Origin of the sequence: Allonocardiopsis opalescens (assembly GCF_003002095.1) — a bacterium.
Classification (GTDB): Bacteria; Actinomycetota; Actinomycetes; order Streptosporangiales; family Streptosporangiaceae; genus Allonocardiopsis; species Allonocardiopsis opalescens.
In genome coordinates this window covers 619,749-719,050 of the sequence record NZ_PVZC01000002.1, presented here as the reverse complement: position 1 = coordinate 719,050, position 99,302 = coordinate 619,749, and the positions used below count along the sequence as shown (strand labels likewise).

General features: G+C 73.4%; 86 protein-coding genes, 4 tRNA genes and 1 pseudogene. 48 read left to right on the top strand and 43 right to left on the bottom strand.

The window, feature by feature from the left end; translation table 11 throughout:
- A partial coding sequence (locus tag CLV72_RS10075) for a ClpX C4-type zinc finger protein (protein WP_281262403.1) occupies positions 1-305 on the bottom strand: 305 nt, incomplete at its 3' end.
- Between the two features lie 239 nt (positions 306-544).
- Here CLV72_RS10075 and CLV72_RS10070 point away from each other — a divergent pair.
- The 4 genes from CLV72_RS10070 (at position 545) to CLV72_RS10055 (ending at position 3,303) form a co-directional block, all read left to right on the top strand.
- Positions 545-904, top strand: a complete 360-nt coding sequence (locus CLV72_RS10070) for a hypothetical protein (protein WP_106243458.1) — start codon at positions 545-547, stop codon at positions 902-904.
- Positions 905-1,121: 217 nt separating this feature from the next.
- Positions 1,122-1,799, top strand: a complete 678-nt coding sequence (locus tag CLV72_RS10065; protein ID WP_170140934.1) for a class I SAM-dependent methyltransferase — start codon at positions 1,122-1,124, stop codon at positions 1,797-1,799.
- Between the two features lie 522 nt (positions 1,800-2,321).
- Positions 2,322-2,696 (top strand): ANTAR domain-containing protein, encoded by a 375-nt coding sequence (locus CLV72_RS10060; protein ID WP_170140933.1) that lies wholly within the window; start codon positions 2,322-2,324, stop codon positions 2,694-2,696.
- Positions 2,697-2,874: 178 nt separating this feature from the next.
- The gene (locus CLV72_RS10055) at positions 2,875-3,303 is read left to right on the top strand and encodes a hypothetical protein (protein WP_245930050.1); all 429 of its coding nucleotides are present in this window, start codon (positions 2,875-2,877) and stop codon (positions 3,301-3,303) included.
- 75 nt (positions 3,304-3,378) lie between these two features.
- Here CLV72_RS10055 and CLV72_RS10050 read toward each other — a convergent pair whose 3' ends face one another.
- From CLV72_RS10050 to CLV72_RS10015, 8 genes are all read right to left on the bottom strand, one after another.
- Positions 3,379-5,511, bottom strand: coding sequence for a catalase (locus tag CLV72_RS10050; protein WP_106243446.1), 2,133 nt, complete (start codon positions 5,509-5,511; stop codon positions 3,379-3,381).
- A gap of 166 nt (positions 5,512-5,677) precedes the next feature.
- Positions 5,678-6,838, bottom strand: coding sequence for an RtcB family protein (locus tag CLV72_RS10045; protein ID WP_106243442.1), 1,161 nt, complete (start codon positions 6,836-6,838; stop codon positions 5,678-5,680).
- A gap of 100 nt (positions 6,839-6,938) precedes the next feature.
- The gene (locus CLV72_RS32770; RefSeq protein ID WP_211302791.1) at positions 6,939-7,622 is read right to left on the bottom strand and encodes a helix-turn-helix transcriptional regulator; all 684 of its coding nucleotides are present in this window, start codon (positions 7,620-7,622) and stop codon (positions 6,939-6,941) included.
- Between the two features lie 430 nt (positions 7,623-8,052).
- The gene (locus CLV72_RS10035) at positions 8,053-9,054 is read right to left on the bottom strand and encodes an SMP-30/gluconolactonase/LRE family protein (RefSeq protein ID WP_106243439.1); all 1,002 of its coding nucleotides are present in this window, start codon (positions 9,052-9,054) and stop codon (positions 8,053-8,055) included.
- Positions 9,055-9,176: 122 nt separating this feature from the next.
- The gene (locus tag CLV72_RS10030) at positions 9,177-9,935 is read right to left on the bottom strand and encodes an AfsA-related hotdog domain-containing protein (protein ID WP_106243437.1); all 759 of its coding nucleotides are present in this window, start codon (positions 9,933-9,935) and stop codon (positions 9,177-9,179) included.
- 87 nt (positions 9,936-10,022) lie between these two features.
- Entirely contained in the window at positions 10,023-10,310 is a 288-nt protein-coding gene (locus tag CLV72_RS10025) for a phosphopantetheine-binding protein (RefSeq protein ID WP_106243434.1), read from the bottom strand.
- On the bottom strand, positions 10,304-11,086 hold the full coding sequence (locus tag CLV72_RS10020; RefSeq protein WP_106243432.1) for an SDR family NAD(P)-dependent oxidoreductase: 783 nt from the start codon (positions 11,084-11,086) through the stop codon (positions 10,304-10,306). Before CLV72_RS10020 ends, CLV72_RS10025 begins: the two co-directional genes overlap by 7 nt.
- Positions 11,083-12,426 (bottom strand): class I adenylate-forming enzyme family protein, encoded by a 1,344-nt coding sequence (locus CLV72_RS10015; protein WP_211302790.1) that lies wholly within the window; start codon positions 12,424-12,426, stop codon positions 11,083-11,085. Before CLV72_RS10015 ends, CLV72_RS10020 begins: the two co-directional genes overlap by 4 nt.
- A 287-nt stretch (positions 12,427-12,713) precedes the next feature.
- Here CLV72_RS10015 and CLV72_RS10010 point away from each other — a divergent pair, with 287 nt between their 5' ends.
- From CLV72_RS10010 to CLV72_RS10000, 3 genes are read left to right on the top strand one after another with little or no spacing between them, the layout of a single operon-like run.
- The gene (locus CLV72_RS10010; protein ID WP_106243426.1) at positions 12,714-13,403 is read left to right on the top strand and encodes an HAD family hydrolase; all 690 of its coding nucleotides are present in this window, start codon (positions 12,714-12,716) and stop codon (positions 13,401-13,403) included.
- A complete protein-coding gene (locus CLV72_RS10005; protein ID WP_106243424.1) occupies positions 13,400-13,996 on the top strand; it encodes a hypothetical protein in 597 nt (198 codons plus the stop codon). Before CLV72_RS10010 ends, CLV72_RS10005 begins: the two co-directional genes overlap by 4 nt.
- Positions 13,997-14,049: 53 nt before the next feature.
- On the top strand, positions 14,050-15,273 hold the full coding sequence (locus CLV72_RS10000) for an MFS transporter (protein WP_211302789.1): 1,224 nt from the start codon (positions 14,050-14,052) through the stop codon (positions 15,271-15,273).
- 64 nt (positions 15,274-15,337) lie between these two features.
- Here CLV72_RS10000 and CLV72_RS09995 read toward each other — a convergent pair whose 3' ends face one another.
- Complete coding sequence (locus CLV72_RS09995; RefSeq protein WP_106243421.1) at positions 15,338-15,655, bottom strand: YciI family protein; 318 nt, start codon at positions 15,653-15,655, stop codon at positions 15,338-15,340.
- A 378-nt stretch (positions 15,656-16,033) separates the two neighbouring features.
- Here CLV72_RS09995 and CLV72_RS09990 point away from each other — a divergent pair, with 378 nt between their 5' ends.
- The 7 genes from CLV72_RS09990 (at position 16,034) to CLV72_RS09960 (ending at position 25,693) form a co-directional block, all read left to right on the top strand.
- Complete coding sequence (locus CLV72_RS09990; RefSeq protein ID WP_106243419.1) at positions 16,034-17,599, top strand: FAD-binding oxidoreductase; 1,566 nt, start codon at positions 16,034-16,036, stop codon at positions 17,597-17,599.
- 306 nt (positions 17,600-17,905) lie between these two features.
- Positions 17,906-19,582, top strand: coding sequence for a vanadium-dependent haloperoxidase (locus CLV72_RS09985; protein WP_211302788.1), 1,677 nt, complete (start codon positions 17,906-17,908; stop codon positions 19,580-19,582).
- Positions 19,583-19,713: 131 nt separating this feature from the next.
- Positions 19,714-21,438 (top strand): acetyl-CoA carboxylase carboxyltransferase subunit alpha, encoded by a 1,725-nt coding sequence (locus CLV72_RS09980; protein ID WP_106243417.1) that lies wholly within the window; start codon positions 19,714-19,716, stop codon positions 21,436-21,438.
- A 47-nt stretch (positions 21,439-21,485) separates the two neighbouring features.
- Complete coding sequence (gene accC / locus CLV72_RS09975) at positions 21,486-22,841, top strand: acetyl-CoA carboxylase biotin carboxylase subunit (RefSeq protein ID WP_106243414.1); 1,356 nt, start codon at positions 21,486-21,488, stop codon at positions 22,839-22,841.
- Between the two features lie 14 nt (positions 22,842-22,855).
- The gene (locus tag CLV72_RS09970) at positions 22,856-23,437 is read left to right on the top strand and encodes an acetyl-CoA carboxylase biotin carboxyl carrier protein (protein WP_106243410.1); all 582 of its coding nucleotides are present in this window, start codon (positions 22,856-22,858) and stop codon (positions 23,435-23,437) included.
- A gap of 821 nt (positions 23,438-24,258) precedes the next feature.
- Positions 24,259-25,035 (top strand): AfsR/SARP family transcriptional regulator, encoded by a 777-nt coding sequence (locus tag CLV72_RS09965; RefSeq protein WP_106243407.1) that lies wholly within the window; start codon positions 24,259-24,261, stop codon positions 25,033-25,035.
- A 418-nt stretch (positions 25,036-25,453) separates the two neighbouring features.
- Entirely contained in the window at positions 25,454-25,693 is a 240-nt protein-coding gene (locus tag CLV72_RS09960; protein ID WP_106243404.1) for a PspC domain-containing protein, read from the top strand.
- Between the two features lie 51 nt (positions 25,694-25,744).
- Here CLV72_RS09960 and CLV72_RS09955 read toward each other — a convergent pair whose 3' ends face one another.
- Both CLV72_RS09955 and CLV72_RS09950 read right to left on the bottom strand, forming a co-directional pair.
- Entirely contained in the window at positions 25,745-26,980 is a 1,236-nt protein-coding gene (locus tag CLV72_RS09955) for an MFS transporter (RefSeq protein ID WP_170140932.1), read from the bottom strand.
- 326 nt (positions 26,981-27,306) lie between these two features.
- Positions 27,307-27,651, bottom strand: coding sequence for a metallopeptidase family protein (locus CLV72_RS09950; RefSeq protein WP_106243723.1), 345 nt, complete (start codon positions 27,649-27,651; stop codon positions 27,307-27,309).
- A 45-nt stretch (positions 27,652-27,696) separates the two neighbouring features.
- On the opposite strand from CLV72_RS09950, the gene CLV72_RS09945 reads away from it, so the two are divergent.
- Positions 27,697-29,319 (top strand): metallophosphoesterase family protein, encoded by a 1,623-nt coding sequence (locus CLV72_RS09945; RefSeq protein WP_245930048.1) that lies wholly within the window; start codon positions 27,697-27,699, stop codon positions 29,317-29,319.
- A 112-nt stretch (positions 29,320-29,431) separates the two neighbouring features.
- Positions 29,432-29,504 (top strand) — tRNA-Glu (locus CLV72_RS09940).
- A 744-nt stretch (positions 29,505-30,248) separates the two neighbouring features.
- Here the strand turns inward: CLV72_RS09940 and CLV72_RS09935 are convergent.
- On the bottom strand, positions 30,249-31,031 hold the full coding sequence (locus tag CLV72_RS09935; protein WP_106243394.1) for an SDR family NAD(P)-dependent oxidoreductase: 783 nt from the start codon (positions 31,029-31,031) through the stop codon (positions 30,249-30,251).
- A 205-nt stretch (positions 31,032-31,236) separates the two neighbouring features.
- On the opposite strand from CLV72_RS09935, the gene CLV72_RS09930 reads away from it, so the two are divergent.
- Positions 31,237-31,311, top strand: a tRNA-Asp gene (locus CLV72_RS09930).
- Positions 31,312-31,339: 28 nt separating this feature from the next.
- A tRNA-Phe gene (locus tag CLV72_RS09925) sits at positions 31,340-31,413 on the top strand.
- A gap of 184 nt (positions 31,414-31,597) precedes the next feature.
- On the opposite strand, the gene CLV72_RS09920 is transcribed toward CLV72_RS09925, so the two are convergent.
- The gene (locus tag CLV72_RS09920) at positions 31,598-34,579 is read right to left on the bottom strand and encodes a tetratricopeptide repeat protein (protein WP_106243392.1); all 2,982 of its coding nucleotides are present in this window, start codon (positions 34,577-34,579) and stop codon (positions 31,598-31,600) included.
- Positions 34,580-35,131: 552 nt separating this feature from the next.
- Here CLV72_RS09920 and CLV72_RS09915 point away from each other — a divergent pair.
- The 3 genes from CLV72_RS09915 (at position 35,132) to CLV72_RS09910 (ending at position 38,074) form a co-directional block, all read left to right on the top strand.
- Positions 35,132-37,219 (top strand): tetratricopeptide repeat protein, encoded by a 2,088-nt coding sequence (locus tag CLV72_RS09915; RefSeq protein WP_106243720.1) that lies wholly within the window; start codon positions 35,132-35,134, stop codon positions 37,217-37,219.
- A 167-nt stretch (positions 37,220-37,386) separates the two neighbouring features.
- Positions 37,387-37,480 (top strand) — tRNA-OTHER (locus CLV72_RS32120).
- A gap of 219 nt (positions 37,481-37,699) precedes the next feature.
- Complete coding sequence (locus CLV72_RS09910) at positions 37,700-38,074, top strand: hypothetical protein (protein ID WP_106243389.1); 375 nt, start codon at positions 37,700-37,702, stop codon at positions 38,072-38,074.
- Positions 38,075-38,432: 358 nt separating this feature from the next.
- Here the strand turns inward: CLV72_RS09910 and CLV72_RS09905 are convergent, their stop codons facing one another.
- Complete coding sequence (locus tag CLV72_RS09905; protein WP_106243386.1) at positions 38,433-38,705, bottom strand: hypothetical protein; 273 nt, start codon at positions 38,703-38,705, stop codon at positions 38,433-38,435.
- A 724-nt stretch (positions 38,706-39,429) separates the two neighbouring features.
- Here CLV72_RS09905 and CLV72_RS09900 point away from each other — a divergent pair.
- The 3 genes from CLV72_RS09900 to CLV72_RS09890 all read left to right on the top strand — a co-directional run bounded on the left by CLV72_RS09900 (position 39,430) and on the right by CLV72_RS09890 (position 44,679).
- On the top strand, positions 39,430-40,827 hold the full coding sequence (locus CLV72_RS09900; protein WP_106243383.1) for a UDP-N-acetylmuramoyl-tripeptide--D-alanyl-D-alanine ligase: 1,398 nt from the start codon (positions 39,430-39,432) through the stop codon (positions 40,825-40,827).
- A gap of 999 nt (positions 40,828-41,826) precedes the next feature.
- On the top strand, positions 41,827-42,984 hold the full coding sequence (locus CLV72_RS09895; RefSeq protein ID WP_106243379.1) for a carboxylate-amine ligase: 1,158 nt from the start codon (positions 41,827-41,829) through the stop codon (positions 42,982-42,984).
- A 408-nt stretch (positions 42,985-43,392) separates the two neighbouring features.
- A complete protein-coding gene (locus CLV72_RS09890) occupies positions 43,393-44,679 on the top strand; it encodes an APC family permease (RefSeq protein WP_106243376.1) in 1,287 nt (428 codons plus the stop codon).
- 388 nt (positions 44,680-45,067) lie between these two features.
- Here the strand turns inward: CLV72_RS09890 and CLV72_RS09885 are convergent, their stop codons facing one another.
- On the bottom strand, positions 45,068-46,333 hold the full coding sequence (locus CLV72_RS09885; protein WP_245930047.1) for an acyltransferase family protein: 1,266 nt from the start codon (positions 46,331-46,333) through the stop codon (positions 45,068-45,070).
- Between the two features lie 247 nt (positions 46,334-46,580).
- Between CLV72_RS09885 and CLV72_RS09880 the strand changes: the two genes are divergently transcribed.
- Positions 46,581-47,291, top strand: coding sequence for a hypothetical protein (locus tag CLV72_RS09880; protein ID WP_106243373.1), 711 nt, complete (start codon positions 46,581-46,583; stop codon positions 47,289-47,291).
- Positions 47,292-47,452: 161 nt separating this feature from the next.
- Here CLV72_RS09880 and CLV72_RS09875 read toward each other — a convergent pair whose 3' ends face one another.
- Positions 47,453-48,757, bottom strand: a complete 1,305-nt coding sequence (locus tag CLV72_RS09875) for an MFS transporter (RefSeq protein ID WP_106243370.1) — start codon at positions 48,755-48,757, stop codon at positions 47,453-47,455.
- A gap of 86 nt (positions 48,758-48,843) precedes the next feature.
- Complete coding sequence (locus tag CLV72_RS09870) at positions 48,844-49,800, bottom strand: asparaginase (protein WP_106243366.1); 957 nt, start codon at positions 49,798-49,800, stop codon at positions 48,844-48,846.
- A gap of 101 nt (positions 49,801-49,901) precedes the next feature.
- Here CLV72_RS09870 and CLV72_RS09865 point away from each other — a divergent pair, with 101 nt between their 5' ends.
- Positions 49,902-50,243: an MmcQ/YjbR family DNA-binding protein gene (locus CLV72_RS09865; RefSeq protein WP_106243364.1), complete on the top strand. Its 342-nt coding sequence runs from the start codon at positions 49,902-49,904 to the stop codon at positions 50,241-50,243.
- Between the two features lie 231 nt (positions 50,244-50,474).
- Here the strand turns inward: CLV72_RS09865 and CLV72_RS09860 are convergent, their stop codons facing one another.
- Positions 50,475-50,858 carry a helix-turn-helix transcriptional regulator gene (locus tag CLV72_RS09860; RefSeq protein ID WP_245930045.1) on the bottom strand — a complete coding sequence of 128 codons (384 nt, stop codon included), beginning with the start codon at positions 50,856-50,858 and terminating at the stop codon, positions 50,475-50,477.
- A gap of 281 nt (positions 50,859-51,139) precedes the next feature.
- On the opposite strand from CLV72_RS09860, the gene CLV72_RS09855 reads away from it, so the two are divergent.
- The 4 genes from CLV72_RS09855 to CLV72_RS09840 all read left to right on the top strand — a co-directional run bounded on the left by CLV72_RS09855 (position 51,140) and on the right by CLV72_RS09840 (position 54,290).
- Entirely contained in the window at positions 51,140-51,832 is a 693-nt protein-coding gene (locus CLV72_RS09855; RefSeq protein ID WP_106243359.1) for a GAP family protein, read from the top strand.
- 78 nt (positions 51,833-51,910) lie between these two features.
- Positions 51,911-52,390 carry a peptide deformylase gene (gene def, locus CLV72_RS09850; protein ID WP_106243355.1) on the top strand — a complete coding sequence of 160 codons (480 nt, stop codon included), beginning with the start codon at positions 51,911-51,913 and terminating at the stop codon, positions 52,388-52,390.
- A 118-nt stretch (positions 52,391-52,508) separates the two neighbouring features.
- Complete coding sequence (locus CLV72_RS09845; protein ID WP_106243352.1) at positions 52,509-52,709, top strand: hypothetical protein; 201 nt, start codon at positions 52,509-52,511, stop codon at positions 52,707-52,709.
- Positions 52,710-52,793: 84 nt separating this feature from the next.
- Positions 52,794-54,290, top strand: coding sequence for a flotillin family protein (locus tag CLV72_RS09840; RefSeq protein ID WP_106243349.1), 1,497 nt, complete (start codon positions 52,794-52,796; stop codon positions 54,288-54,290).
- 206 nt (positions 54,291-54,496) lie between these two features.
- Here the strand turns inward: CLV72_RS09840 and CLV72_RS09835 are convergent, their stop codons facing one another.
- Positions 54,497-55,180 (bottom strand): hypothetical protein, encoded by a 684-nt coding sequence (locus CLV72_RS09835; protein ID WP_146159399.1) that lies wholly within the window; start codon positions 55,178-55,180, stop codon positions 54,497-54,499.
- Between the two features lie 192 nt (positions 55,181-55,372).
- Here CLV72_RS09835 and hisC point away from each other — a divergent pair, with 192 nt between their 5' ends.
- The gene (gene hisC, locus CLV72_RS09830; RefSeq protein WP_106243343.1) at positions 55,373-56,473 is read left to right on the top strand and encodes a histidinol-phosphate transaminase; all 1,101 of its coding nucleotides are present in this window, start codon (positions 55,373-55,375) and stop codon (positions 56,471-56,473) included.
- Between the two features lie 16 nt (positions 56,474-56,489).
- On the opposite strand, the gene CLV72_RS09825 is transcribed toward hisC, so the two are convergent.
- From CLV72_RS09825 to purD, 5 genes are all read right to left on the bottom strand, one after another.
- On the bottom strand, positions 56,490-57,746 hold the full coding sequence (locus CLV72_RS09825) for a transcriptional regulator (RefSeq protein WP_245930082.1): 1,257 nt from the start codon (positions 57,744-57,746) through the stop codon (positions 56,490-56,492).
- Between the two features lie 276 nt (positions 57,747-58,022).
- Positions 58,023-59,306, bottom strand: a complete 1,284-nt coding sequence (gene murA / locus CLV72_RS09820; RefSeq protein WP_245930044.1) for a UDP-N-acetylglucosamine 1-carboxyvinyltransferase — start codon at positions 59,304-59,306, stop codon at positions 58,023-58,025.
- A 425-nt stretch (positions 59,307-59,731) separates the two neighbouring features.
- Positions 59,732-60,637 carry a phosphoribosylaminoimidazolesuccinocarboxamide synthase gene (locus CLV72_RS09815; RefSeq protein ID WP_106243710.1) on the bottom strand — a complete coding sequence of 302 codons (906 nt, stop codon included), beginning with the start codon at positions 60,635-60,637 and terminating at the stop codon, positions 59,732-59,734.
- Positions 60,638-60,715: 78 nt separating this feature from the next.
- The gene (locus CLV72_RS09810) at positions 60,716-61,414 is read right to left on the bottom strand and encodes a hypothetical protein (protein WP_106243337.1); all 699 of its coding nucleotides are present in this window, start codon (positions 61,412-61,414) and stop codon (positions 60,716-60,718) included.
- Between the two features lie 226 nt (positions 61,415-61,640).
- A complete protein-coding gene (gene purD / locus CLV72_RS09805; protein WP_106243333.1) occupies positions 61,641-62,900 on the bottom strand; it encodes a phosphoribosylamine--glycine ligase in 1,260 nt (419 codons plus the stop codon).
- A gap of 760 nt (positions 62,901-63,660) precedes the next feature.
- Between purD and CLV72_RS09800 the strand changes: the two genes are divergently transcribed.
- Both CLV72_RS09800 and CLV72_RS09795 read left to right on the top strand, forming a co-directional pair.
- Positions 63,661-64,788, top strand: coding sequence for a magnesium and cobalt transport protein CorA (locus CLV72_RS09800; RefSeq protein ID WP_245930043.1), 1,128 nt, complete (start codon positions 63,661-63,663; stop codon positions 64,786-64,788).
- A 75-nt stretch (positions 64,789-64,863) separates the two neighbouring features.
- Positions 64,864-65,184, top strand: a complete 321-nt coding sequence (locus CLV72_RS09795) for a hypothetical protein (protein WP_106243329.1) — start codon at positions 64,864-64,866, stop codon at positions 65,182-65,184.
- 28 nt (positions 65,185-65,212) lie between these two features.
- Here CLV72_RS09795 and CLV72_RS09790 read toward each other — a convergent pair whose 3' ends face one another.
- The 4 genes from CLV72_RS09790 to fbaA all read right to left on the bottom strand — a co-directional run bounded on the left by CLV72_RS09790 (position 65,213) and on the right by fbaA (position 68,724).
- Entirely contained in the window at positions 65,213-66,496 is a 1,284-nt protein-coding gene (locus CLV72_RS09790) for an adenylosuccinate synthase (RefSeq protein WP_106243325.1), read from the bottom strand.
- 167 nt (positions 66,497-66,663) lie between these two features.
- The gene (locus CLV72_RS09785) at positions 66,664-67,092 is read right to left on the bottom strand and encodes a DUF3151 domain-containing protein (protein ID WP_106243322.1); all 429 of its coding nucleotides are present in this window, start codon (positions 67,090-67,092) and stop codon (positions 66,664-66,666) included.
- A 239-nt stretch (positions 67,093-67,331) separates the two neighbouring features.
- Positions 67,332-67,586: a hypothetical protein gene (locus tag CLV72_RS09780; RefSeq protein WP_106243318.1), complete on the bottom strand. Its 255-nt coding sequence runs from the start codon at positions 67,584-67,586 to the stop codon at positions 67,332-67,334.
- A gap of 115 nt (positions 67,587-67,701) precedes the next feature.
- On the bottom strand, positions 67,702-68,724 hold the full coding sequence (gene fbaA, locus CLV72_RS09775) for a class II fructose-bisphosphate aldolase (protein WP_106243315.1): 1,023 nt from the start codon (positions 68,722-68,724) through the stop codon (positions 67,702-67,704).
- 357 nt (positions 68,725-69,081) lie between these two features.
- On the opposite strand from fbaA, the gene CLV72_RS09770 reads away from it, so the two are divergent.
- Positions 69,082-69,516, top strand: a complete 435-nt coding sequence (locus CLV72_RS09770) for a RodZ domain-containing protein (protein WP_245930042.1) — start codon at positions 69,082-69,084, stop codon at positions 69,514-69,516.
- Positions 69,517-69,535: 19 nt separating this feature from the next.
- Here the strand turns inward: CLV72_RS09770 and pyrE are convergent, their stop codons facing one another.
- Positions 69,536-70,078 carry an orotate phosphoribosyltransferase gene (pyrE, locus tag CLV72_RS09765; RefSeq protein ID WP_106243307.1) on the bottom strand — a complete coding sequence of 181 codons (543 nt, stop codon included), beginning with the start codon at positions 70,076-70,078 and terminating at the stop codon, positions 69,536-69,538.
- A gap of 55 nt (positions 70,079-70,133) precedes the next feature.
- Here pyrE and CLV72_RS32115 point away from each other — a divergent pair, with 55 nt between their 5' ends.
- Positions 70,134-70,868: a hypothetical protein gene (locus CLV72_RS32115; protein WP_170140931.1), complete on the top strand. Its 735-nt coding sequence runs from the start codon at positions 70,134-70,136 to the stop codon at positions 70,866-70,868.
- Between the two features lie 21 nt (positions 70,869-70,889).
- Here CLV72_RS32115 and CLV72_RS09755 read toward each other — a convergent pair whose 3' ends face one another.
- The 3 genes from CLV72_RS09755 to CLV72_RS09745 form a co-directional block, all read right to left on the bottom strand.
- On the bottom strand, positions 70,890-71,630 hold the full coding sequence (locus CLV72_RS09755) for a DUF6882 domain-containing protein (protein ID WP_106243303.1): 741 nt from the start codon (positions 71,628-71,630) through the stop codon (positions 70,890-70,892).
- 101 nt (positions 71,631-71,731) lie between these two features.
- Positions 71,732-73,099, bottom strand: a complete 1,368-nt coding sequence (locus tag CLV72_RS09750) for a nucleobase:cation symporter-2 family protein (RefSeq protein ID WP_106243299.1) — start codon at positions 73,097-73,099, stop codon at positions 71,732-71,734.
- Positions 73,100-73,518: 419 nt separating this feature from the next.
- A complete protein-coding gene (locus CLV72_RS09745) occupies positions 73,519-74,085 on the bottom strand; it encodes a TIGR03086 family metal-binding protein (RefSeq protein ID WP_106243703.1) in 567 nt (188 codons plus the stop codon).
- A gap of 281 nt (positions 74,086-74,366) precedes the next feature.
- Between CLV72_RS09745 and CLV72_RS09740 the strand changes: the two genes are divergently transcribed.
- Positions 74,367-75,788, top strand: a complete 1,422-nt coding sequence (locus tag CLV72_RS09740) for an MFS transporter (protein ID WP_245930040.1) — start codon at positions 74,367-74,369, stop codon at positions 75,786-75,788.
- On the opposite strand, the pseudogene CLV72_RS33165 reads toward CLV72_RS09740, so the two are convergent.
- Positions 75,744-76,217 (bottom strand): annotated as a pseudogene (locus CLV72_RS33165) (RDD family protein); the annotation flags it as partial. The gene CLV72_RS09740 and the pseudogene CLV72_RS33165 overlap by 45 nt on opposite strands.
- Positions 76,218-76,592: 375 nt before the next feature.
- Here CLV72_RS33165 and CLV72_RS09730 point away from each other — a divergent pair.
- The 7 genes from CLV72_RS09730 (at position 76,593) to CLV72_RS09700 (ending at position 83,495) form a co-directional block, all read left to right on the top strand.
- Positions 76,593-78,434, top strand: a complete 1,842-nt coding sequence (locus CLV72_RS09730; protein WP_106243292.1) for an acyl-CoA dehydrogenase — start codon at positions 76,593-76,595, stop codon at positions 78,432-78,434.
- Between the two features lie 151 nt (positions 78,435-78,585).
- The gene (locus CLV72_RS09725; RefSeq protein WP_106243288.1) at positions 78,586-78,789 is read left to right on the top strand and encodes an antitoxin; all 204 of its coding nucleotides are present in this window, start codon (positions 78,586-78,588) and stop codon (positions 78,787-78,789) included.
- A gap of 180 nt (positions 78,790-78,969) precedes the next feature.
- Complete coding sequence (locus CLV72_RS09720) at positions 78,970-79,362, top strand: DUF4440 domain-containing protein (protein WP_170140930.1); 393 nt, start codon at positions 78,970-78,972, stop codon at positions 79,360-79,362.
- A gap of 130 nt (positions 79,363-79,492) precedes the next feature.
- Positions 79,493-80,773: a sensor histidine kinase gene (locus tag CLV72_RS09715; RefSeq protein WP_245930039.1), complete on the top strand. Its 1,281-nt coding sequence runs from the start codon at positions 79,493-79,495 to the stop codon at positions 80,771-80,773.
- A 5-nt stretch (positions 80,774-80,778) separates the two neighbouring features.
- Positions 80,779-81,429, top strand: coding sequence for a response regulator transcription factor (locus CLV72_RS09710; protein WP_106243691.1), 651 nt, complete (start codon positions 80,779-80,781; stop codon positions 81,427-81,429).
- Positions 81,430-81,494: 65 nt separating this feature from the next.
- On the top strand, positions 81,495-82,490 hold the full coding sequence (locus CLV72_RS09705; RefSeq protein WP_106243283.1) for a DUF4097 family beta strand repeat-containing protein: 996 nt from the start codon (positions 81,495-81,497) through the stop codon (positions 82,488-82,490).
- Positions 82,491-82,517: 27 nt separating this feature from the next.
- Positions 82,518-83,495 (top strand): DUF4097 family beta strand repeat-containing protein, encoded by a 978-nt coding sequence (locus tag CLV72_RS09700; RefSeq protein WP_106243280.1) that lies wholly within the window; start codon positions 82,518-82,520, stop codon positions 83,493-83,495.
- On the opposite strand, the gene dnaN is transcribed toward CLV72_RS09700, so the two are convergent.
- Complete coding sequence (dnaN, locus tag CLV72_RS09695) at positions 83,468-84,586, bottom strand: DNA polymerase III subunit beta (RefSeq protein ID WP_106243277.1); 1,119 nt, start codon at positions 84,584-84,586, stop codon at positions 83,468-83,470. The genes CLV72_RS09700 and dnaN overlap by 28 nt on opposite strands.
- A 266-nt stretch (positions 84,587-84,852) precedes the next feature.
- On the opposite strand from dnaN, the gene CLV72_RS09690 reads away from it, so the two are divergent.
- Positions 84,853-86,124, top strand: a complete 1,272-nt coding sequence (locus CLV72_RS09690; protein ID WP_106243274.1) for a GAF domain-containing protein — start codon at positions 84,853-84,855, stop codon at positions 86,122-86,124.
- A gap of 235 nt (positions 86,125-86,359) precedes the next feature.
- Here the strand turns inward: CLV72_RS09690 and CLV72_RS09685 are convergent, their stop codons facing one another.
- From CLV72_RS09685 to CLV72_RS09655, 7 genes are all read right to left on the bottom strand, one after another.
- Positions 86,360-86,992 (bottom strand): TetR family transcriptional regulator, encoded by a 633-nt coding sequence (locus CLV72_RS09685; protein ID WP_211302786.1) that lies wholly within the window; start codon positions 86,990-86,992, stop codon positions 86,360-86,362.
- A gap of 87 nt (positions 86,993-87,079) precedes the next feature.
- Positions 87,080-88,435: a Gfo/Idh/MocA family protein gene (locus tag CLV72_RS09680; protein WP_106243267.1), complete on the bottom strand. Its 1,356-nt coding sequence runs from the start codon at positions 88,433-88,435 to the stop codon at positions 87,080-87,082.
- A 13-nt stretch (positions 88,436-88,448) separates the two neighbouring features.
- Positions 88,449-89,369, bottom strand: coding sequence for a carbohydrate ABC transporter permease (locus tag CLV72_RS09675; protein WP_245930037.1), 921 nt, complete (start codon positions 89,367-89,369; stop codon positions 88,449-88,451).
- Entirely contained in the window at positions 89,366-90,340 is a 975-nt protein-coding gene (locus CLV72_RS09670) for a carbohydrate ABC transporter permease (RefSeq protein ID WP_106243264.1), read from the bottom strand. The genes CLV72_RS09675 and CLV72_RS09670 overlap by 4 nt, the downstream gene beginning before the upstream one ends.
- Positions 90,337-91,776: an ABC transporter substrate-binding protein gene (locus CLV72_RS09665; protein ID WP_106243260.1), complete on the bottom strand. Its 1,440-nt coding sequence runs from the start codon at positions 91,774-91,776 to the stop codon at positions 90,337-90,339. The genes CLV72_RS09670 and CLV72_RS09665 overlap by 4 nt, the downstream gene beginning before the upstream one ends.
- 67 nt (positions 91,777-91,843) lie before the next feature.
- Entirely contained in the window at positions 91,844-93,136 is a 1,293-nt protein-coding gene (locus CLV72_RS09660; protein WP_106243257.1) for a hypothetical protein, read from the bottom strand.
- Positions 93,133-93,906, bottom strand: coding sequence for a GntR family transcriptional regulator (locus CLV72_RS09655; RefSeq protein WP_170140929.1), 774 nt, complete (start codon positions 93,904-93,906; stop codon positions 93,133-93,135). Before CLV72_RS09655 ends, CLV72_RS09660 begins: the two co-directional genes overlap by 4 nt.
- Positions 93,907-94,145: 239 nt before the next feature.
- Here CLV72_RS09655 and CLV72_RS09650 point away from each other — a divergent pair, with 239 nt between their 5' ends.
- The gene (locus CLV72_RS09650) at positions 94,146-95,216 is read left to right on the top strand and encodes an N-acetylglucosamine kinase (RefSeq protein WP_170140928.1); all 1,071 of its coding nucleotides are present in this window, start codon (positions 94,146-94,148) and stop codon (positions 95,214-95,216) included.
- Positions 95,216-96,004: a sugar isomerase domain-containing protein gene (locus CLV72_RS09645; RefSeq protein ID WP_106243246.1), complete on the top strand. Its 789-nt coding sequence runs from the start codon at positions 95,216-95,218 to the stop codon at positions 96,002-96,004. Before CLV72_RS09650 ends, CLV72_RS09645 begins: the two co-directional genes overlap by 1 nt.
- A gap of 54 nt (positions 96,005-96,058) precedes the next feature.
- Here the strand turns inward: CLV72_RS09645 and CLV72_RS09640 are convergent, their stop codons facing one another.
- Entirely contained in the window at positions 96,059-97,222 is a 1,164-nt protein-coding gene (locus tag CLV72_RS09640; protein WP_245930036.1) for a hypothetical protein, read from the bottom strand.
- 164 nt (positions 97,223-97,386) lie between these two features.
- Here CLV72_RS09640 and CLV72_RS09635 point away from each other — a divergent pair, with 164 nt between their 5' ends.
- Complete coding sequence (locus CLV72_RS09635; protein WP_106243242.1) at positions 97,387-98,649, top strand: sensor histidine kinase; 1,263 nt, start codon at positions 97,387-97,389, stop codon at positions 98,647-98,649.
- Positions 98,646-99,296, top strand: coding sequence for a response regulator (locus CLV72_RS09630; protein WP_106243239.1), 651 nt, complete (start codon positions 98,646-98,648; stop codon positions 99,294-99,296). The genes CLV72_RS09635 and CLV72_RS09630 overlap by 4 nt, the downstream gene beginning before the upstream one ends.
- Positions 99,297-99,302 lie beyond the last annotated feature (6 nt).

Here is a 99,302-nt window from a genome sequence, read left to right as displayed (position 1 = left end):
TCACCATCCGAACGCACCCGCTTGTAATGGTTGTACACCGCAACCGACAAAGCCTTCTTCGCCTGCTCCTGCCCGATCACATACGAATCCAGGAAATCGTAGATCTCGCGCGGTTTCGGCAGTTCCGAGAGCGGTTCCGCGGCGGGTTCGCCGAACTCCTCGTCGATGAGCTCGTTGCAGAGTTCGACGCACTCGTCGCAGATGCAGATGCGGCCCGGGCCCGCGACGAGCTTTCTGACCTGCTTCTGGCTCTTGCCGCAGAAGGTGCACTTCAGCAGGTCGCCGCTGTCACCGATGCGTGCCACTCGGCAACGCCTCCTCATCGGTCGCGCGGGCCGGGGCCCGGCGGGCCCGCCGGGGGTCGGGCGGGTCGTGCCGGGCCGGCCGGACCCACAGGGGTGAGCGCCGGTCTGGGACCGTATGGCCTCGACGCTACCTGCTCGCGCCGACTTGCTCATCCCGGTATGGGCGCCCGCCGGGCGGTGTCGGAGCCGCCGCCTAGAGTCGTCGGCGTCCGGGGGCGCTGACCGGGGAGGTGGGGGCGATGGATCCGGGCGCTTCGCGCCGCAGCGGCGCGCAGGACACGGAGCGGGCGGCCGCCGACGACCTGCTGATCGCCGAGGCCGACCAGATCGCGGGCGGCTGGCGCTTCGTCACGGTCGAGGGGATCATCGTCGACACCGCACGCGAGCTGGAGCTGTACGAGCAGGTGCTGGAGATCTTCGACCAGGTCGCCGGGAGCCGGCCGGCCCGCCACTCCGCCACCCCGACCCGGCTCACCCTGGCGGTCTGGGGGCCCGACGCCCAGGAGCGCGCCGACGAGCTGATCCGCCGGGTGCGTGCGCTGAACCCGCAGCGGCTGTGGGGCGGCTTCCAGTGGGAGATCCGCGACAGCGCCCGCTGAGCCGCCGGAGCCGTCCTTCCTGGTGGGCGACATGGCGGGCGCGGGTCCTGGAGCGGTGGGCGGCGAGCCGCCATCATGGGCCCGGCGGTGGCGGTCCGGCGCGTCCCAGGACGGAGCGGATCGGGCATCCGGGACGCAAGTGATGATCGGTGGTGAACCGGGTACGTCACTCGTGCGCCCCCGCGCCATCGCGCCACACGTACCCCTGGGAGCCGTCATGTCCTCGCCCGCCCCTCCCGCCGAACGCCCCGGGAGCCGCATCTACCGGCCCTGGCTGCTGCGGCTGGTGTACGACCTCGTCGTGCTGCGGCTGTCGTGCCGCATGGTCTGGGGCTGCCCGGAGAAGCGGCTGGTGCGCGAGTACCGCGAGCACATCGGCGACGTGCACCTCGACATCGGCCCCGGGCCCGGCACCCTGCTGGTGAAGGCGCGGCCCCGGCCGGGCGCCGTGCTGCACCTGCTCGACCTCAACCCCGAGCCGCTGCGGATGTCCGAGCAGCGGCTGGCCGCCTTCACCGTGCACACCTACCATGCCGACGCGCTGGCGCCGTGGCCGCTGGAGGACGCCTCGGTCGGCTCCGTCGGCCTGTCGCTGGTCGTGCACACCCTGCCGGGCAAGGACATCGCCGCCAAGGCGCACGTGCTGGACGAGGCCGCCCGGGTGGCGGTCCCCGGCGGCCGGGTCTTCGGCTCGACGGTCGTCTCCAGCGGCGAGGGGCTGCGGATGGCATGGCCGGCCCGGCGGCTGTCCGACGCCTACAACCGCGCCGGGATCTTCGACAACCGGGGCGATGACGCCGACGACCTCCGCCGCGAACTGGAGGTCCGCTTCACCGACGTCCGCTTCCGCGTGCACGGCACCGTCGCGGTCTGGTCGGCCCGCACCCCCGCCTGAGGGCCCGGAACCGGGCGCTCGGACGGCGGTCCGCGCCCTCGTGCGGGACGCCGTCTGATTTCACGGTAGATTTGTCCTGCCTCCGTGGGGTGGTCCCGGCGTTCCCGCCGATGAACCCGCCCGTAAGGCTTTCTCGTCAAGCAGCCGGCGATCAAACCGTTGGTTTTGTGATGCGAGGAAACCGTGATCACTGGAGCCGGTGCTGACGCGTCCCGTCCGAAAGCGCGTCCCAGGTTCGTGCGGGTGAGATTCCGGTCGTCCGGAGACGACCGGGCGGCGGCCGTGCCCGGCCGTGCCCGTCACGCGCTCCGGGCGACGCCTCTCCGCTCGAACCTGCGTGAACGCGATGCGCGCCCGTTCCGTGCCGGACAGGCCCTTTCCGTGCCGGACGGGGACGAACGCCCCCTTACCGCCGCCCGGACCCATACTGGCGGCCGCGCAAGGTGCTGAGCCCGCTCCCGCCGGGGAGACTCGGCGGGCGCTACGACCCCGGCCCGATCCCACCTTCGTGTGAGCGTGCGCGTGTCCCCAACTGACCCTGACCCGTCCCCGGGTGCGGAGCCCGGCCCCGGAGAGACCGGGAGCCCTGCCCCGCAGCCGGCCGGCCGGCCGGCGGCCGGCCAGGTCGACGACCTGATCGAAGACGCGGACCTGGTGGAGCTGGTCCGCGACCAGGAGAAGCTCATCACCGACCTGCGGGCCAAACTGGCCAGCTCCGGTGTCATCAACAAGGCGATCGGCATCATCATGGCGCAGTCCAACTGCGGCGAGGATCAGGCCTTCGCGCTGCTCGCCCAGGTCTCCCAACGCAGCAACCGCAAGGTCAGAGACGTGGCGAGCGAGATCCTCTCCCGCTACGACTCCCGGGGGCGGCGCCCGTCGGACACCGACGACTGACGGCGCCGCCCGGTGGCGGCCGGGCGTCCGCGCCGATCGGCCGGCCGGGGGCGGCTCCGGCCGGCGCGGCGCCCGGCCGCCCGATGTCACAGGACGGGCCCGCCGCCCGTCAAGGCTGCGGCGGCGGCACTCGCCGCCGTCCCGGCCGCGCCGGCCCGACGACCGACAGGAGTCGCCCATGTCAGCCGACACCACCCTCCACGCCCGATCCACCGGCGCGGCCGGCGGGCCCCGTCCCGCCCTGCTGCTGGTCCTGCGTGTGTCCACTCTGCTCACCACGCTGGCACTGCTGGCGCAGGCCGTCACCGCCGGGCTGCTGCTCTCCTCGCCCGACGGCCGGGTCCTGCACAGCGCCATCGCCTACGCGGTGGTGCTCGCCGCGGTGGTCCAGCTGGCCGCCGCCGTGCTGTTCTGGCGCCCCGGCGGCGGTCCGGCGGGCTTCATCGCCAACGCCGCCGGGCTCGCCGCCTTCACCGCCGTGCAGATCGCGCTCGGGGTGGCTGGCCTGTCGCAGCTGCACGTGCCGGTAGGGGTGCTGATGTTCGCGGCGAGCACCCTGCTGCTCGTCCGGACCTGGTCCCGCCCGGCCGGCGCGGCCCGGAGCTGAACCCCGCCCGGCCGCCGCGCACACGGCACGGCGCACCCGTCCCTACGGACGGGTGCGCCGCTTGCGCGCGGCGGCTCAGGCCGGCACCGACGCCGTCGGGCGGTCCCACACCCGGTGGCCGGCCAGCAGCGGTACGAACGCCTCCGCCAGCCGGCGCACCGCGCCGCCGCGTGCGGTGAGCACGCCCTGGTCCGCCAGCACGCCGTCGGACTCGCGCTCGGCCGTGCGCAGCGCGCCGAGGGGCAGCCGCCGGAGCAGGTCGACGCCCTCGTCCAGGGCGACCACCGGCTTGGCGTGCTTGAAGGCCTCGGTCACGAAGTGGGTCGCGTAGCCGTCGGCGGCCAGCGCGGCGGCGCTGTCGGCGCCGCCCGCGACCACCACCGCGTCGTAGAGCACCGACGCCATCGTGGTCATCGCCCGGTCCACGGCCAGAGCGGGCCCGTCGGCGGCGGCGAGCCGGCCGTCGTGCGGGGCCAGCACCTCCACCACGGCGCCGCGCTCGGTCAGCTCGTCGCGCAGCACGCTCACCCCGGTGGCCGCGACGCCGTCGGCGGCCAGCACCGCGATCCGGCGGCTGCGCGCCCCGTCCTCGACGGTGCCCAGCAGCGCGGTCTGGCTCAGCGCGGGCGAGCTGCGGCCGTGGTTGCGCACGGCCGCCTCCGCCGGCGGGGCCACCCCGATGCCCCGGGCCACCTCGACGGCGAGGCCGTGGTCGACGTGGTTCAGCCGCTCGACCACCCGCTCCCGCACGGCCATCACCTCGCACTTGCCCAGCTCGAAGCGGAAGGCGGCCACCAGGTGCTCGCGCTCCCAGCCGGCCAGGCTGTTGTAGAAGAGCGTCGCCTGCGAGAAGTGGTCCTGGAAGCTGGGGCTGCGGCGGCGGATCTTGGCGCCGTCCACCCGCTCCTGGTAGTGCGTGTAGGCGCCCGCGTCGGCCAGGGCCGGGCAGCCGCCGCCCAGCGAGTTCGGGAAGTAGCTGGTGCGGCCGCGGTGCACCCGCTGCTGGCCGTAGCCGTCGCGCTGGTTGTTGCTCACCTCGGCCACCGGCCGGTTGACCGGGATCTGCTGGAAGTTGGGGCCGCCCAGCCGGATCAGCTGGGTGTCGAGATAGGAGAAGTTGCGCGCCTGGAGCAGCGGGTCGTTGGTGAAGTCGATCCCGGGCACCACGTTGGCGGTGTGGAAGGCGATCTGCTCGGTCTCGGCGAAGAAGTTGTCCGGATTGCGGTCGAGCACCATCCGGCCCACCGGGACGACCGGCACCTCCTCCTCTGGAATGATCTTGGTGGCGTCCAGCAGGTCGAAGTCGAAGCGGTGCTCCTCGCTCTCCGGCACCAGCTGGCAGCCCAGCTCGTACTCGGGGTACTGGCCCGCCTCGATCGCGTCCCACAGGTCGCGCCGGTTGTAGTCGGGGTCCTTGCCGGCGATCTTCTGGCACTCGTCCCAGACCAGCGAGTGCACGCCGAGCACCGGCTTCCAGTGGAACTTCACGAAGGTGCCCTCGCCGCGCTCGTTGACCAGCCGGAAGGTGTGCACCCCGAAGCCCTGCATCATCCGGTAGCTGCGCGGGATGGCCCGGTCAGACATCAGCCACATCATCATGTGCATGGTCTCGGGCTGCAGCCCGACGAAGTCCCAGAGCGTGTCGTGCGCGGACTGCGCCTGCGGGATCTCGTTGTGCGGCTCGGGCTTGACCGCGTGCACGAAGTCGGGGAACTTGATGCCGTCCTGGATGAAGAAGACCGGCATGTTGTTGCCGACCAGGTCGTAGTTGCCCTCCCGGGTGTAGAACTTCGTCGCGAAGCCGCGCACGTCGCGCACGGTGTCGGCCGAGCCGCGCGAGCCGGCCACGGTGGAGAAGCGGACGAAGACCGGGGTGCGCACCGACGGATCGCTCAGGAAGTGCGCCCGGGTGTAGCGGCTGAAGGACTCGTAGGGCTGGAAGTGGCCGTAGGCGCCGGCGCCCCGCGCGTGCACGACCCGCTCGGGGATCCGCTCGTGGTCGAAGTGGGTGATCTTCTCGCGGAAGTGGAAGTCCTCCAGCAGCGTGGGGCCGCGCTCGCCGGCGCTCAGTGAGTTGTCGGTGTCGTCGACCCTCACCCCGGTCTCGGTGGTGAGTTCGCCGCGGGAGTCCGCGCGTACGGACTCCAGCTGCCGGTCCTTGTCGTCCGCGCCGTCCGTTCCGTCTGCCTGGGGCCGCGTCGGGGCCATGCCGACGTCTCCTCTCGACGTGTGCCGTAGGGCGGTGCCGGCCAGTGATCGCCCGGATTACGCACCGCGTCCAGATGTCTCCGGTCCGCTTGCCTGCGCCTGGAACGCCGAAACGCCCGGCCGCGCGCTGCGGCCGGGCGTTTCGGTCCGCCCCGGGCGGGGGCGGCTAGTCGCCCTTGACGTTGACGATCTGGCGCAGGGTGTGCCGGATCTCCACCAGCTCGGCGGCGTCGGCCATGACCTGGTCGACGTCCTTGTACGCCTGCGGGATCTCGTCGATGAAGGCGTCGGTGTCGCGGTACTCGATGCCCGCCATCGCCGCGCGCAGCTGCTCCTGGGTGAAGGTCTTGCGCGCGGACGAGCGCGAGTACGCGCGGCCCGCGCCGTGCGGCGAGGAGTTCAGCGAGACCGGGTGGCCCTTGCCGGTGACCACGTAGCTCGCGGTGCCCATCGAGCCGGGGATCAGCCCGGGCAGCCCTTCGGTCGCCTCGATCGCGCCCTTGCGGCTCAGCCAGACGTCCTTGCCGAAGTGCCGCTCGCGCTGGGTGAAGTTGTGGTGGCAGTTGATCCGCTCCGCCTCGCGCACCTCGGTGCCGCACCACTCGGAGAAGGCGCCGACGACCCGGTCCATCATCTCCTCGCGGTTCAGCAGCGCGAACTCCTGCGCCCAGTTCAGGTCGCGGATGTAGGCCCAGAACTCGTCGGTGCCCTCGGCCAGGTAGGCGAGGTCGGGGTCGGGCAGGCTGATCCAGTACTTCTCCATCATCCGCTGGGCCACCTTGATGTGCCGGGTGGCCAGCTTGTTGCCGATGCCGCGCGAACCGGAGTGCAGGAAGAGCCAGACCCGGCCGAGTTCGTCGACGGTGACCTCGATGAAGTGGTTGCCCGAGCCGAGCGTGCCCAGCTGGAGCCGCCAGTTCGCCGCGACCTGGTCGTAGTCGGTGCGGGCCCGCTCCTCCAGCCGCTGCGCGCGCTCGCGTGCGGTGGGGGTCAGCTCGGTGTTGTACACCCCCGCCGAGAGCGGCACGGCGCGCTCGATCGCCAGCCGCAGCGCGCGGCGGTCGAGCCCGTCGAGCGCGCCGACCTCGAACTGGGTGCGCACCGCGATCATCCCGCAGCCGATGTCGACGCCGACGGCGGCGGGGATGATCGCGCCCAGGGTCGGGATCACGGAGCCGACCGTGGCGCCCTTGCCGAGGTGCGCGTCGGGCATCAGGGCGATGTGCGGGTGGATGAACGGCAGCCGCGAGGCGGTCTCCGCCTGGGCGCGGGTCTTGGGGTCGAGGATGGACGCCCAGTTCACCAGGCGCTTGCTGATCCACTCCATCGGGGCGATTCCTCCTTCGTCGCCCCGACGGTATCCGGATCGCGGCCGCCGGCCCATCGAATAACGCGCCCCCGGCGCGGCCCCGGCGGGCCGCCGCCGGTCACATCTCGCGGACGTACTGCTCGTAGATGCCCTCGCGCAGCGCCTTGGCCACCGCGAAGGTGCGGGTGGGGCAGTCCAGCTTGGCGAGGATGTTGGCGACCAGCCGCTTGGCGCCGTGCACCGAGATGCCCAGGCGGCGGGCGATCTGCTTGTTGCTGAGCCCGTCGACCAGCAGCACGAGCACCTGCTGCTCGCGCGGGGTCAGCCGCACGGCCGGGCGGGCCACGGCGGTGCGGCCGCCGGACTGGCTCGCCTTGGCCATCAGGTCGCGCGCCAGCCGGGCCGACATCGGCACCTCGCCGGCCCGCACCCGGGCCAGCGCGTCGCTCAGCGTGCGGGTGTTCAGCTCGTCGGCGGACAGGAAGCCGCTGCCGGACACGTCGGCGAAGCGGCTGAGGTCGGTGGAGTCCTCGTCCACCAGGACCAGGATCTTGGCGCCGTTGTCGGCGGCGGCGCGCAGGTGGGCGGCGGCGAGCTGGTCGATCTCGCGCAGCGCCACGATGAGAACGGTCTCGGAGTCGTCTCCGACGGTGCCGACGGCGTCGGCCAGGTTGTCGCAGACGCGCAGCGCGCCGACGTCGCCCAGGGACTGCAGCATCCGCTCGATGCCGTAGCGCTGCAACTCGTTCCCGAGGGCAAGTACGATCTCGCGAGGCGCCAGTGCCAGGCTCGGCATACTCATTTACGGCTTCCTTCCTCAGCAATCTCGACCCGGTCCAGCGCTTCGCGGTCCGACTGGTCAGAACCGTCCGCGATTCACGTTGATTCGGGGCAAAGTGCCCGGTTTGCCGGACCTGTGCCAGTGAAGCAAGGCCGCATCGGCCAGAGATTGGCGAGAGATTGAGAGAAGATTGAAGCCGGGTCGCTGTCGGTGATCAAGCCGGAACGTACCGGAATCGGTGGATCCGGCGCCGCTGCTCGGCACCCCTGCGCCGCCCGGGCGCCGAAACCGGCACGGCGGCCGGATTGTGAACCGAAACACAGACTGGTCCGGCCGTTCGGGCACGCATCATTTATGCGGAGCAGAATAACGCCCGACGCGCCACGGGAGAAGCCGGGGCCCGCGGACGGCTCGGCCGCGGGCCCCGGAAGGGCGGTACTCCGTCAGCTCGTCACCACCAGGGCGAGCCCAGCTCCCAGCGCGACAGCCGCGAGACGGTGAACGGAAGCTCGGGATCCGTCGCACCGAACTGGAAGTTGACCACGAGCATGTCGCCCTGGTCGTCGAAGGCGGCCGTCGACGGCGACAGCAGCCCCGGGTCGGTGACCCGGCGCAGCAGCTCGCCCTCGGTGTAGCGGTCGCGCAGCCGCACCACGTTGACCACGGCGCCGTTGCCGTCGACCCGGCTCACCGCGTACAGGGTGCCGGCGCGCAGCAGCAGGCCGTCACCGGTGACCACGTCCTCGCCCAGATCGATCTCGACGACCTCGCCGCCGCGGACCGGCACCCGGTACAGAGCGCTGTCGTTGGCGTCGGCGATCAGCAGGTAGCGGCCGTCGGGCGTGGCGGCGATGCCGTTGACGTTGAAGCCCTCCTGGTACTCCACCGGGGTGCCGTGCAGGTCGGCGAACACGCTCAGCGGGGCGGAGCGCGTCGACCGGCCGTGCAGCTGCTCGGCGCCGATCCGGTAGATGTACGGCTGGAAGGAGTCGGTGACGTACACGTCGCCGTCGGGGGCCACCACCACGTCGTTGAGGAAGACCTCGGGGTGCTCGGCGGTGAACTCGTGCAGCAGCTCGCCGGTGCGGGTGCTGTACACCCACACGCTGCCGGTCGCGCCGCCGGCCACGATGAGCCGGCCGAAGCGGTCCACCTTCATGCCCAGCGCGGTGGTGCGTCCGTCGGCGCCGCCGGGCAGGAACTCCGACATCTCCTCGGAGCGCACATGGCCCCGGTAGACCGTGCCGTCGGTGGTGCTGCCGACATAGAAATAAGGAGTGCCGGTGTGGCGCGCGATGCCCTCGGGGAAGGCGTCGTCGCCGGGCACGGTGTAGGAGTCCGGCCGTGCCCAGCCGGTGGTCCCTGCCGCAGCCGCGGGGGCGGCGGCGCACAGGGCGATGGAGGCCAGTGCCGCGGTCAGCAGGCGGCCGGCTCGGCGGGGGGTGACCCGCATACGGGATCCTCTCTCTTCGGTACTGCGCGGACGGCCCGGAGGGGGACTTCCCCCGGACGTGCGTGACCGGCCGAGCGGCGCCTGGGAGCGATGGAGGGGGCCGCCCGGCCGGTGGTCGAGGCTCAGCCCGACAGGACCGGCGACTCCGCCGCCGCGGTGGCGGTGATGAGGGCGGCGACGGCGGAGCGGGCGGCCAGGGCCTCCTGCTTGGCGCTGAAGCGCTCGGGGATGACCCGGTAGTCGGCGGTGATCTCGGCGGCGACGTGGCCGCCCTGGTTCACCGTGACGACGCAGTGGAACACCTCGTCCACGGCGGTGCGCTCGCGGCGCACCAGCCGGTACTCCACCGTGGCCGGGAGCGGGAAGACGAAGCGGTGGAAGGCCGAGGTGATGGTGCCCAGCACGAAGCGGGTGCGGGGGGCGTCGGCGTCCAGGTAGAACTGCTCGGTCACCGCCGTCCAGGTCTGGCGGGCCGCCTCGGTCAGCGCGATGCCGGGGATGTGCTGGCCGGTGAGGTGGTCGGCCAGGATCTCGTTGTACTGGTCGATCAGCAGCTCGGCGGTGAACCGGTCCTCGCCGGCGCGCACCGGCGGCGCGATCATCCCGTTGCGCGGGTCGTGCTTGTGCGTCAGGGGGCGCCCGGCCGGCTCGGCGAGCTCGCCGCCGGCCAGCCGCACGGACGGGTCCGCCGCGACCAGCGCCGCCAGTTCGGCGCGCTCCTCGATCGACAGGCCCTGCCCGACGACCAGGACGGTGCCGGGCTCCAGCTCGCCGGCCCGCAGCCGCGCGGTCAGCTCCGAGGCGGCGACGGTGCCCCGGTTGGCCAGGAACTCCTCGAACCGGTCCCCGACGACGATCAAGGTGGTGGTGCTCGTGGTCATCAGTGCTCCTCGGTGGTACGGCGGCCCGCCGAGCGCGGCGGCGCGCGCTCGGCGGGCCGCCGGCTTGCGGGTGTGCGGGCCGGTGCCTCAGGCGGGCTGGCCGGCGCTCAGCGCGTTCTCGTACGCCTTGACGAGGTCGTCCACGGTGCGGATGTCGGAGATGACCACGTCGCCGTCGGCGAAGGGGTCCACGTCGAGCACGGTCTCGGTCTGGATCAGCAGCCGGGCCAGCAGCAGCGAGCTCATGCCCAGCTCGTGCAGCGAGGAGTCGCCGGTGATCTCGGGCACCTGCTCAAGGGTCTCGCTCAGCAGGGCGCGCAGCTGCTCGATGACGGTGCCGCGCACGTCGGTGCCGATCGTCTGGGTGTCTAGCATGTGATTCCTCCGTCTACGACGATGGTCTGTCCGGTGATGAAGGAGGACTCCTCCGACGCCAGGTACAGCACGGCGTCGGCCACCTCCTGGGCGGTGCCCAGCCGGCCGAGCGGGGTGCGGCCCTGGATGCGCTCGCGGTTGGTGTCGGTGACCTGGGTGGTCATATCGCTGTCGAAGAAGCCCGGCACGATCGAGTTGACCCGGATGCCCAGCGGCCCCAGCTCCCTGGCCAGGCTCCGGCTGAGCCCGTCCAGGCCGGCCTTGGCGGCGGAGTACACCGCCACGCCGCGGTGGCCGCGGATGGCGTTGATCGACGAGACGTTCACGATCGTGCCGCCCCCGTTCTGCGTCATCGCCCGCGCGCAGCCCTGGGTGAGGATGATCGGCGCCACCAGGTTGGTGGCGATCAGCGTGTCGACCTGCTTGGGGGAGGTCGTCAGGAACAGCTCCTGGTGCAGCACTCCGGCGTTGTTGACCAGCAGGTCGATCCGGCCGAAGCGGCGCACCACCGCCCGCACCGCCGCGCGCAGCGCGTGCGGCTCGTTCAGGTCGGCCGGCTGCCAGAAGAAGGCGTCGGGCGCCGACTCGGTGGTCTCGGCCACGAAGTCGTTGCTGGTGCGGCTGAGGACCGCCACCCGCCAGCCGCGGTCGAGCAGCCGCTCGACCACGATCCGGCCCAGGCCGCGGCTGCCGCCGGTGACGACGGCGACCCGCGCGGGCGCCGCCTCCTGGGGCGCCTCGGCCGGGGTCTCGGCCGGCGCCTCCGCCGCGCTCACGCCAGGTTCCTGATCTTCTTGAACCGGTCGGAGTGCTGGCGCTGGGTGGAGACCTGCACGACGGCGGGGACCTTGAAGGGCTCCAGCCGCGCCTGGCAGTGCTCGCGCACCCGGCGGCTGACCGCGGCGGGGTCCTCCTCGGTGTGCAGCTGCACGACGGCCTTGACCACCATGCCGGTCACCGGGCTGGGGCGCCCCGTGACGGTCGCCTCGGCGATGTTGTCGACCTCGAGCAGGACGCTCTCGACCTCGCTCGGGTAGACCTTCTCGCCGCCGACGTTGATGATCTCGGACTTGCGGCCCAGGATCCGGACGTACTCGCCGTCCACCTCGACCATGTCCTGAGTGTTGAAGAAGCCCTCGTCGTCGAAGGGCGCCGGGGCGTTGAGGTAGCCGAGCATCGCCATCTCGGACTTGATCCACAGCACGCCGTCGATGATCTTGTGCTCGAAGCCGGCGTTGCCCAGCTTCACCCACAGCGAGTCGTCGCTCTTGGAGCGGGTCGGCAGGATGCCCAGCTCCGACAGGCCGTAGGTCTGCTTGAGCCGCACCCCGGGCAGGGCGGCGGCCAGCCGCTGCAGCGTCTGGGCCGGCATCGGCTCGGTGCCGTAGGTGATCAGCTCCAGCGACGCGGTGTCGTAGCGCTCGTACACCCGGGAGATCAGCACCATGTTGAGGAAGGTGGGCGTCGTCGGCAGCACCTGCACCTGGTGCTCGGCGATGGCGGCGAACACCGTGTCGGGCGTGCGCTCGGGCACGGTGACCACGGTGCCGCCCTGGCTCAGCGTGTGCAGCAGGGTGTTGATGCCGCCGATGTGGTCGAGGTTGAGGAAGGACAGGATGCGCTTGGCGCGGCGCGGCTCGCCGTAGCGGGCCAGCATCCGGTCGAAGTCCAGCACGGACGCCTTGCTGCGGCCGGAGGTCCCGGAGCTGAACAGCACCAGGCCGGGGCTCTTGGCCTCCCGCAGCCGCTGGTACAGCTCGTGGTCGGCGGTGCGCCCGGTGCGCTCGCACTCCGGAGTGCCGTCGTCGCCGATGCGCACGACGACCTCGACGGACGCGACATCGAGGAACTCGTCGCGCTTGGCGTCGGGAAGCGGGGTCAGCGGCACCACGATGACACCCCGCGCGACCAGGGCGATCAGCCCCGCGCAGGCCATCGGCGAGGAGACGCCCTCCAGGGTGACGACCTCGCCGCGGCGCACCTCGTGCGTGTCGAGGAAGGCGTTCCATTCGGTGACCAGCCGGTGCAGTTCCCGGTAGCTATGTGTCGCTCCGTCGAAGACGACGGCGTCGGCGCCGTCGAAGAATCGAAGCTTCTCGATGAGCGGATGACTCACGCTTCCCTCCGTTGGGGAATCGCACGGAATTGCCTGATGCCAGTAATGGCGATATCGCCAACCTAGGGCGTGCGGGATTGAGCGGACAGTCCCCATGAATGCACTCAACTGTGCTAGGCCGCCCGACGTGACCGATCGGCTACGCCGTGCGGCTACGCCAACGGCCATTGCCGCAGCACCGGCGGATTCGCCATAGTGGTGTCCGTTCGTGGCGACCCCTGGGCGCCGCGTGGCCGACACGTGCCGGCGCATGGCCCACGTGCGTCGCGGGAGGTGAGCTGGACGAAATGGACACCACAAAGCGAGCCGCTTTCTTCGATGTTGACGAGACCGTCATCAGCGCGAAGAGCATGTTCGATTTCCTGCGTTTCTGGCTGGCCAGGAACGGTGATCAGGGCGACGAATACAACGCCACCGCGGGGCGGCTGCGCGATCTCGCGCACAACGGCGGCATGCCGCGCTCGGAGGTGAACCGCTCCTACTACCGGCTGTTCGCGGGCGTCCCGATGGCCGAGCTGGCCGAGGCCGGCCGCGAGTGGTACGACCAGTACCGCACCGGCCCCGCCGCCTTCGTGGAGTCCAGCCTCGCCGCGATCCGCACCCACCGCGAGGAGGGCGACACCATCGTGCTGGTCTCCGGCTCCTTCCGCGGCTGCCTGGAGCCGATCGCGCGGGACGTGTCCGCCGACATCATCCTGTGCACCGAGCCCATCGTCGGTGCCGACGGGCTGCTCACCGGCGAGGTGCACCGGCCGATGATCGGACCGGCCAAGGCCGACGCGGTGCAGGAGACCATCGAGCGGCTCGACCTGGACCCGGCCGTCTGCTTCGCCTACGGCGACCACTCCACCGACCTGGAGATGCTGTCGCGGGTCGGCAACCCGGCCGTCGTCGGCGAGGACCCGGTGCTGCTCGACCACGCCGCCCGCAACGGATGGCCGGTGCTGCCGGCCGTCTACGCCGGGAGCGCGGCGTGACCTTGGCGCCCATCGACCCCCGCGCCGTGCTCGCGGCGGCGGGTTTGCCCGAGAAACCGGAGTGGCGGCACGTCAGTACCCGCAGGGAGCGCCACGAGGACCGGCGCGTCACCGTCACCCGCTACCAGGCCGGCGGGTACCGGCTCGGCGGGCCGCACCGCACGGTCGTCGTCGACGACAACGCCGTGCTGCTCGGCTTCACCGACCTGGACCCGTTCGCCGTCTTCCCGCGCGAGCCGCCGCCGGCCGAGACGCTGGCGCACGACGTGGCGGCGGCCTTCCTCGCCGGCACCGACCCCGGCTACGCCGCCGCGCTGACCGTGCTCTGGATCGACCCGCACAGCGAGATCGTGACCGCCGACGACGGCACCGAGCACAAGGTGACCGGGATGAAGGTGAAGACCCGCCACGCGGGCGGGCTCTACGCGTGGGTGGTGGTGGGGCCGCGCGGCAGGGTCCTCACCTACGAGCGCGACGTCCGCTGGGACCCGGTGGCCGGCCGCCGCGCCACCCAGATGTGGCTGCACGACTCGTGGATCGCGGCCCACGACGGGGACGGGCCGCCGCCCCCACCGCCCTACTCTCGGATCTGACCGAACGGCCTCCGCCGCCGGCAGCCGAGACTTCGAACGAGGAACGGACCCCCATGGAAAGTCAGACCGCCGACGAGGTGGCGGCGCCCAACGTCAGCCCGTGGGTCGTCGGCACGATGGCGTTCGCCACCGGCGCGGTGATCGCCAACCTCTACTACGCGCAGCCGCTGGTGGACACGCTCGCACGCGTGTTCCAGGCGGACAGCGACGCGATCGGCCTCACCATCACGGTGACCCAGATCGGCTACGCCCTCGGCCTGGCCCTCCTGGTCCCGCTGGGCGACCTGATCGAGCGGCGCAAGCTGCTGGCGGCGCTGCTGGCCGCCGCGACCCTGGGCATGGCGGCGATGGCGCTGGCGCCCTCGCTGATCGTCTTCGGCGCCGCCGCGGCCGTCGTCGGCCTCACCTCCGTCGCGGTCCAGGTCATTGTGCCCTTCGCCCACGTGCTGGCCGCCAAGGGCCAGCAGGGGCGGGTGGTCAGCACGGTGATGAGCGGCCTGCTGATGGGCATCCTGCTCTCCCGGACGGTGGCGGGCCTGGTGGCCGAGGCCTTCGGTTGGCAGGCCGTGTTCGGGCTCGGCGCGGTGCTGACCGCCCTGATCGCGGTGGTGCTCTGGCGGGCCCTGCCCACCGTCGCCCCCACCGTGACGATGCGCTACCCGGCGCTGCTCGGCTCGGTGCTGCGGCTGGTCCGCGAGGAGCCGGTGCTGCGGCTGCGGATGCTCTACGGCGCGCTGACCTTCTCCACCTTCAGCGTCTTCTGGACCAGCGCAGGATTCCTGCTCGCGGGCGATCCCTACAACTGGAACGAGGCCCAGATCGGGCTGTTCGCCCTGTTCGGGGTGGCCGGCGCGCTGGCCGCGAAGTTCGCCGGCGGGCTGGCCGACCGGGGCTGGGTCCACCTCACCACCGGCGCCTACCTGCTGATCACCGCGCTGTCGTACCTGCTCATCGGCTGGGGCGCGGTGTCGGTGGTGGCGCTGGCCATCGGCGTGCTGCTGATGGACATGGGCGTGCAGGGCACCCACATCAACAACCAGAGCCTCATCTTCGCGCTCCGCCCGGACGCGCGCAGCCGGCTCAACACCGCTTACATGGTGTCCTATTTCATCTCGGCCGCCGTCGGCAGCGCGCTGTCCGCGGTGGTGTACGTCGCCTACGACTGGATCGGCGTGGCGGTGCTCGGCGGCCTGTTCCCGGCGCTGGCCTGCGTCGTGTGGGCCGTGGAGCACTTCTCCCGCTCCCGCCGCGAGGCCGCGGCCGCGACCGGGAGCTGACCGGAAACGACGAGCGGGCGGCCGCACCCCGGGGGTGCGGCCGCCCGCCGCCGTGCGCGCGACTTCAGCTCGCGCCCACAGCCTCAGCTGAGACGGGGATCGGCGCGTTGGTGGACGACGAGAAGGCGTCGATCCGCACCTCCTGCCACACGCCCTCGGTGGTGAAGGGGTCCGTGGCAATGAAGTCCTCGACCTGCGCGCGGTCGGCCGCGTCGATGATCAGCAGGCTGCCGATCGCGGCCGCGCCGTCGTCGGACATCAGCCGGCCGTAGACCAGCGCCCGCACCGGCGCGGTCTTCAGCCGCGCGGAGTGCGCGGCGCGCAGCCGCTCCCGCGGTTCGGCCGCGTCGGGCCCGTCCAGGCAGTGCACGACCCAGAGCATGGTTCTCCTCCCACCAGGCCGCCGCCACGACGCGGCGGCGCCACCCTACGAACCTAGACACCCGGCCCGGGCCGATCAATTGCTCCGCCGGTGCCCCCGGTGGAGCACAGGGGCGGCGCCGAACGGTTACCCCTCTTGGCCATGTCCCGAACGGATACCCCGGTTGGTCATGTTGGGGCGGCCCCCGTTCCGGCACGCTGACATGCGGATGGCGGGCCGCGCCTCCCGGGGCGGCCGGCAGCGGGTCCGCCGGCCGGCGGACCCGGCGGGTCCCGGTCCGGCCGCGGACGCCGCCGCGCGGAGTCCGGCCGACTCACGGCCGACCGCGCCGATGCGCCACCGACACCGCCGGCCGCGTGCAGAGAGGATTCCACAGACATGGTGCGCAAGCTTCCGCCCGGCCTCAACGAGCAGTCCTTCGCCGACGCGGTGGCGTCGTTCCGGCGCGCCGTGGGCGACAAGTGGGTGATCGACGACGACGCCCAGCTGGCCAACTACCGCGACCCCTTCGCCGTCCTGGACCCCGAGCACCTGACCGCCTCGGCCGTGGTGATGCCCGCTTCGGTGGAGGAGGTCCAGGCGGTCCTCGCCGTCGCCAACGACACCGGCGTGCCGCTGTCGCCGGTGTCCATCGGCAAGAACCTCGGCTACGGCGGCCCGGCGCCGCGGCTGCCCGGCGCCGTCGTGGTCGACCTCAAGCGGATGAACCGCATCCTCGAGGTGAACGAGAAGTTCGGCTACGCCCTGGTCGAGCCGGGCGTCAGCTTCATGGAGCTGGACAACTACCTGCGCGAGCGCGGCATCGACTTCTGGGTCGACGTGCCCGACCTCGGCTGGGGCAGCGTGCTCGGCAACACCCTGGAGCGCGGCGTCGGCTACACCGCCTACGGCGACCACTTCGCGATCCAGTGCGGCATGGAGGTCGTGCTGGCCGACGGCGACGTGGTGCGCACCGGTATGGGCGGCGTGCCGGGCAGCTCCACCGCGCAGCTGTTCAAGTACGGCTTCGGGCCCGTCTACGACGGCATCTTCACCCAGTCCAACTTCGGCATCGTCACCAAGATGGGCCTGTGGCTGCTGCCCAAGCCGCCCGGCTACCAGGCGTACATGATCACGCTGGCGCACGAGGAGGACCTCGGCCCCTTCGTGGAGATCCTGCGGACGCTGAAGATGAACGGCACCATCACCAATGTGCCGAGCCTGCGCAGCGTGCTGCTGGACGCCGCCGCCGTCGCGCCGCGGTCGCACTTCTACTCCGGCACCGGTCCGGTCCCCGACAGCGTCTCGCGCAAGATCATGGCGGACCTGAACATCGGCTGGTGGAACTTCTACGGCGCGATGTACGGCCCGCAGGCCTCCATCGACCTGCAGTGGCAGACCGTCAGGGACGCCTTCTCGACCATCCCCGGCGCCTCCTTCTACCTGGCCGGCGAGCACGACAGCCCGGTGCTCGCCACCCGCGCGAAGGTGATGGCCTGCCAGCCCAACCTGGAGACCGCCGACATCTTCCAGTGGTTCGACAACGGCGGGCATGTGGACTTCGCGCCGCTGTCGCCGGCCACCAGCGAGGACGCCCTCAGCCAGTACGCGATGGTGCGGGACGCCTGCCTGGAGTTCGGCAAGGACTACATGGGCAACTGGATCGTCGGCCGCCGCGAGATGCACCACATCCAGATGACCATGTTCGACACCAAGGACCCCGACGACCGGACCCGCACGCTGGCCTTCACCAAGCAGCTGATCCGCCAGGCCGCCGAGCGCGGCTACGGCGCCTACCGGGCGCACCCGGCGATCATGGACGAGGTCGCCGCCACCTTCAGCTTCAACGACGGCGCGCTGATGCGGCTGAGCGAGCGCGTCAAGGACGCGCTCGACCCCAAGGGCATCCTCGCCCCCGGCAAGCAGGGCATCTGGCCGAAGTCGCTGCGCGGCAAGGGCCTCTGATCGCGGCGGTGGCCGGAGCCGGACGCGTGGCCGCTCCGAAGATCCACCCCGCACCGCCCGCCGTGCCCGTAACTTTCCGTTCTGGTCGGCGTTAATTTCTCCCGGTTCGACCAGATTCATCCCGACTCATCACCGGTCCACTCCGACAGCCGGGCGCTCGCGTCCGGCCGATGTCCGAAATGTCCATGGCTCAGACCGATCCGCACCGGCCTGTGGGGGCGCGGTGCACGGGTGCCGGAACGGTGCCCATGGAGCGGTCGCCGGCCGCCACCCCCCGAAGTACCGACCGATGGAAGGTCTCCCTTCATGGCTGAGGAATCCGTACCTGACAACGTCAACCGGCGCCGCTTCCTAGGGCTCGCCGGCGCCGGAGCCGGCGCCGGAATGCTCACCGTGGCCGGCGCGGGCAGCGCCGACGCGCAGCAGGTCTCGTCGTCCTTCGACGTCCGGCCCGGACGCGGCCTCGCCCGCCGCCGCCGCGGCGCCGAGATCCGCAAGGCCGCCTCGAACCGCTCCTACCGCGACCCGTACCCGCGCCAGGAGACCAACGGCGAGGAGGCGATGCCGGGCTACCTGGGCGCCTACCACAAGGGCATGCCCCACAACGAGTACGGCGAGGTCGACACGGCCGCCTACGAGGCGTACCTGCACGCCTTCGAGACCGGCGACCCCGCCGACTTCGACGCCGTCCCGCCCGGCGTGCCCAACGCGCGGCCGCAGCTGAACCCGCAGATCATCTACGCCTACGACCTCCAGGGCCCCGACTCCTACCGCCTGCTCTGCCCGCCCGCGCCCTCCATGGGCTCGGCGGAGTTCGCCGGCGAGATGGTCGAGGACTACTGGATGGCGCTGCTGCGCGACGTGCCGTTCATCGAGTACGAGTCCAACCCCGCGCTGGTGGACGCGGCCGCGACCAGCCTGTCGGGCCTGTCCGGGTTCGCCGGCCCCAAGCAGGGCGGCCGGGTCACCGCACGCACGCTGTTCCGCGGCAACACCCCGGGTGACCTGGTCGGCCCGTACGTCTCGCAGTTCCTGCTCCGCGACGTGCAGTTCGGCCCGCACCGCACCGCCCAGCGCCTGGATACCGTGCGGCCCAACCTGGACTTCGCCACCGAGTTCGGCGACTACCTGCTCATCCAGCGCGGCGACCCGCGCGCCACCGAGCGGAACTTCTCCGACACCCGCTACATCCGCAACGCCCGCGACCTCGCCCACTACACCCACTTCGACCAGGGCTACCAGCCCTACATCAACGCCGCGCTGATCCTGCTGGCCAGCGGCATCCCGCAGAACGAGCTGCTGGACCAGGGCAACCCCTACCTCGGCCGGCCGCGGCAGATGGGCTTCGCCACCTTCGGCATGCCGCACCTGCTCACCCTGATCGCCGAGGCCGACAAGGTCGCCCGCAAGCCCAACCTCCTCCAGCAGTGGGGCATCCAGCGCCGCCTCCGGCCCGAGGTCGTCTCCTGCCGGATCGAGGTGCAGCTCAACCGCGCCCCGGGCCGCTACGACGGGCTGCTCAACGACGAGCTGCTCAATGCGGACGTGCTCGACCGGATCCGCAGCCAGTACGGCTCCTACCTGCTGCCGCAGGCCTTCCCCGAGGCGTCGCCGATGAGTCCGGACTACCCCAGCGGCCACGCCACCGTCGCCGGCGCCTGCGCCACCGTGCTCAAGGCCTGGTTCAACGAGGACTGCCCGCTGCCGGACCCGCTGGTCCCCAACGCCGACGGCACCGCGCTGGTGCCCTACACCGGCTCCGACGCCGGCCAGCTGACCATCGGCGGCGAGCTGAACAAGCTGGCCGCCAACATCGGCAACGGCCGCAACATGGGCGGCGTCCACTGGCGCAGCTCCTTCCTGGACGCCTTCACCCTCGGCGAGGAGGCCGCCATCGGCCTGCTGCGCGACCAGAAGGCGACCACCAACGAGCAGAACACCTTCCACCTCACCAGGTTCGACGGGACGACGATCGAGATCTGACGCCTCCCGTCCTCCAGAGCAGGCGGCCCACCCAGGCCGTGCGGCGCCCGTCCCAGCGGGCGCCGCACGGCGGGCCGCCGTCCCCCGCCCTGGGCCCCCGGTTCCCCGGATCTTCGTTAAGGAGAGTGCACATGACGCAGACCGTCGAAGAGAGGCGCACCGTCCAGGGATGGGTGCGCTGTGAGGGCTGCGGCCGGGTCGTCTACGGGAAACGCTTCGCCCGGGACCTGCGGGTGTGCGCCGAGTGCGGCTGGCACCAGCGCCTGACCGCCGAGCAGCGGCTGGAGCTGCTGGCCGACGGCGGGCGGTACGAGCCGCTGCAGCTGGCGGTGAACAGCCCCGATCCGCTGGGCTTCGTGGATTCGGTGCCCTATCCGGCCCGCCTGGCCAAGGCACGGCGGAGCACGGAGCTGGACGAGGCGGTCGTCTGCGCGCGGATAACCGTCGACGGGGCCCCGGTGATCGCGGCGGTGATGGACTTCCGCTTCCTGGGCGGCAGCCTCGGCAGCGCGGTCGGCGAACTGCTGACCCTCGCCATGGAGACCGCCCTTGAGGAGAGCACGCCGCTGCTGATGGTGACCGCCTCGGGCGGCGCCCGGATGCAGGAGGGCGCGCTCTCGCTGATGCAGATGGCCAAGACCAGCGCCGCCCTGGGCCAGCTGGACGAGGCCGGGATCATGACCATCTCGCTGATCACCGACCCCACCTTCGGCGGTGTGGCCGCCTCCTTCGCCACCCTCGGCGACGTGATCGTCGCCGAGCCCGGCGCCCGCCTCGGCTTCGCCGGGCGGCGGGTGATCGAGCAGACGATCCGCCAGGTGCTGCCCGACGAGTTCCAGACCGCGGAGTTCCTGCTGGAGCGCGGGATCGTGGACATGATCGTGCCCCGCGCCCGGCTGCGCGCCGAACTCGGCAGGCTGCTGCGCGTGGGCCACGGCGGGCGGCGCTCCGGGACGGCGGGCGGCGCCGAGCCGGCCGCGGCCGACACCGCCTCCCTGGTGCGCGACGCCGCGGCGCTGGGCGAGGCCGACCCCTGGGAGCAGGTGCGCACCGCACGCGACATCTCCCGTCCGACGGTGCTGGACTACCTGAGCATGGCCTTCACCGACTTCCAGGAGCTGCACGGCGACCGGATGGGGGCCGACTGCGCGGCGATCGTGGGCGGCACCGCGATGCTGGCGGACCGCCCCGTCGTGGTGATCGGCCAGCAGAAGGGCCACAGCCCCGGCGAGCTGATGGGCCGCAACTACGGGATGGCGACCCCGGCCGGGTACCGCAAGGCGGCGCGCCTGATGCGGCTGGCCGACAAGCTGGGCCTGCCGGTCATCACGCTGGTGGACACCCCGGGCGCCTACCCGGGCGCGGACGCCGAGGAGCAGGGGCAGGCGGTGGCGATCGCCGAGAACCTGCGGCTGATGGCCGGGCTGCGCGTGCCCGTCGTCTCCGTCGTCATCGGCGAGGGCGGCAGCGGCGGTGCGCTGGGGATCGCGGTGGCCAACCGGGTGCTGATGTTCTCCCACGCCGTGTACTCCGTCATCAGCCCCGAGGGCTGCGCCGCGATCATCTGGAAGGACCCCGCCGCCGCGCCCACCGCCGCCCGCGCCCTTGGCCTGGACTCCCAGAGCCTGCTGCGCCTCGGCGTGGTCGACGGCGTCATCCCCGAACCCGACGGCGGCACCGGCGCCGACCCGCTGGCCGCCGCCGACCGGCTGCGCGCCGCCCTGAACTCGTCACTGGCCGAACTCGGCCGGCTGTCCGGTCCCCAGCTGGCGGCCGACCGACGCGCCCGCTTCCGCCAGTTCGGCTCCTCGGTCACCGTCGAAGCCGAACTCCGCACCATCAGCCGGCACGCGTGAGCACCGCCGCGCCCGCGCCGTTACCACCAGGAAGGGCGGACACCCCGTTGTTCCGCAAAGTGTTGATCGCCAACCGGGGCGAGATCGCGCTCCGGGTCGCCCGCGCCTGCCGCGAACTGGGCATCCCGTCCGTGGCGGTGCACTCGGTGGCCGACCGCGACTCCGCGGTGGTCCGCTTCGCCGACGAATCCGTCCAGATCGGTCCGGCCCAGCCCTCGCGCAGCTACCTGGACGCCTCGGCGGTGCTCCAGGCCGCCGACCAGACCGGCGCGGACGCCGTCCACCCCGGCTACGGCTTCCTGTCCGAGGACCCCGACTTCGCCGACGCCTGCCGCGAGGCGGGCATCACCCTGATCGGGCCCCGGCCCGAGGTGATGGCCACCCTCGGCGACAAGGCGGCCGCGCGCTCGCTGATGGCCGGAGCCGGCCTGCCGCTGCTGCCCGGCAGCCTCGACCCGCTCGACACCGAGCAGGCCAGGCGGCTGGCCGAGGAGATCGGCTTCCCGGTGATCGTGAAGGCGGTCGCCGGCGGCGGCGGCCGCGGTATGACGGTCGTGCACGATCCCGACCGCTTCACCGACGAGTTCCGGCGCACCCAGGCGACCGCCCAGATGCTCTTCGGCGACGGCCGCGTCTACGTGGAGAAGTACCTGGACAAGGCCCGCCACGTGGAGATCCAGGTGCTGTGCGACGGGCACGGCAACGCGGTGCACCTGGGCGAGCGCGACTGCACCGTGCAGCGCCGGCACCAGAAGCTCATCGAGGAGAGCCCCGCGCCGAAACTCCCCGACGGGATGGCCGAGGAGATGGGCCGCACGGCGGTGGCCGGCGCGCTCGCCGCCGGCTACACCGGCGCGGGCACCTTCGAGTTCCTGGTCGACCCGGCCGGCGGCTACTACTTCATGGAGGTCAACTGCCGGATCCAGGTCGAGCACCCCGTCACCGAGATGGTCACCGGCATCGACCTGGTCCAGGAGCAGATCCGCATCGCCGCCGGGCAGCCGCTGCGGATCGGCCAGGCCGACGTGCGGCTGCGCGGCGCCGCGATCGAGTGCCGCATCAACGCCGAGGACCCCGACCGGGCCTTCGCACCCGCACCCGGCACCATCAGCACCTTCGAGGCGCCCGGCGGCCCCTTCACCCGCATCGACACCCACGTCTACGCCGGGTACACGGTGCCGCCCAACTACGACTCGCTGCTGGCCAAGCTCATCGTGTGGGCGCCCGACCGCGACCAGGCGATCGCGCGGATGCGGCGGGCGCTGGGCGAACTGCGCGTCGAAGGGCGCGGCATCCACACCACCGCGCGATTCCTCGACGGAGTGCTGTCCCATTCCGCCTTCCAGACCGCCCACCACACCACCTCGCTGATCGACGAGATCCTCCAGTCCAGGACCGGTTAAGGGAATTTCTGCTGATGAACGGTGAAACAAGCGCCTCCCGCTCCGGAGACTCCGACGGCGCGGCCGCCGCGGACCGGGCCGAGGCTCCACGGGACGACGTGAACTCGGCGCTCGACGCGGTCCGGGAGAGCGCGCTGCGGCTGCTCGCCGGATTCCCGCAGCCGCCGACCGCGCTGCGGATCAGCGCGGGCGGGGTGACGGTCGAGGTCGACTGGCAGACCGCGGCGCCGCAGGCCCCCGCGGCGCCTCCGGTGGCGGCCGCCGCACCCGCCGCCGTGTCCGCCCTCGCGGCGGCGCCGGTCGCGGCGGCGGCCCCCGCGCCGGCCGCGGCCGCGCCCGCGCCGGCCGAAGACGGCCGCAGGCGGCTGCGGGCCCCGGCCGTAGGGGTCTTCTTCCGGGCGCCCGAGCCCGGCGCCAAGCCCTTCGTGGAGGTCGGCGACAGCGTCGTCGCCGGTCAGCAGGTCGCCATCATCGAAGTCATGAAGCTGATGATCCCGGTGACGGCGGATGCCGACGGCACGATCGCCGAGGTGCTCAAGGAGAACGGCGACCCGGTGGAGTACGACGAGCCGCTGTTCGCGCTGAACACCCTGTAGCCGGGCCGGCCGCCGGCGCGCAGCTCGCGGCCGGTGCGGGCGGATCCGGGCCGAATCAAGGCCCCTTCCCTACGGAAGGGGCCGTTTCGGCATGTCCGGAACCTGCCGCCGCCGCTGCACCCGACCCGGCGGAACGTCCTTGTAATCGGCAGGTTACATTCTGGAATGAATGCAGCTACATGAATCGATTTCAAGAATACAGAGGGTGACGCGTGATACGGCCTACGTAATCGCTTTGTATGCCGATGATCGTTATCAACGTTAAACAAGTGCAAAGCTTTGCCGGGTCCTCCGCTCAGGATTGCGTTCAGGGTATACACGTATAGGATAAGCTCGGAAATTCTCGCGTTCGTCGGTACGGGGCGGTCGACCTGGCGTTACGGTCGCGTTAATTTCAAAAGTCGTAAATTAAACAAATGTCCGTCCAGTTGATTGCCAAAGTCGTTCGAGTAGCCATGAACAATTCAGGACTCATCTTGTGCCGCACTGGCCCATGTTGTGCTGGACGGGCGGGGCACGTATAGTCGCAATTAGTTAGCAAGTGCGAACTATCGTTCCCCTGAGCGGGCGTGCAGCCCGTTGTTCGACGCCGGTGACAGGTAGGAGGTGGGGAAGTGTCCGCCCGACGGCCAATCGGGAATGCCGCTGGTGGAACACTGTCCGATATCGGAAAAGCACGGGGGAATCGCAAAAGTGGATCGGAAAAGAACGTGAGGTCGGCGGTCGTCTTCGGAGACAGGGGAATCCGTTATCGGCCGACCGGTGGACCAGGTTCGCTGATGGGGGAGGACGGCGAAGAAGCGCAGGTTAGGAAACCCGCCATGAGATTCAATGTCCTTGGATCACTGGAAATCATCACCGACGACAACAGATCCGTACTGGTGAACGCCTCCAAGACCGGTCAGGTCCTGGCACTGCTGCTCATGCGGCGCAATGAGGTCGTCAGCGTCGACATGCTCATCGAGGAGCTGTGGGGGCAGCGTCCGCCGCGAAGTGCACTCACCACCCTGCGCACGTACATCTACCACGCCCGCCGCATCTTCATCCGGGCGTCCGTGGCGTCCAGCGCCCGCGAACTGCTGCTCACCCAGCCGCCGGGCTACCTGATCCAGACCACCGACGAGCAGGTCGACGCCACCGTCTTCGAGAACCTCATCAACGAGGGCCGCACCCGGCTGGACCAGGGCCGGCCCGAACTGGCGGCCGCGCGGCTGCGCGAGGCGCTGTCGCTGTGGCGCGGACCCGCGTTCGCCCACATCGAGGTCGGCAGCCTGCTGCACGCGCACGCCACCCACCTGGAGGAGCTGCGGATCAGGGCGATCCACCTCCGCCTGGAGGCCGAGCGCTCGCTGGGCCGCTCCAGGGAGCTGATCCCGGAACTGCGTTCGCTGGTGCTCGCCCACCCGCTGAACGAGTCCTTCCACGCCCAGCTGATCGACGCCCTGCACCGCTCCGGCCGCCGGGCCGAAGCGCTCCAGGCGTACCAGCACCTGCGGTCGGTGCTGGCCAGGGAGTTGGGGGTGACCCCCACTCCGGAGATCCAGCGGCTCTACCACGAGCTGCGCGAGGGCCACGACGCCCGAAGCCTGTCCAGGTGAGCGCCCGCGCCCGGCTCGCCTGATCCCCGCCCGGCCGCGCCCCCGCCGGCGCCGTGGCTCGCCACGCGGCACCGGCGTGCGGCGCGCGTCCGTTTCCGGCCGCCCGGCGGTCTAGGACCGCAGCCGGTCCGCAAGTACGGTGAAAGCTTCCCGCGCGAGCATGGTTCGCGCGGCCTGGCCACGGGGGCGCAGACCGCATCCCCTCGGGACCGCCGCCCACTGACCCGGCACGCGGTCCCGGACAACCGGCCCCGTGCGCCCCGGAGGGGGACGCACGGGGCCGGTTCGCGTCCGCGCCCGGCGCCGCCGCACCGGTCAGGGTCGGGATCAGGGGCCGACCAGGGCCATCCCCAATGGGTTTCCGGCCGCTGAACGGGCAGCATGGGATCAGAACCGATCCTGAGGGGAGCACAGGACCATGAACGGCAATCGGAGTCTGCGCCGGAGCGAACGCCAGCGGGTCATCGCGGGCGTGTGCGGCGGCCTGGGCGAGTACACCGGCGTCGACGCCAACCTGATCCGCGTCATCCTGGCCGTCCTGACCGTCGTCGGCTTCTCCGGCGTACTGATCTACGCCGTCGCCTGGCTGGTCATCCCGTCCGAGCGCACCGACGTCTCCGTGCTGCAGTCGCTGATCAGCAACGTCCAGAACAAGTGACGCACCGGCCGGCGCACCCGCGCCGGCCCGTACCGCGTACCGGCCGGGCCGCTAGGGCGGCAGCGTTCCGGACTCCAGGTCCGGGCGCTCGCGCACCCGGCGCCAGCCGGACGCCAGCAACCCCGCGGCGATCAGGCCGCCCAGCCCGCCGAGCGCCACCACCGGCTCGGCCCCGAGCACCTGGGCGAGCGCCCCGGCGCCGATGATGCCCACCCCCTGCACCACGTGCAGGCCCGACACGGCCAGCCCGAAGGCCAGCCCGCGGCCGGCGTCGGGCACGCTCATCACGAAGGCGGCATTGGCCGCGATCTGGTAGGAGCTGCCCAGGCCCGAGACCGCCCACAGGGTGAAGGTCAGCCACAGCGGCGGGTGGAAGTACGACAGCACCAGCGGCAGGCAGGCCAGCACCGCCATCGCCGGCATCAGCCGCAGCCGGTCGGCCGGGCGGACCAGCCGGGTGATGAGCACCGCTCCCACCACCGCGCCCAGCGGCATCGACGCCATCAGCAGCCCGGCCGTCGCCGCGCCGCCGCCCAGCGCGGCCGCGTACGGCAGCGCGATGCCCTCCGGGATCACGTAGAAGCCGCACAGCCAGCCGTAGAGCATCAGCAGCCGCAGCCTGCGGTCGCCGAAGACCAGCCGGGCGCCGTCGCGCAGCACCAGCCAGAAGGCCGGGCCGCGCCCGCCCCCGGTGCGGGCGGCCGGACGCGGCCGCAGCAGCGTCAGGATCACCAGCGCGGAGCCCAGGAAGGTGACGCTGTTCACCGCGAGCGCCACCTGGGTGCCGATCAGCCCCAGCACCGTGCCGCCGACCACCAGCCCCGCCACCGAGCCCGCCTGGTTGGTGATGCCGATCAGCGCGTTGCCCGCCACGTAGGTGTCGCCGCGCAGCACGATGGAGAGGGTCGCCGCGCGCGAGGAGGCGTAGGGGATGCCGAGCAGCATGTTGGCGAACAGCAGCGCGCACAGCACCGGCAGCGGCATGTGCGGCACCGCCATCAGCGCGACCAGGCAGGCGCGGGCGAGGTCGCAGCAGATCATCACCCGGCGGCGCGGGAACAGGTCGCTCAGCACCGACAGCAGCGGCCCGCCGATCAGCGGCGGCAGCAGGGTGAGCGCGTAGGTGAACGCCGTCAGCAGCGCGGACTCGGTGCGCTGGTAGACGAGCGCGGCGATGGCCAGCCCGGCCAACTGGTCGCCGACCAGCGCGAAAGCCTGGGCGGCCCAGAGGCCGCGGAACTCGCGGACGGCGATCGCGTCGCGGAAGGTGGCCTGCCGCTCCGGCACTGATCTCGCTGATCTGGGAGCGCTCTCCGCCGCCGGATCTCCGTCCGCCGTCCCCGGGACCTCCGGTTCGGCGGCCATGGTCATCTCCCTGCCTCCCACGACGGTGAGCGCTGCCGGTACCCGCAGCGGTACGCTCCGCGGCCGGACTTCCAGGGCGCGCGGAGTGATGCCTCGCAGCATATTCACACTGAGTGGTGAACCTGTAACCTAACGTGCCTGAGATGGCGGGCGATCGCAACCCCTTGCCGCAAGCTCTGACCCCCTGGTTAGCCCGCTGTGACGGGCCCGCCGCGCACCGCTACGGGCACGGCGCGTGATGTTCGCCGCTAGGCCCAGCCCAGTTCGTGCAGACGTTCGTCGGCGATGCCGAAATGGTGAGCGATTTCGTGCACGACCGTGACCATGACCTCTTCGACCACATCGTCCCGCGTCTCGCAGATCGCCAGGATCTCGCGCCAGTAGATCTCGATCTGATCGGGCAGCATGCCCGAGTAGTGCTCCCCCCGCTCGGTCAGCGGCACCCCCGTGTACAGCCCGAGCAGCCCCGGCTCAGGGGGATCGTCCGAGACCAGGACGACGACATTGTCCAGAAAGCGCATGAGTTCGACCGGAATCTCGTCCAGCGCGTCGGCCACGAGTTCCTCGAATTCAGTGCGTGAGACCTCGAACACAAGCACATTCTGCTTCAAGCTCCCGGGAGCGAGCATGATGGAGGGGTGGTCAAGCGAGTGATCGAGATCATTCGCGGCGCCAGGGACAGGGTGCCGCGCCGCTGGTGGGTGAGGGCCCGCGTCGGAGCGAAGATCCTCACCATCGTGCTGGTCGGCCTGGTCGGCGGCTGGCTCGGACTCCTCCTCGGCTCCACCACCACGACCCCCATCGGGCCCGCCGACGTCAACCTCTCCCTCAACGTCAACGGCCAGGGCGACACCGTCCTGCACGTGCCGCCGCTCGGCACCCTCAGCCTCGACACCCACACCGGGCCGATCTCGCTCGACGTCACCATCGACGAGATCAACCCCGAAGCGGCCCAGAGCCTGCTCAACGAGCCCAGCTACTTCACCACCCTCGCCGACCGGATCGCCGACGACGCCGTGGCCGGCATCGTCCAGCTCCTCGCCCGCGGCTTCGCCGTCGCCACCCTCGGCGCCGGGCTCGCCGGACTGATCGTCTTCCGCGACTGGCGGCGGGCCGGCATCGCCGCCGGAACCGCGCTCGGCACCCTCATCGCCACCGGCGGCCTCGCCGCCGCCACCTTCAACCCCGCCTCGATCTCCGAACCCCGGTTCAGCGGGCTCCTCGCCGGCGCCCCGTCCCTCATCGGCAGCGCCGAGGACATCGTCGACCGCTTCGACCACTACTCCCAGCAGCTCGCCCGGCTGGTCGGCAACGTCTCCCAGCTCTACCAGGTAGCCGCCGACCTGCCCGTCTACCAGGCCGAAGAGGACACCATCCGGGTCCTGCACGTCTCCGACATCCACCTCAACCCCGCCGCCTGGGACGTGATCGCCTCCCTGGTCGAGCAGTTCCAGATCGACGTCGTCGTCGACAGCGGCGACCTCACCGACCACGGCAGCGAGCCCGAGGACCAGTTCGCCGACGGCATCTCCGACATCCCCGTGCCCTACATCTGGGTCAGGGGCAACCACGACTCCGCCAACACCCAGGAAGCCGTCGCCGAGCAGGACAACGCCATCGTCCTGGACGACGACACCGCCGAAGTCGCCGGACTCACCTTCTACGGCGCCGGCGACCCCCGCTTCACCCCCGACCAGCAGACCAGGAACAGCCTCCCCGACAACGCCGAACTCCTCGCCCTCGGCCGGCAGCAGGCCGTCCGGATCGCCGCCGCCGACCCGCCCGTCGACGTCGCCATCGCCCACGACCCCGCCCAGGGCGTCGGCTACAGCGGCCACGTCCCCCTCGTCCTGGCCGGACACGGCCACAACCGCTGGACCGAGATGCTGCCCACCGGCACCTTCCTCTTCGTCCAGGGCTCCACCGGCGGCGCCGGCCTGCGCGGACTCGACAGCGAAACCGGCGACCCCACCCCCTACCAGGCGTCCGTCCTCTACTTCGACGCCGAGACCCGCCGCCTCCAAGCCTGGGACGACATCACCCTCGGCGGCTACGGCCTCAACTCCGCCCAGATCGAACGCCACCTCGAAACCGACCCCGACCGCGCCATCACCCCCGAACCCGTCCCCACCCCCAGCCCGAGCCCGAGTCCCAGCGCCAGCGAGCCCAGCCCCAGCCCCAGCGGCAGCGCCGCCGCCGAAGCCGACACCGAGAACACCGACCCCGCCGACGAACCCGCCGGAGCCGCCACCGGCGAATGACCCCGCCCACCCACCACCGCACCGCGCAAACCACGTTGGTAGTCGGCCGCGATCTCCCCTATCCTTGACCGCGTCCCCGACGGTAGGCGGCACCACCAGCGAGGGCACACCGGCCCCCATCGTCTAGCGGCCTAGGACACCGCCCTTTCAAGGCGGCGGCACGGGTTCGAATCCCGTTGGGGGTACTGGGCCGCACCCTGCTCGCCGACCTTTGGGTCGGCTTCGCTGGTTCCTGGTGCTAGCCCGGGGGGACGACCCCCCGGGCCCCCCGATGTGGTGGGCTGCGCCCCCCACGCCCCCCTCGTGCTGTGACGGTTGCGTCTTGGTGCGGTTGTGGGGGCGACGCTTTTTTGGGGGCTGCGCCCCCTTTCCCCCCGGATTGCTGGGGTGGGGCTTCGACTTCTTGTCTTCTTGTCGTTGGGGTGGGGGCTTCGGCCTTTTGTCGTTGGGGTTCTGCCTGGGTGTTCTTTGCGGTGTTGGGTGGAGGTTCGGCTCTTTGCGGCGTTGAGGTGGGGCTCGGGCGTTCGCTGCGGCGTTGAGTGGGGCTTGGGCCTTCATCGTTGTGGGGGCGGTTCGGGGTGCGGTGCTCTGCGGTGTTGGGTGGGGCTTCGGCGTTCTTGGGTGTGGGGGCGGGGCCTCGGTGGGAGTTGCTTCGGTGGTGTTGGGGGCGCGTCTTCGCGCTGGGGCGGCGGACAGAGTGCTTGCCCAGCTGGCGGCGTGGCGGTGCGGGCCTGGTCGGGTGGGCTTGCCTTGGGGGTGCGGGCTCGGTTGTGCGGCTCGGCATGGTTTTCCACAGGCTGCGGCGGGTGCGGGCGCGTTGTCCACAACCGGTGGGTAGGGGCTCGCTCCGGCGCACGGGAGCGCGGGAGAATGGATGTGGGGTCGCCCCCCTGGGCGGGAGGGGGATCGGTCCTGGGGCGGGGATGCCTTCAGAAGGTGTGGCCGCCGTTGACGGGGAGTTCCTGGGCGGTGATGTGGGCGGCGTCCGGGGAGGTCAGGAAGGAGACGGCGGCGGCGATGTCGTCTGGTAGGCCGGGGCGGTTGAGGGGGCTCTCGGCCACGTAGGCGGCGTGGAGTTCGGCGGGGGTGCCGGCGTGGCGCTCTACCGGGATCCAGCCGGGGGCGACCAGGTTGACGGTGATGCCGGCCGGGCCGAGCTCGCGGGCCCAGGCGCGGGTGAGGCCGAGCTGGGCGCCCTTGGCGGCGGTGTAGGCCGACCAGCCGGGCAGGGCGCGGTGGAACATGTCGGAGCCGATGTTGACGACGCGGCCGCGCCCACGGGCGCGCATGGCGGGCAGGACGGCGCGCAGCAGCAGGGTCGGGCTCTTCACGAAGTAGACGAGCTGGTCCAGGTGTGTCTGCCAGGTCAGGTCCTCCACCGCGACCGGAGGCTGCGGACCGGTGGCGTTCACCACCAGCACCTCCGCCGGGCCGAGCCGGTCCGTGACCGCCGCGACCAGGCCGTCGACCGCCGCCTCGTCGGTGACATCGGCGTCGAACACCCCCGCCGTGCCCCCGGCCCGCGCGATCGCCCCGGCCACCCGAGCCGCCTCCTCGGGCTCCCCGAAGTGGTTCACCGCCACCGGCCAGCCGTCCCGGCCCAGCCGCCGCGCGATGGCGGCGCCCAGCCCGCGCGAGGCGCCCGTGACGATCGCGGCGCCGCGCGCCCCTGGGGCCTGCGTCACGGGGGAGGGCGAGGAGGCTGAGGCCATGCCCGCAGCATCGCACGGCGCCACCGCACGGGCGCGAGGTCCCGCCCGCAAACCAGGTCGCCACCGGTACGCGGCGACGCTACACTGAACGCGTTGCCCGGTACGGAGCAGCGAACGCCCCCTCGTTCTTCGAAGGCGTCCGCCAACCAGGGGCGGCAGAAGTACTGCGAAGCCGCGATAGACTCGGGGCGACGCGAAAGCGCAAGGTCCTGTGGAGCAGTTTGGAGTGCTCGCCACCCTGTCAAGGTGGAGGCCGCGGGTTCAAATCCCGTCAGGACCGCTCAGCGCCGGTTAGGCTGGTGCAGCCAGGCCAGATAGCTCAGTCGGTACGAGCGTCCGCCTGAAAAGCGGAAGGTCGGCGGTTCGACCCCGCCTCTGGCCACAGTCGGTAGACATGCGAAAAAGGCCCGTCACCTGCATGAACAGGTGACGGGCCCTTTTGCGGTCTCGGTGGTTGTCGGTGAGCGGTGGCGGTGGGCGTCCGCGCTGAATCCCATAGACAGAACACCGCGCAGCGTCGCTGGACGACCAAGTGACGTGCGTCTTGGGGAAGCTCCGTACAACCTTCAGTCAGCGATCGGGGCCGCGCCGGAGGGCGGCTCCCCTTCACCCGCACGTTCCCGCCAGTGGGCGAGGTTGTCGCGGGTGAGCAGGGTGCTGGGATGGTCGGAGTTCAGCACCCGGAGCTGGTCGGCCAGAAGTTGTTCGAAGGCTGCGGCGGCGCCGGCCGCGTCCCCGGCTTCTCCGCGCCAGTGGGCGAGGTTGCTGCGGGTGGTCAGGGTGTGGGGATGGTCAGGGCCCAAGACTCGAAGGTGGTCGGCTAGGAGCTGCTCGAGGGCTGCGGCGGCGCCGGCCGCGTCCCCGGCTTCTCCGCGCCAGTGGGCGAGGTTGCTGCGGGTGGTGAGGGTGTGGGGGTGGTCGGGGCCCAGCACCCGGAGCTGGTCGGCGAGGAGTTGTTCGAAGGCGGCGACAGCGCCGGCTGCGTCCCCGGCCCATCCCCGCCATCTGGCGAGGTTGCTGCGGGTGGTCAAGGTGTGGGGGTGGTCGGGGCCCAGCACCCGGAGCCGGTCGGCGAGGAGTTGTTCGAAGGCGGCGACAGCGCCGGCTGCGTCCCCGGCCCATCCCCGCCATCTGGCGAGGTTGCTGCGGGTGGTCAGGGTGTGGGGATGGTCAGGGCCCAGCACCCGGAGCCGGTCGGCCAGGAGCCGCTCGAGGGCTGCGGCGGCGCCGGCCGCGTCCCCGGCTTCTCCGCGCCAGTGGGCGAGGTTGCTGCGGGTGGTCAGGGTGTGGGGATGGTCAGGGCCCAGCACCCGGAGCCGGTCGGCCAGGAGTTGTTCGAAGGCGGCGACAGCGCCGGCCGCGTCCCCGGCCCATCCCCGCCAGCTGGCGAGGTTGCTGCCGGTGGTCAGGGTGTCGGGGTGGTCAGGGCCCAAGACTCGAAGGTGGTCGGCGAGGAGTTGTTCGAAGGCGGCGACAGCGCCGGCCGCGTCTCCAGCTTCTCCCCGCCAGCTGGCGAGGTTGCTGCCGGTGGTCAGGGTGTCGGGGTGGTCAGGGCCCAGCACCCGGAGCTGGTCGGCGAGGAGATGTTCGTAAGCGGCGACAGCGCCGGCTGCGTCCCCGGCCCATCCCCGCCATCTGGCGAGGTTGCTGCGGGTGGTCAAGGTGTGGGGGTGGTCGGGGCCCAAGACTCGAAGGTGGTCGGCGAGGAGTTGTTCGAAGGCGGCGACAGCGCCGGCCGCGTCCCCGGCCTCTCCCCGCCAGCTGGCGAGGTTGCTGCCGGTGGTCAGGGTGTCGGGGTGGTCAGGGCCCAAGACTCGAAGGTGGTCGGCGAGGAGTTGTTCGAAGGCGGCGACAGCGCCGGCCGCGTCTCCAGCTTCTCCCCGCCAGCTGGCGAGGTTGCTGCCGGTGGTCAGGGTGTCGGGGTGGTCAGGGCCCAAGACTCGAAGGTGGTCGGCCAGGAGCCGCTCGAAGGCGGCGACAGCACCGGCCGCGTCCCCGGCTTCTCCCCGCCAGCCAGCGAGGTTGCTGCGGGTGAACAGGGTGTCAGGGTGATCGGGGCCGAGGTGGTGGAGTGCGGTGGTGTGGAGGGTGCGAAAGTGGTCGAGGGCCGCACTCACCAGCCCAGCCTCCCCCAGGCTCCGCCCCATCCGAAACAGCAGCAGGTGAGCGTCGGGACTCCACAGGCTGGCATCGACGTGGGCGATGAGGGCGGCGGCGTTGGCGCGCAGCACCTGGGCCAGGTCGGTGTCGCGCTCCACCTCCGGCCACACCTCCACTAAGACGTCAGCGCAACAGCGGTGCACCGTGTCGCGCCACGGGGCGGGTGTGTTCTCGCGGGTGGCGCGTTGGACGAGGCCGTGGACCCGGACCTGTCGGTGGGGGGTGGTGGGGGTGTGGTCGAGCAGGCTCATCCGGTGCAGCACGCGCAGCGCCTTGACTGCGTCCTCCTCACTCACCGGCTCCGCCTCCTCTTCCGCCCCGGTGGAGGGTTCGGCGGGGCAGGTGCGGCGCAGTGCCAGGTAGCTCCGGGCTGGTTGGCTGGTCAGGACGGTGCTGGGGAAGCCGTTGGGGTCCAAGACACTGGCCAGTTCCAGCATCCCGGCGGCCAGCCCCTGGGGAGGCAGCTGGTTGGCGTGTTCGACCGACAACGACCAGACCGCGGCCACCGGCGCCCGGTGGTCATCGGGCAGCTCGCCGGCGGCGGGGACCAGAGTCTCCAGGGTGTGGGAACGGTCGGCCAGTTGGGCACGGTACTCCGCGCAGTCCAGGCCCACATCGATCAGGTAGGCGGCGGCCTGGGCCAGCGCCAGCGGCAAGAACCCGAGGTCCTGGGCGAGTCCGCGGATCTGGGCGGGCTCGTCGGTGTGGCCGTGCGCCGCCAGCTTGGCCACGAGATACGCCTGGGCCTGCTCAGGGGTGAACACGCCGACGTCGATGACCCGCCGGCCCTCGCCGGCCAGCGCGGCGCTGCGCCGCCGAGTGGTCACCACCACCCGTCCCATTGACGTGGCCGGCGGCCACAATCCCCGCGCATCCCCCGGATCCACCACGTCGTCAAGCACCACCAGCCACCGCCGGGTAGTGCCCTGCAACCAGGCCAAGAACCGCTCCGCGGCTCGTTCCGGATCCCCGGGATCGGCGTTCACCACCTGCTCGGCCGCCTCAGCGTAGGCGCTCTGGATGGCCTGCCGGGTGGTGGCGCTCACCCACACCAGCAGTTCCACCTCACCCGACCGCCGCGCCTCCCGGGCGTAGTGGGCGGCCAGTTGGGTCTTGCCCACCCCGCCCATCCCCCACAGCACCTGACACAGCACCGCGGTTCTACCACCAGCGACAGCCGCATCGATCTGATCCGCCTGGAGACGGTGTTGGAAGCACTCGGCCGGATTCGGCACCACCCCCACCAGCACCGGCCACTGCGGCTTCGCGGACTCCGCGCCGTGGACGTACACATCACCGCTGACGTCCCTAACCTGCACGACCGAGCCGCCCACCTCGGCACCGGTCACCTCGTTGCGCTGACCGCCGGCATCCGCACGCTTCACCATCCCGCTTTACCCTCCCAAGCAGGATTCTCCCGACAACACCCCCGACCCGCACCACCATCCACCCGACCCGCCCCCCCGCACCAACAGCGGCCGTACAGCAGCGAAGTACAGCAGACCCCACGGATCCCAGCGGACGTGGGCGGACGTCGGCGAAGCGTTCGCACTGGTGGGGCGGCCATCTTCGGTGCTCCGGCGGTTGCGCCGCCTTCCTGATAAGGATGAGGGCCGTCGCCTCCCGGGGTGCTGGTGGGCGGGGTTGTGGCCGGGCTTGGCCAGGTTGGGTGTTTCGGGGCGTGGTCGGTGGGGGGTGGGGAGACTTTCGGCATGGCCAGGTGGGTGTGGGTCGGCGTGGCGGTGTTGGCGGTGGTGGGGGTGATCGCTGCTGGGTTGTGGGTGGGGGGCGGTCCGACGTCTCGCCAGGGGTGGGAGGCGGCTGGGTGGGTCGCGGGCATCGTCGCCGCGCTGGGGTTGGTGGTGCCGTGTGTGGTGTGGGCGGTCCGCTCTCACCGAACGGGGACTGAGGCGGCGGGGGAGCCGGCTTCGCCTGGCGCGATGGCGAATACAGCGTCGGGCACGGTCGGCGGGAGTGTGGTGCAGGGGCGGGACTTCACCGCTCCGGTCACGGTGACGTCTCATCCGGGTGACCAGGTCACGATCAGCGGTGAGTTCCAGGCTCCGGTGGTGGGCAAGCAGGAGATCCACCATGATCACGGCGCCGCTCCCCGGGCGTTGGCGGGGTTGCCGGTGCTCCCGGCGGGGTTCGCCGGCCGGGAGGAGGTTTTGGGGCGGTTGCTGGCCGTGCTGGATCCCTCCGCCGGGGTTGGGGTGGGTGTGGTGGTGTCGGCGGTGGCCGGGATGGGCGGGGTGGGTAAGAGCACTCTGGCCGCGGCGGCTGACCACCAGGCGCGGGCGCGGGGGTGGTTCTCGGCGACGGTGCCGGTGGACCTGCGTGGCCACAGCGCTGAGGGTGCGCCCATGGGGGCGGGTGAGGCGCTGGAGACGGTACTGCGGCTGCTGGGGGTCGCGGCGATCCACATCCCGCCGACGGTGGAGGAGCGGGCCGCGCTGTACCGGTCGCGGTTGGAGGAGGTGGCCGCCGAGCGTGGGGGGCCGGTGCTGGTGGTGGCCGACAACGCCCGCGATCGCGCCCAGGTGCATTGGCTGCTGCCTGGAGTGGGTGGGCATCGGTTGCTGGTGACCTCCCGCTACCGGCTGGTCACGCTGGGGGCGGCCATCATCGACCTGGACGTACTGGCGCCTGAGGCGGCGGTGGAGGTGCTTCGCGTCGAGCTGCGTACCGCCAACCCGGCCGACGGCCGCGCCGATGACGCCGACGGGCTGGCCCGGTTGGCGGCGGCGTGTGGGGGGTTGCCGCTGGCGTTGCAGATCACGGCCGCGCTGCTGGTACGTTCCCGGAGTCTGCGCCCGGGGCGGCTGGCCGAGCGGCTCACCGACACCGCCACCCGGCTCACCCGCCTGGACGACGGCGAGCGCACGCTGCGGGCCACCTTCGACCTGTCCCACCAGCAACTGTCCCCCCAGCAGGCGCGGGTGTTCGCCCTACTGGCCCTCAACCCCGGCCCCGATATCTCCACCCCGGCCGCCGCCGCCCTCGCCGACCTGGCCGAGGACGACGCGGCCGAAGTCCTGCTGGAGTTGGCCGACGCCCACCTGCTGCGCGAGGACCCCCAGAGCGGGCGGTGGTCGATGCACGACCTGGTCGCCGCCTACGCCCACCACCACCTCCACACCCAAACCGAAACCGACCCCGCCGCAGCCGACTACCAGGACCAGGCGCGGACCCGGCTGTTCGCCCACTACATCGCCCTGGCCGACGCCGCCGACGACCACCTACGGGCGCTGCCCGGCGATGAGGTGCCTGAGGTCTTCGCCGGCCGGGAGGAGGCGTTGGCGTGGTTGGACGCCGAACGCCCCAACCTCATCGCCACCACCATCACCGCCCAGGCCACCGGCCACACCACAACGGCGATCCGCCTGCCGCTGCTGCTGGCCTACTACCTGGACTGGCGGCGCTACTTCGACGATCAGATCACCCTGTCCACCATCGCCCGCGACACCGCCCACCACACCGGCGACCACCATCGCGAGGCGAGGGCGTGGAACAACCTGGGGACCGCCCTGCGGCAGGTGCGGCGGTTCGACGAAGCGATCCACGCCCACCAGCAGGCCCGCACCCTCCACCAGGAGGTGGGCGACCGCCACCGCGAGGCGACGGCGTGGAACAACCTGGGGCTCGCCCTGCGGCAGGTGCGGCGGTTCGACGAAGCCATCCACGCCTGCGAGCAGGCCCGCACCCTCCACCAGGAGGTGGGCGACCGCCACCGCGAGGCGACGGCGTGGAACAACCTGGGGCTCGCCCTGCGGCAGGTGCGGCGGTTCGACGAAGCGATCCACGCCCACGAGCACGCCCGCAACCTCTTCCGGGAGGTGGGCGACCGACACGGCGAGGCGATGGCGTGGAACAACCTGGGGCTGGCGCTACAAGCCAGTGGACAGGTGCGTGAAGCTGTGGCCGCAGCGGAACACGCGGTGGCCCTGTACACCGAGACGGGCGACGCCCACAGGAGCGCCGACGCCCAGAACCTTCTCGATGAGCTCCGCCGCACCAACGACACCTGATCCCCGTGACCTGGCTGTCCCGCGGGCGTGATGGTCGGCGTGTCTGTGACCTCCTGGCGGGTGGCCATGTCGCCCCCTCTACGACACCTCGTCAGAATGGGTCGGATGGCGTCCGCAGAGGGGACTCGCGTTGAATGCGCGTTGGAAAACGGAGAGTATGCCCTGCTGGCCAGAGAACGCGCAGGTCACTGGGATTGGTGGCGAGCTTGGCGTGATCCGCTGAAAAGCGGAAGGTCGGCGGTTCGACCCCGCCTCTGGCCACACGAGTGACATCCATAAGCGCCCCGAGACCTGCACAGCAGGGTTCGGGGCGTTTTCGGCTTCGGTGGCTGTGGGTGGGAACGTCACCCCCAACCGGCGCACGGGTGCGCTGCACCACCATCTCCCCTGCGGAGGCGGCGATCGCGATCCCGTGGTCGGCCGCTGCGGCAGGTCGGACGGCAATCGGACGGCGCGGCTGGGACGTGGTAGACACGCGGCATGGCCGCGTTCATGGCGTTCTTCGATGGTTCGACCACCACGTGGCGGGTCAGTTCGGCCGTCGTGACCGCCGCGGTCACCGACCTTTGGCCAGGGGTCGAAGTCGACCCGACGCGACGTAGTGAGGCATGTGCCTTCAGGTGGAGCTTCAGCACGGATGAAGGTCCGAGTGAGGTGTTCATGCCGGAAGACGCGACGGGCCTCTACCTGGATGCGGCCCTGGCGGACTCTGCGCGGCTCGCCTGCTTGCTCCGCCAGTGGATGCCGGACGAAGTCGACCTGGTGTTCTGCGACCAGGGCTACACCTTCGATATTCGAGTAAGGCCGGGCGCGACCGCGGCGGAACTCATCGAAGAGGTGGACGACCAGCCCTGATGGGGCTGGGAGCCGGGAACGGCCCCACAGTGCGGCTCCGTGCGACCGCCGTACGCCCAGTACGCGTCCAAGCGGAGGCACGTGCGGGGCGACTGCGGGAGTCTGTGCGGCTGAGACGCTGGGTCGGCGCAGCGGGGGAGCCCGCCTGGAAGGTGGGCGGATCGACCTCGCCTCCGGCCACAGACAACAGACATAAGAAAGGGGCTGTCACCTGCGGATACAGGTGACAGCCCCTTTTCACGGTCCAGGTGCTTGTCGCTGCGCCTCCGCCGCCCGCCAGAGCCATCGGTGGACGACGGACGCGAGTGGCCGTGTCGGTGGCGCCCCAGAAGACCTCGCGGTCGCCGTGCCCTAGTGGTCAGGCGTCGAGCTCGGTCGCGGCGACGGCGTGCACGGGCGGCGCCTGGAGCCCGAGTTCTCGGGCGATGGCCGGGACCTCGGGGTCCGCGAGGAAGCCGTCGTAGTCCTGCGCGTCCCAGTCGAAGAAGGACCACACCCGGTGCGCGTCGTCGGGATCGAAGTAGACCCGGGCGCTCCGGCAGCCGTGCTCCCGCCGCTTCTCCGCGCCGATGGTCGTGAAGACCTCCAGGAACCGATCGGGGTCGGTGACCCTCGCGATGGTGACGATCACTGCCTTCTCCTCCGCGCCATGGAAGATGTCCCGCCAGTCCATCAGTACGGTAGGACCTCGGCTCTGGTCGAGGTCAGATGTCGGCGGCGAGTCCGCCAGGTCCTCGACGGCCGCGCCGCCGGGGCAGTCGACGCCGAAGTGCCGGTGGACGCGCGGATTCTGCCGGCGTCCTCAGACGGCTCTTGAACGCCCGCGCGATCTGTGCCGGGGACGGCGCCGATCACACTCATGCGACCAGCCCTCCTGCTACCGGACCGCCAGGCCCGGCAGGACGGCGTCCGTAAGGGGCTGTGCTCGCGCCGAATGCGTCCTGGAGCATGGGGGCCGGTGCTACCGGCCGGACAATGCGCAGGTCGCCGAGGACGCATATGAGGTCGGGGGTGACCCGCTGAAGCGCAGGTCGGCGGTTCGAGCCGGCCCCTGGCCACCGGAGGGACGTGCGAGCACGTCCCCACCTGTGCGCAGCGGTGTTCTCGTGCCCGTGGGCGGTGCGCCGAGAGGCGCGTGGGGCCGCGTCGGTCCGGGGGTGGGCGGGGGCGCGGCGAGTAGACTGCCGGGCGTTGGAGGGCTGGGCCGCGTCAGGCGGTTCGGAGGCCGCCGGTGGGCGGAACAGAGCGAGAGACGATCGTCGCGCCCTTGCCGGGCGGGTCGTGTCGTGCGCGGGTCGGGATCCGGCGATTGTCGGGGATCCGGGTCCGTGCGGCCGCGGAGGGGGCGGATTCGGGTGCCGGAACTGACATTGGCGGAGATCGCGCAGGTGACCGGAGGGCGGCTGAGCGAGGTCGCCGACCCCGAGGCCCGGGTGACCGGGCCGGTCGCCGAGGACACCCGGCGGCTGGGGCCCGGCGGCCTGTTCGCCGCCTTCGAGGGGGAGCGGGTCGACGGCCACGACTACGCCGAGGCGGCGGTGGCCGCCGGAGCCGTCGCGGTGCTGGGGCGGCGGCCGGTGGGGGTGCCCGCGGTCGTCGTCGACGACGTGCAGACCGCGCTCGGCGCGCTGGCGCGCGCCGTGGTGCGGCGGCTGCCCGACTGCACCGTCATCGCGCTGACCGGCTCCTCCGGCAAGACCAGTACCAAGGACCTGCTCGCGCAGGTGCTGGCCGCGCACGGGCCCACGACCGCCACCCCCGGCTCCCGCAACAACGAGATCGGGCTGCCGATCACGGTGCTCAACGCCGCCCCCGACACCCGCCACCTGGTGCTGGAGATGGGCGCGCGCGGGATCGGGCACATCGCCTACCTGACCGGGCTGGTGCCGCCCACGGTCGGTATCGTGCTGAACGTCGGCGCCGCGCACATGGGCGAGTTCGGCGGCAAGGAGGCGACGGCGCGCGCCAAGGGCGAGCTGGTCGAGGCGCTGCCCTCGGCCGACCTCGGCGGCGTGGCCATCCTCAACGCCGACGACCCGCTGGTGGCCGCGATGGCCGCCCGCACCCGCGCGTCCGTGCTCTTCTTCGGGCGCGGCGAGGGCACCGCGGTGCGCGCCGAGGACGTGCGGATGGACGACGCGGGCCGGGCCCGGTTCACCCTGGTCACCCCCGAGGGCGCCGCCCCCGTCGAACTGGGCCTGTACGGCGAGCACCACGTCTCCAACGCGCTCGCCGCGGCGGCCGCCGCGCACACCGCGGGCATGTCGACCACCGCCATCGCCCGCGCGCTGACCGCCGCCCGCGCCCTCTCCCAGGGCCGGATGCAGGTCACCACCCGTGCCGACGGCGTCACCATCGTCAACGACGCCTTCAACGCCAACCCCGACTCCGCCCGCGCCGCGCTGCGCGCCCTCGCCGCCATGCCGGGCCGCCGCCGGGTCGCGGTGCTCGGCGAGATGGCCGAACTCGGCGACACCGCCCCCGACCAGCACGAAGCCGTCGGCGCCTTCGCCGCCCAGTCCGGCGCCGACCTCGTCGTCGCCGTCGGCGGCACCGACGCCGCCCGCCTGGAGCAGGGCGCCCGCTCCGCCGGAGCCGCCACCCACCTGGCCCCCGACGTCCCGGCCGCGCTGCTGCTCCTCGAGGAGCAGCTGGCAACCGGTGACATCGTCCTGGTCAAGTCCTCCAAGGCGTCCGGCCTGCTCAAACTCGCCGAAGCCCTCCAGGACGCGGACCAGGCGGCAACCGACTGACGGGGCACGTCACCTCCAGCACGGAGGACGGACGCGACCGCGACCGAAACGACCCAACCGAGCCGCCGTCCGTCGCGAAGCCGGGCTCGAGCACACTGACGCGGGGATGACTCTGCACGGCGGCGGCGTCATTGCCTGCGCGGGACCACTACCGCCTGTGCAGGGGCGATCGGTTGCCATGTCGCCATCGGCGTCTGGAGAGGACCACCCGCGTGCCCGGGATGTCGCAGCGCGGAAACCGAGTTCCGAATGTGCGGACCACCCCCGCATGCGGGGACGACGCCGCCCGCGCGCCGCCCCCGCCCTTATCAGGGGGACCACCCCCGCCCATGCGGGGACGACCCGCCGCCGGCGGTCGCGCCGCCCACGATGCCCGGACCACCCCCGCCCATGCGGGGACGACCTCCAAGACGTCGCGCCACGCGGCAAGCTCGACGGACCACCCCCGCCCATGCGGGGACGACCCTTTCCGACCTGGGCCTTCTTCTAGCACGGATCGGGTTTTCATTCGGTTGGTCGTCGGTGTCGGCGAGGCCGGTTCGTGCGGGAAAGAGTAGCCGGGTTCAGGCGGGGCGGGCGCTGAACGCGGCGGGCGGACGTGGCCGGGGTGTCGACCGCAAGGAGTTCGTGGGCTCGTCCTGGCGGGGCCGTCTCGCGTGCCTGCCGGCGTCCGTGGTTCTGGCGCAGGTGGCATGACGGTGCGGTGGGGTTTCAGTGCTGCCGCGTCCGGGCGAACCGGTCGCCCTCGATCGGCGTCAGGTGGTGCTTCGGGCGTCCCGGGTGCGGTCGTGGGGCGGGCGGTGCCGGGGCGGCGGGGCGTCCGGTGTGCGGGTGGTGGACGGCCTCGTGGGGGCGGCCGTATCAGGGGGTCGCGGGAGCGTACGCCCACGTGTTCGGGGTGTTCGGGTTCCCGGCGCCGCGGCACGCCGGGTGATTTCGCAGAGGCACCGGGTACGGGAGCCCTCTGTACGAGGGAATCGGGGACGGAAGTGGGCGGACATGGTGTTGACGGGGCCCGAGGAACGTGCGCGGCCCGAGGAGGTCGGGGCTTCCGGCGACATGCTCACGATCGGGGTCGAGGAGGAGTTCCTGCTGGTCGACCAGGATGGGCGGCTGGCGTCGGACGCGCCTGAGGTGCTGCGTGAGGTGTCCGGTGGGCGGGCCGAGATGCAGCAGGAGATCGGCCGGTGCATGGTGGAGGCGGCCAGTCCGGTGTGCGAGGGCACGGAGCAGCTGCTGTACCAGCTGCGCGACGCACGCGCCCGGCTGGCGGCGACCGCCGCCGAACAGGGGCTCCGCCTGGTGGCCAGCGGTACCCCCGTGCTCGCCGAGGAGGACTTCCAGCCGCTGAGCCCGAACTCGCGCTACCACCGGATGGCCGAGCACTTCGGCGCGATCGTGGCAACCGGTTACACGTGCGGCTGCCATGTGCACGTCGCCATCCCCGACCGGGAGACGGGTGTGCAGGTGAGCAACCACCTGCGGCCGTGGCTGCCGGTGCTGCTGGCGCTCACCGCGAACTCGCCCTTCAACGACGGCGTCGACACCGCCTACTCCAGTTGGCGGCAGGTGCTGTGGTCGCGCTGGCCCTCGGCGGCGCCGCCGCCGATGTTCGCCTCGCTGGACCACTACGAGTCGAGTGTGGCGGCGATGCTGGAGGCCCAGGCGATGCTGGACCGGGGGATGATCTACTGGTTCACCCGCCTCTCGGAGCGCAATCCCACCCTGGAGACCCGCGTCTGCGATGTCGCGGGCACCCCCGAGGAGGCGGCCCTTGCCGCGGCCCTGGTGCGCGGGCTGGTCGGGGCGGCGCTCGACGACATCGCCGACGGCCGCCCGGCGCCGACTGTGCCGGGCGAGGTGCTGGAGGCCAACCTCTGGCGCGCGGCCCGCGACGGGCTGGAGGGCAGCTGCCTGGACCCGTTCGGCGACAGCCTGATCCCGGTGCACACCGCCGTGGACCGGCTGGTCTCCCGGGTGCGCCGGCTGCTGGACGCCAACGGCGACCGCGACTTCGTCGACGACACCCTGAACGTGCTGCGCCGGACGGGCGGCGGCGCCCGCCGCCAGCGCACCGCCTTCGCCCGCCGCGGCCGCCTGCCGGATGTGGTCGACCACTTGGCCGAGTCGACGTCGGCGGGGCTCTCGCCCGTCTGAGTGCGGTGCGGTCCTCCGGCCCGCGGAGCGTTCGGGCGCTGCGGTGGGGTGCCGGATATGGAGGATCAGCCGACCGAGCCGACGTCGGCCGGCTTCGCCTGTGTGATCCGGTCGGCCGGTCGGCACGGTGTTCGCGCGTCGAGGCCGGCTGCCGAGGTAGGTCGGCCAAGTGGTCGAGTCGACGTCCGCCGGGTTCCCGCCCGTCTGAACGCGGTCCGGCCATTCGGCCCGCGCCGGGTTCGGCCGTGGTGGTGACACCCGTTGCCTTCGGTCACCCGGCCGGATGGACCTCGACGCGGCTCGTCCGTCCGAGCGCTGTCCGCTCCGTGCGGCGTTCACCGTGCGGGCACCCGGCCGCCACCGCGGGGCCGCCATACTGAAGGCTCGCGGCGGCGTGAAGGAGGACCCGTGGCCGGGAGTGCGGCGGCTGGATCCGACGGGCCGGGGCTGGCCAGGCGCCTGGGGGCCGGTGACGCGGTGCTGGTCGGGCTGGGGGCGATGCTGGGGGCCGGGGTGTTCTCGGCCTTCGGGCCGGCCGCGGCGGCGGCCGGGTCCGGGCTGCTGGCGGCGCTGGTGCTGGCGGCGCTGGTGGCGTACTGCAATGCGAGTTCGTCGGCGGCGCTGGCCGTGCGCTATCCGGAGTCCGGTGGTGCCTACCGGTACGGCCGGGAGCGGCTGGGGCGGGTGTGGGGCTTCCTGGCCGGGTGGGCCTTCGTGGCGGGGAAGACGGCGAGCTGCGCGGCGATGGCGCTCACCCTGGGGGGCTACGCCTGGCCGGAGCAGCGGGTGCCGGTGGCGGTCGCCGCCGTGGCGGTGCTGACGCTGGTGAACTACCTCGGCATCACCAAGACCGCGCTGGCCACCCGGGTGCTGGTCGCCGTCACGCTGCTGGCGCTGGCCGCGGTGGTGGCCGCCTGCCTGGGCGGCGGCACCGCCTCCGCCGCGAACCTCACCGGCTGGACCTCGGGCGGGCTGCTCGGGATCGGGCAGGCGGCCGCGCTGCTCTTCTTCGCCTTCGCCGGGTACGCGCGGCTGGCCACCCTCGGCGAGGAGGTGCGCGAGCCCGAGCGGACCATCCCCAGGGCCATCCCCGTCGCGCTCGGCCTGGTGGTGGCGGTGTACGCCGCCGTCGCGTGCGCCGCGCTGCTCGCGGTCGGGCCCGAGGCGCTGGCGGCGTCGGCCGCGCCGCTGGCCACGGCGGTGGGCGCGGGGGAGCTGGCCTGGCTGGCGCCGGCCGTGCGGGTGGGCGGCGCCGTCGCCTCCGCCGGGGTGCTGCTGTCGCTGATGGCGGGGATCGGCCGCACCTCCCTGGCGATGGCGCGCGACGGGGAGCTGCCCACGGCGCTGGCGGCGGTGCACCCCAGGTACCGGGTGCCGCACCGGGCGGAGCTGCTGCTCGGGGTGCTGGTGGCGGCGCTCGCGGCCGCCGGGGACCTGGTCTTCGCGATCGGCTTCTCCAGCTTCACCGTGCTCACCTACTACGCCGTCGCCAACGCCGCCGCCTTCACCCTGCCGGGGCCCGGCCGGGTACGGCGGCGCGCGGTCGCGGTACTGGGCGGCGCGGGCTGCGCGGCGCTGGCGGTGGTGCTGCCGCCGTCGACGGTGCTGACGGGGATGGCGGCGCTGCTGCTCGGCCTCGCGGTGCGCGGCGCCGTCGGGGCGGTCCGGCGTCGGCGCGCGTCGGCCGGCCGGTAGACGAGGGCGCGGTGCGGACCGCGTCGTGCCGCCGCGGTCCAAGGGGTCGGCGGGCGGCGGAACCGGTTCGGGGGCTGCTCGCGCTGGAGTCGGGGCGTGCCGGCTGTCGACATCGTGGTCGGGTGGATCTGGACGTGCTGCGGGCTTCGCTCCGCTTGCGTCGACGCGGTGCTACCGGGGCGCGGCACTGGAGCCGAGTGTGCCGGCTGTCCGCGCGGCGGCCGGTTGACCTGCACGTATCGCGGGCCGCGGGTGTCGCCGGGGACGTCGGCACGGGCGTCCTCGACAGGACCGGTTCCGCTGGGCGAGCCGCTCATGTCCCGGAGAGGCAGGTGACCAGAGGGACCGTCCGCTGAATGGCGCGGCGCCGCCGGCTCGCGTCGGCGGATCAGTAAACCCACACCGTGTACCCCACGAACCCGGCGGCGAGGAGGCCCACGGCCACCCGGGCAGGGCGGCCCAGGCCGTGCCACGGGCGTTCGAAGCGGTGGACGAGTGGTACGAGGCCGGCCAGGGTGAGGGCCATGGCGGGGAGCCAGGCCAGCCGGAACAGGACCCAGGCCAGGTCCGCCGGCGGGTCGGTCAGGCCGGGGAGGCCGCCGAGGGCGGCGCCGAACAGGGAGACGGCGACGAGCGCCGTCTGGTGCCAGCAGAAGAGGGTCATCGCGGAGAGGTTGGCCAGGGCGACGGCCGCCCACAGCCGGGGGTGCGCGCCCAGCGCGCGGTGCAGCCGGTCGCGGAGCAGGATCGCGGCACCGCACTGGACCGCGGCCAGCGCCGGTACCAGCAGTGACGCCGGATGGGCGTTGGAGCGCGCCTCGCCGGGCACGCCCACCATGCTGGCCGGGTAGTCGAAGACGCCGATCAGCAGCGCGAACAGGCCCGCGCCGCCGGCCAGCAGGACCAGCGCGCCGCGTCGGCCGAGCCGCCCCGACGCCCAGCTCACCCCCAGCTGGTAGCCGAAGAGCCAGGCGGGCAGCACGTTCACCAGCGCCAGCCAGTCGGGCACCAGCGCCTGCGCCGGGCCGTAGCGCAGCAGGTCGACGACGGCGACGACGCCCATCATCGCGACGGCCGCGGCGGGCCCGAAGCGGCGGTCGACGGCCATCGCCAGCGGGGTCAGCGCGGTGGCGACCCCGTAGATGAGGATGAACCACAGCGGCTGGACCAGCAGCACCACCCAGGTCCGCAGGCTGAGGGGGTGCACGCCGACGGCGGCGAGCAGCGGGACGGCGGCGGCGGTGAGCGCCGCCATCGCCAGCACCGGCCGGACCAGCCGCGTCCCGCGCAGCCGCAGCCAGGCCCCGGTGTCCTCGCCCCGCTCCCTGGCCCGGGTGAGCGAGCGGGCGGCGGAGTACCCGCCGACCAGGAAGAACAGCGCCAGCATCTGCAGGAACCAGCTGGCGGGGGCCAGAGCGCCCAGTTCGCGCAGCGCGCTGCCGATGCGCAGCGCGCCGTCCTCGCGCAGCACCAGGGCGCCGACCAGCCAGTGCCCGGCCACCACGCCCGCGATGGCCAGGGCGCGCAGCGCGTCGATGCCGCGGTCGCGCCGCCGTCCGGCCGCGTCGATCCGGGCGGCGGCGGCCCGCCAGCCGCGTGCGGTACCGGCGGCCGGGCCGCCGTCGCGGGTGCCGTCCGGTTCGACCTCGGGCATGGCGCACTCCACCTTCCGGCCGCGGCCTCGGCCGCCTCAACCGCTCCCGCCGCACGTCGCCGCGAAGTCGTACGAAGTACGCTAGGCGTCCGCGCAACGGCCGCGCGATGGAGTAATCCCCCCAATCCGGGTGGGGGCAGCACGACCAAGGCCACCGAACCCGCCCGGTTTCCGCCGCCCGCGCCGGGCTGTCGGACGGGTGCGGCACACTGGGACCGACGGTGCGGGTGCGGCGGAAGGGGTCACCATGGCGCGGTTCCGGATCACCACCGACGACGAGGTCGACGTCCGCAGGCTGGCCACGGCGCTGGTCGAGGCGCACGGCTGGCCCAGAGAGCAGGTCGGGCTCTGGAACACCCACTCCGGCGAGGTCATCGTCACCGTCGACGACGAACTGCTGCGCGAGCGCGAGGCCGACCCCCTCGCCACCACCGCGCACACCGGCGCCGACCTGCGCGGCGCCTGCGAGCTGCTGAAGCGCAGCGAGCCCTCGCTGCGCTTCGTCTCGCTGCCGGAGCTGCGTGACGAGGTGCAGGGCTTCTTCTCGGCGGGCTGGACGGTCGCCGACCTCATCCACGCGCTGCGCCACCAGCGCGACGGCGCGCCCTGGCCCACCGGCGAGGAGTACCACGCCGAGGGCGCCGCCTGGCTGCGGCACCGCATGCGCAGCTGGCGCACCCCGGAGGGCGACGTGCGGCCGTCGCGCTCCCAGGAGGCGGCCGGCCACCGGGTGGTGCGCCGCTCCGGGCTGCCCGACACCCTCGGCCTGCCGCCCGAGGAGCGCTGGGGGGCGCGCGGCGTCGCCGACCCGGCCCGCGCCCGGGCCGCCGCCGACGACGCCCGGCGGCTGCTGCGGGCGGGCGCCCGCACCACCAGCGACGCGCTGACCCACCGCGAGCGCACCGGCGAGGTCCTGGTGCGCCGCCCCGGCCACGAGGACGGCAGGGGCGGCGCCTGACGGCGGTCCGCCCGACTCGCTCCGCTGCGCCGTCCGGCCGAGGGCGGCGGGCGGTGGCGCACTCGCCCGTCCGGCGCACGGGTCGACGGCTCAGGCTCGCGCGCCGCGCACCGGAGTACGTTGCGGCACCCTCGGCCCGAGCCCTCTCGCGGCCCCTCGCCTCAGGTCAGCTCCACGCCCCTGGTCTCGCGCAGCGTCAGCACCACCGCGAAGGCCACGGCGGCGCCCGCGGCGACGTACCAGAAGAACACGTCGGCCAGCCCCGCCTCCGACAGCGACTGGATCACCAGCGGCGCAGTGCCGCCGAAGAGCGCCACCGTGAGGTTGTACCAGGCGCCGATGCCCAGCCCGCGCAGCTCGGTGGGGAACAGCTCGCTCATGACGGCCGGGGCGATCGAGGTCATCATCGTGTACAGGCCGAGCCCCACGGTGAAGACCACCAGCAGATTGCCGAGGCCGGGGCCGATCAGCGCGGACAGCGGCACGATCAGCACCGCGGTCGCCGCCGACCACGCCAGCAGCTGCGGCCGGCGTCCGAAGCGGTCCGACAGCGCGCCCATCGGGTACTGGAGCGCGACGAACACCGCCGTCGCCACCGACAGCGCGGTGAACACCTCGCCCGCCTCGGCGCCGCGCTGGGTGACCGCGAACGGGGTCAGCGCGGAGAAGAAGGTGTAGTAGCACAGCGTCGACAGCAGGGTGAAGCCGATCAGCTGCCCGACCGCCTTCGGGTGCTCGCGCAGGGTCGTCAGCAGCGGGAAGCGCAGCGCCCGCGCCTTCTCCCTGCTCCCCTCGAACTGGTCGGTCTCCGGCATCGCCCGCCGCAGCCACAGGCCCACCAGGCCGAGCAGGCCGCCGATCAGGAACGGGATCCGCCAGCCGTAGGCGGCCAGCTGCTCCTCGGTCATGACGGCGGTCAGCAGCGCGCCGAGCAGCGAGGCCGCCAGCACCGCGCTGCCGGTGGAGATGTAGAAGAACGACGAGTAGCGGCCGCGGCGCTCGGGCGGCGCCACCTCGGCCAGGTAGGCCGAGGCGTTGGAGACCTCGCCGCCCAGCGACATGCCCTGCGCGATCCTGGCCAGCAGCAGCAGGACCGGCGCCAGCCAGCCGACCAGCGCGAAGGTGGGCAGCAGCGCGATCGCCAGCGAGCCGCCGGCCATCAGCAGGATGGTGAGGAGCATCGCGGTGCGCCGGCCGCGCAGGTCGGCGAAGCGGCCGAGCAGCCAGCCGCCGAGCGGCCGGAAGAAGAAGGCGAGCGCGTAGGTGGCCAGGGTGCTGATCAGCGCCAGGGCGGCGTCGTCCTCGGGGAAGACCTGGGTGGCGAAGTAGATGCTGAAGGTCGCGTAGATCGTCCAGTCGTACCACTCGATGGCGTTGCCGATCGAGGCGGCGACGAGGGTCCGGACGGGGATCGGGCGGGCGGGGGCGGACGGGGCGGGCCTCGGTTCGGCGGGAAGGTCCGTCACGGGTTCTCCCTCTGCGGGCGGGACGACAGGGGTGAACGCACGGTACTCCGAAACGGCCGATCGGTCCCGTCCCCGCCGGCCGGCCCTCACACCACCGCGCGGATCTCGCCGACCCGCTCGCCGCCGCCCCTGACCGGCACCGTGGCCAGCTCGGCGGCGCCGGACACGTCCACGCCCAGCTCGGCCAGGACCCGCAGCGCGATCAGCGTCGTCGCCCGCGGCCGCCCGTCGGAGACCTTCACCGCCGCGCTGACGCCGCCGGGCGCCGCCGCGGTCAGCACGCCCTCGGCGCCCGCCTTGGCCACCACGCCGGGCAGCGCCCGCATCAGCCGGGTCACGGTGTGGCCGGTGCCCGCGACGTACTCGGGGTGCGCGCGCATCGCGTCGGCGACGGCGCGCTGCGGCGTGCCCGGCTCCGCCAGCACCAGCGCGCGCATGCTGCGGGCCAGCCCGGTGAGCGAGACCGCGAACAGCGGCGCGCCGCAGCCGTCGACGGCGGTGGCGGTGACGGGCTCGCCGGCCAGTTCGGCCGTCGCCTCGGCCACCGAGCGCTGGTAGGGGTGGTCGGGCCGCAGGTAGTCGTCGGTGGACCAGCCGGAGGCCACGCAGGCGGCCAGCATGGCGGCGTGCTTGCCCGAGCAGTTCATGGTGAGCCGGCTCGGCGCGCCGCCCTCGCGCACCACCGCGTCGCGGGCGCCCCGGTGCTCGGGCCAGTCGGCCGGGCACCGCAGCGCCTCGGCGCTCAGCCCGGCACCGGCCAGGATCCGTCGCACGGCGGCGACGTGGAAGGGCTCGCCCATGTGGCTGCCGGCCGCCACCGCCAGCTCCACGCCGTCCAGCCGCGCCCCGGCCCGCAGGCTGGCCACCGCCTGGATCGGCTTCGCCGCCGACCTCGGCAGCACCGGCGCCGCCGCCGGGCCGCGCTCGAAGGCGACGCCGCCGTCGGCGGCCAGCCCGACGGCGGCGCCGTAGTGGACGCCCTCGGTGAAGCCGTTCCTGACCACCTCGGCCAGCGGCGCGTGGAAGATCGCTGTGTTGGACATACCGGCATTGTGGCCGCCGCGCCCCCGGTTGCCGTCGACGGGGCGGCTCGGACGCCGGGGCGCGGCGCGGCGGAGCCGACGACGGAAGGCGGGTGAGGCGCATGGCCGCGGACTTCGAACTGGTGCGCGCGGTGGCGCGCGAACTGCCCGGCGCGGAGGAGGGCACCTCCTACGGCACCCCCGCGTTCCGGGTGCGCGGCAGGGGCTTCGTCCGGATGCACGACGACGGCGAGCGGCTGGTGGTGCGCACCACCATGGAGGAGCGCGACCTGCTGCACGGCCACGACCCCGAGACCTTCACCGTGCCCGAGCACTACCGGGCCTATCCCTACGTGGTCGTGGTCCTGGAGCGGGCCGACCCCGACGAGCTGCGCGACCTGGTGGTGGAGGCGTGGCGGCTGCGCGCGCCCAAGCGGCTGCGCGAGTCCTACGACGCGGGCTGAGCCGTGCCCGGGCGGCGGCCGCCGGCGCCGCGGCGCCTCACAGCACCGCCTGGAGGCCCCAGCCCATCAGCAGACCCGCCACCGCGCACAGGATGAGGATGACCCACCAGCGCCGCATACCGACCTCCGATCGGCGGACCGGGTGGTGCCCGTCACTCCCGGCCGCCGTCCCAGTCTGCTGTGCCGGGCGGCGCGGGCCAAGTCCGGGTGCCCCTGTTCCGGCGGCGGCCGTCAGCGCCGCTCCGGGGTGAGCGCGGCCAGCAGCTTGTCCAGGGCCGAGCGCGCCGTGGCCGAACCGTAGGGCCCCACCGCGACCAGCGCGGCGATCAGCGCCGCGCTCTCGCCCGGGGTGAGGGCGATCGGCGGCAGCTCGCGGCGCGCGTCGATGCCGTAGCCGCCGCCCGGCCCGTTGCGGACGGTGATGGGCACGCCCGCGTCGCGCAGCCGGGCGATATCGCGCTCGACCGTGCGGACGCTGACGCCGAGCGCCAGGGCGAGGGCCCCGCCCACGACCGGTCTGGGCGCCGAGAGCCGCAGTTCCTCGATCAGCCGGTGCTGGCGCTCCACGAGCGGGACGGCCAGGTGGAGCTGGTGGTAAGTGCGCTTCTGGCTCACCACGGGCACTCTCTCGTCGCCGGGCTCGGCCGCCGGGCCGAGGTCCGCCGCGCGGGCCGGGAGCCCCTGCGGGCGCGGCCGTCACGCGGTCGGTGACGGACTTACCGTACGCCGGGGCGCGTCACCGTGCGCCACCGGGCACCGGTACTCCGAAGGTTGTAGCGCGGTTCGGCGCGCAGGGGGAGGTGCCGGAGGCTTGCGCGGAGCATGATCGGCAGGTGTGGGACCCGCCGGGCGCGGCGCCGGGCGGGACCACCTGACACGAGCTACGGGGGACGGGGATGACGATCGGCCTGGTGCTCACCCTGGGCGCGCTGGCCCTGGTGGACAGCACGAGCTTCGGCACGCTCGGCATCCCGGTGTACCTGATGGTGGCCACCCGGCGCTCGGTGGCGGCGCGGCTGCTGGCCTTCCTCGGCACCATCGCCGTCTTCTACTTCGCCGTCGGCGTCGCGCTGATGCTGGGCCTGTCGGCCGTGATGGAGAACTTCGGCGAAGCGCTCGACAGCCGCCCGGCGTACTGGGCGCAGCTGGCCATCGGCGTCGGCCTGTTCGTGCTGAGCTTCCGCTTCGACTCCAAGAAGCGCCCGGGGCCCGACGCCTCGCGCTGGGAGCACCGCTTGTCCAGCCCCGGCGCGATGGTGCTGCTGGCGCTGACCGCCGCGCTGCTTGAGGTCGCCACGATGGTGCCGTACCTGGCGGCGGTCGGGATGATGACCACCTCGGAGCTGCCGCCGGCGCAGTGGCTGCCGCTGCTGGGCGGCTACGTGCTGGTGATGATCCTGCCGGCGCTGGTGCTACTGGGGCTGCGCGCGGTGGCCGGGCGCTGGCTGGAGCCCAAGCTGGCCCGGCTGAGCGCCTGGATCCAGCGCAACGCGGCCTCGGCCGTCGGCTGGGCGCTGGCCATCGTCGGCTTCCTGCTGGCCAGGGACGCCGCCGCCTACCTGTTCCCGCAGTACATCAACGTCGGCTGATCCCGTCCGGCCCCCGGACTGCCCTAAGGTGGACCGGCGCGGCCGCGCCGTGCCCGCGCCGAGGGACGGGAGGGGACGATGCCGGAGATCCGCCGGATCGGCGACCCCGTGCTGCGCACGCCCGCCGAGCCGGTCACCGCCTTCGACCGCGCACTGCGCGCCCTGGTGGACGAGCTGTTCGCCGCCATGTACGCCGTCGACGGCGCCGGGCTGGCGGCGCCGCAGCTGGGCACACCGCTGCGGGTCTTCGTCTACGACATCGGCAACCGACGCCGCGGCCACGTCGTCAACCCCGAGCTGACCGTGGACGACCCCGACGAACTGGTCCGCGACGAGGCGTGCCTGTCCGTTCCCGGCCAGATCCACCCCACCCCGCGCGCCGCCGGGGTGACCGTGCGCGGCCGCGACCGGATGGGACGTCCGGTATCGATTCGGGCACGAGGCCAGCTCGCACGCTGTTTTCAGCACGAGACGGACCATCTGGACGGCAAGCTGTACCTGGACCGGCTCAGCCCTGCCGTGCCGCCGCCCGGGCCCGTCCGGGGGCACCCCGCCTGAGGTCCCGGCGGCTTCGGGCCGTGCGGCTCCGGCACGGGGGGCGTCCTGGTGGCCGTCGCCCGCGTGCCGACGGGCCGATACGTTCATGGCACGCACGTGAGCGGATTCGGAGTGACACATGGTCGGCAGCCAGGGCAGGGTCACCGGGCAGGTCGGGCCCGGTCTCGTCGGCGAGGTCCTCATCGAGGTCCGGGGCGGTGTGGAGGCCTTCTACGCCTACCCGTCGATCCCGGAGGACAGCTTCGACATCGGCCAGCGGGTGGTCGTGGTCGAATACCTGCCGCCGAGAACGGTCTACGTGGCACCGGCGATCGTCTAGCCGCGTCGTAGGTACGGCGAGCCGGGGCGAAGCGCCCGGCGGACCGTTGACAGGAGCGTCAGTTTCAAAGGAGAGGAGGGTCGAATGCCGCCAGAGAGCCTGCTGTGGATCATCGGCGCCGTCGTCCTCGGCATCGTCGTCGTCATCGTCCTGTTCCGGATGGTGTGGAAGGTGGCGGAGCCCAACGAGGCTCTGATCATCTCCGGCCTGGGCGCCCGCGAGCGCAACCAGCACACCGCGGAGAGCATCAACTTCAAGGTCATCACCGGCAAGGGCAGCGTCGTGCTGCCCGGTTTCCAGACCGCGCGCCGGCTGTCGCTGGACACCCGGGGAGCGCACCTGGAGGTGTCCTGCGTGACCCACCAGGGCATCGCGGTGAAGGTGCGCGGTGTGGTGATCTACAAGGTCGGCGACGACTTCGTATCGATCCGCAACGCCGCCCGGCGCTTCCTGGACCAGCAGCAGACCATGAACAACACCATCCACGAGCTGTTCTCCGGCCATCTCCGGTCGATCGTGGGCGGCCTCACCATCGAGGACATGATCCACAACCGCAACCGGCTGACCGGCGAGGTGCGCTCCTCGTGCGCCGACGAGCTGAGCAAGCTGGGCCTGGTGGTGGACTCGCTGCAGATCCAGGAGATCGACGACGAGTCCGGCTACATCACCAACCTGGGCAAGCCGCAGAGCGCCGCCATCTCCGCCAAGGCGCGGATCGCGGAGGCGCAGCGCGACCAGGAGGCGACCGAGGCCGAGCAGATCGCGGCCGCCAAGAAGGCGGCGTCGATCCGCGACAGCCAGATCCAGCAGGCCGGCTACCAGGCCGAGGTCGACCAGGCGTCGGCCCGCTCCCGCCAGGCCGGTCCGCTGGCCGAGGCGAGCGCCCGCCAGGAGGTCGTGGTCCAGGAGACCCGCGCCGCCGAGCTCGAGGCCCAGCTCCAGGAGCAGCGGCTCCAGTCCGAGGTGCGCAAGCCCGCGGACGCCAAGGCGTACGAGCAGGTCACCCTCTCCCAGGCGCAGCGCGACTCCCGCATCGCGCAGGCCGAGGCCGAGGCGCGCGAGACCGAGATGAGCGCCGCCGCGCACGCCACCCAGGTCAGAGCGGAGGCCGAGGCGCAGGCCCAGGCCACCCGGATGCGCGGTGAGGCGCAGGCGCTGGCCACCCGGGTCACCGGTGAGGCCGAGGCGGAGGCAGCCAAGGCCAAGGGCCTGGCCGAGGCCGAGGCCCGCAAGGCGCAGGGTCTGGCCGAGGCCGAGGCGATCCGCGCCCGCGCCGAGGCGCTGCGCGAGAACCAGGAGGCGGTCATCGCCCAGCAGCTGGCCGAGAAGTGGCCGGAGATCGTGGCGGCCGGCTCCCAGGCCTTCGGCAATGTCGACAACATGGTGGTGCTCAACGGCGGCGAGGGCGTCGAGCAGCTGTTCACCAAGGCCCTCACCCTGGGCGGCACCGGCCTCGGGCTGGCCCGCTCGCTGATCAGCGCGGTCAACCCCGACGCCCCCGCGGCCCCCTCCGCCAACGGCGTCGCCGCGGCGGTGCCGGGCCGGCCCGGTTCGGAGAAGCGGGACGGCGCCAAGGACTGAGGTCCGCCCCGCCCCGCCACCGCGGACGCGCCAGGGTCCCCCGAGCCGGCACTCGGGGGACCCTGTTTTCCGGCCTCGCTGCCGCTCGGCTGTTCGGCGCGCGCTCGTGTCTTCGCTCCCTCCTCGTCAGTCCGGACACGAGCGCGCGCCGAACGGATCACTGAGCGGCTTCACAAGCGCCATGAGCGGGGCTTGGGACACCAGGCTCAGGCCAGCGCCTCGTCGGCCTTGCGCTGCGCGGTGGTGGCGAACTCGCGCAGCATGTCCAGCGACGCGTCAGCGCCGTGCAGGGTGACGGTGCTGAAGTAGTCGTTCGTCCGGTAGAAGAGCGTGTAGAACTCCAGCTGGACGTCCTCGTTGCTCGCGGTCACCATGAACGCGCGGGAGTTCTCGCCGACGGGCTCCAGGTCCAGGTTCTCGATCTCGTAGGTGAAGGTCTGCGAGCTGTCCTCGCCGGCCTGGATGGTGGCCTGGTAGGTCAGGCAGTTCTCCGCCGGGCGGGTGTTGACCGCGGTCTCGGCCGCCTCCGGGGGCGCGGCCACCAGCACCTGCGTGATGGACGTGGTGTCGTTGTCGAGCACGGCGACGGCGGCGGGCGCCTCGCGGATCTCCGGCAGCCGGCTCCACGCCTCGGCGGCGTCCTGGCACTCCGGCTTGTCCAGCTCCACCCGCTCGCGGGCGGCGTCGTTGGCCTGGACGATGGCCAGCTCCCCGTAGACGCCGTCCTCCAGGTTCTCGCCGGCCGCCGTGCCGCTGAACTCCGTCATCAGCGCCGACCGCAGGTCACCGGAGCTGTGGGAGGGCGCGGCCGTGGCGGCCTGGGCGCTCTCCTCGCTGGCGTCGTCGCCGCAGCCCGCCAGGGTCAATGCGGACAGTGCTGTTACCGTCACTGCGAGTAGTTTGCCTGGGCGTGCCATATCGGATCTCCTCTGTCGCTGGCAGGATGTGCGTGATCTCGCGGGAGGCCGGCCGTGGCGGCCGTCCGGCCCGCCGAGGTAGGTGAGCGCGGCCCGCCGGCTGACGGTGTCACCGGGGCAGCGGGGCGCCTAGTGTGGGGTGGAACACGGAAAGGTGGGAGGACGATGGGGTCCGAGCAGGCGGCGCGCTACTTCCGTGGCGTCCTGGACACGATCGCCGCGTACCAGCCGGGTCGCACCGCCGTCTCGCCGGACGGCCGGTCCTACAAGCTGTCCTCCAACGAGTCGCCCTACGATCCACTCCCTTCGGTGGTGGAGGCCATCGCCGCCGCGGCTCGCGAGGCCAACCGCTACCCCGACAACGGCGCCACCGGGCTGACCGCCGCGATCGCCCGCCGCTTCGAGGTGCCCACCGACCACATCGCCGTGGGCTGCGGCTCCGTCGGGGTCACCCAGCAGCTGCTGGAGGCGGTGGGCGAACCCGGCAGCGAGGTGGTCTACGCGTGGCGCTCCTTCGAGGCGTATCCGCTGCTGGCCGACCTCGCCGCGGCGACCTCGGTCCGGGTTCCGCTGCACGACGAGACCCACGACCTCGACGCGCTGGCGTCGGCCATTACAGAGCGTACTCGTCTGGTTCTCGTCTGCAACCCGAACAACCCAACCGGCACCGTCGTCGGCGAGCCGGAGCTGAGCGCCTTCCTGGACCGGGTGCCCTCCCACGTGCTGGTGGTGCTGGACGAGGCGTACCGCGAGTACGTCCGCGACCCCGCCGTGCCCGACGGCCTGGAGCTCTACCGCGAGCGCCCGAACCTCGCCGTGCTGCGCACCTTCTCCAAGGCCTACGGCCTGGCCGGGCTGCGGGTCGGCTTCATGGTGGCGCACCCGCAGGTGGCCGGGGCGGTCCGCAAGACCATGCTCCCGTTCGCCGTCAACCACATCGCGCAGGCCGCGGCGGTCGCCTCGCTGGCGGCCGAGGACGAACTACTCAAGCGGGTGGAGGCGGTGGTGGCCGAGCGCACCCGGGTGCGCGAGTCGCTGCTGGCCGACGGCTGGGCGGTGCCGCCCACCGAGGCGAACTTCGTCTGGCTGCGGCTGGGCGAGCGCACGGTCGACTTCGCCGCCGCCTGCGCCGAGGCGGGCGTCTCGGTGCGGCCCTTCCCTGGCGAGGGGGCGCGGGTCTCCATCGGCTCCCCGGAGGCCAACGACATCTTCCTGGCCGTGGCCAAGGGCTACCGCCGCCGCAAGCAGGCCGCGCCGGCGCTCTGAGCCGGCCGGAGCGGTCCTAGCGGCCGGTGCCCGGGGTCTGGTCCAGCTTCTCCACGATCAGCCGGTAGAGCTGGCGGGGGCGGCCGGGCTGCGGGGTTCGGTTGGGCGGCAGCGGCCAGGCGAGGCCGTCGTCCACCAGCCCGCGCAGCAGCCGCCGCGCGGTGCGGGGCGTCACCCCGAGCATCCGCCCGGCGTTCTCGGCGTCCACCACCAGGGGGGCGTCGTCGGCCTTGAGCGCCTCGGCCAGCCGGGCGAGGGTGTCCAGGCTCTTGGGCCGGTCGGGCTGGGCCAGCCGGCCCGGGTTGCGCGGCGCCGGGATGAGGGTGCGGCCCTCGCGGTCGACGGCGAAGCCCGACGCCTGCCGCGGCGCCTGCGCCCGCACCAGCGCCGCCCTGGCGTGCATCTCGGCCTCGCTGGCGGTGCGGCCCATGCCGATGCCGACCTCCACCGCGATGCCCAGCTCGCTCCTGATCCGCTCGACGAACGGCGGGGTGCGGAAGCCCTCGGTGGGGCCGGCCAGCGAGCCCCGGGTGGCGGTGACCAGGAAGGTGTGGTCGTCGATCGGCCAGGCGGTGGCGTGCACGCGGTGCGCCTCCTGCACCAGCAGCCGGTGCAGCGCCAGCCGCAGCTCCTCGCGCCAGTACCGGGGCGCCGAGCGGCGCGGCGACTCGCGCAGGGTGGGCACGTCGACCACCACGATGGCCAGCTGCGCCTCCTCCAGCCGGTGGTGCGCGCCGAGCAGCCCCGCCGTCTGGAGGGTGGAGCGGATCGCGGCGGTGGTCGGCCGCAGCCGGACGGTGGGCACCCCGGCCGCCTCCAGGCGGTCGGCCACCCCGCGCACGCAGGTGAAGGCCATCTGGGTGGACTTGCGCCGCCACAGCCGCTCGTGGAAGCCGGCCAGCGCGCTGGCGGTGGCGACCTCCTCGCGCGCCTGCAGGCCCTCGGTGGGCAGCCCGACCTCGGTATAGGTCTCCTCGATGTCGGAGCGGGCCAGCACGTCGAAGCTGGCCCGGGTGGGGTCGAAGCGGTCGTCCAGGGTGGCGCGCAGCAGCGCCTCGTGCAGGCTGGCGCCGGTCAGCGGCACGTAGGTGGCCGGCATCGTGAGCGCGCCCGCCTTGCGGGCGTACTCGTAGGGCACCGGGCTGGCGAACAGGCAGGCGTCGAGGTTCACGCCCAGGCGCGCGACCTTCTCGGCCGCCTCCTGCTCATCGCGGAACGCGGCGGCGACCAGCCGTGCGTTTACCGGTCCGGCGGAGCTGTGGCCCATCAGCATCACGCGCTCCACCACATCATGTGGGCCGACAACGCCGATCGTCAGATCGTTGGCACGTTGCGCGCTCACCTGAGGCAGCTCCCCAATACCATTTTCAACTCTCCACTTGATCGGCGGCGCACAACCGGCAGAACCTGTCGCAGCGCGCCTCTGGCGATCGTACCCACCGTTCGCCCGCAATGTAGATGATGTTTCAAAGCCGCCCATGCAGACAGAAAAAAACCGGGATGGGCGGAGAGCCGACCATCCCGGAATGCAGAGCCTGATAACGATTAACTAGATCATTTCGCGGGTGATATCCGCGCCGAGCGCCGAGAGGCGTTCGGCGAGATGCGCGTGGCCCCGATCCACCAAATAGCCGGGCGCCACCACCGTCTCGCCTTCGGCGACCAGACCGGCCAGCACCAGCGAGACGCCGGTGCGCAGATCGTGCGCGATCACCTCGGTGCCCCGCAGCTGCATCGGGCCGTGCACGATCGCCCGGCTCCGCTCCACCTCGATCTTCGCGCCCATCTTGTTCAGCTCGTCCACCAGCGCGAAGCGGCCGTCGTAGATGTCCTCGCGGATGTAGCTCTCGCCGCCCGCCAGGCAGGCCAGCGCCATCAGCGGCGACTGGAGGTCGGTGGCGAAGCCGGGGTAGGGGCAGGTGACGGCGTTGATCGGCCGCAGCGGGCTCTCCCGGCGCACGTGCAGCACCGCGCCCTGCTGGGTGAACTCCACCCCCATCTGCTCCAGCTTCCAGCGCGCCACGCCCAGGTGCTCCAGGTGCGCGCCCACCAGGCTGATCTCGCCGCCCGTCGCCGCCGCGGCCATGGCGAAGACGCCCGCGTCGATGCGGTCCGGCATGATCGTGTGCTCCACGGCCGTCAGCTCGGAGACGCCCTCGACCGTGATGAAGCCGGTGCCGCCGCCGCTGATCCGGGCGCCCATCCGGGTCAGGAAGTTGATGACGTCCAGGACCTCGGGCTCCAGCGCGGCGTTCTCGATCACGGTGGTACCGGGCGTCAGCGCCGCGGCCATGATCAGGTTCTCGGTGCCGGTGTGCGAGGGGGTGTCCAGGTACAGGTGCGCGCCGGCCAGCCGGCCCACGGTGATGTTGATGACGTTGTTCAGCTCGTCCTCGGACACCTCAGAGCCCAGCCGGGCGAAGCCCCGGTAGTGGAAGTCCAGGTTGCGGCTGCCGAGGTTGCAGCCGCCGACGCCCTCGATGACCGCGGAGCCCAGGCGGTGCAGCAGCGCCGGCACGAAGAGCACGGAGCCGCGGAACCGGCGCGCGATCTCGGCCGGCAGCACCGGGCTGGTCAGCTCGGACGCGTCGATCACCAGGGTGCGCTCCGGCTCGTGGAACTCGACCTTGGCGCCGATGGCCTGCGCCAGTTCGAGCGCGCGCCGCACGTCCTCGATGATCGGGACGTTGCGCAGCACGGTGCGGCCCTTGGACGCGAGCAGGGACGCGCCGATCATCGGCAGGACCGCGTTCTTCGCGCCCTGGATGAAGGCCGTGCCCTGGAGAGGACGGCCTCCACGCACGCGGTACCGGACCTCCTGGCCCATGCTCATATCGCGATCGCTCCTTTGTGATGCGCTGTTTGGTGGCGGCCGCCCGGCGGTTCGCCGAGGGGCGGCGGTGCGGTCTCCGTGCGCCGTGGCGGACCGGATCCGTGTCCGACCGTGCGCCGCCACGGAAGTGGTGAGAAGGCGACGCGGGCGACACCGGATGGCTTCCGACGTGCGGACCGACGTGCACCATTGTCCGCCATCGGCGGATGCCGACGGCCGGGGCGGGACGCTTCGCGCGGGTTCCGCCGCCCACTGAGACGTTCCCACCTTACGCCGGGGCCCCGCTCGTTCCGGCCTTTTCCGGCCAGGCCGGTCGTTCCGTTTCGGTTGGTCGCGGGCCGATCACTGACAAGTCGGACACCGCGCGCCCGGGCGTGTCACACCGGCCGCGACCGGTCGCGCTGCGTGGGCAGGCAAGATCGACTTCAGGCCGGGGCGGCGTCGCCGGTGAGCCGCCGGTAGACCTCGCGGTAGGCGCCGGCCGTGCGCTCCACCACGGCGTCGGGCAGCGGCGGCGGCGGGGTGCCGCCGGAGCGGTCCCAGCCCGACTCGGGCGAGCCGAGCCAGTCGCGAATGTGCTGCTTGTCATAGGACGGCTGCGGTGCGCCCGGCCGCCAGCGGTCGGCCGGCCAGAACCGGGAGGAGTCGGGGGTCAGCACCTCGTCGGCCAGCACGGGGGTGCCGGTGGAGTCCAGGCCGAACTCGAACTTGGTGTCGGCCAGGATGACGCCGCTGCGCTCGGCGATGTCGCGGCCGCGCCGGTAGAGGTCGAGCGTCAGCCCGCGCAGCCGCTCGGCCAGCGCCGCGCCGTGCCGGGCGGCCACCGCCTCGAACGGGATGTTCTCGTCGTGCTCGCCGACCTCGGCCTTGGTGGCCGGGGTGAAGAGCGGCTCGGGCAGCCGGGAGCCGTCGGTCAGCCCCTCGGGCAGCGGCAGCCCGCACACGGTGCCGCCGGCGCGGTACTCCGCCAGGCCGGAACCGGTCAGGTAGCCGCGCGCCACGCACTCCACCGGCACCATCTCCAGCCGGCGGCAGACCAGGGTGCGGCCCTCCCAGTCGGCCGGGGCGCCGGGCGGCGGCACGTCGGACAGCAGGTGGTTGGGGACCAGGTCGGCGAGCTGCTCGAACCACCACAGCGACAGCTGGGTCAGCAGCCGCCCCTTGCCGGGGATCTCGGTGGGCAGCACCCAGTCGTAGGCGGACACCCGGTCGCTGGCCACCATGACCAGCTCGCCCGCCGCGGTGGCGTACAGCTCGCGCACCTTGCCGGTGTGCAGATGGGTGAGGCCCGGAACCTGGACCGGTTCCGGCTTGGTCGTGAACCCGCTGATGGTGTCCCCCGGAGATCGCCTGCCGCACGTCAGCGCCGATTCTGCCACCCGGCCCGCGCGGCCGCGAAACGGCCCGCGTCAGTACGGGTAGGGCTGCTGCGGCGGGCCGTACGGGCCCGGCTGCGGGTGCTGCGGCGGCTGGCCGGGGTACTGGGGCACCGCGCCCGGGTAGGGCGGCGGCTGCTGCTGGGTGGGCGCGTGCTGCGGGTACGGCTGCTGCTGCGGCGGCATCGGCTGCTGCGGGTGGGGGTGCGGCCCCGGCGCCGGCCCGCCGGCCCGCTGGGCCACCTCGGCGGGCGAGGGGAAGAACGCGTGCACCTGGTCGCGGATGAAGCCCATGACGGCCGCCCCGACGAACTGGGTGCCGGTCCAGGTGTGCACCTGCCCGGTGCCCACGTCGACCAGCACGGGCCGCAGGGTGGAGCCGAAGCTCATCTGGGTGGGCGCCGCGGCGCGGGTCTGCGCGTCGGGGTCGGAGCTCTCGGCGATGATCCCGGCCACCGTCACCACCCCGGTGGTGAAGCCCCGCCCGCCGCCGACGGCCGCCTTGGCGTGGTTCTGCGCCTGGAGCCCGAAGTTGGTGACGGCGTGCCCGCTGGCGTGGCCCAGCTCGCACACCACCACGTACACCTGCATCGGGCTGAGCGCGAGCGCCGCGAAGTCGCTCTTCACCCCGACCAGCGCGTGCATCGGGCCGACCTGCTGCTCGTAGATCCGCGCGCCCCTGCCCTGCATCCGCTGCGCGACGGCGTCGACATACTGCCTGGTACTGATCACAAGACACCCCCGACAGGCGCGTTCATGGTGGTTTGCGCCTGCCAGCGTACGCCTACAGCCGCCCGGAACGCCCGGGTTCAGGGTGAGAACGGCTCGGCCGGTTCCGGCACACCGCCGCCGCGTCCGGTACCGCCTGGATGATCAGCGAGCCCACTCGTCCCGCAGCGCTTCGAACGGGCACGTCATCGGGACCGCGTGCGACGGCCAGGCTGATGGGGGCACGGGCCTAGGCGGGACCGGCCCCGTCCGCCGCCGCCCGGGCGATGTCGGTGCGGTACTGGGCGCCGCGGATGCGGATCTGGCTGACGGCGGCGTAGGCGGCGGTGCGGGCCTCGGTGAGGTCGGCGCCGGAGCCGACGACGTTGAGGACGCGGCCGCCCGCGGTGACCAGGCGGCCGTCGTCGTCCAGGGCGGTGCCGGCGTGCAGCACGTAGGCGCCGGCCACGTCGTTGGCCTCGGCCACGCCCTCGATGAGGTCGCCGGTGGCGGGCTCGGCTGGGTAGTTCTCGGCGGCGATGACGACGGAGACCGAGGCGCCGGGGCGCCAGCTGACCGAGCGGACGCCGCCGAGGGCGCCGGTGGCGGTGGCCATCAGCAGGCCCGCGAGCGGGGTGTCCAGGCGGTCGAGGACGACCTGGGTCTCGGGGTCGCCGAAGCGGGCGTTGAACTCCACCACCCGGGGGCCGGCCGAGGTGAGCGCCAGGCCGGTGTACAGCACGCCCTGGAAGGGGATGTCGCGCCTGGCCATCTCGGCGACGGTGGGCACCACGACGCTGCGCATCACCTCGTCGACCAGCTCGGCGGAGGCCCAGGGCAGCGGGCAGTAGGCGCCCATGCCGCCGGTGTTGGGGCCGGCGTCGCCGTCGAGGGCGCGCTTGAAGTCCTGGGCGGGCAGCAGCGGCAGCACGGAGGTGCCGTCGCTCAGCGCGAACAGCGACACCTCGGGGCCGTCGAGGTACTCCTCGACCACCACCCGGTCGGTGTCGGCGGCGTGGCGCTCGGCGGCCTCGCGGTCGTGGGTGACGACGACGCCCTTGCCCGCGGCCAGGCCGTCGGCCTTGACCACGTAGGGCGGGCCGAAGGCGTCCAGCGCCTCGGCCACCTCGCCGGAGTTCTCACAGGTGCGCGAGGCGGCGGTGGGCACGCCCGCGGCGTGCATGACCTCCTTGGCGAAGGACTTGGAGCCCTCCAGCCGGGCGGCGGCGCGGTCGGGGCCGAAGCAGGGGATGCCGGCCCGGCGCAGCTCGTCGGCGACCCCGGCCACCAGCGGCGCCTCGGGGCCGATGACCACCAGCTCGGCGCGCAGCCGGCCGGCCAGCTCGGCGACGGCGACGGGGTCGGTGGGCCGGACGACGTGGTTCTCGGCGAACACCGAGGTGCCGGGGTTGCCCGGCGCGCAGTGCAGTTCGGTGACCTGGGGGTCGCGGGCCAGCGCGCGGGCGATCGCGTGTTCGCGGCCACCGCCGCCGAGTACGAGGACCTTCACGGGGGAAGCCTATTGCCTCCCCGGACCGCGCGACGGCCCTGGGGCGCGGCCGTCAAGCACCTGTGCACAAGCGCGCGCCCGCCCGCCTCCCTGTCAACAGAACCCCGTTCGGGCGGTGCGCGCGGGCGGGGCACCACGGGAGAATGGTGAATCAGGGGGCTCCCCCTACGACGGGCGGCCGGCCGGTCGGCCGTCGCTGCTCGCGGCCGGCTCGCGGGCGGCTCGTGGCCGACTCTCGGACGGTTCCGCGCGCAGCTCCGGACAGCCCTCGGACGCTTCCCGAGCAGCTCCCGGGCTGCTCCCGGGCGGCTGCCGTACGGCTCGCGGCCGGCTCGCGAACGCGCCGAGACGACCTGCGCCGGAGCGTGCAATGCGGTGTTTCGTCCCGGCCGGGGACGGTCGCTGTGTTAGCCTTGACAGGCCCTTGAGGCTCGTCGTCCACGGCGGCGAATCGGCGCGCGACGGCGCACCGGCCCCCATTCTTGGCAGTGCCGACCCCGGCAGGCGGTCGCGGCCCACCGGGGGCGACCACGCCCGGCCACGGGCGTGCCGGACGTACCCAGCGCGGTACCGGATCCGAGGAGGTGGTCAGCGTGAATCCTGGCGATCCCAGCAGTAGGACCGGCGGAACGCTCTTCCGTCTCCCCGCCGTCAGCCAGCCCGATCCGTCGTCCGGCCGCCCGGTCTTCCGCGCCGCCCCCGGTTCTCCGCCGGGGCGCTGAGCGCGTCGCCGCGCGCACCGGACGGGAAGGAGCCTCCGGTGCGTTCTGGAAACACCCTCTTCACCACGCTGAACCGGTCCGCCCGCCTCGACCGCGCCGGGCGGCCCGCCCGGCCGCTGCGCGTCAGCGCGGCGCGGCCGCTGGGCGCCGACCCCCGGCTGCGCGGCGACCGTCCCGGCCTGCCCGCCTCCGTCATCGACTGCGCCGCCTACGTCGGCGGACGGCGGCTGGACGCCGCGGACGTCGCCGAGGCGGTCCGCCTGGTCCGCGCGGCCGGCGCCGGCGCGGGCGCCTTCGTCTGGGTCGGCCTGCACGAGCCGCACGCCGACGAGCTGGCCGAGCTGGCCACCGTCTTCGACCTGCACAAGCTGGCCGTCGAGGACGCCGTGCACGCCCACCAGCGGCCCAAGCTGGAGCGCTACGACGACACCCTGTTCAGCGTGGTCAAGACGCTGCGCTACCGCAGCGACAGCAGCGAGGTGGTCGAGAGCGGCGAGATCATGGCCTTCATCGGTCCCGACTTCATCGTCACCGTCCGCCACGGCGAGCACTTCTCGCTGCGCCCGATCCGCCGGGCGCTGGAGGCCGACGCCGAGCTGCTGGCCCAGGGCCCGGCGGGGGTGCTGCACGCCATCGCCGACCGCGCCGTGGACGACTACCTGTCCATCGCCGACGCCCTGCAGGAGGCGCTGGACGAGGTGGAGTCGAGCGTCTTCGCCCCTGAGCGCAGCAATGACGTGGAGCGGATCTACCAGCTCAAGCGGGAGCTGATCGAGCTGAAGCGCGCCGTCGCGCCGCTGATCCAGCCGATGCGCGACATCGTCGAGCGCGAGCTGGTGCCTGAGGAGATGAGCGAGTACTTCCGCGACGTGGAGGACCACCTCACCCGGGTCAAGGAGCACGTCGAGGCCTGCGACGAGCTGCTGACCTCGATCCTCCAGGCGCACCTGGCGCAGGTCACCGCGGCCGAGAGCCAGGACCAGCGCCGGATGACAGCCTGGGTAGGGCTGTTCGCGGTGCCCACCGCGATCGCCGGCATCTACGGCATGAACTTCGACCACATGCCGGAGCTGAACTTCCGCTACGGCTACCCGCTCACCGTGCTGGCCATCGTCGGGGTCTGCGTGTTCATGTGGTGGCGCTTCCGCCGCAACGGCTGGATCTGAGCCGCCGCCCCGCGGTGGCCCGATCCGGTCGGCGGGCGGGCGTTTGGCCGCACGCCGGGCGGTCACACCCAGGTCATGGGCGGGCGCGACGGGTTCACCGGCGCCGCCCGGCCGCGGCGGCGCCGGGTGGCGCGGTGGCTGCGCGCCCGCGTCGACGACGTCATCGAGGACGGCGGCCTCATCCTCTGCGCCGCCCTGTTCGCCGGACTGATCGCCTTCGGCATCTGGTCGGACCGCTCGGACGCCGAGGACTCCGACTCCGGCGCCTCCGGCTCCGGTACGGGCTCCGGCCACCAGCCGCCGTCGCAGCACTGGCAGCCGCCGCCGCAGCCCGCGCAGCCGCCGCAGTTCCACGGCTCCTACGGCTACGGCAGCGTGACCGGCGGCCGCCGCTGAGGCCGTGACGGCCCCGGCGGCGCCGGGCTCACACCAGGGTGTGCAGCTCCAGGGTCTGCTCGCGGCCAGGGCCGACGCCGATGGCGGAGATGCGCGCCCCGGCCATCTCCTCCAGGGTGCGCACGTACACCTGCGCATTCTTGGGCAGTTCGGCGAAGTCGCGGACGCCGCTGATGTCCTCGGACCAGCCCTCGAGGTACTCGTACACCGGCTTGGCGTGGTGGAAGGCGGTCTGGGTGAGCGGCATCTCGTCGGTGCGCTCGCCGTCGGCCTCGTAGGCGACGCACACCGGCACCCGCTCCAGCCCGCTGAGCACGTCGAGCTTGGTGAGGAAGAAGTCGGTGATGCCGTTGACCCGGGTGGCGTAGCGGGCGATCACCGCGTCGAACCAGCCGCAGCGGCGGTTGCGGCCGGTGGTGACGCCGTACTCGCCGCCGACGCTGCGCAGCCGCTCGCCCATCTCGTCGAGGAGTTCGGTGGGGAAGGGCCCGGCGCCGACGCGGGTGGTGTACGCCTTGAGGATGCCGATCACCTTGGTGATGCGGGTGGGGCCGATGCCGGCGCCCGCGCAGGCGCCGCCCGCGGTGGGCGAGGAGGAGGTGACGAAGGGGTAGGTGCCGTGGTCGATGTCGAGCAGGGTGCCCTGCGAGCCCTCCAGGAACACGGTCTTGCCGGCGTCGAGCGCGCGGTTGAGCACCAGGGTGGTGTCGGCGACGAACGGGCGCAGCCGCTCGCCGTAGCCGACGTACTCCTCCAGCACCGCGTCGATCTCGATGCCGCGGCGGTTGTAGACCTTGGTGAGGACCTGGTTCTTGTCGCGCAGCGCGAGTTCGAGCTTCTGGCGGAGGATGCCGGGGTCGAAGAGGTCCTGCACCCGCACCCCGATCCGGGCGATCTTGTCGGCGTAGGTGGGGCCGATGCCGCGCCCGGTGGTGCCGATCTTGGCCTTGCCCAGGAAGCGCTCGCTCACCTTGTCCAGGGCCCGGTGGTAGGGCATGATCAGGTGCGCGTTCGCCGAGATCAGCAGCCGTTCGCAGCTCACCCCGCGGGCCTGGAGCCCCTCGATCTCCCCGAACAGCACCCCGGGGTCGATGACCACGCCGGGGCCGATCACGGGCACGACCTCGGGGGAGAGCACCCCCGACGGGAGCAGGTGCAGGGCGTAGTGCTGGTCGCCGATGACGACGGTGTGGCCGGCATTGTTGCCGCCCTGGTACCGGACGACGTAGTCGACCCGGTCGCCGACAAGGTCGGTGGCCTTCCCCTTGCCCTCGTCACCCCACTGGGCCCCGATCAGCGTGATCGCCGGCATGCCCGCGCACCCCTCTTCCTCCGTCGGGGCCCGGCGCTCGCGCGCCGGGGCTCCGACAGGCCGAAGCCCCTGTTCGCGACGCGGCAGGGGCTCTTACACAAGGAGGGTACCCGAGGAAGGGAGGGCTGTTAAGGAGCGGTACGCCCCGGTGGCCGGCGCCCCCGGGGTCAGGACTCCGCGCCGCCCAGCGCCGCCTCGGCCGCCTCGCTGCTGTCGCGCAGGAACTGGCGGCAGCGCTCCGCCTCGCCGGTCTCGCCGATGGCCTCGGCCGCGCGGCCCAGGGCGTGCAGGCTGCGCAGGAAGCCGCGGTTGGGTTCGTGCTCCCACGGGATGGGGCCGTGGCCCTTCCAGCCGGCGCGGCGCAGCCGGTCCAGGCCGCGGTGGTACCCGGTGCGGGCGTACGCGTAGGACTCCACCACCGAGCCGGCCGCGAAGGCGCGGTCGGCCAGCGCGGCCCAGGCCGCCGACGACGTGGGATGCGCGGCCGCGACCTCGGCCGGATCGGTGCCGGTGGCGAGCGCGTCGTCGGCCTCGGGCTCCTCGGGCAGGTGGGTCGGCGGCGGCCCGCCGAGCAGGTTCTGGCGCTCGAAACTCATGCGACCATCCTGCCGCACCGGGCGAGCGCGGCCCACTCCGGCCGTCTGACCGGCTGACCGGGTGCGGCCGGGCCCCGGCTCGTAGACTCCTGGCAGGGGACGGGAAGATCTCGTAGGAGGACCGCGAAGTGAGCGCCTGCCCGCAGGGTGGACAGCACGACTGGGTGTACGACGCCTACCACCGCAAGTACACCTGCGCCAAGTGCGGTGCGCAGAGCGCCAGAGCGCTGTTCTGGCCGTCAGCCTGGTTCGGGCGCCTGGGCCGGTAGCAGCGAGCCCTCCGCCACGACCTTCCCGCCCTGGCAGGCCCGCCACGTGATCGGGCTGTCGGTGAAGTCGGCCGCGCCCTGGGCCCAGCTGCGCAGCGGCGCGAACGCGTCCGGCCCGTCCGCGGGCAGCACGGTGCGGCCCCGGTAGACGATCGAGCCGATCCGCAGCACCTCGCCGTCGCGCAGCAGCTCGGTGTCGTACTCGTCGTGGCTCAGGTTGCGCATGCCCTGATGCTAGCCAGCCGGGCGGCGCGCGTCCGGGGATCGGCGCCGCGCCGGCACGGCGGCGCGGACCGGTGCCGCCGCACCGCCCGCGCCGCGCCGACCGGACATCCGGCCGCTACTTCATCTTCTGGCCCGCCGACTTCAGCGACTGGGCCGCCTCCACCACGCGAGCGGCCATGCCCGCCTCGGCGGCCTTGCCGTAGGAGCGGGGGTCGTAGACCTTCTTGTTGCCCACGTCGCCGTCGACCTTCAGCACACCGGTGTAGTTGGTGAACATGTGCTCGACGATCGGGCGGGTGAAGGCGTACTGGGTGTCGGTGTCGATGTTCATCTTCACCACGCCGTAGTCGATGGCCGCCCGGATCTCCTCCAGCGAGGAGCCGGAGCCGCCGTGGAAGACCAGGTCGAAGGGCTTCTCCTTGCCGTACTTGGCGCCGACGGCCTTCTGGATCTCGTCCAGCACCTCAGGGCGCAGCTTGACGTGGCCCGGCTTGTACACGCCGTGGACGTTGCCGAAGGTCAGCGCGGTGATGTAGCGGCCCTTCTCGCCCAGGCCCAGCGCGGCGGCGGTGGCGAAGCCGTCGTCGGGGGTGGTGTACAGCTTCTCGTTCATCTCGCCGACGATGCCGTCCTCCTCACCGCCGACCACGCCGACCTCGATCTCCAGCACGATGTGCGCCGCGGCCGCCTGGGCGAGCAGGTCCTCGGCGATGCGCAGGTTCTCGTCCAGCGGCACCGCGGAGCCGTCCCACATGTGCGACTGGAACAGCGGCTCCTGGCCCTTGGCGACCCGCTCCTTGGAGATGGCCAGCAGCGGGCGGACGAAGCCGTCGAGCTTGTTCTCCGGGCAGTGGTCGGTGTGCAGCGCGATGTTCACCGGGTACTTCTCCGCGACGACCCGGGCGAACTCCGCGAAGGCGACCGACCCGGTCACCATGTCCTTGATGGTGCTGCCGGAGAGGAACTCCGCACCGCCGGTGGACACCTGCACGATGCCGTCGCTCTCGGCCTCGGCGAAGCCGCGCAGCGCCGCGTGCAGCGTCTGACTGGAGGTGACGTTGATAGCCGGGTAGGCGAAACCCTGGGTCTTCGCCCGGTCCAGCATCTCGGCGTAGACCTCTGGGGACGCGATGGCCATGTTCTACTCCCTGTGATCGGATGTCACCCGTGGTCGAGGTGTGGTCTAGTCCTCTGCGGCCAGTATTGCGGAGTCGGCAGCCGCGCGGAAACGCGCCGGTCGGCCAGGGTGGGCGGCGCTCGGGCCGCCGTAGGGGTCCGGGCGGCGGCCGGACCGCCGCCGGGCGGGCGTCCGCTCCGACGCCGCGAAACAACCCTACGGAAAGGCCCGGCCGAAATTTCCGCCGGGTGGAACGGTCCGCACCGTATCCGGATAATGGCGGTGCACTAATGCCGTGGGGTAGTGGCAATGTCACCGTTCGAGGCGGTCGAATCCGGCCGTCGATATTTCCGGGCCCCACACGCTACATTCGGTGCCGTGGGACGTCATCGACCTGATCCGGGCGGCGGCGGCCGATTCGCCTTCGTCATTGTCGCGGGCGTCGTGCTGCTTGCGCTGCTGGCCATCGGCGCCACCGCCATGCTCGGCCTGTTCTCGGCCGACGGCGGTGCGTCCGCCGAGGCGGTCGGCGGCTCGGAGTCCGAGCTCTCGGGCGCCGCGGCGTCGGCTCAGGGCCACTCCCTGTACATCCGGGTCACCGGCGAGTCCACCAGCCTGTTCGTGCGCGTGCCCGGCGGCGACGTGCTCAGCGACACCACCGTGCACAGCGGCGAACTGCTCGTCTTCGACCAGGACGAACTCGACGTCACCATCGGCGACCCGGCCGCCGTCGAGGTCTACGTGAACGGCCGCCTGGTCGACATCGCCGACCAGCCGCCCGACTACAGCTTCACGGTCACCCGGCGGGAGTGAGCGGGGAGCGCGCGAGCGCTCAGGAGCCGTCCAGGCCCAGGTCCTCGGGGGTGTAGGCGCTCAGGTAGCGCAGCCCGGCCTCCTCGACGCGCCCGCGTGCGCCGCGGTCGAGGATGACGGCGACCGCCACCACCTCGGCGCCCGCCTCGCGCAGGGCGTCCACGGCGGTCAGCACGGAGCCGCCGGTGGTGGAGGTGTCCTCGACGGCGAGCACCCGCCGCCCGGACACCTCGGGCCCCTCCACCCGGCGCTGCAGGCCGTGGGCCTTCTCGGACTTGCGCACCACGAAGGCGTCGAGGCGGCGGCCCCGCGCCGCGGCGGCGTGCAGCATGGCGGCGGCCACCGGGTCGGCGCCCAGGGTCAGGCCGCCGACGGCGTCGAAGTCCAGATCGGCGGTGAGGTCGAGCATGACCCGGCCGGCCAGCGGCGCCGCGGCGGAGTCCAGGGTGATCCGGCGCATGTCGACGTAGTAGTCGGCCTCGCGGCCCGACGACAGCACCACCCGGCCGCGCACGACCGCCTTCGCCGTGATCTCGGCCCTCAGCCGCTCGCGGTCGCTCATGGCTCCGACCTTAGACGATCACGCCCCCGCGCCCGGCGGTGGCACAGTGGTGACCGTGCCTGCCTCGCCTCCCACGCCACCCGCCCCGCCGCCCGCCTTCAGCGAACCCGTGGGGCCCGCCGCCCGCGCGGGCGCGGTCGCGGTGCTGCTGCACAGCCCGCTCGCCACCGCCGAGACCTGGGGCGCGCTGCCCGAGCGGCTGGCCGCGGCCGGCCTGCCCGCGGTCGTCCCCGCGGTCGCCGACGACGACCGGCCGCCCTACGCCGTCCGCTACGTGGCCCGCGCCGCCCTGGAGATCGCCGCGGCCGGGCTCACCGGGCCGGTGCTGCTGGTCGCGCACGGCGACGCGGGCCCGCTGCTGCCGGCGATCGCGGCGACCCAGCGCGCCGCGCACCGCCCCGTGGCCGGCTACGCCTTCGTCGACGCCGCGCTGCCGCGTGCGGGCGCCTCCGACCGCTTCGACCTGCTGGACGCCCAGCGGCCGGGGGAGTCGCGCGCACTGCGGGCCCGGCTGGACTCCGGCGGCACCCACCCCGACGGGCCCGCCCCGCCGGCCGGCGCCCTGCGCCCCCGCGGCGCGGACTTCTTCACCGAGCCGCTGCCGCTGGTCCAGGACTGGCCGGACGCGCCGGCCGGCTGCCTGCGCACCTGCCCGGAGGGCGACGCCGCCGCCCGGCAGGCGCGGCTGCGCGGCTGGCCGGTGGTCGAGCGCGATCTCGGCCCGTGGGCGGCGGCCGCCGCGCCCGGCGCCACCGCCCGCGCGCTGGTGGAACTGCTCGGGCTGCTGTGAGCGGTGCGGGACCGGGCGGGCTCAGCCGCCGAGGTTCGCGCTCACCTTGGTGATCCGGCCGTGCTGGTCGAAGACGATCCGCACCGAGCAGCCCGGGCGCTCGCCGACCAGCTCGTCGCGGTCCTTGCGGGTGATGGTGAAGCCGTACCTGGTCAGGTAGCCCCAGGCCGTCTCGAAGTGGTCGTGCGGGAAGAGCTCCACGCCCCGCACCAGGTGGCGCGGCATCGCGACGCGGTCGAACTCGGCCAGCGGCACCGCGGGGTCGTCCACCAGCAGGTAGACGCGTGCGCCGGTGCCCGCCGTCACGCCCGCGTAGCCGCGCCCGTACAGCGCGCCCATGGCGGCCATCATCAGCCGCTCGGCCGCCAGCCGGGGATCGGCGAACTCCGCCAGCTCCAGGCGCGGGGTGGTCAGCTCGGGAGCGCCGATCCGCTCGCCGATCTCCCGGAGCCGCCTGCTCGCCACCGCGCCGGGGGAGTCCGGCGGGAAGGTCTGCTCGTTCGCCCAGGCCCACAGCCAGCTGGCGTCGGTGCCCAGGGAGCCGAGCGGCGAGACCCGCACGGTGACCGCTCCCTGCCGGAGGGTGCCCTCGATGAGGTTCACATTCCAGTCGGCCGCGGGCTGGTAGGAGTTGTACGTCTCCACCTGGACGGGGACCGTCGCCGCGTGGCAGGCGCCCAGCCACTCCAGCCGCGGGCCGAACCAGCGCCGCCCGTCCGGTGCCGGTCCGCCCGCGCCGTGCCCGGAACCCGTGTTCTGCATCGATGCCCGCCGTTTCGTCCGAGGTGTGGCGGCCGGCGCGCAGCGCCGGACCGCCGCCGTCACGCGGCGGCAACGGTCCGGCGCGGGTCATCGTTCCCGCCCTAGGCGGCCGGTTCCGGCTGCGCGTCCGCGGCGGGCCCCCGGCGGCCGCGGCCGTGGTTGAACAGCAGGTTGAGCGCGATGGCGCAGACGCAGCCCGCGCTGATGCCGGAGTGCAGCACGGTCTGCGCCCAGGCGGGGAAGGCGTCGTAGAAGCCGGGGACGCCGACCGGGAGCACCCCGACGGCCACCGAGACGGCGACGATCAGCGCGTTGGAGTTCCCGGTGAAGGGCACCTCGGCCAGGGTGCGCACGCCCTGCGCGGCCACCGTGCCGAACATGACCAGGCCCGCGCCGCCCAGCACCGGGGCGGGGATCAGCGCCACCACCTCGCCCAGCTTGGGGAAGAGCCCGAGCAGCACCAGGATGCCGCCGGAGCAGGCGACGACCCAGCGGCTGCGCACGCCGGTCAGCGCCACCAGGCCGACGTTCTGCGCGAAGGCGGTGTAGGGGAAGGTGTTGAACACCCCGCCCAGGGCGGTGGAGAAGCCGTCGGCGCGCAGGCCGTCGGCGACCATCCGCCGGTCGGCGGGGCGGCCGGTGATCCGGCCCACGGCGAGGAAGTCGCCGGTGGTCTCCGTCATCGCCACCAGCATCACCACCAGCATCGAGATGACGGCGCCGATCTCGAACACGGGCAGGCCGAAGTGGAACGGGGTGCTGACCCCCAGCCAGGCGGCCTCGGCGACCGGCGCGAAGTCGGCCATGCCGAGCGGCAGCGCCACCAGGGTGCCCGCCGCGATCCCGAGCAGCACGCCCACCCGGCTCCAGAAGCCCGGCAGGAAGCGCTGCGCCAGCAGGATGAGGACGAGGACGCCCGCGGCCAGCGCGATATTGCGCGGCGCGCCGAAGTCGGGCGCTCCGGCGCCGCCGGCCGCCCACCGCCCGGCCACCGGCAGCAGCGAGATCCCGATGATCAGGATGACCGTGCCGGTCACCACCGGCGGGAAGAAGCGGATCAGCCGGGCGAAGTACGGCGCGGCCAGCACGGCGGCGACCCCGGCCAGGATCACCGCCCCGTAGACGGCCGGCAGCCCGCCGCCGGTGGTGACGATGACGGTCATCGGGGTGACGGCGGCGAAGGTGCAGCCCTGCATGATCGGCAACCGGATGCCGAAGCGCCACACGCCCACGCACTGGATGAGGGTGGCCACCCCGGAGATGAGCAGGTCGGCGTTGATCAGGTAGGCGATGTCGGCGGAGTCGAGCCCGGCGGCGCCGCCGACGATGAGCGGGACCGCCACGGCGCCCGCGTACATGGCCAGGACGTGCTGCAGGGCGAGGGTGAGCAGCCGCATCGGCGGCGGCCGCTCGTCGACGGGGTGGACGACCTCGGCGGGGGCGTCCGGCCGGTCCGCTCCGGTGTGCATGCGTGCCTCCCTGAAGGTCCGCCGGGCGGCGGCGCAGTGCCGAACGCAACCGCCAATTAACCCGGTGGAAACCCGGATAAATCATTGTCGTCTAGAATGTGCCGCCAATTTCAGTCGATTCGATGATCAAATAATGAATGGCGACAATGATGCCACGGCGCCCACCCGCAGGGAATACGCCGGAAGGGGTGATCTCGCTCGGGTCGAGGGAGCGGGACGGGAGGCGGGGGCGGCGCGAAAACGCGGCCGGCGGACGGGCCGCCCCGCAATCCGCCGCACCGGCCGCAATAACGGCGATCGGGAATAGGCGCCGGCGATCGGGAGGCGAGGGGGCCGGAAGGGGAATCGGAGGGCCGCGACACGCGGCGGCCGGGGCGCGTGCGCCGCACGCCCCGGCCGCGTCGCCCGCCGCTTCGGCGCTAGACCCGGCGCCCCAGCAGGCCGAGCAGCCGCTCCTGGGCGTCGGCGTCCTCGGGCACCGGCACGGGCTCGCCGAAGGAGCCGCTGCCGGCCCAGGCCCCTGCCTGCGGCGCCGCCCAGGTGTAGAGCGCCTCGGCCAGCTCGGTGTCCATCTTCTCGTCGTAGCCGACGGCCCGGGCCAGGTCCCAGCCGTGCACGGCCAGGTCCAGCGTCATCTGCCAGCAGTAGACGCCCGCGTCGGCGAGCCCGGAGGACAGGTGCACCCGCCGCGCCAGCACCCCGGGCCACAGCCAGGCCGCCCGCGCCTCGCTCGCCGCCGTGCGCCACGCCGTCACCGGGTCGTCGCCGAGCTGGTCGCCGTCGTAGCGGTCGCCCACGTCCTCAAGCGTCTCGCCCTTGAGCAGATGCGGCACCCACAGCTGCTCCGCGACCATGTGGCCGAGCAGCCTGCGCACGTCCCACTCGGCGCACGGGGTCGCGGCGTGCCACTGGTCGGGGCCGATGGCGTCCACGCGCTCGTCGAAGCCGGCGAGCGCCCTCCCGTGCAGATCAAGCAGACCAGACATGATCATCCCTTCCGTCTCGGGGCCCGGACGGCGCTGGGACGGCCCTGGCGCGGGCGCCCGTCCCGGTCCGTCGGCCGGGCCTCCTGGGCTTCCCCTACCCCGAGCGGCGGGCGCTGACCGGTGCGCGGCCCCACCCGGCCGGGGCCGGTGTGACGAGGCTCGCCCGGACCTTTTCCGCCCTGGCGTCCCTGATGGGTGGTTCGCGGAGCGGCCGCGCCTAGAATGATCGGCGGAACGGCGGCGAGGCGCGGGTTAGGGCGATCGATGTTGCGGACTCCGAAGTGAGCGCCCCCTCGGCCGTACCCGGATCCACCGCCCCAGCCCCCTCCCGCCCCGGCGCACCCCCGCTCGGCGGCGGCCGCGCCTGGCTGGTGTGGGGGATCGGCGCCCTCGTCTACTGCCTCACCATGTTCCACCGCAACAGCCTGGGCGTGGCCGCGCTGGAGGCGCAGCAGCGCTTCGACGTCGGGCCCGCCCTGCTGTCGCTGCTGCCCATGCTCCAGCTGCTGGTCTACGTGCTGCTCCAGGTCCCGGCCGGCATGGTGGCCGACCGCTTCGGCCCGCGCCGGATGCTCACCTTCGGGCTGCTCGCGGGCGCGTCCGGGGTGCTGCTGTTCGCCTGGGCGCCCGGGATCGAACTGGCCTTCGCGGCTAGGATCCTGATCGGGCTCGGCGACGCGGTCGTCTTCCTCAGCGTGATGCTGCTGGCCGCCGCCTGGTTCCCGCGCCGCTGGTACCCGGTGATGGCCAGCCTGCTCGGGCTGGTCGGCGGCCTCGGCCAGGTGGTCAGCGCCGGCCCTCTCGACCTGCTGCTGCGCGGCGTCGGCTGGACGGCGGCCTTCACCGCGGCCGGGCTGGTGAACGTGCTGCTCGGCGCGGCGGTGCTCACCCTGGTGCGCGACCGCCCGGTGCCGGTCCCGGCCAGGGCCGGGCGCCGCTCGGCGCTGGCCGGGCTGCGCACCGCCTTCAGCACGCCCGGCCCCCGGATCGGCATGGCCGTGCACTTCATGATCATGAGTCCGTTCACTATGCTCGCGGTGCTGTGGGGCTACCCCTTCCTGGTCGAGGGCGTCGGCCTGGAAGCGGCCAGGGCCAGCGGCCTGCTCACCGCGGTCGCGCTCATCCCGCTGCTGCTGGCCCCGGTGGCCGGGCTGGCCATCGGCCGGTGGGCGCCGGCGCGCTCGTTCATCGCACTCGGCGCCGGGATCGCGCTGAGCACCGGCTGGCTGCTGCTGGTGTCCTGGCCCGGCGGGCCGCCGCCGCTGCCGGGCGTGGTGGCCATCCTGGTGGTGAGCGCGGCCTTCGCCGGGATCGCGCCCGCCGTCGCCTTCGACTTCGCCCGCGACGGCGTGCCGGTCGAGCGGATCGGCGCGGTGTCGGGCGTGGTGAACACCAGCGGCTTCATCGCGGTCACCATCGGCACGGTCAGCGCGGGCGTGCTGCTGGACGTCCTGGGCGGCGCCGAGCGCGACGGGCACGCCTTCCAGGTCGCCTTCCGGCCGATCACCGGGCTGGTGCTGGCGGCCACGCTGCTGCTGGCCGTGCTGCTGTGGCGGGCGCGGCGGGCCGCGCGGGCCTCAGTCGCGGATCACGACGGTGCCGGCGAGGCGGTCGCCGAGCCGCTGGTGGTAGCGGCCGACGGCCATCGAGACCAGCCCGACCAGCGCCAGGTCCACCGGGAGCAGCAGCCAGCGGACCAGTAGCCGGCCCAGCCCCACCGGGGAGCCGTCGGCGGCCACCACCCGCACCTGGGCGAGGCGCATGCCCATGGTCTGGCCGCGCGCCCGGCTCGGCCGGATCACCCAGTACCAGAGGTAGGAGCCCAGGGCCACCAGCCCCACCAGCACGGCGGCCACCGACAGCTGCACCGGGCCGAGGCTCGCGGTGTCGCCGATCGGCACCAGCACCAGCAGCAGGGCGAGCACGACGGGCGCGCCCGAGGAGGCGACCAGGTCGACCAGGCACTGGGCGGCGCGTCTGCCGACCACGGCGGTGTCGCGGGGGGTCGGCGTGCGCAGCCGGTACGGCGCCGGGGCCTCGGCTCCGGGGGGCGGCGCGCCGCCGACACGGCGCAGATAGTCGTTGTGCTCGGTCAGTTCGAGGTCGAGCTGTTCCGCGGTCTCGCGCGCCATCGCCACCTCCAGCCAGTGCAGCCGACGTATCGCCACCGGGCGAACACCCACATCCGTACCCGCCCTCGGCGCCGGTCCGGCGGTGCGGGTGTTGCGCTCTGGTGAACTCTGGGGTGCTGATACCCAGGGTGCGCCGATCGGACGCCCCTTGATCGACACCGATTGCGCGGCGGCCGGCGTCCGGCGGCCGCACTCCGTCAGGTCCGGCCGACCTGTGTCGCGCCGCCGTCGAGCGGGGTGCGAGCGGCCGCTGTCACCTTGGTCACGTCGGCGGTGTCGCGCGTTGGCAGACAAGCTACTGGCGAGTAGCATTCAGGTGATCCTACTCGTCAGTAGAGCTGGCACCCGGTGGCAGAACAGAAGCGGAGCGCCCCCATGACCCACTACAGGAGCAACCTCCGTGACCTCGAGTTCAACCTCTTCGAGGTCTTCAAGCGTCAGGACGTCCTCGGCGACGGACCCTTCGCCGAGGTCGACGAGGACACCGCGCGCAGCGTGCTGGACGAGGTGAACCGGCTGGCGACCGGTCCGCTCGCCGCGAGCTTCGCCGAGGGCGACCGCACCCCGCCCGTGTTCCACCCCGAGACCTCCACCGTCACCATGCCCGAGGGCGTGAAGCGGTCCTACCAGGCGTATATGGACGCCGAGTGGTTCCGGGTCGACCTCATCCCCGAGCTGGGCGGCCTCGGCGCCCCGCGCAGCCTGGCCTGGGCCGTCGGCGAGCTGGTCCTGGGCGCCAACCCCGCCGTGCACATGTACTCCGCCGGGCCCGCCTTCGCCGGAGTGCTCTACAAGGAGGGCACCGAGGCGCAGCGCCGCTTCGCCGAGCTGGCGGTCGAGCGCAAGTGGGGCGCCACCATGGTGCTGACCGAGCCCGACGCCGGCTCCGACGTGGGCGCCGGCCGCGCCCGCGCCGTCCAGCAGGCCGACGGCACCTGGCACATCGAGGGCGTCAAGCGCTTCATCACCTCGGGCGAGCACGACATGGCCGAGAACATCTTCCACCTGGTGCTGGCCCGCCCCGAGGGCCACGGCCCCGGCACCAAGGGCCTGTCGATGTTCCTGGTGCCCAAGTACCTGGTGAACGAGGACGGCACCCTCGGCGAGCGCAACGGCGTCTACGCCACCAACGTCGAGCACAAGATGGGCCTGAAGGCCTCCACCACCTGCGAGCTGACCTTCGGCGCCGAGCACCCCGCCGTCGGCACCCTGGTCGGCGACCGCCACGACGGCATCCGGCAGATGTTCCTGATCATCGAGCACGCCCGGATGATGGTCGGCACCAAGGCGATCGCCACCCTGTCCACCGGCTACCTGAACGCGCTGGCCTACGCCAAGGAGCGCCTGCAGGGCGCCGACCTGGCCAAGCAGGGCGACAAGACCGCGCCGCGGGTGCCCATCACCCGCCACCCCGACGTGCGCCGCTCGCTGATGCTGCAGAAGGCCTATGCCGAGGGGCTGCGGGCGCTGGTCTTCCACACCGCCTCCCAGCAGGACGCCGTCCAGCTGGCCGCCTTCCGCGGCGAGCGCGACGAGGCGGCCGAGGCCGCCAACGACCTGCTGCTGCCGCTGGTCAAGGGGGTCGGCTCGGAGCGCTCCTACGAGATGCTGGCCCAGTCGCTGCAGGTGCTCGGCGGCTCCGGCTACCTCCAGGACTACCCGGTCGAGCAGTACATCAGGGACGCCAAGATCGACACCCTCTACGAGGGCACCACCGCCATCCAGGGCATGGACCTGTTCTTCCGCAAGATCGTCCGGAACAACGGGCAGGCGCTCGGCGCGCTGATGGCCGAGATCAGGGACTTCGCCCAGGGCGGGGCGGGCAACGGCCGGCTCAAGGCCGAGCGGGCCCTGCTCGCCGAGGCCACCGCCGACGTGCAGGCCATCGTCGACGTGATGGTCACCGCCGCCGTCGCCTCGCTGGAGCGCGGCGAGGAGATCTACAAGGCCGGCCTGAACGGCACCCGGCTGCTGCTCGCCCTCGGCGACCTGGTGATCGCCTGGCTGCTCCAGCGCCAGGCCGAGGTGGCGCTGGCCCGGCTGGACGGAGCCGACGGCACCGCCCCCGCCGAGGGCGACGACCGCGCCTTCTACCAGGGCAAGGTGGCCGCCGCCCGGTTCTTCGCGCAGACCGTGCTGCCCCGGCTGGCCGCGGAGCGGCGCACCGCCGAGGCCGTCGACCTGGAGCTGATGGAGCTGCCCGAGGCCGCGTTCTAACCGCCGCGCCCCCCCCGCGCCCCCTCGCCGCCGGCGAGGGGGCGCGGCGCGTCCTTGCCCGGTCACCCGGCGTGCGCGCGAACCGCATGACGCCTGGTCAGGCCGGGTAGCGGTGGCGGCGACCGCCGACCGAGCACGAGGGGGTACCGCGATGGGCGGCATTGGCGACGCCATGGACAAGGCCAAGGACATGGCCAAGCAGCACCCGGACAAGGTGTCGGAGGGGACCGGCAAGGCGGCCGAGTTCGCCAAGAAGAAGACCGGCGGCAAGCACGACGAGCAGATCGACGCCGCCTCCAAGCAGGCGCGCGAGCGGATGGACGCCGACCGGCAGCGGCCCGACCAGGCCGGCTGAGCGGCCCTGCGCCCGACCCGCCACCGAATCCGTCCCGGGGTCCCCGGCGGCGCACCGCGCCGCCGGGGACCCCTCCGCATGCCCGGGACGGTGTGTCGGGCCCGCGCGGGCGGCCGGTGTCGGAGCGGACCCGTACCCTGGCCCGACCGGCCCCACGACCGGAGGGCCAGAAGGGGAGCCATGACCACGCCCACGCACCCGGAACTGCTCGCCGAGCTGCTGGAGCGCGAGCACGCCGGCTGGCGCGCGCTGTCCGCCGGCACCGGCGCCTACTACTACGACGCCGAACTCACCGACGACGCCGTCATGGTGCTGCCCTTCGGCGTCGGCGTGCTGGAGCGCGCCGAGAGCATCGCGGCCATGGCCGCCGCGCCGCCCTGGTCGGCCTACGCCATCGAGCGGGCACGGGCGCTGCCGCTCGGCCCCGACGGCGGGCTGCTGGTCTACGCGGTCGCCGCCGAGCGCAAGGGGCAGCCGCCGTACAGCGCCGAGATCACCAGCGGCTACCGGCGCACCGCCGACGGCTGGCGGCTCGCCTTCCACCAGCAGACCCCCGCCGGCCCGCCCGCCTGAGCCCGCCCCCGGCGGCCCGACCAGGGCGGTAGTGCTAGCACGACCCCGCCCCGACGTGGTCGCCGGATGTCGGCGCCCCGGCCGGCCGCCCTAGATTGGTCAAGGTCGGCAGCGGGTCGGCGGAGAGGGCGTGGTGGCGGTGGCGGTGGCGAAGACGCCGGGACGGACCGGGCCGGCGGCCCGGCTGCGCGACCAGCTGGTCGCCGTCGTCCACGTGATGACCGGCCTCGCGCTCTTCCCGCTCTACCTGGTGCCGGTGCTGCTGTTCGTCATCGGCCTCGCGCTGGTACCGGTCTTCCTGGTCGGGGTGCCGGTGCTGCTGCTGGGCTGCCTGGGGGCGCTGGCCGTCGGCTGGGTGCAGACCCACCGGATCAGCGCGGTGCTTTCGGTGGAGCTGCCGCCGGTGCGGCCCTGGTGGGCGGTGCGCTCCGGCGAGCGGCTGACCCTGTGGCAGCGGGTCGGCTTCAACGGGGTGGCGCTGCGCGCCGTCGGCTACGCGGCGGCGGCCTGCTTCTGGGGGCTGCTCGCCGCCGCCGTGCTCTACGTGCTGCTCGCCGTCTCCGTGACGCTGCTCGCCTCGCCGGTGTGGCTGCTGCTGCTCGACCTCGACCGGCCCGGGCTCGACCTGGGCGCGCCCCGGGCGGTGCTGATCGCCGCCGGGCTGCTGACCGGCGGCGCGGTGCTGGTGTTCACCGGCTGGATCGCCACCCAGCTCACCACCGTGGACGTGGTTCTCGTCCGCCGCCTGCTGCTGGACGGCCAGGTCAAGCACCTGCGCCAGCGCGTGCGCCGGCTCAGCGCCAGCCGGCAGCGGATGGTGGACGCGGCCGAGGCCGAGCGCCGCCGGATCGAGCGCGACCTGCACGACGGCACCCAGCAGCGGCTGCTCGCCCTCACCATGACCCTCACCCGGGCCCGCTCCTGGATGAACCGCGACCTCGACCACGCCAGGCAGCTGCTGGAGGAGGCGCACAACGAGGCCAAGGAGGCGATGACCGAGCTGCACGACATCACCCACGGCCTGCACCCCACCATCCTCACCGACCACGGCCTGGAGAGCGCGCTGCCGGTGCTGGCCGGGCGCTGCCCGGTCCCGGTCAACCTCGTCATCGAGCTGAAGTCGCGCCCCTCGGCGCGCACCGAGGGCGTCGCCTACTACGTCGCCTCCGAGGTGCTGACCAATGTGGCCAAGCACGCCGAGGCCGGCCGGGTCGACCTGCGCGTCGAACGGCAGGGCGAGCTGCTGTGGATGGTCGTCGCCGACGACGGCAGGGGCGGCGCCAGCCCCGAGCGCGGCACCGGCCTGCGGGGCCTGGCCGACCGGGTGCAGGCCGTCGACGGCAGTATCACCGTGGACAGTCCGGAGGGCGGACCCACCGTCGTCTCCGTCGAACTGCCATGGGAGGCGTGACGCGGATGCGCGTGGTGATCGCGGAGGACTCGGTGCTGCTGCGGACCGGCCTGGTCCGGCTGCTGCAGGACGAGGGCATCGAGGTGGCGGGCGAGGCGGGCGACGGCGAGGAGCTGGTGGCCGCCGCGCGGGAGCACCGGCCGGACCTGTGCCTGGTGGACGTGCGGATGCCGCCGGGCTTCTCCGAGGAGGGCATGCGGGCCGCGCTGGAGATCCGCCGCACGCTGCCCGAGGTGGCCGTGGTCATGTTCTCGCAGCACGTCGTCAGCCGCTACGCGGCCGAGCTGCTCGGCAGCGGCGCGGGGAAGATCGGCTACCTGCTCAAGGACCGGGTGGTGGACGTGGACCAGTTCGTGGAGACCCTGCACCGGGTGGCCGGCGGCGGCACCGCCATCGACCCCGAGGTGGTGGCGCAGCTGCTGACCAGGAACCGCAATGACGACAAGCTGGGCCAGCTCAGCCCGCGCGAGCTGGAAGTGCTCTCGCTGATGGCCCAGGGCCTGAACAACTCCGGCATCGCCGCCCGGCTGGTCGTCACCGAGCGCGCCGTCGAGAAGCACATCCGCGGCATCTTCATCAAACTCGACCTGGGCCAGGACGACTTCGAGCACCGCCGCGTGCTCGCCGTCCTGGAGTACCTGAAGAACCACAGTTGACCGGCGCCGCCCTCCGGGGGCGAGCCGGACGGCCCGCTCGGGCCGCCCCGAGGAAGGCATGAGGCATGGACCCCTACGACACACCGACCGTCCCCAGCGCGGCGCACCGGCCCCCACCGCCCGGCCGGGGGCTGTGGCTGGCCGCGGGCTCGCTGGTGCTGCTGGCGGTCGTCGCCGGGATCGGGCTGGGCTCGCTCCAGCTGATCGACCTCTTCAGCCCGCCCGAGGAGACCAGCGAGACGATCGACGCCGGGGTCGAGCGGATCGTGGTCGACGTCGGCTCCGACGACGTGCGGATCACCGGCTCCGACCGCACCGACATCACCGTCTCGCAGGCCAGGCGCGGTGTCTTCGCCGAGCACGACAACCAGGTGCGGCGCGAGGGCGACACCCTCACCGTCACCGGCGCGTGCTCCTCCTGGTTCGTCGCCTCGTGCTCGACCGTATTCGAATTGGACGTGCCGCACGGGGTCTCGGTGGAGCTGACCGGCGGCTCGGGCAATATCGGCACCGAGGACGTGCACGGGGCGCTCGACCTCGAACTCGGCTCCGGCGACATCGAGGCCGTCGGCACCATCGGCGATGTCGTCGCCACGGTGACCAGCGGGAACGTCGAGGTGCGCGAGTCGGAGTCGCCGAACGTCGAGGCGACGGCCACCTCCGGGGACGTCACCGTCGAGACCCTGGCGGACGCCGAGGCCATCAGCGCCGCGTCGACCTCCGGGAACGTCACCGTGGACGCCGGCGGCGCCGTGGGCTCGCTGACCGCCAACGCCGAGAGCGGCGATGTCACCATCGAGACCGCCGCCGACGCGCAGACGATCGACGCCGCGACGACCAGCGGGAACGTCACCCTGGGCATCGGCGCCGCATTCGGCTCGCTCACCGCGGACGCCGAGAGCGGCGACGTGCAGGTGACCGTTCCCACGGGCGGCGGCCCCTACGCCGTCGACGCCGACACCTCGAGCGGCGACATCGACGCGCAGGTCCCGCAGGACCCCGAGGGCCCGCCGGTGCGGCTGCGCGCCGGCAGCGGCAACGTCAGCATCGACACGGACTGACCCGCGGACCGAGGGGAGGCGGCGGCGATGGCGACGGCACCGGCGGCGGAGCCCGGCCCGGAGGATGAGGCGGAGCCGCTGGTGAGCCGGCGCGGGCGGCGGGTCTGGATCGCCGCCGGAGCCGTGCTGACGACCGCGCTGCTGGCGGCCTCGGCGCCGGGGCTGCTGACCGAGGCGCTGAGCGCCGCGCTGCCGCCGGTGCGCCTGTCCGGCGCTTACAGCGGCGTCGAGCGGGTGGTGCTGGGGCACAGCGAGGGCGACTACCGGGTGGTCGGCGTGCCCGGCGACCAGGTGCTGGTGGAGCGGCTGCGCAGCGAGGTGTTCGGCCGCGCGGTGGACGAGCCGGTCCAGGACGGCGGCAGCCTCGAACTGGGCGGCGGCTGCCTGGGGGTCGACGACTGCCGCACCGACTTCGTGGTGCGGGTGCCCTACGGCACCGAGGTCGAGGCCGCCGCCACCCACTCCGACATCCGGATCGAGGACGTGCGGGGCGCCGTCGACCTGCTGACCGGCGGGGAGGTCGCGGTGGCGGGCGGGGTGGGCGCGCTGCGCACCACCACCCAGGACGACGTGGTGCTCGACGGGGTGCGCGCCGACGACATCGATGTGCGGATCGTCGGCAGCGGCGACCTCAGCGTGCGCGCGACCGCGCCCGCGCTGCGCGGCTTCGTCCGCGGCGGCGAGGTGAGCCTGCACGGCTCAGGGCTGGAGGAGGTGGATGTGGAGACGCGTGGCGGCGATGTGGCCGTGGGTTTCGCCGAGCGGCCGCGCGATCTGCGCGTGTCGACCTTCGGCGGCTCGGTCGCGGCCGAACTGCCAGGCGGCGCGCCCTACCGGCTGGATGTGGAGACCGGCTCGGGCGACCGCGTCATCGAGGTGGACCGGGCGGAGCGCGGCCCGCTGGTGTGGCTGCGCACCGGCGGCGGCGACGCGGTGGTGAGAGAGGTCCGCACGACCGGCGCGAGCGCCGGCGGCCCTCAGAACCGCAGCGGCATCACCAGGTAGCGGTAGTCGGGCGGCGCGCCGCCGTCGCCGGGGCGGTCGCTGATGACGGTCGGCTTGGTGGGCCCGGTGAAGGAGAAGCGGGCGTGCGAGGTGCCGACGGCGCCGACGCCGTCCAGCAGGTACTGCGGGTTGAAGCCCAGCTGGATGGGCTCGCCGTCGAGCTTGGCCTCGACCGCCTCGAAGGCCTCGGCCTCCTCGCCCGAGCCCGCCTCCAGCACCAGCTCGCCCTCGTTGAAGGCGAGCCGCAGCGCGGTGTTGCGCTCGGCCACCAGCGCCACCCGCTTGGCGGCGGCCAGCAGCGGCGCCACCTCGACCTCGGCGGTGCCGGTGAACTCGGTGGGGAACTTGGACCGGAAGTTGATGAACTCGCGGTCCAGCAGCCTGCTGGTGGTGCGGCGGCCGCCGCCCTCCAGACCGATCATGCCGTCGCCGCCGTCGCCCGCGCCGGACAGCGCCACCGACACGGACCGGCCGGCCAGCGCCTTGGCGGTGTCGGCGAGGGTGCGGGCGTGCACCAGGGCGACGGCCGAGAGGTCGTCGCGCTCGGGCTTCCACCACAGCTCGCGCACTGCCAGCCGGAAGCGGTTGGTGGCGGCGAGAGTGATGGTGGAGCCGTCGAGCTCCATCCGGACCCCGGTCAGCATCGGCAGGGTGTCGTCGCGGCTGGCCGCCACCGCCACCTGGTTCACCGCGGCGGCGAAGGCGTCGCCCGGGACGGTGCCCGCGGGGGCGGGCATCGGCGGCAGGCTGGGGTAGTCCTCGACCGGCAGGGTGAGCAGGGTGAAGCGGCTGCTGCCGCAGCGCAGCACCACTCGGGCGCCGTCCAGGAAGACCTCGACGGGCTGGTCGGGCAGGCTGCGGGTGATCTCGCTGAGCAGCCGCCCGGAGACCAGCACCGTGCCGGATTCCGCCGCGGTGATGTCGACGCTCACCCGCGCGGACACCTCGTAGTCGAAGCTCGACAGGGTCAGCTGGTCCCCGACCTCCAGCAGGATGCCGGCCAGAACCGGCACGGCGGGGCGTGAGGGCAGCGAGCGCGCCGTCCACGCCACCGCGTCGGCGAGCGCGTCGCGCTCGATCGTGAACCTCACGGCGATCAGCCTCCCAAGCTCAGCGCGGCACCCGGGCGGGCCCTTCCCAGCCCCTGTGCCGCCTGCGCGGAACGGTACCCGGGGCCACTGACACCGGGCCTATGCGGCGCTGGGCGGAGGCGTTGTGCACGGTATCGGCGAGCGGTGGGCACGACCCGGCAGACCGGATACTGTGCGGCACAGGCGCGCGGACGCGCGGCGCGCGATCCGGCCTGGTGGGCCCGGACGCGGCAGTGTGTGCCGAAAACGCAACACAGGAGGCCGATGTGTCGACCCGACCACTGGACGCCGCCGTCGCGGCGGGCGACGACCCGGCCCGCCACGCCAGGGTGCTCGCCGAGGTCAGGCAGGCCGTGCTGACCGGCGACCGCCCGCCCGCGCGGCCGCGGCCGGTGATCGAGGCGTCGTGGCGGCGGCTGCTGGCCAAGGGGGTGGACCCCGAGCGCGGCCGGCAGATCCGGCCGCTGAGCACCGAGGAGGTCGAGCGGCGAAGACGCTCCACCCGGCTGGCCGACGCCCTGCCCACCCTGCGGGCCGGGCTGCTGCGGGTGGCCGACGACGCCGAGCACCTGATGGTGGTCGCCGACGCCGAGGGCTGGCTGCTGTGGCGCGAGGGCAACACCGCGGTCAAGCTGCTCTCCGACGCGGTGGGCGTCGCCGAGGGCGCGCTGGTGCACGAGGACGCCATCGGCACCAACGGCATCGGCACGCCGCTGATCACCCGCCGGCCGCTCCAGGTGTACTCCGCCGAGCACTACGTGCGCCTGCACCACAACCTCACCTGCTCGGGCGCGCCGATCCACGACCCCCGCACCGGCGGGCTGCTGGGCGTGGTCAACCTCAGCGCGCGGGCCCGCACCGTGCACCCCAGCTCCCTCGCGCTGGTCGACGCGGTCAGCAGGCTGGCCGAGGCGGCCCTGCGCCAGGACCACCGGATGGAGCTGGAGCGGCTGCGCGCGGTCGCCGCCCCGCTGCTGGTGCGGGTGGCCGGTACCGCGCTGGCGGTCGACCGCGACGGCTGGGTGGCGGCGAGCACGACCGCCGACGCCCCGGACCGGATCACCCTGCCCGCGTCGCCGGACGCGGCCGAGGCGTGGCTGCCGAAGATGGGCGTCTGCCGCTTCGAGCCGCTGCCCGGCGGCTGGCTGGTGCGGGTGGCCGGCGAGGAGGCGGGGCGGCCCACCCGGGTGGTGCTGGACCTCTCCGGCGCGCGCCCCGACACCGTCGAAGTGCTCGGCACGGGCGGGAGCTGGGCCTATGAGCTGAGTCCGCGGCATGCCCAGATCCTCGGCGTGCTGGCCAGGAACCCGGAGGGGCGCAGTGCCGCGCAGCTCGCCGAGGACCTGTTCGGCGACTCCGCCCGCACGGTGACGGTGCGCGCGGAGATGTCGCGGCTGCGGCGGCGGCTGGCCGGGGTGCTCGACCGGCAGCCCTACCGCTTCGCGGAGCGGGTGGAGGTCGAGCTGCGGCTTCCCGGTGCTCGAACCGGTCCGCAACCCTCCTCCACCGCGCCCGCGATCGTCGCCAAGCGGCCCTGACGCCTCTCCAACGTCCGGGCTGGGCTTGCCACCGGGAGGCGCGCAACCTGGGACGGGTACGTTGCGCGCCAGGCCCGGACAGCCTGCCCGGCCCCCTCCCGCCAGCGCTCGCCGGTCGACTCCGGCTATTGGACCGCGCGGCGGCCCCGGGACGCCAGAGTTGCAAGGGGTTGCAGATGCGCATTGCAGAGATCGTCGGCGCGCGGACGGGCCGGACCGTCGCCGCGGCGCGTGATCAGGCCCTTTCCTGCGGCGGGACGACAGCACCGTGCAGCAGCACGTCCAGCAGTTCCGCCCAGGTCGGCCGCTCGTCGGCGCCGGGGGCCTGGTGGGTCACGGCGAACGACAGGGACAGCAGGAGGATGATGTTCGCGGTCTTCTCCAGCGAGAGCCGCAAGGCCGCGCGGTCCGGTTCGAGCAGGTCGGCGATGCCGCGCTCGACCGGGTCCTCCGACGCCTCCCAGGCGCCGGTTTGCCGCATGCGCTGCCCTGCGCGTTTCAGTCCTTCGTGGCCGGTGCCGTGCAGCGAGCCGATCATGGCGATCATCAGGTCGTGGTGGGACCGCAGCACCTCGGCGGCCTGGGTGAGCCGGTCGGCCAGCGGCTGCTCCAGGGAGATGGAACCGAGCTCGCGCGCCTGGTGGGCGGGGTCGAGGACCTCGGCGCAGCAGGCGTCCAGTACGTGGTCCACGTCTGGGAAGACCGCTGACAGGTCCGCCTCGCCGATACCGGCCGCGTGGGCGATCTGACCGGTGGTGACGGCGGCGCCGTGCTCGGCGACGAGGGGGAGCGCCGCCGCGAGGATCGCCGCGCGCAGCCCCTCGGGGTCCATGTCCGCCGCAGGGGGCCGGGGGGTGGAGTCGTCCATGCCCGACGATACGGAGGGCGTCCGCGTCCGGTCAACGGCCGGTCCGGACCGGCGGCCCCGTCGAGCGGCCTCCGGGCGGCAGGGTGTTCAGACCGCCAGTTCCTTCCAGTGCACGACGCGGCGGTCCAGGCGGGCGGTCTCGGCGGCGAAGGCCATCCGGTGGCTGTCCAGGGCGGCTTCGAGGGAGTTCTCCTCGGCCTCGCCGAGGGTGCCCGCGGCCACGGCGGCGACGAAGTTCTCCATCAGGGCGTCGTCGCCGCCGGAGTGGCCGCGGTGGTCCTCGCCGCCGTCGTGCTCGGGGGCGGCGCGCAGCCGCAGCACCCGGTGGCCGAGCGGTCCGGCGGTGTCCTCGCCCACCAGCCGCGCCCACGGGGGTATCCGCGGGGGCGGGGCGCCGGGGGAGAACAGCTCCAGGGTGATCTCGCCGGTCTCCATCCGGCCGGAGACCTCGCCGCGGGTGCCGGTGATCTGCACGGTGCGGGTGTTGGCGCCGGTGAAGGCCGAGGTGGTCAGGGTGGCGGTCAGGCCGTCGGCGAACTCCAGCACGGTCTGCTGGTGGTCGGCCACGTCGTTGTCGCAGGCGTAGACGCAGCGCCCGTACGGGCCGGTGCGCAGGCCCTCAAGCCGCCCCTCGGGCGAGGTGTCGGGGCCGACCAGCGCCACCGGCCAGCCGTGCACGTCCGCCAGGGCGTCGGCGTAGTAGCGCGGCGCGTAGAAGGGGCAGTCGGCGGCGGCCGGGCAGCCGTCCAGGCAGCGGGCGGGCGCGCCGGGCGGCGCGTTCTCGGGGCGGAAGTGGACGAGTGAGCCGCTGCTGGCCACCGTGATGGGCGGGGCGCCGGCGAACCAGCGGATCAGGTCGAGGTCGTGGCAGGTCTTGGCCAGCACCATCGGGCTGGAGGTGTCGGCGCGGCGCCAGTTGCCGCGCACGTAGGAGTGCGCGAAGTGCCAGAAGCCGATGTTCTCCTCCAGCCGGATGGTGGCCTGCCTGCCGATCGCGCCCGCGCCGACGAGCGCGCGCAGGCTGCGCCAGAACGGGGTGAAGCGCAGCACGTGGCCGACGGCCACCCGGGCGCCCAGCCGGCGGCCCTCGGCGGAGATCCGGTCGAGCTCGCCCGGTGAGGTGGCGACCGGTTTCTCCAGCAGCACCGGCAGTCTGAGAGCGGCCGCCGCCAGCGCGGGTTCGACGTGCTCGCGGTCGGGCAGCGCCACGACGACCGCGTCCAGGTCCAGCCGCGCGGCCGCGGCCAGCAGCGGTCGCCAGTCGCCGAAGCGCGCGTCGGGGGCGACGCCGGCCCGGTCCGCGAAGGGCTCCCTGCGGTGCGCCAGCGGATCGGCCACCGCCACCACGCGGGCGCGCCCGGGGTGGCGCAGCACCCACGAGCCGTACGCCTCCGCGCCGCGCCCCCCGGCGCCCAGCACCGCGATCCGAACGGGTTCCGTCACGTCGTCCGCCTCCTCAGCCCTTCTCCGCGCCGACGGTGAGGCCGGAGATGAGCATCCGCTGGGCCAGGAAGAAGCCGGCCACGATCGGGACGGTGATCGCGATCGAGCCGGCCATCAGCACCGTGGCCGGCACCGAGAACTCGGTGAGCTGGGCGATGCCCAGGGCCACCGTCCACCGCTCGCGGTCCTGCACCAGGAACAGCAGCGCGAACAGGTACTCGTTCCAGGCGATCATGAACACGTACAGCCCGGTCGCCACGATCCCCGGCATCGCCATCGGCAGCACCACCCGCACGATCAGCTGCATCCGGTTGCAGCCGTCGATCATCGCCGCCTCCTCCACGCTGGCCGGCACCGCGATGAAGTAGTTGCGCAGCATGTACAGCGCGACCGGCACGGTCTGCGCCAGGTAGATCAGCACCAGCCCGAACAGGGACCCGGTCAGGCCGATCCGGCTCATCAGCACGAACAGCGGCACCGCGAGCACGATCCCCGGCAGCAGGTAGACGCCGAGGAACATGCCGTTGACGGTCTCGCGGCCGAAGAAGCGCAGCCGCACCGCCGCGTAGGCGCCCAGCACGCTGAAGGCGATGGCCAGCGCCGTGGTGCCCAGCGCCACCCACAGGGAGTTGCGCATGAAGCGGCCCAGCCCGAAGCCGCCGTCCTCCTCGGCGCCCAGCGCCGTCGGGTAGGCGCTGAAGTCGAAGGCGTCGGGGATGACGTCCAGCGGGTCGGCGATCACGTTCGACAGCGGCTGCACCGACAGCAGCACCCCGTACAGCAGCGGCCCGGCCGACACCAGCACGGTCGCCGCGATCACCAGCACCCGCAGCACCGCCAGGCCGCGCCGCTCGATCACGTCGCCGACGGACGGGCGCAGCCGCGCGGGCGCCGGGCGCGCCGCCCCGGGGGCCCGCTCGCGTGTCGTGGTCACGCCGACTGCTCCTTCCTGGCCATCCGCACGTACAGCACCAGCAGCACCGACAGCAGCACCGTCATCACCAGGCCGAGCGCCGACGCCGTGCCGATGTTGGCCCGGGTGATCAGCTCCTCGTACACCCGCACCGCCAGCACCTCGGTGCCGCCGGCACCGCCGGTGAGCAGGTAGATGTCGTTGAAGCTCTGGAAGGACCACAGGAAGCGCAGCACGATCAGCAGCGCCACCACCCCGCGCAGCTGCGGCAGCACGATGTACCAGAAGCGCTGCAGCGCCGACGCGCCGTCGATGGACGCCGCCTCCTCCAGGTCGCCGGGCACGGCCTGGAGCCGCGCCGTGACGAACAGGAAGGCCAGCGGGAAGGTCTTCCAGATCTCGAAGGCGATCACCGTGGTCAGCGCCAGCGGTACCGTCACCCCGCCGATCTCGTGGCCGGCCGAGCTGAGGAAGGCCAGCGGCGCCTCCCAGCCGAGCACCTGGCGGCCGAAGGCGTTCACCACGCCGTACTGGGTGTCCAGCGAGGTGCGCCAGATGGTGGCCGCGGCCACCACCGGCAGCACGTAGGGCACCAGCACCAGGCCGCGGACCAGGCCCCGGCCCGGGAACGGCCGCCGCAGCGCCAGCGCGACGGCGACCCCCGCCACGATCGCGCCCAGCGTGGTGGCGGTCGCGTAGACCACCGTGGTGCGCAGCGCGGTCCAGAAGCCGGCGCTGGACAGCACGGTGGCGAAGTTGTCGAAGGTCACCTCCAGGTCGGCCGGGGTGATCCGGGGGATGTCGATCAGCCGCAGGTCCTGGAAGGCCAGCACCACCACCGCCAGGAACGGCAGCAGCACCACGAGCCCGACCACGACCACGGTCGGGCTGACCAGCAGCCGGCCCTGGATGTCCTCCTGCCGTGCCCGGCCGCCCGGCCGGGCCCCGCGCGGGGCCCGGCCGGGTGCCGGCGGAGTGGACAGCGCCGTCAACTGATGTCCTGCTGCACGTTGCGCGCCTCCTCGGCGATCTGCGCCGCGTACTCGGCGGGGTCGGTGCCGCCGTACAGCTCGTTGACGTTGGTCGAGATGACGTTCTGCGAGGCGACGGAGCCGGCCAGCGCCGCGCCCTGCCCGCCGAAGCCCCAGCGGGTGAAGCCGTTGGCGCCGTCGATGAGGATCTGCACCGTCTCCTCGCCGTACACGTCGGCGATGGACTCCTCGTTGTCGGGGTCGGCGCCGAAGGGCAGCTCGGCCCAGGCGTCCACGAACTCGGTCGGGTTCTCCTGGGTGCCGGTGCGCACCGGCACCCGGCCCTCGGTGGCGATGGCCAGCGACTCCACGTAGCCCTCGCCCATCAGGAACTCGATGAACTGAGCCGCCTCCTCGGTCCGCGCCCCGCGCGGCACACCGAGGTTGAGGGTGACGCCGTACTCCACCGGGGTGGCGTTGTCCGGACCCGACAGCAGCGACACGATGCCGGAGTTCTCGGCCAGGAAGCGCGGGTTCTCCTCGCACTCGGCGCAGGTGACGGGGTTGTTGGGGTCCAGGCCCGCCATCTCGTCCAGGAAGTGCGCGGAGAAGATCACCATCGCGGCGTCGCCGGACAGGTACGCGGCCCGCGCGCTCTCCACGTTGAACTCGCCCTGGCCCGACGCCGACGCCAGCTCGTTGAACAGCCGCAGCCCTTCGACGCAGTTGGGGGAGTCCAGCGCCACCTGGTCGCCGTCGAGGAGCTGGCAGCCGTTGGTGAGCAGCAGCGCCTCCATGGTCTCGGTGGTGAAGGGGTCGGCGGGCTGGGTGCCCATCGCGATGCCGGCGCGGCCGCCGGTGTTCAGCTCCGCGGCCGCCGCGGCCACCTCGTCCAGGGAGGTCGGCGGCTCGATCCCGGCCTCGTCGAAGAGGTCCTCCCGGTACATCAGCAGGTGGCCCCAGCCGTCGCTGGGCACCGCGGCCAGCTCGCCGTCGACGGTGACCATCTGCAGGGCCCGCTCGGTGAAGGTGTCGGCGCCCAGCGCCTCGACCACCTGGCCGGGCACCTCGGTGTCCAGCAGCCCCTGCTGCATCCACGCGGCGGTCTGCTGCGGGCCGTGCAGGACGACGTCGGGCACGTCGCCGGAGGCGGCGCCGGTGACGAAGGACTGGTTCATGTCGTCGGTGAGCAGCGGCACGACCTGCACGGGGATGCCGGTCTCCTCGGTGAAGCGCTGCGCCGTCGCCTCCTGGGCCTGGACCCGCTCGGGGGTGTTGTGCGGCGTCCAGAAGACCAGCGGGGCGTCCTCGTCCTCGCCCGACCCGCCGCCGCAGCCGGCCAGCAGCAGCGCGGCGGTTCCGGCGAGGGCGAGCGCGGCCGCGCCGCGGCGGGGCCGCCGGCGCGCGTTGTCTCGGTGCGGCGCCCGGGAGGCCGGGGGCAGGTGGGGGAAGGGCATGGCTACCTCCGTCGGAGTCGCGGTCGGGTCGGGTGCGGCGCGCCACGGGACGCGGGGCACGGGCGGGTCAGGGCTCGGGGACGGGCAGCTTCCTCCCCTCCAGGGCGTACAGGGCGATCAGCACACTAGCGGCGGTCAGGCCGAGCGGCGCCACGGCGGCGGGCTCGCCGCGTGCGGTGACCTTCTCGGGCAGCGCGCCGAGCCGGGTGACGCGCTCGCGCAGCCAGTCCAGCAGCCGCTCGGCGAGCGCGCGGTCGCCGAGCGTGGCGGCGGTCATCGCGAACAGCGACTGCTGGGGCGTCCACCCGGTCTCGGCGTCGGTCCACTCCTCGCCGGGCCGCACGCCGCCGTTGGGCAGGGTGAGCGCCGCCAGGGTGGCCCGCCACGCGGCCTCGGCGGCGTCGGTGCGCGGTGCGAAGGGCGGCAACAGGAAGGCGACGGAGGCGTCGCGCCCGCCGCCGCTCACCCGGCGCGGGTAGCCGGCCGGCGCGAAGTGGGTGTCGATGGCGGCGGACAGCCGGCGCGCGGTCGCGTCGGCCGCCGCGGCGAGTTCGGCCGCCTCGGCCCCGGCGGCCTCGCGGAGCAGCTCGCGGCCGGTGCGCAGCCCGAGCAGCAGCGGGGCGGCCGAGCCCAGCGTCGCCTCGTCGATGTCGGTCTCCCAGTAGTCCTGGGAGGCGCGCGGCACCCCGGTGGCGTCCACGGCCGCGACGGCGGCGCGCACCGCTGCGGCGACCATGGGCAGCAGGCCGCCGGGGAGGCCGGGCGCATCGGGCTCGCGGGCCAGCGCCCAGGCCGCCCACAGGGTCCAGCCGATCCCGTCCAGCTGCACGCCGCGGTCGTCGGGCACCCCGCCCGAGCCGTCGGGCAGGTATCTGGCCTGCCAGGTGCCGTCGGCCTCCTGCCGGTCGGCGACGTAGCGCAGCGCGCGCAGCGCGTCCGCGCGCCGGCCCGCCAGCACGAGCGCCACGGCGATGAAGCCGGCGTCGCGCGGCCACACGTAGCGCCAGTAGGGGCTGCCCGCCGCCACCACGGCGCCGTTGGGGCACAGCAGCACGCCGATGTCGGTGAGCGCGGTGGCCGCCATGGCGTGGAAGCGGGTGCCCGCGCCCGGCACGCGGGCCGCGGCCAGGGCGGCGCGGGCCGCCGCCACCTCGGCGCCGGAGGGCACCGCCGCGCCGGGCAGCGTCCCCGACGCCGGGTCCAGGTAGCCGGTGCCCTCGATCCGGCGCAGCGAGGAGCCGGGCGGCATCACCACGGGGAAGCCGTCGGCTCCGACGACCACGCCGTCGGAGTACAGCCGCGTCTCCGGCCAGCGGATGGCCGCTGCGGTGCCCAGCGCCTCCTCGGCGCCGCCGGTCACCGCTCGCCCTCGGGGCGGGGCGCGGTGGGGCTGCGGGTGACGGTGGTGAAGTCGTAGCGGTCGCCGCGGTACACCGAGCGGCCGGACTCCACCCGGCGGTCGTACTGGTCGTAGCTGGTCTGCTCGACGAAGAGCGCCGCGCTGCGCGGGTGGACGTGCAGCAGCTCGGCGTGCTCGGGGTCGACGTTCACCGCGCGGATGCGGCGATCGTGCCGGACGATGCGCACGTCGAACTCGCGGGCCAGCAGGCCGTACAGCGAGCCCTCCAGGTCGTGGTCGAGCAGCCCGGCGCACACCGACGCGGGCAGCCTGACCCGCTCCACGCAGATCGGCACGCCGTCGGCCAGCCGGACCCGGCTCAGCTGGTACACCTCGTCGCCGGGCTCGATGGCCAGTTCGAGCGCGAGGTCGGTGTCGGCCGGGCGGGCGGTGGTGTCGATCAGCCGGGTGCCGGGCAGGTAGCCGCGCGCCCGGACGTCCTGGGAGAAGGACGACAGGATCGGTGCCTTGGACAGGTGGGGGGCGGCCACGAAGGTGCCCACGCCGGGCACCGTGCGGACGAGGCCGTCGTCTTCGAGCAGTTTGAGCGCGCCGCGGATCGTCATCCGCGAGACACCGAAGCGCTCAGCCAGGTTCCGTTCGGCCGGGAGCACGTCGGCCGGCTGGAGGGAGGACAGTAGCTGCTCCTCCAGCAGGCGCCGTACCCGGTGCGGTTTGATCGACGGCCGTGCCACCTCGTTCGCCGTCCCTCCGACGTCGTGGATGCCCATGCGCCCCCGCCTGCCGGCGCGGTGCGGCAGCAGGCGGCGGTGCCTGCGACCGGCCCGGCCGCCGGGCGTCCGGACCGCGGCGCGGCGGGCGGACCAGCGGACCGGAAAGCCGATCATCACTGCGTGAGCTGCGGAACCGTCCGCTTGCGTCCGGCATGTCCCCAGCGAATGGGGAGACCGTAACCCAGAACCTCCCCGTCTGGCTAGACCTGTGGTCTATTTAGATCTACCATCAGCGCGTGCTCGGAATCAGTGTGGGATCCCGCCAGGCCGCGCCGCGTACCGTCCTGGCCGTCGATGCCGGTAAGAGCAACGTCCGCGCCGCCGTGTTCGTCTCGGCCGAACCGGACGGACCGGAGCCCGAACCCGCCACCGGCGCGCTCCCCGTGCAGGCGGTCCAGGCCGCCCGGTCCGTGCGGGGGGTCACCCTGGCCGGCGGGCCGCCGAACCTGGTCGCGCCGGGCGGCGTGGCCGAGGTCTGGGCGGTGCTGGAGGAGGCGTGGCGGGGGCTGGCCGCCGACGTCACCCGGGTCGACGCGGTCGCCGTCGGCCTCACCGGCGTGCGCGGCCCGAGCCCGCAGGCGGCCGAACTGGCGCGGCTGCTGCGCGCGGCCACCGGCGCGGCCCACGCCATCGTCTGCTGCGACGTGCTCACCGGCTACCTCGGCGCCCTGGGCGCCCGCCCGGGCGCCGTGGTCGCGGCGGGCACCGGCGCGGTGGCGCTCGGCGTCCCCGACGACGGCCCCTACGCCTTCGTCGACGGCTGGGGCTACCTGCTCGGCGACGGCGCCAGCTCCTACACGCTCGGCCGCCGGGGCCTGACCGCCGCGCTCCGCGACGCCGACGGACGGGGCCCTGCCACCGCGCTGGCGGCCCGGCTCGCCGAGCACTACGGCGGCCCCGAGGACGCCGTGCGAGCCGTCTACGGCAGCGCCAACCCGCCGCGCGACATCGCCGCCTTCGCCACCGACGTGCTCGGCGCGGCCGAGGCCGGCGACGAGGTGGCGGCGGCCCTGGTGCACCGCACCGTCACCGAGCTGGCCGAACTCGCCGCCGCCGCGCTGCGGCGCGAGCGCGGCGCGGGCCCGGTGCCGGTGTCCTGGCACGGAAGCCTGTTCCTCGCCGACGAACTCGTCCTGCGGCCCTTCCTGGCCGAGCTGGCCGAGCGGGTGCCCGACGCCGTGCCCGTCCCGCCCGCGGGCGACGGGCTGGACGGCGCCCGCACCCTGGCGGCACCGCCCCCCGCCGCCGCGCCGCTGCTCGACCGGCTGCTCGACCACCGTCCCGACGACCCCCACGGAGACCGCTGATGCCCGATACGAGTGACGCCGACCAGGCCGCCGCCGCGCCCGCCCTGGCGGACGGCAACGCCGCCCACGCCTACTTCGCGGCCGTGCGCGAACTGCTCGACCGGGCCGAGGAGGCCGAGGCCGGCGCGATCGAGGCCGGCGCCCGCGCCGTGGCCGCCTCGATCGCCGCCGGCGGCATGCTGCACCTCTTCGGCAGCGGCCACTCCCAGCTGGCCGCCACCGAGCCCACCGCCCGGGCCGGCGGCCTGGCGCCGGTGAACGTGATCGCCGACCCGGCCCTGTCGCCGCTCACCCCCGAGCGGGTCTCGGTCACCGAGCGGCTGCACGGCTACGCCGGCGCCACCCTCGCCCTGGCCGACCTGCGCGCCGGCGAGGTGCTGATCGTCGTCTCCAACTCCGGCATCAACCCGGTACCCGTGGAGATCGCCCTGGGTGCGCGCGAGCGCGGGCTCACCGTCATCGCGGTGACCAGCCTGGCCCACTCCACCGCCACCGCCTCCCGGCACCGCGACGGCCACCGCCTGTTCGAGGTGGCCGACATCGTCATCGACACCCACTCCCCGGCGGGCGACACCACCGTCAGCGCGGGCGGCGTGGCCACCGGCGCGGTCTCCACCATCCTGTCCTGCGCCGTCATCCACGCGCTGACCAGCCGGGTGGTGCAGCTGCTCGCCGAGACGGAAGCCGAGGTGCCCGTGCTCGTCAGCCAGAACCTGGACCGGGTCGACGACCACAACGACCGGCTGCTCAGCCGCTACCGGGGCCGGATGAACGGCGCCGCGCGCTGAGGCGCCGCGGCCGGGGCGTGCCGGCCGCGGCGCCGCCCCCGTGGCGGGCGGTGCTCAGCGGGGCAGCGCCTCGGGCTCGCCCCGGCCGCAGCTCGCGCACTCGGCCCGGCGCCGGACCGCGTAGGCCGCGGTGGCCGCGGCGAGCGCGAGACCGGAGGGGAACATCGCCCCGAGGGCGATCAGGTTGCTGCCGCCGACCTCCAGCGGGAAGTCCGCGCCCACCACCGCGAGGATCAGGCCGCGGCCCAGCGCCGCGAAGGCGATCGCGGCCACCGAGGCGGGCACCACCGCGAGCGAGACCGGCACCCGGCGCCCGGCCAGCCCGAGCATCCAGCGCGGGAAGCGCACACCCCAGTTGGACACCAGCCCGATCATCAGCACCGCCCCGCCCAGCGCCACTGTGCCGAGCCCGACGCCGACCGCGACGATCTGCCCCGAGGACTGGACATCGGCGAAGGACGCCTCCGGCATCCCGACCGCCATCCCGAACAGCCACGGGAAGCGCACCGCCGGGTACAGCAGGGCGCAGGCGACGGCCACCGCCACCGCGATCCGGCCGATGCGCAGGGCCTTCGCCCGCGTCGCCGCCTCCCGCTCCGGCGTCCAGCCGCTCGTCCGCCCGCAGTCGGCGCAGGCGCCGCGCCGCACCCGGCCGAGCCCGATCGCGGCCATCATCCACAGCAGCCCGCCGGCCAGGCAGTGCACCAGGAAGACGGTCTCCGGCTCGGCGATCTCCGTCAGGTACGCGGTGCCCAGACCGGGCTCGAACCACATCAGCACCAGCGTCACCGGGGTGTACCCCAGGACCGGCAGCAGCCCTCCGTGGAACAGGGCCAGCAGGACCGTCGCCGCCAGCAGCCAGGCCCCCACCTGCACGGCGAGCCCGCCCGGCCCGCCGCGCACCCGCAGCGCCGCCAGGCCGCAGCCGACGCCGAGCAGCCCGAGCACCGCGGTGAAGGCCGAGCCCACCAGCGGGTCGGCGGTGTTGAACACCGCGCCGTAGGAGGCGGACGCCGGATCGGTGAAGGGGGAGGGCAGCAGCCCGACCGCCCAGGTCACCGCCCATACGGCGGTGACGGCCGACCAGGCCAGGGCCAGCGGGGCGCTCCAGCGGGCCCACCACCCGCGCGGTGTCCGGTGGACGTGGGAGCCGGGCTCGGGCCCGCCGGCGGGCGCCCTCCCGAGGTCCGGCTCCGTCGCGGCCGTCTTCCCGTCCATCGTGGTCTCCTCCGTGCTCGTCGGGGCGGGGCGCCGGGTCGCGTCCCTGCTCCCGATGGCTCCACCCTCGCCGGACGGGCGCCCGCGCACATCGCCCCGGCTGGGGAACCGCCTCCCCCGCGCGTGGGAGGCGGGCGGGCGGCCGGGCGTGCCACGATCGCGGTGTGCGGATACTCCGGAGCGCCGCCGCCCCGCTGCTCGGCGCCGACACCTACCGGCGCTGGGTCTACCTGGTGCTGGGCGGCGTCCTCTTCACGCCCTTCCTGGTGGCGACCCTCGTGCTGTTGTCGCTGCTACTGGGCTGGGGCGCCTCGATGGAGCGCTTCGGGGCCGGACCCCAGTGGTACGTGGGAACGGCGGCCGCCGCCGTGCTGGGCGCGGGGACGGTCTGGATCCCCGGCGTGCGCGCGCAGCAGGCGCAGCTGTCGCGGGCGCTGCTCGGCGGGCCGCTCGCCGCGCTGCCCGCCGCCCGTCCGGCCGGCCCCCGGATCAGGGCCGCCTGCTGGCTGGCCCTGCACTTCGCCGTCGGCTTCGCGGTCTGCATCACCACCATGGTCGGGCTGACCCAGTCGGCCATGCTGGCGCTGGCCCCGTTCCTGGCCGACGAGCCCGCGCTGATGTTCCTCCGCGAACTGTCGCCCACCGGCGGGTGGACCTGGCTCGGGCCGCCCGCCGGAGCGGTGGTGCTGCTGGCGCTGGTCTACTTGATCGCACTCATCGGCGCCGGGGCCGCCCGGCTGGCCCCCCGGTTCCTCGGACCGACGGCGGCCGACCGGCTCGCCGCCGCCCAGGCCCGCGCCGACAACCTCACCGAGCGCAACCGGCTGGCCGCCGAGCTGCACGACTCCATCGGCCACGTGCTGTCCGTGGTGGCGCTCCAGGCCGGAGCGGCCGCCCGCGTCATCGACCGCGACCCCGCCTTCGCCCGCGGCGCCCTGGAGACCATCGCCGAGCAGGCCCGCACGGCCACCGCCGAACTCGACCACATGCTCGGCCTGCTGCGCGAGGAGCGCGCCGCCGCCGCGCCGCAGCGCACCCTGGCCGATCTGCCCCGCCTGGTGGCGGCGGCCAGGACCGCAGGCGCCGACCTGCGCCTCCGGCAGACCGGTACCCTCGACGCGCTGCCCGAGGTGCTGTCCAGGGAGCTGTACCGCATCTGCCAGGAGGGCGTCACCAACGCGCTGCGCCACGGCGGCGAGAACGTGCCCGTCACCGTCGACCTGCGGGTCGAGGAGGAGCGGGTGCGGCTGGTGATGACCAACCCGGCCGATCCGGCCAGGCCGGGGCGGAGCACCCGCCCGGGCGGCGGCCGGGGCCTGCGCGGCATGCGCGAGCGGGTCGAACTGCTCGGCGGCGAACTGACGGCCGGCGCCGTCGACGGCGTCTGGCGGCTGGCCGCCGCCATCCCGTGGAAGGAGCGGACATGATTCGCATCGCGCTGGTCGACGACGAGGCGCTGATCCGGGCCGGGCTGCGCGCCCTGATCTCCGCCGAGGCGGACATGGCGGTGGTCGGCGAGGGCGACGACGGCGCGGGAGCGCGCGACCTGGTCCGGCGCACCCGGCCCGACATCGTGCTGATGGACGTGCGGATGCCCGGCGTGGACGGCATCCGGGCCACCGCCGAACTGGCCGCGCTGGACCGGCCGCCCAAGGTGATCGTGGTGACCACCTTCGAGAACGACGACTACGTGTACGGAGCGCTGCGCGTCGGCGCCGCGGGCTTCCTGCTCAAGCGCGGCCGCCCCGAGGAGATCCTGGCCGGCATCCGGCTGGTGCACTCCGGCGACTCGCTGCTCTTCCCGGCCGCCGTCCGCTCCCTCGCCGCCGGCGACTCCCGCCCGGAGTCGCCCGCCGCGAGGGCGGTCGGCACGCTCACCGAGCGCGAGGCGGACACCCTGGTGCTGATGGCGCGTGGCCTGTCCAATGCCGAGGCGGCGGCCGAGCTGTTCGTCAGCGTCGAGACGGTCAAGACGCACGTCTCCAACGTGCTGGCCAAGCTCGGCGTGCGCAACCGCACCCAGGCCGTCATCGCCGCCTACGACTCCGGCCTGGTGCGCGCCGGACGCGGCTGAGCGCCC

Bases quoted from the DNA above. Each gene is read 5' to 3' on its own strand.
- CLV72_RS10070 (WP_106243458.1), top strand. From the start codon at position 545: ATGGATCCGGGCGCTTCGCGCCGCAGCGGCGCGCAGGACACGGAGCGG.
- CLV72_RS10065 (WP_170140934.1), top strand. From the start codon at position 1,122: ATGTCCTCGCCCGCCCCTCCCGCCGAACGCCCCGGGAGCCGCATCTAC.
- CLV72_RS10055 (WP_245930050.1), top strand. From the start codon at position 2,875: ATGTCAGCCGACACCACCCTCCACGCCCGATCCACCGGCGCGGCCGGC.
- CLV72_RS10050 (WP_106243446.1), bottom strand. From the start codon at position 5,511: ATGGCCCCGACGCGGCCCCAGGCAGACGGAACGGACGGCGCGGACGAC.
- CLV72_RS10045 (WP_106243442.1), bottom strand. From the start codon at position 6,838: ATGGAGTGGATCAGCAAGCGCCTGGTGAACTGGGCGTCCATCCTCGAC.
- CLV72_RS32770 (WP_211302791.1), bottom strand. From the start codon at position 7,622: ATGAGTATGCCGAGCCTGGCACTGGCGCCTCGCGAGATCGTACTTGCC.
- CLV72_RS10035 (WP_106243439.1), bottom strand. From the start codon at position 9,054: ATGCGGGTCACCCCCCGCCGAGCCGGCCGCCTGCTGACCGCGGCACTG.
- CLV72_RS10030 (WP_106243437.1), bottom strand. From the start codon at position 9,935: ATGACCACGAGCACCACCACCTTGATCGTCGTCGGGGACCGGTTCGAG.
- CLV72_RS10025 (WP_106243434.1), bottom strand. From the start codon at position 10,310: ATGCTAGACACCCAGACGATCGGCACCGACGTGCGCGGCACCGTCATC.
- CLV72_RS10010 (WP_106243426.1), top strand. From the start codon at position 12,714: ATGGACACCACAAAGCGAGCCGCTTTCTTCGATGTTGACGAGACCGTC.
- CLV72_RS10000 (WP_211302789.1), top strand. From the start codon at position 14,050: ATGGAAAGTCAGACCGCCGACGAGGTGGCGGCGCCCAACGTCAGCCCG.
- CLV72_RS09995 (WP_106243421.1), bottom strand. From the start codon at position 15,655: ATGCTCTGGGTCGTGCACTGCCTGGACGGGCCCGACGCGGCCGAACCG.
- CLV72_RS09990 (WP_106243419.1), top strand. From the start codon at position 16,034: ATGGTGCGCAAGCTTCCGCCCGGCCTCAACGAGCAGTCCTTCGCCGAC.
- CLV72_RS09985 (WP_211302788.1), top strand. From the start codon at position 17,906: ATGGCTGAGGAATCCGTACCTGACAACGTCAACCGGCGCCGCTTCCTA.
- CLV72_RS09980 (WP_106243417.1), top strand. From the start codon at position 19,714: ATGACGCAGACCGTCGAAGAGAGGCGCACCGTCCAGGGATGGGTGCGC.
- CLV72_RS09970 (WP_106243410.1), top strand. From the start codon at position 22,856: ATGAACGGTGAAACAAGCGCCTCCCGCTCCGGAGACTCCGACGGCGCG.
- CLV72_RS09965 (WP_106243407.1), top strand. From the start codon at position 24,259: ATGAGATTCAATGTCCTTGGATCACTGGAAATCATCACCGACGACAAC.
- CLV72_RS09960 (WP_106243404.1), top strand. From the start codon at position 25,454: ATGAACGGCAATCGGAGTCTGCGCCGGAGCGAACGCCAGCGGGTCATC.
- CLV72_RS09935 (WP_106243394.1), bottom strand. From the start codon at position 31,031: ATGGCCTCAGCCTCCTCGCCCTCCCCCGTGACGCAGGCCCCAGGGGCG.
- CLV72_RS09920 (WP_106243392.1), bottom strand. From the start codon at position 34,579: ATGGTGAAGCGTGCGGATGCCGGCGGTCAGCGCAACGAGGTGACCGGT.
- CLV72_RS09915 (WP_106243720.1), top strand. From the start codon at position 35,132: ATGGCGAATACAGCGTCGGGCACGGTCGGCGGGAGTGTGGTGCAGGGG.
- CLV72_RS09910 (WP_106243389.1), top strand. From the start codon at position 37,700: ATGGCCGCGTTCATGGCGTTCTTCGATGGTTCGACCACCACGTGGCGG.
- CLV72_RS09895 (WP_106243379.1), top strand. From the start codon at position 41,827: ATGGTGTTGACGGGGCCCGAGGAACGTGCGCGGCCCGAGGAGGTCGGG.
- CLV72_RS09885 (WP_245930047.1), bottom strand. From the start codon at position 46,333: ATGCCCGAGGTCGAACCGGACGGCACCCGCGACGGCGGCCCGGCCGCC.
- CLV72_RS09880 (WP_106243373.1), top strand. From the start codon at position 46,581: ATGGCGCGGTTCCGGATCACCACCGACGACGAGGTCGACGTCCGCAGG.
- CLV72_RS09870 (WP_106243366.1), bottom strand. From the start codon at position 49,800: ATGTCCAACACAGCGATCTTCCACGCGCCGCTGGCCGAGGTGGTCAGG.
- CLV72_RS09865 (WP_106243364.1), top strand. From the start codon at position 49,902: ATGGCCGCGGACTTCGAACTGGTGCGCGCGGTGGCGCGCGAACTGCCC.
- CLV72_RS09855 (WP_106243359.1), top strand. From the start codon at position 51,140: ATGACGATCGGCCTGGTGCTCACCCTGGGCGCGCTGGCCCTGGTGGAC.
- def (WP_106243355.1), top strand. From the start codon at position 51,911: ATGCCGGAGATCCGCCGGATCGGCGACCCCGTGCTGCGCACGCCCGCC.
- CLV72_RS09845 (WP_106243352.1), top strand. From the start codon at position 52,509: ATGGTCGGCAGCCAGGGCAGGGTCACCGGGCAGGTCGGGCCCGGTCTC.
- CLV72_RS09840 (WP_106243349.1), top strand. From the start codon at position 52,794: ATGCCGCCAGAGAGCCTGCTGTGGATCATCGGCGCCGTCGTCCTCGGC.
- hisC (WP_106243343.1), top strand. From the start codon at position 55,373: ATGGGGTCCGAGCAGGCGGCGCGCTACTTCCGTGGCGTCCTGGACACG.
- CLV72_RS09825 (WP_245930082.1), bottom strand. From the start codon at position 57,746: ATGCTGATGGGCCACAGCTCCGCCGGACCGGTAAACGCACGGCTGGTC.
- murA (WP_245930044.1), bottom strand. From the start codon at position 59,306: ATGAGCATGGGCCAGGAGGTCCGGTACCGCGTGCGTGGAGGCCGTCCT.
- CLV72_RS09795 (WP_106243329.1), top strand. From the start codon at position 64,864: ATGGGCGGGCGCGACGGGTTCACCGGCGCCGCCCGGCCGCGGCGGCGC.
- CLV72_RS09790 (WP_106243325.1), bottom strand. From the start codon at position 66,496: ATGCCGGCGATCACGCTGATCGGGGCCCAGTGGGGTGACGAGGGCAAG.
- CLV72_RS09785 (WP_106243322.1), bottom strand. From the start codon at position 67,092: ATGAGTTTCGAGCGCCAGAACCTGCTCGGCGGGCCGCCGCCGACCCAC.
- CLV72_RS09780 (WP_106243318.1), bottom strand. From the start codon at position 67,586: ATGCGCAACCTGAGCCACGACGAGTACGACACCGAGCTGCTGCGCGAC.
- fbaA (WP_106243315.1), bottom strand. From the start codon at position 68,724: ATGGCCATCGCGTCCCCAGAGGTCTACGCCGAGATGCTGGACCGGGCG.
- pyrE (WP_106243307.1), bottom strand. From the start codon at position 70,078: ATGAGCGACCGCGAGCGGCTGAGGGCCGAGATCACGGCGAAGGCGGTC.
- CLV72_RS09755 (WP_106243303.1), bottom strand. From the start codon at position 71,630: ATGCAGAACACGGGTTCCGGGCACGGCGCGGGCGGACCGGCACCGGAC.
- CLV72_RS09750 (WP_106243299.1), bottom strand. From the start codon at position 73,099: ATGCACACCGGAGCGGACCGGCCGGACGCCCCCGCCGAGGTCGTCCAC.
- CLV72_RS09745 (WP_106243703.1), bottom strand. From the start codon at position 74,085: ATGTCTGGTCTGCTTGATCTGCACGGGAGGGCGCTCGCCGGCTTCGAC.
- CLV72_RS09730 (WP_106243292.1), top strand. From the start codon at position 76,593: ATGACCCACTACAGGAGCAACCTCCGTGACCTCGAGTTCAACCTCTTC.
- CLV72_RS09725 (WP_106243288.1), top strand. From the start codon at position 78,586: ATGGGCGGCATTGGCGACGCCATGGACAAGGCCAAGGACATGGCCAAG.
- CLV72_RS09720 (WP_170140930.1), top strand. From the start codon at position 78,970: ATGACCACGCCCACGCACCCGGAACTGCTCGCCGAGCTGCTGGAGCGC.
- CLV72_RS09710 (WP_106243691.1), top strand. From the start codon at position 80,779: ATGCGCGTGGTGATCGCGGAGGACTCGGTGCTGCTGCGGACCGGCCTG.
- CLV72_RS09705 (WP_106243283.1), top strand. From the start codon at position 81,495: ATGGACCCCTACGACACACCGACCGTCCCCAGCGCGGCGCACCGGCCC.
- CLV72_RS09700 (WP_106243280.1), top strand. From the start codon at position 82,518: ATGGCGACGGCACCGGCGGCGGAGCCCGGCCCGGAGGATGAGGCGGAG.
- CLV72_RS09685 (WP_211302786.1), bottom strand. From the start codon at position 86,992: ATGGACGACTCCACCCCCCGGCCCCCTGCGGCGGACATGGACCCCGAG.
- CLV72_RS09665 (WP_106243260.1), bottom strand. From the start codon at position 91,776: ATGCCCTTCCCCCACCTGCCCCCGGCCTCCCGGGCGCCGCACCGAGAC.
- CLV72_RS09655 (WP_170140929.1), bottom strand. From the start codon at position 93,906: ATGGGCATCCACGACGTCGGAGGGACGGCGAACGAGGTGGCACGGCCG.
- CLV72_RS09645 (WP_106243246.1), top strand. From the start codon at position 95,216: ATGCCCGATACGAGTGACGCCGACCAGGCCGCCGCCGCGCCCGCCCTG.
- CLV72_RS09640 (WP_245930036.1), bottom strand. From the start codon at position 97,222: ATGGACGGGAAGACGGCCGCGACGGAGCCGGACCTCGGGAGGGCGCCC.
- CLV72_RS09630 (WP_106243239.1), top strand. From the start codon at position 98,646: ATGATTCGCATCGCGCTGGTCGACGACGAGGCGCTGATCCGGGCCGGG.